This is a genomic window from Bacillus sp. FJAT-28004 (assembly GCF_001280845.1).
Taxonomy (GTDB): Bacteria; Bacillota; Bacilli; order Paenibacillales; family Paenibacillaceae; genus Pristimantibacillus.
Genome location: NZ_LGHP01000001.1, coordinates 1,132,319 through 1,247,661, shown reverse-complemented (window position 1 = coordinate 1,247,661; position 115,343 = coordinate 1,132,319). Strand labels below are relative to the sequence as shown.

The 115,343-nt window shown below is 44.0% G+C and carries 91 protein-coding genes, 1 tRNA gene and 1 pseudogene (1 of these 93 cut by a window edge); 27 read left to right on the top strand and 66 right to left on the bottom strand.

Features of this window, described 5'->3' with window-relative positions; translation table 11 throughout:
* The 12 genes and pseudogenes from AC787_RS05135 to AC787_RS05080 all read right to left on the bottom strand — a co-directional run.
* Window positions 1–122: the 5' portion of a DoxX family protein gene (locus AC787_RS05135; RefSeq protein WP_054023791.1), read on the bottom strand. The gene continues 247 nt to the left of window position 1, outside the view; the window shows 122 of its 369 coding nt (coding positions 1–122); the start codon lies at window positions 120–122; its stop codon lies off the left edge, out of view.
* A gap of 360 nt (window positions 123–482) precedes the next feature.
* Window positions 483–1,052 carry a hypothetical protein gene (locus AC787_RS05130; protein WP_054023790.1) on the bottom strand — a complete coding sequence of 190 codons (570 nt, stop codon included), beginning with the start codon at window positions 1,050–1,052 and terminating at the stop codon, window positions 483–485.
* Between the two features lie 70 nt (window positions 1,053–1,122).
* Window positions 1,123–2,412: an SMI1/KNR4 family protein gene (locus AC787_RS05125; RefSeq protein WP_054023789.1), complete on the bottom strand. Its 1,290-nt coding sequence runs from the start codon at window positions 2,410–2,412 to the stop codon at window positions 1,123–1,125.
* A 332-nt stretch (window positions 2,413–2,744) separates the two neighbouring features.
* Window positions 2,745–2,999 (bottom strand): annotated as a pseudogene (locus AC787_RS35300) (S-layer homology domain-containing protein); the annotation flags it as partial.
* A gap of 239 nt (window positions 3,000–3,238) precedes the next feature.
* A complete protein-coding gene (locus AC787_RS05115; RefSeq protein ID WP_054023787.1) occupies window positions 3,239–11,452 on the bottom strand; it encodes an immunoglobulin-like domain-containing protein in 8,214 nt (2,737 codons plus the stop codon).
* A 1,071-nt stretch (window positions 11,453–12,523) separates the two neighbouring features.
* The gene (locus tag AC787_RS05110; RefSeq protein ID WP_054023786.1) at window positions 12,524–12,982 is read right to left on the bottom strand and encodes a hypothetical protein; all 459 of its coding nucleotides are present in this window, start codon (window positions 12,980–12,982) and stop codon (window positions 12,524–12,526) included.
* Window positions 12,983–13,008: 26 nt separating this feature from the next.
* The gene (locus tag AC787_RS05105) at window positions 13,009–14,055 is read right to left on the bottom strand and encodes a protein kinase domain-containing protein (RefSeq protein WP_054023785.1); all 1,047 of its coding nucleotides are present in this window, start codon (window positions 14,053–14,055) and stop codon (window positions 13,009–13,011) included.
* Between the two features lie 21 nt (window positions 14,056–14,076).
* Complete coding sequence (locus AC787_RS05100; RefSeq protein ID WP_054023784.1) at window positions 14,077–17,148, bottom strand: type I restriction endonuclease subunit R; 3,072 nt, start codon at window positions 17,146–17,148, stop codon at window positions 14,077–14,079.
* A gap of 15 nt (window positions 17,149–17,163) precedes the next feature.
* Window positions 17,164–18,474, bottom strand: coding sequence for a restriction endonuclease subunit S (locus AC787_RS05095; protein WP_054023783.1), 1,311 nt, complete (start codon window positions 18,472–18,474; stop codon window positions 17,164–17,166).
* Window positions 18,464–19,960, bottom strand: coding sequence for a type I restriction-modification system subunit M (locus AC787_RS05090; RefSeq protein ID WP_054023782.1), 1,497 nt, complete (start codon window positions 19,958–19,960; stop codon window positions 18,464–18,466). The genes AC787_RS05095 and AC787_RS05090 overlap by 11 nt, the downstream gene beginning before the upstream one ends.
* Window positions 19,961–20,209: 249 nt before the next feature.
* Window positions 20,210–20,491: a hypothetical protein gene (locus tag AC787_RS05085; protein ID WP_054023781.1), complete on the bottom strand. Its 282-nt coding sequence runs from the start codon at window positions 20,489–20,491 to the stop codon at window positions 20,210–20,212.
* A gap of 147 nt (window positions 20,492–20,638) precedes the next feature.
* On the bottom strand, window positions 20,639–21,673 hold the full coding sequence (locus tag AC787_RS05080; RefSeq protein WP_054023780.1) for a hypothetical protein: 1,035 nt from the start codon (window positions 21,671–21,673) through the stop codon (window positions 20,639–20,641).
* 232 nt (window positions 21,674–21,905) lie between these two features.
* On the opposite strand from AC787_RS05080, the gene AC787_RS05075 reads away from it, so the two are divergent.
* Window positions 21,906–22,379, top strand: a complete 474-nt coding sequence (locus AC787_RS05075) for a JAB domain-containing protein (RefSeq protein WP_321166101.1) — start codon at window positions 21,906–21,908, stop codon at window positions 22,377–22,379.
* A 379-nt stretch (window positions 22,380–22,758) separates the two neighbouring features.
* Here the strand turns inward: AC787_RS05075 and AC787_RS05070 are convergent, their stop codons facing one another.
* The 5 genes from AC787_RS05070 to AC787_RS05050 all read right to left on the bottom strand — a co-directional run bounded on the left by AC787_RS05070 (window position 22,759) and on the right by AC787_RS05050 (window position 28,542).
* Window positions 22,759–23,952, bottom strand: coding sequence for an RCC1 domain-containing protein (locus tag AC787_RS05070; protein WP_054023779.1), 1,194 nt, complete (start codon window positions 23,950–23,952; stop codon window positions 22,759–22,761).
* Between the two features lie 84 nt (window positions 23,953–24,036).
* A complete protein-coding gene (locus tag AC787_RS05065; protein WP_054023778.1) occupies window positions 24,037–25,296 on the bottom strand; it encodes a PQQ-binding-like beta-propeller repeat protein in 1,260 nt (419 codons plus the stop codon).
* A gap of 87 nt (window positions 25,297–25,383) precedes the next feature.
* Window positions 25,384–25,986, bottom strand: coding sequence for a hypothetical protein (locus AC787_RS05060; protein ID WP_054023777.1), 603 nt, complete (start codon window positions 25,984–25,986; stop codon window positions 25,384–25,386).
* Between the two features lie 137 nt (window positions 25,987–26,123).
* The gene (locus tag AC787_RS05055; protein ID WP_054023776.1) at window positions 26,124–26,870 is read right to left on the bottom strand and encodes a stalk domain-containing protein; all 747 of its coding nucleotides are present in this window, start codon (window positions 26,868–26,870) and stop codon (window positions 26,124–26,126) included.
* 118 nt (window positions 26,871–26,988) lie between these two features.
* Entirely contained in the window at window positions 26,989–28,542 is a 1,554-nt protein-coding gene (locus AC787_RS05050; protein WP_054023775.1) for an alpha/beta fold hydrolase, read from the bottom strand.
* Window positions 28,543–29,269: 727 nt separating this feature from the next.
* On the opposite strand from AC787_RS05050, the gene AC787_RS05045 reads away from it, so the two are divergent.
* On the top strand, window positions 29,270–29,983 hold the full coding sequence (locus AC787_RS05045) for an MT-A70 family methyltransferase (protein ID WP_082360632.1): 714 nt from the start codon (window positions 29,270–29,272) through the stop codon (window positions 29,981–29,983).
* A 245-nt stretch (window positions 29,984–30,228) separates the two neighbouring features.
* On the opposite strand, the gene AC787_RS05040 is transcribed toward AC787_RS05045, so the two are convergent.
* The gene (locus tag AC787_RS05040) at window positions 30,229–30,777 is read right to left on the bottom strand and encodes a hypothetical protein (protein WP_054023774.1); all 549 of its coding nucleotides are present in this window, start codon (window positions 30,775–30,777) and stop codon (window positions 30,229–30,231) included.
* 81 nt (window positions 30,778–30,858) lie between these two features.
* Between AC787_RS05040 and AC787_RS05035 the strand changes: the two genes are divergently transcribed.
* Complete coding sequence (locus AC787_RS05035; protein ID WP_054023773.1) at window positions 30,859–32,085, top strand: site-specific integrase; 1,227 nt, start codon at window positions 30,859–30,861, stop codon at window positions 32,083–32,085.
* A 225-nt stretch (window positions 32,086–32,310) separates the two neighbouring features.
* On the opposite strand, the gene AC787_RS05030 is transcribed toward AC787_RS05035, so the two are convergent.
* The gene (locus AC787_RS05030) at window positions 32,311–33,399 is read right to left on the bottom strand and encodes a hypothetical protein (RefSeq protein ID WP_054023772.1); all 1,089 of its coding nucleotides are present in this window, start codon (window positions 33,397–33,399) and stop codon (window positions 32,311–32,313) included.
* 306 nt (window positions 33,400–33,705) lie between these two features.
* Between AC787_RS05030 and AC787_RS05025 the strand changes: the two genes are divergently transcribed.
* From AC787_RS05025 to AC787_RS05015, 3 genes are all read left to right on the top strand, one after another.
* On the top strand, window positions 33,706–33,921 hold the full coding sequence (locus AC787_RS05025; protein ID WP_235560906.1) for a helix-turn-helix domain-containing protein: 216 nt from the start codon (window positions 33,706–33,708) through the stop codon (window positions 33,919–33,921).
* A 145-nt stretch (window positions 33,922–34,066) separates the two neighbouring features.
* On the top strand, window positions 34,067–34,465 hold the full coding sequence (locus AC787_RS05020) for a hypothetical protein (protein WP_054023771.1): 399 nt from the start codon (window positions 34,067–34,069) through the stop codon (window positions 34,463–34,465).
* 6 nt (window positions 34,466–34,471) lie between these two features.
* Complete coding sequence (locus AC787_RS05015) at window positions 34,472–35,638, top strand: tyrosine-type recombinase/integrase (protein ID WP_054023770.1); 1,167 nt, start codon at window positions 34,472–34,474, stop codon at window positions 35,636–35,638.
* Between the two features lie 327 nt (window positions 35,639–35,965).
* On the opposite strand, the gene AC787_RS05005 is transcribed toward AC787_RS05015, so the two are convergent.
* Both AC787_RS05005 and AC787_RS05000 read right to left on the bottom strand, forming a co-directional pair.
* Complete coding sequence (locus AC787_RS05005; protein WP_161807515.1) at window positions 35,966–36,649, bottom strand: DUF4367 domain-containing protein; 684 nt, start codon at window positions 36,647–36,649, stop codon at window positions 35,966–35,968.
* Window positions 36,639–37,202 carry an RNA polymerase sigma factor gene (locus tag AC787_RS05000; RefSeq protein ID WP_235560905.1) on the bottom strand — a complete coding sequence of 188 codons (564 nt, stop codon included), beginning with the start codon at window positions 37,200–37,202 and terminating at the stop codon, window positions 36,639–36,641. The genes AC787_RS05005 and AC787_RS05000 overlap by 11 nt, the downstream gene beginning before the upstream one ends.
* A gap of 146 nt (window positions 37,203–37,348) precedes the next feature.
* Here AC787_RS05000 and AC787_RS04995 point away from each other — a divergent pair, with 146 nt between their 5' ends.
* From AC787_RS04995 to AC787_RS35025, 3 genes are read left to right on the top strand one after another with little or no spacing between them, the layout of a single operon-like run.
* Window positions 37,349–37,648 (top strand): BlaI/MecI/CopY family transcriptional regulator, encoded by a 300-nt coding sequence (locus AC787_RS04995; protein ID WP_082360630.1) that lies wholly within the window; start codon window positions 37,349–37,351, stop codon window positions 37,646–37,648.
* Between the two features lie 23 nt (window positions 37,649–37,671).
* Window positions 37,672–38,388 carry a M56 family metallopeptidase gene (locus tag AC787_RS35030; protein ID WP_268760160.1) on the top strand — a complete coding sequence of 239 codons (717 nt, stop codon included), beginning with the start codon at window positions 37,672–37,674 and terminating at the stop codon, window positions 38,386–38,388.
* Complete coding sequence (locus tag AC787_RS35025; protein ID WP_082360629.1) at window positions 38,309–39,106, top strand: M56 family metallopeptidase; 798 nt, start codon at window positions 38,309–38,311, stop codon at window positions 39,104–39,106. Before AC787_RS35030 ends, AC787_RS35025 begins: the two co-directional genes overlap by 80 nt.
* Before the next feature lie 858 nt (window positions 39,107–39,964).
* Here the strand turns inward: AC787_RS35025 and AC787_RS04980 are convergent.
* The 3 genes from AC787_RS04980 to nrdR form a co-directional block, all read right to left on the bottom strand.
* Complete coding sequence (locus AC787_RS04980) at window positions 39,965–41,131, bottom strand: DUF4317 domain-containing protein (protein ID WP_054023765.1); 1,167 nt, start codon at window positions 41,129–41,131, stop codon at window positions 39,965–39,967.
* A gap of 459 nt (window positions 41,132–41,590) precedes the next feature.
* Window positions 41,591–41,666, bottom strand: a tRNA-Ala gene (locus tag AC787_RS04975).
* Window positions 41,667–41,709: 43 nt separating this feature from the next.
* Complete coding sequence (gene nrdR, locus AC787_RS04970) at window positions 41,710–42,192, bottom strand: transcriptional regulator NrdR (RefSeq protein ID WP_053377232.1); 483 nt, start codon at window positions 42,190–42,192, stop codon at window positions 41,710–41,712.
* Window positions 42,193–42,335: 143 nt separating this feature from the next.
* On the opposite strand from nrdR, the gene AC787_RS04965 reads away from it, so the two are divergent.
* A complete protein-coding gene (locus AC787_RS04965) occupies window positions 42,336–42,554 on the top strand; it encodes an alpha/beta-type small acid-soluble spore protein (RefSeq protein ID WP_054023764.1) in 219 nt (72 codons plus the stop codon).
* A gap of 108 nt (window positions 42,555–42,662) precedes the next feature.
* On the opposite strand, the gene AC787_RS04960 is transcribed toward AC787_RS04965, so the two are convergent.
* From AC787_RS04960 to AC787_RS04895, 14 genes are all read right to left on the bottom strand, one after another.
* Window positions 42,663–43,250 (bottom strand): lytic transglycosylase domain-containing protein, encoded by a 588-nt coding sequence (locus tag AC787_RS04960; RefSeq protein ID WP_321166100.1) that lies wholly within the window; start codon window positions 43,248–43,250, stop codon window positions 42,663–42,665.
* Window positions 43,226–43,822 (bottom strand): dephospho-CoA kinase, encoded by a 597-nt coding sequence (coaE, locus tag AC787_RS04955; protein WP_054023763.1) that lies wholly within the window; start codon window positions 43,820–43,822, stop codon window positions 43,226–43,228. The genes AC787_RS04960 and coaE overlap by 25 nt, the downstream gene beginning before the upstream one ends.
* A gap of 15 nt (window positions 43,823–43,837) precedes the next feature.
* Window positions 43,838–44,557 carry an MntP/YtaF family protein gene (locus AC787_RS04950; RefSeq protein WP_054023762.1) on the bottom strand — a complete coding sequence of 240 codons (720 nt, stop codon included), beginning with the start codon at window positions 44,555–44,557 and terminating at the stop codon, window positions 43,838–43,840.
* A 140-nt stretch (window positions 44,558–44,697) separates the two neighbouring features.
* Window positions 44,698–45,540, bottom strand: coding sequence for a DNA-formamidopyrimidine glycosylase (gene mutM / locus AC787_RS04945; RefSeq protein WP_054023761.1), 843 nt, complete (start codon window positions 45,538–45,540; stop codon window positions 44,698–44,700).
* Window positions 45,541–45,588: 48 nt separating this feature from the next.
* Complete coding sequence (gene polA, locus AC787_RS04940) at window positions 45,589–48,267, bottom strand: DNA polymerase I (RefSeq protein ID WP_054023760.1); 2,679 nt, start codon at window positions 48,265–48,267, stop codon at window positions 45,589–45,591.
* A gap of 104 nt (window positions 48,268–48,371) precedes the next feature.
* Entirely contained in the window at window positions 48,372–49,592 is a 1,221-nt protein-coding gene (locus AC787_RS04935) for an EAL domain-containing protein (RefSeq protein WP_054023759.1), read from the bottom strand.
* The gene (locus tag AC787_RS04930; protein ID WP_054023758.1) at window positions 49,589–51,127 is read right to left on the bottom strand and encodes a GGDEF domain-containing protein; all 1,539 of its coding nucleotides are present in this window, start codon (window positions 51,125–51,127) and stop codon (window positions 49,589–49,591) included. Before AC787_RS04930 ends, AC787_RS04935 begins: the two co-directional genes overlap by 4 nt.
* Window positions 51,128–51,317: 190 nt before the next feature.
* Window positions 51,318–51,977, bottom strand: a complete 660-nt coding sequence (gene phoU / locus AC787_RS04925; RefSeq protein WP_054026907.1) for a phosphate signaling complex protein PhoU — start codon at window positions 51,975–51,977, stop codon at window positions 51,318–51,320.
* A gap of 67 nt (window positions 51,978–52,044) precedes the next feature.
* A complete protein-coding gene (pstB, locus tag AC787_RS04920) occupies window positions 52,045–52,800 on the bottom strand; it encodes a phosphate ABC transporter ATP-binding protein PstB (protein WP_054023757.1) in 756 nt (251 codons plus the stop codon).
* Between the two features lie 12 nt (window positions 52,801–52,812).
* A complete protein-coding gene (gene pstA, locus AC787_RS04915) occupies window positions 52,813–53,688 on the bottom strand; it encodes a phosphate ABC transporter permease PstA (protein ID WP_054023756.1) in 876 nt (291 codons plus the stop codon).
* A 1-nt stretch (window position 53,689) separates the two neighbouring features.
* Complete coding sequence (gene pstC, locus AC787_RS04910) at window positions 53,690–54,553, bottom strand: phosphate ABC transporter permease subunit PstC (protein WP_235561050.1); 864 nt, start codon at window positions 54,551–54,553, stop codon at window positions 53,690–53,692.
* Between the two features lie 190 nt (window positions 54,554–54,743).
* A complete protein-coding gene (locus AC787_RS04905) occupies window positions 54,744–55,745 on the bottom strand; it encodes a PstS family phosphate ABC transporter substrate-binding protein (protein ID WP_054023755.1) in 1,002 nt (333 codons plus the stop codon).
* Window positions 55,746–55,845: 100 nt separating this feature from the next.
* Entirely contained in the window at window positions 55,846–56,295 is a 450-nt protein-coding gene (locus AC787_RS35295; RefSeq protein ID WP_414730966.1) for a methyl-accepting chemotaxis protein, read from the bottom strand.
* A gap of 1,036 nt (window positions 56,296–57,331) precedes the next feature.
* A complete protein-coding gene (locus tag AC787_RS04895) occupies window positions 57,332–59,401 on the bottom strand; it encodes a beta-galactosidase (protein WP_054023753.1) in 2,070 nt (689 codons plus the stop codon).
* 52 nt (window positions 59,402–59,453) lie between these two features.
* Here AC787_RS04895 and AC787_RS04890 point away from each other — a divergent pair, with 52 nt between their 5' ends.
* The 4 genes from AC787_RS04890 (at window position 59,454) to AC787_RS04875 (ending at window position 63,544) form a co-directional block, all read left to right on the top strand.
* Window positions 59,454–60,371: an AraC family transcriptional regulator gene (locus tag AC787_RS04890; RefSeq protein ID WP_082360627.1), complete on the top strand. Its 918-nt coding sequence runs from the start codon at window positions 59,454–59,456 to the stop codon at window positions 60,369–60,371.
* Window positions 60,372–61,093: 722 nt separating this feature from the next.
* Window positions 61,094–62,281: a M20 family metallopeptidase gene (locus tag AC787_RS04885; RefSeq protein ID WP_054023751.1), complete on the top strand. Its 1,188-nt coding sequence runs from the start codon at window positions 61,094–61,096 to the stop codon at window positions 62,279–62,281.
* Window positions 62,282–62,328: 47 nt separating this feature from the next.
* Entirely contained in the window at window positions 62,329–63,087 is a 759-nt protein-coding gene (locus AC787_RS04880; protein ID WP_054023750.1) for a threonine/serine exporter family protein, read from the top strand.
* 19 nt (window positions 63,088–63,106) lie between these two features.
* Window positions 63,107–63,544, top strand: a complete 438-nt coding sequence (locus AC787_RS04875) for a threonine/serine exporter family protein (protein WP_054023749.1) — start codon at window positions 63,107–63,109, stop codon at window positions 63,542–63,544.
* 5 nt (window positions 63,545–63,549) lie between these two features.
* Here the strand turns inward: AC787_RS04875 and AC787_RS04870 are convergent, their stop codons facing one another.
* Window positions 63,550–64,401, bottom strand: coding sequence for a biotin/lipoate A/B protein ligase family protein (locus AC787_RS04870; RefSeq protein WP_054023748.1), 852 nt, complete (start codon window positions 64,399–64,401; stop codon window positions 63,550–63,552).
* Between the two features lie 170 nt (window positions 64,402–64,571).
* Here AC787_RS04870 and AC787_RS04865 point away from each other — a divergent pair, with 170 nt between their 5' ends.
* Window positions 64,572–65,438, top strand: coding sequence for an AraC family transcriptional regulator (locus AC787_RS04865; RefSeq protein ID WP_054023747.1), 867 nt, complete (start codon window positions 64,572–64,574; stop codon window positions 65,436–65,438).
* Between the two features lie 23 nt (window positions 65,439–65,461).
* Here the strand turns inward: AC787_RS04865 and AC787_RS04860 are convergent, their stop codons facing one another.
* The 3 genes from AC787_RS04860 to AC787_RS04850 form a co-directional block, all read right to left on the bottom strand.
* Window positions 65,462–66,184 carry a response regulator transcription factor gene (locus tag AC787_RS04860; protein ID WP_054023746.1) on the bottom strand — a complete coding sequence of 241 codons (723 nt, stop codon included), beginning with the start codon at window positions 66,182–66,184 and terminating at the stop codon, window positions 65,462–65,464.
* 108 nt (window positions 66,185–66,292) lie between these two features.
* A complete protein-coding gene (gene pnpS, locus AC787_RS04855) occupies window positions 66,293–68,068 on the bottom strand; it encodes a two-component system histidine kinase PnpS (RefSeq protein WP_054023745.1) in 1,776 nt (591 codons plus the stop codon).
* A gap of 38 nt (window positions 68,069–68,106) precedes the next feature.
* A complete protein-coding gene (locus AC787_RS04850) occupies window positions 68,107–69,084 on the bottom strand; it encodes a bile acid:sodium symporter family protein (protein WP_054023744.1) in 978 nt (325 codons plus the stop codon).
* 115 nt (window positions 69,085–69,199) lie between these two features.
* Between AC787_RS04850 and AC787_RS04845 the strand changes: the two genes are divergently transcribed.
* Window positions 69,200–70,342: a YfbR-like 5'-deoxynucleotidase gene (locus AC787_RS04845; protein ID WP_054023743.1), complete on the top strand. Its 1,143-nt coding sequence runs from the start codon at window positions 69,200–69,202 to the stop codon at window positions 70,340–70,342.
* Window positions 70,343–70,662: 320 nt separating this feature from the next.
* Here the strand turns inward: AC787_RS04845 and AC787_RS04840 are convergent, their stop codons facing one another.
* The 11 genes from AC787_RS04840 to AC787_RS04790 form a co-directional block, all read right to left on the bottom strand.
* Entirely contained in the window at window positions 70,663–72,279 is a 1,617-nt protein-coding gene (locus AC787_RS04840) for a glycoside hydrolase family 3 protein (protein ID WP_235560904.1), read from the bottom strand.
* 29 nt (window positions 72,280–72,308) lie between these two features.
* A complete protein-coding gene (locus tag AC787_RS04835; RefSeq protein ID WP_054023741.1) occupies window positions 72,309–73,952 on the bottom strand; it encodes a response regulator in 1,644 nt (547 codons plus the stop codon).
* A complete protein-coding gene (locus tag AC787_RS04830) occupies window positions 73,949–75,760 on the bottom strand; it encodes a sensor histidine kinase (protein WP_054023740.1) in 1,812 nt (603 codons plus the stop codon). The genes AC787_RS04835 and AC787_RS04830 overlap by 4 nt, the downstream gene beginning before the upstream one ends.
* A gap of 19 nt (window positions 75,761–75,779) precedes the next feature.
* Window positions 75,780–76,625, bottom strand: coding sequence for a carbohydrate ABC transporter permease (locus AC787_RS04825; RefSeq protein ID WP_063847487.1), 846 nt, complete (start codon window positions 76,623–76,625; stop codon window positions 75,780–75,782).
* A complete protein-coding gene (locus AC787_RS04820) occupies window positions 76,625–77,506 on the bottom strand; it encodes a carbohydrate ABC transporter permease (protein ID WP_054023739.1) in 882 nt (293 codons plus the stop codon). Before AC787_RS04820 ends, AC787_RS04825 begins: the two co-directional genes overlap by 1 nt.
* Before the next feature lie 94 nt (window positions 77,507–77,600).
* Window positions 77,601–78,977 (bottom strand): extracellular solute-binding protein, encoded by a 1,377-nt coding sequence (locus AC787_RS04815; protein WP_054023738.1) that lies wholly within the window; start codon window positions 78,975–78,977, stop codon window positions 77,601–77,603.
* Window positions 78,978–79,170: 193 nt separating this feature from the next.
* A complete protein-coding gene (locus tag AC787_RS04810; protein ID WP_054023737.1) occupies window positions 79,171–79,362 on the bottom strand; it encodes a hypothetical protein in 192 nt (63 codons plus the stop codon).
* 9 nt (window positions 79,363–79,371) lie between these two features.
* Window positions 79,372–82,272, bottom strand: coding sequence for a DEAD/DEAH box helicase (locus AC787_RS04805; protein ID WP_054023736.1), 2,901 nt, complete (start codon window positions 82,270–82,272; stop codon window positions 79,372–79,374).
* The gene (locus AC787_RS04800) at window positions 82,269–83,879 is read right to left on the bottom strand and encodes an SWIM zinc finger family protein (protein WP_054023735.1); all 1,611 of its coding nucleotides are present in this window, start codon (window positions 83,877–83,879) and stop codon (window positions 82,269–82,271) included. The genes AC787_RS04805 and AC787_RS04800 overlap by 4 nt, the downstream gene beginning before the upstream one ends.
* Before the next feature lie 169 nt (window positions 83,880–84,048).
* Window positions 84,049–85,803, bottom strand: coding sequence for a sensor histidine kinase (locus AC787_RS04795; protein WP_235560903.1), 1,755 nt, complete (start codon window positions 85,801–85,803; stop codon window positions 84,049–84,051).
* Between the two features lie 125 nt (window positions 85,804–85,928).
* A complete protein-coding gene (locus tag AC787_RS04790; protein WP_054023734.1) occupies window positions 85,929–86,603 on the bottom strand; it encodes a tetratricopeptide repeat protein in 675 nt (224 codons plus the stop codon).
* Between the two features lie 216 nt (window positions 86,604–86,819).
* Between AC787_RS04790 and AC787_RS04785 the strand changes: the two genes are divergently transcribed.
* From AC787_RS04785 to ptsP, 6 genes are all read left to right on the top strand, one after another.
* A complete protein-coding gene (locus AC787_RS04785; RefSeq protein WP_054023733.1) occupies window positions 86,820–88,394 on the top strand; it encodes a catalase in 1,575 nt (524 codons plus the stop codon).
* 264 nt (window positions 88,395–88,658) lie between these two features.
* Window positions 88,659–89,219: a PRD domain-containing protein gene (locus AC787_RS04780; protein ID WP_054023732.1), complete on the top strand. Its 561-nt coding sequence runs from the start codon at window positions 88,659–88,661 to the stop codon at window positions 89,217–89,219.
* A 12-nt stretch (window positions 89,220–89,231) separates the two neighbouring features.
* Entirely contained in the window at window positions 89,232–89,732 is a 501-nt protein-coding gene (locus tag AC787_RS04775) for a PTS glucose transporter subunit IIA (protein WP_054023731.1), read from the top strand.
* A gap of 43 nt (window positions 89,733–89,775) precedes the next feature.
* Window positions 89,776–91,227 (top strand): N-acetylglucosamine-specific PTS transporter subunit IIBC, encoded by a 1,452-nt coding sequence (gene nagE / locus AC787_RS04770; protein ID WP_054023730.1) that lies wholly within the window; start codon window positions 89,776–89,778, stop codon window positions 91,225–91,227.
* Window positions 91,228–91,254: 27 nt separating this feature from the next.
* Complete coding sequence (locus AC787_RS04765) at window positions 91,255–91,530, top strand: HPr family phosphocarrier protein (protein ID WP_054023729.1); 276 nt, start codon at window positions 91,255–91,257, stop codon at window positions 91,528–91,530.
* Between the two features lie 3 nt (window positions 91,531–91,533).
* Window positions 91,534–93,264 carry a phosphoenolpyruvate--protein phosphotransferase gene (gene ptsP / locus AC787_RS04760; protein WP_054023728.1) on the top strand — a complete coding sequence of 577 codons (1,731 nt, stop codon included), beginning with the start codon at window positions 91,534–91,536 and terminating at the stop codon, window positions 93,262–93,264.
* A gap of 52 nt (window positions 93,265–93,316) precedes the next feature.
* Here ptsP and AC787_RS04755 read toward each other — a convergent pair whose 3' ends face one another.
* The 9 genes from AC787_RS04755 to AC787_RS04715 all read right to left on the bottom strand — a co-directional run bounded on the left by AC787_RS04755 (window position 93,317) and on the right by AC787_RS04715 (window position 105,381).
* Window positions 93,317–94,627 carry a GHKL domain-containing protein gene (locus tag AC787_RS04755; protein ID WP_054023727.1) on the bottom strand — a complete coding sequence of 437 codons (1,311 nt, stop codon included), beginning with the start codon at window positions 94,625–94,627 and terminating at the stop codon, window positions 93,317–93,319.
* Between the two features lie 65 nt (window positions 94,628–94,692).
* A complete protein-coding gene (locus AC787_RS04750) occupies window positions 94,693–96,282 on the bottom strand; it encodes a sensor domain-containing diguanylate cyclase (RefSeq protein WP_054023726.1) in 1,590 nt (529 codons plus the stop codon).
* 177 nt (window positions 96,283–96,459) lie between these two features.
* Window positions 96,460–96,684, bottom strand: a complete 225-nt coding sequence (locus tag AC787_RS04745; RefSeq protein ID WP_006040330.1) for a helix-turn-helix domain-containing protein — start codon at window positions 96,682–96,684, stop codon at window positions 96,460–96,462.
* A gap of 125 nt (window positions 96,685–96,809) precedes the next feature.
* A complete protein-coding gene (locus tag AC787_RS04740; RefSeq protein WP_054023725.1) occupies window positions 96,810–97,487 on the bottom strand; it encodes a class D sortase in 678 nt (225 codons plus the stop codon).
* A 15-nt stretch (window positions 97,488–97,502) separates the two neighbouring features.
* The gene (locus tag AC787_RS04735) at window positions 97,503–97,949 is read right to left on the bottom strand and encodes a GtrA family protein (RefSeq protein ID WP_063847577.1); all 447 of its coding nucleotides are present in this window, start codon (window positions 97,947–97,949) and stop codon (window positions 97,503–97,505) included.
* Window positions 97,942–98,943, bottom strand: a complete 1,002-nt coding sequence (locus AC787_RS04730; protein ID WP_054023723.1) for a glycosyltransferase family 2 protein — start codon at window positions 98,941–98,943, stop codon at window positions 97,942–97,944. Before AC787_RS04730 ends, AC787_RS04735 begins: the two co-directional genes overlap by 8 nt.
* Before the next feature lie 22 nt (window positions 98,944–98,965).
* A complete protein-coding gene (locus tag AC787_RS04725; RefSeq protein WP_235560902.1) occupies window positions 98,966–102,772 on the bottom strand; it encodes a phospholipid carrier-dependent glycosyltransferase in 3,807 nt (1,268 codons plus the stop codon).
* Window positions 102,773–102,934: 162 nt separating this feature from the next.
* A complete protein-coding gene (locus tag AC787_RS04720) occupies window positions 102,935–104,350 on the bottom strand; it encodes a CDP-glycerol glycerophosphotransferase family protein (RefSeq protein WP_054023722.1) in 1,416 nt (471 codons plus the stop codon).
* Between the two features lie 8 nt (window positions 104,351–104,358).
* Window positions 104,359–105,381: a polysaccharide biosynthesis protein gene (locus tag AC787_RS04715; RefSeq protein ID WP_235560901.1), complete on the bottom strand. Its 1,023-nt coding sequence runs from the start codon at window positions 105,379–105,381 to the stop codon at window positions 104,359–104,361.
* Between the two features lie 274 nt (window positions 105,382–105,655).
* Between AC787_RS04715 and AC787_RS04710 the strand changes: the two genes are divergently transcribed.
* From AC787_RS04710 to AC787_RS04695, 4 genes are all read left to right on the top strand, one after another.
* On the top strand, window positions 105,656–106,771 hold the full coding sequence (locus tag AC787_RS04710) for a DegT/DnrJ/EryC1/StrS family aminotransferase (protein WP_054023720.1): 1,116 nt from the start codon (window positions 105,656–105,658) through the stop codon (window positions 106,769–106,771).
* A 5-nt stretch (window positions 106,772–106,776) separates the two neighbouring features.
* Window positions 106,777–107,814, top strand: coding sequence for an N-acetylneuraminate synthase (neuB, locus tag AC787_RS04705; protein ID WP_054023719.1), 1,038 nt, complete (start codon window positions 106,777–106,779; stop codon window positions 107,812–107,814).
* Window positions 107,815–107,824: 10 nt separating this feature from the next.
* A complete protein-coding gene (gene neuC, locus AC787_RS04700; protein ID WP_054023718.1) occupies window positions 107,825–108,964 on the top strand; it encodes a UDP-N-acetylglucosamine 2-epimerase in 1,140 nt (379 codons plus the stop codon).
* 134 nt (window positions 108,965–109,098) lie between these two features.
* Window positions 109,099–110,160, top strand: a complete 1,062-nt coding sequence (locus AC787_RS04695) for a YheC/YheD family protein (protein WP_152970586.1) — start codon at window positions 109,099–109,101, stop codon at window positions 110,158–110,160.
* A gap of 92 nt (window positions 110,161–110,252) precedes the next feature.
* Here the strand turns inward: AC787_RS04695 and AC787_RS04690 are convergent, their stop codons facing one another.
* Window positions 110,253–111,293: an N-acetylneuraminate synthase family protein gene (locus AC787_RS04690; protein ID WP_054023716.1), complete on the bottom strand. Its 1,041-nt coding sequence runs from the start codon at window positions 111,291–111,293 to the stop codon at window positions 110,253–110,255.
* 18 nt (window positions 111,294–111,311) lie between these two features.
* The gene (locus AC787_RS04685; protein WP_054023715.1) at window positions 111,312–112,109 is read right to left on the bottom strand and encodes a cytidylyltransferase domain-containing protein; all 798 of its coding nucleotides are present in this window, start codon (window positions 112,107–112,109) and stop codon (window positions 111,312–111,314) included.
* A 214-nt stretch (window positions 112,110–112,323) separates the two neighbouring features.
* Here AC787_RS04685 and AC787_RS04680 point away from each other — a divergent pair, with 214 nt between their 5' ends.
* Complete coding sequence (locus AC787_RS04680) at window positions 112,324–113,712, top strand: hypothetical protein (RefSeq protein WP_054023714.1); 1,389 nt, start codon at window positions 112,324–112,326, stop codon at window positions 113,710–113,712.
* A 61-nt stretch (window positions 113,713–113,773) separates the two neighbouring features.
* On the opposite strand, the gene AC787_RS04675 is transcribed toward AC787_RS04680, so the two are convergent.
* Both AC787_RS04675 and AC787_RS04670 read right to left on the bottom strand, forming a co-directional pair.
* Window positions 113,774–114,418, bottom strand: a complete 645-nt coding sequence (locus AC787_RS04675) for an acetyltransferase (protein ID WP_054023713.1) — start codon at window positions 114,416–114,418, stop codon at window positions 113,774–113,776.
* 405 nt (window positions 114,419–114,823) lie between these two features.
* Window positions 114,824–115,343, bottom strand: a 520-nt coding sequence (locus tag AC787_RS04670) for a hypothetical protein (protein WP_054023712.1), incomplete at its 5' end; no start/stop codon positions are given.

Sequence of the window (115,343 nt, the reverse complement as noted above, 5' to 3'; positions counted from 1 at the left end):
TGAGGAAGTTTAACCGAATCAAACAGTTCGATCTGATGCTTGGCTCCTGCAATCTTGCTTCCTCCAAAAAAAGCCATGGAGAAAAGCAGCCAACTTTGAAGAACGATGGTTAGTATATGCATTTGAAACCTCTTCCTTATCGTTTATTATGATATGACACCGATCGGTGTCCTAATTCATAATACAACACCATCAGGTGTCCTGTAAAGCAATTATTATGATGTATTTGGTGGAAATCTTATTAAAGCTCCCAAATTCATAGGTTGACCTCTGCAACTCATCTTGCTTTTCTGAGCATTGCTTTTATGAACAGAGTGATAATAATCAGGAATATGGCCGTACCCATAAGCCAGTATTTTTCCTCATATGATCTCAAAATAATCCCGAAGGAGATTAACAATATCAGCTTCATCATTAACGTAACAAAATCAAAAAAAACGACATTTCTGCCGTTTGTGTTTAAGTGAATGAGTTATTTATTTTCATAACGCACTAAGCCGTAGTTCATAAAAATACTGCACAATTGGATGCTTTAACTTCATCTTCTCGGTCATGTTCAAAATTCGCTTTTTTCCAACTCGTCTGTCCACCAAAGCTAGAATATTTAATAAGATATCATTGCTCTCTATGCTTTCCTCTATAGAACTGGATAAAAACTTATTAGCTACAACGATAAAATTTGATTTACTTAAGGATGACTGTGCTGACAAAAGCTCCTTTGCGTATTCTGATATTTTTCTACTTCTTGCAATTACTTTTAGACGATCCTCCGGAACTACCCCCTTGGTATCTTTTCTAACCGCTTCAATTTCTTCATTGTTAATAGGTATTTGGATATCTGAATCATTCTTAATTTCCAGCTCGGTCTGATACCATCTGATTAAGGTAGTTATATCACTCATATTGAGTACGTTCTTTTTATCTACCGCAATATAACAATGTCCTGCTTTATCAGGTAAATAACGGTAGCTGGTTGCACGGTATTCGACCCTTCCCAATAACGCAGGACAGAGAAAACTCTCCAATTGTTGCTTCAATTTGCTCCAGGACATGTAAACCTCCTATGTTCTATATTAAAAATACCTATTAAGGCAGTGATTCTATTATCCATAATACAAGGGCTTAAGCAAGCCGTTCCATCGCCTTACGGACGGCTTGCTTTTCTTTTTTAAGCACGGCTGTGTCCAACGCTTGTTCTAGCAAGCTGCGGACCTGCTGTGCATCCACATGACTAATGAACAGCACGTAATCATCCGGCAGGCTGGATAACGCCGAAATGACGATCTGACGCTGTACATCATTGGCGCTGAGCCAGTGCACGATGTCGGATACTGAAGGTTGTGAATGGACATACAACGTATCCCAGCCGCTATAAGGAAAAGACACCTTGTCCTCCATCCACTCCAGCACCCTGCGGCTACCAAAAGGCTGGAGCAGCGAATTCGCTTCATAACCACTCAGCTTATTCTGTTCCGTAGACGCATCCAACATTTCCAAAACCCGTTTAAGCCCTTCGCCTTCCGGCAGACAGCGTGCAGAAAGATAAGCACGAAGCGAGTTGCTTACTTTAACCGCTGGAGCTTCCGACCACAATGAGCGCACAAAATCAGCTGCTTCCTCCTTAAGAATGTCACCTGCACAGCACATTAAAGCATCTATTTTATCGAGATCTTGCTCTGCCCTGACTCGCTTCAACCAGGCTTGTAGCACTGCCTCCCCATCAAAGCGGGCAAAGGCTGCTGCCACCTCCTTGTCCAAACTATTCATCTCTGTATAGGTGATGAGTAGCGGAAGCTCCTCCTGGGCCTGTTCCAGTGTAAGCGTTAGGTATTGGTGCAACCATGCCTTCCAGCGTCTGCTATTCTCGCTCTCCGGGTCCAGCCCGAATTCACCGCAAAAATACGGATACTGCCATTCCTCCGCTCCGACGCAACCAAGTTCTGTTATCCGGTCTACAAAAGCCGTCATGGATGGCGCAAGGAGCCGGAATTCTGCCGTCTCATGTGCCCAATGCACAACGGAAGTTCCGGACGGACTGCCCAGGTCCAGCAGTAATTCATCCCCGTTTCCGGCCAGATGAAAGGTCAGATACTGCCGCTGTCCCTCCATTTCCTCATTGGCATAATCGGAGAAACCCAACTGATCTGTACCCCAGCCTATTTCTCCGCTCACATCAAAAGGTTGAATCGTCCCACACGGCAAGCTCCAGTATACTAATACTTTGCTAGAGCCATCCTTCAGCAATGAGCGGAACTCCTCAGGCAACTGGATTCCCAACCGGGATTCAGCTTCAACAATTTCCCTTTCTGGTGCAGGATGATCAATGGTAATAAAGGTTTTTGCCCCCTTCTGCTCCAGGGCCTGAACAAGCGACTGCCACTGCTGTTTCCATGTATCCATTCTATGTTTCATCAAAGCTGCTGCCTCCCTGCATTGGAAATTTCGATTATGATTTCTATCCCTTCATATAACCACGGTAAATCAACTATTTCAAGCGGCTCCAATTACCAGACAGTGATGCGCTCTCCCACCGTTGGGTATTACACTGCCCAAAACGGCTGGTTTAGAACTTTACTTATACCCCATTACTATCATCGCAAATCGACTATAAAAAGTTCAACCATAATTAAAAAAGCCCAAATTGGACTATGGTGAAACACATGAATCATACTGGTTGATAACAACTTTAATAGAAGAATTTAAACGTTATTACTCCTTTGTTGCTAACAAATTTAGCAGAACTGTTACGACCTCCGCTCATATCGCTTTATCTTGTGCCGCGAACCGGTTATTGCCTTTCCCTTGCATGATTCCTTCTTGCCGCACGTAAGGGATGCTGCTTGTTGCCAAGCTGGAAGATACTTCTCTTCTGTAAAGCCAGTTATAGCCTTTCCTTCGATAGATTTACCCGAAGCTCTAGCTAGCATGACTGTAATCTCTGCACGTGTAATCGGATCATTCGAATGGAAAGCACCTTCTTTGTACCCTGTAATTATACCTGCTTGCTAGATTTAACCTTGATCCACAATTAAAAAAGACAACCTGAGGGCGGTCATTATTCGGTGCGTTTTACGGTGATTAAGTGTTCAGGACAAGTACGCACAGCCATTGTAATGGCGCTTCAATCTAACCATACAAAGGCAAATAAAAAGGATGTCAGCCTTGGCTAATCGCCGCTGACATCCTCACTGATTAAGACTCTACGATCCGCTGGCAACAATTCTGCTGACTGATCTTCTTAATTCTCATCCAGCTCCAAAATACGGAGCAGAATTGTAATTACTTCCGCTCTGGTTGCCACTGCATTGAAGTCAAACTTGCCGCCTTCCTTGCCCTGCATAATCCCTTTTGCAGCTACTGCGCCAATCGCGCCCTTTGCCCACTCTGGCAGTTTAGCTTGGTCAGTAAAGTTTGCTGCTTTGTCCTTTTGGTCTTCCAGCTTCAAAGTACGAGCAATCATAACCGCAAGCTCAGCGCGCGTCAAACCGCTATTGGGACGCAGCGTCCCATCAGCATAGCCGCTTAAAATTCCCGCTGATACTGCCTGCTCAAGCGCTTCTTTTGCCCATGGAGCAATGTCAGCTTCATCATTAAAGGCATGCTGCTTTTCATCACTTTGTACAGTCATTGCACGGGATAACATCACTGCAAATTCCGCACGGGTTACCGCCGCATTTGGCTTGAAGGTTTGATCCTTGTAGCCAATCACAAAGCCTTTTGTCACTGCCTTACGAATCGCAGCTTCCGCCCAGTGTCCGGCAATATCCTTCAATTCAATCTGGTTCTCTTGATTTCCGCCAGTGTTACCTCCGTTGTTGCCACCATTGTTGTTACCGTTGTTGTTACCGCCGTTGTTGTTGTCAGGCGTTGTATCAACTACTGTAATCGTCAACACCTGCGGCTGTCCTGCGCTAAACTCAAACGTTAGCTGCACTGTACCTTTTTGTAATTTCGCCAAGTAAGCCGTCGTAATCGCGATCTGATCGCTATTCACAACATAATCAGTTCCAGCCTGCAGCTGTGTACTGCCGTTCTTAATGGCTGTCAGTGTATTCCCTTTAAGCTCCAGCTTTATTGCAACTGCTTGCTGCTTGCTAGGGTTCAGATCAAATTCAGCAGCAGCTTTGCTGATTTCGCTATCCTGAACGATAGGTTTGATTTTGTTAAGAAGATCCGTCTTAACTTCGCCGTCTGCCATAATAGTGACAAAGTTGCGAGCTATAGCGTTATCGGCAACTAATCCAGACGCGAGAGCCTTTGAAACGGCAGCCCTTGCCGATGCTTCAAGCATTTCATTGTATTTGCCTGCGCCTAACAGATATACGTCTGTAAATGAATTTGAATTTTTTAATTGTCCACTTTCAACTTCAAAGGTGGATCTGGTGCTGTCTGATTCACGCGAGCTGTCAGATTCATTGAGCATGATTGATATTCCGATTCTTCCGTTCGTGAGTTCCGATGCAGGATTATTATGAACGGTATTAAACGGAATTTTTAAATCGTAAATAGTCGTTTTCGTATCTTCATCTCTCGTAATCTTTGCTGCGATATCAGTTATCGGAGCAGTCGGTGCATTGGCGCCTGTGGGACGAGTCCAAGCCCATATTACATCTTTGTTGTCATTGGTAAGCGCAAACCCCAATTCATTCCGCGTAGTACTGTTGGTTGCAGGATTGCGTAAATCAATGCCTAACTGCAAATTATCCTCTCTCCATATATTGCCTCCGGTCTGGCTATTGAAGTGCACGTCGTCAGTAACGACAATGTACGCGTATAAATTGCTGTCGTCCCATGCGAAATGCGATCCTATGCTGAGGTCTTGCGGACCATCCCACGTTCCCGAAGTGGCATAATCTTTGGTGTCCATTACAAATGCCGGAGTTGCGGCACTCTTTGCCGGATTTTCTGCGCCTGCAGAACTTACCTTTTCAGCGTATGCCGCGTCAAATTTTGCTGTATAGGTGTATGTTTTTCCGTCTTCGAGTTGAAGCTTGAATGTGATCAGACCTGCAGCATAATACGGTAAATCTACGGTTACGGATTCGCCTGCCGCAAGCGCGTTAAATTTAATGGGAGTGAAATCTTTAGCATAAGCAGCCGGGGAAACAATTGTTAATGTTCCGGGTGCAGAGGCTCTTCCTCCGACATTATACTTAATGTTGAATTGTTGTTTATCTCCGTTTTTGGTTAGGTTAAATACAAACGGTTCCGCCAATAGATCCGAGCCGTAAATGCCGTACGGATTGCCCGCCGGGGTGCTGTTTCTCAAACCGGATGCGTAATAATTGTTGCTAAGTTCTATCGATGAGCCGCTCTCGCGCAGCATGGCATACACATTATTATTCTGGCCGTTCTTGGACGGCTGGAAGTAAGAAGTGTATACATGCGCCTTACCGCCGTGGACATCTATACCCGGATTGTTGCCGGGCAGCTGAGTGAAGTTTGCTTGCTGTAAGCGAACATTACCGTTATTTACAATCGCTCCCGCTACGGTCGGGCTTCCCCAGAACGCACTGTTGTACAGGACAAGTTCAGCGTCTTGGTGGATTTTCGCGGTATTAGCTGCATCTCCCATTCTGACATACGCTCTATTCGGCTCCGTCGTGATATTCGTATTAACCAATTCTGAGTTGATCGCGATTATTTTGGTGTGTTCGTCCGCGTCTTCCACATAGAGAGCGTACGTGGTTCCGTCCGAACCGTGACCAATCATCGTCATTTTTCCGGGGTATGCGAATTCGCCGTTCCCCAGGTCTCTTTTCAGGAAGTGTATGCCGTATACCGAACCGAAAACGAAATTGTTGAAAATCGTCTGGTCTTCCACATCGGCGAATTTGAGCGCACTCATGTATCTTTGTACGAATCCGTACAAATCGCCGGTAGGTGCCGAATATCCTTGGCCTCCCGGAAGTCTCAAAGCGTAATGCGGATTGAATTGCATATTTCTGATAAATCCGCCTTCCGCGCCTCCTCCGACCCAAATGCCTGCTCTGAGGAGCGTGCCTCCTAAATAGTCTACATAGTGACCATCTGTTTTATAGGAAGCCAGGTCTATACCTTTATCCCCAATTGGGATCGTTAAATTGATTGCATATACGCCTGCGCCTTGTCCCTGTACCAAAAACGGAGTTTTTAGCGTTAGGTTAGGGTTGTCGAGATTAACGCTGGTTATATTCGTTTGCGCAATGTTAAGTCCTCTGAGCCCTGCGTTTGCCTTAAGCTGAATAAGAGAATTTCCGTTTTCTCCTAGATCGCCACCGGTGTAAGCAGTAAATATCGCCGTTCCGCCGCCTTGTGTATGGTGCTGTACGTCCCATGTTCCTCTGAGTTCAACACCCTCGGGAACAATGACGGGATTATTCAGTCTATATCTTCCACCAGGTAAATATATCGTGCCGCCGCCGTGATTAGCTTTAATATAGTCAAGAGCTTCCTGCAACTTTGCAGATATATCCACGGTCGGCGCGTTGCCGGTTAATGAGCGTGGAAAGTCAAGTCTAAGCACTGCGCTTGATGTCGGTCTCGGGTGTACATCAATATCTGTTTTTACGTCTTTCGGAATAGGTTCAAACAGATAATCAACATCATTAACGATTTGTACAGCGGTGTTATTACCGTCAGCCTTAACGTCAAGTTCAAGGTTATCGATATGAGCGGCAAGGTTAGCGCTCTCGATGTTAAGGTTATAACCGGAATTTACAGATTTGAATGTTCCGAAGTTTGCTCCAAAATGTGCATGTTTGTCTGCCTGTTTGAAATTGCTCTGACTGACTAATGCGTTGCCACGACCCAGGAAGTTCAGTGCGTAATTGTCATATTCGTCGAACGTACTATCCTCGAAGGATATAACTCCGCCTCTGGCGTTGCTTACAATCGGACCTTTGAATGCAACTCCGTTGAATTGAACAGAAGTGTCGAAACGTTCGTTGAAATATACTGCAGTGTCGCCTCCGAATTCCGAGTTCGAGAGAAGCAGACCGAAACCGTTAACGTTGTCAATATATATACCCGTTTGACTGTCTTCGATTTTCAATCCGTAGAACTGCGCGTTCGGAGCTTCGTCGCCGCCAGGTTCTCTTCCGATCCACATACCCGTCTTATACCCGGAAATATTCAATCCCGATACATATTCCCAGTCTGAACGGTGCATCATGAATCCGGTAGCGTTCGCTCTTGTGTACGCTCTCGCGTCCGAAAGAGACGGTGCGCCGTCAAGTCCTGAATTCGCCCAGTATTTCGGGTCAATGTTAACGTTCTCGATACGTCCGATGTCCGTACAGGTGTGAACCACAATTCCCTTGTAGAGAGCCGTCATATTGCTGTTCAGAACATAATGCATCTCGCTCGGCAGGGAGATAAATCCTCCCCAAGCATTTACAAGAGTAACGTTATCAAGCGTCACGCTGTTTCCGGTTCTCTGATAGAACGTCCACGGATACGGAATTCCTTTTATGTCCTCAAATTCCCCTGTCTTCTGACCATCTGCGTTCCTCTTTTCAACAGTGGTAGTAGAATTAATATCTTGATTCGGATACCATACGGAAAGGTTTGTTACACCTGTGCCTTGTTCCATGTCTATGAATCTATCGGACACGTTAGCTACTTTTTTGCCGCCTGTCTGATTTTCTCTCTCGTCAGAGTCAACATACGTGTCATAATTGGCGGAATTATGTCCGGCATAGACTGCGAGAATGGTTCCGTCGATTTTACCATCGTAATCGTCCGCATCCGGATTATCCCATTCGCCACGGAGCTGTACGCCTGCCCGCAAATTTAAAACCTGTTTATATTCGTAGGTTGTACTACCTGTCGTGCTTTGAACGCTTATTTTGCCGGTAGTTTCCGTGTAGAACGCAAAGGTTCCCGCCGGAATATAGACTACGCCGCCGCCGTCATTATAAGCCGCATCAATCGCCGCCTGGAAAGCCTCTCTGTTATCGAAATTAACTAAGCCTTCCGCTTCTGCCATCTCTGCTGTTTTCGCACCGAAAGCGAGTACGTTAAAGTCCGATATCGCCCAATCTTTCGCGTCGTGTTCCTGAACGATTGCCGTTCTCATGTGTTTTGCGTAATCATATCGATCCGGAACTGTGAGCACAAAGGTTTTAGTCTTGGTTACAGGAGCGGCTACCGGACCTCTTTTTACCGTCGCCGTGAGCGTTACCTCACCTCCGCCGTCCGGACGGTTTGTCGGTATCACGCCTGCAGTGGTTATAAGGGTAGCAGTGGATGTCGTCCATGTAATATCTGTCATATTTTCACCTATTGACGGAAGAACTAAGTTCGTTGTCACATTAGCCTCTGAAACATTCACGCCTTTGATTAAATCCCATGTCAGTTTATTCAACATATCGTTTACCGCATCCTCGTCTGTTCCGGTACCTGTTCCGCGAACGACTATATTAAATGTTTTAACAACCGGTGTTGCCGTTCCTTTGCTTACTGTCGCCGTAAGAGTTACGACTGTATTGGCTCCTTGACGATCTACTGCGCCGGTGTTGCTGTTTATCACCGTGTTATTGGTAGATGTCCACACAATGTTCGTACTCGCTGAACCCACCTTAGCAAGAGTCAAATTGGTTTCAACCAGATCCTGTCTGGTATTCGTGCCCTTGATAGCGTCCCAAGTCAGCGCGTCCGAAACAAGTTTTACCGCTTCTTCATCCGTTGGAGGAATTTCGGTTATCCGTATGCTCTGTATGATTGCTCCGGCTGCACCGATACGGAAGTGCGCTCCTTGATTTTGTGCTCCTATCGCAAAATTAGCTCCGTTAAGCACAACTTTTGAAGTTACCCAAGAGTTTCCGCTTCCTGTCGCCGGAATGCTCGCTGATCTATACGCTTCAAATCCAGAGAAACTGCCGGGATATATGGTGTTATACTGTAACGAAATACCGCCCGCTGCGCTTGGTCTCCAGTATGTGACCGCTAATTCGACCTTGTTTGCTTGCTTAAGTTTAAGGTCGTCTACAATTACATACATAAAGTTGCCAACTTTCACAGCGTCTACGCCGCTTTGAGTGACTACATCCACTGCGGTACCGCCGTCTCCGATGAGGCTGATGCCTATGCCGTTGCCTTGAAGTCCTTGATACGGTCCCGCCGGATCTCCACCGTCGCCGAAACCGCTTCCAATTGTATCAACTGCATCAAATGATTCAGGATTGTTGAAGTCAATGAACACTTCAGCAAGTTCGTTAGTCGTACTGGCTACTGTCAAATTGAAAATTTTATTAACAGGTGCTGCATTACCTTTGGTTATTTTCGCCGTAAGGGTTACGGCTTTTCCTACGTCAGGGTCGCGAGTTACATTGCCAGTTGCGGTATTTATGATACCTGCCGGTTCAGCCGACCATACTATAGCCGTATCGTTCGCACCCGTTGACGGAAGAGTCAACCCCGTTCTTACTTCGGATTGAATAACATTCGAATTCCTGATCGTGTCCCATGTCAGCTTATTTGCTGCGTCCGATATTGCTTGATTGTCGTCAAGATGCTCCACTTTAACTCTTGTATGCGTTCCTGCGAAAGGATATTGCGTATTTTGAGCCGTGCGTGCGAATGTATAATAGATGTTGCCTGTTGGTTTTGTAAATGCCGCAGTATAAATGCCTGTACCCAGAGTACCCGTCGTCCAATCGCCGACCGCAGGAGCGTTACCGGTGGTGTTGATCGCGAACTGCACAGCCTGACCGTTTGTCGGCGCTGCTGAAGATAACGTAATGTTATCGGTTGTCTCAACAGCCGTGGGAATAGGTTTCGGCGAATCCACGGTATTCTGAAAACGCGGGTTCTTGATATAGATGTCGCCTTGGGGCACGGAAGACCATTGCATTTGCAATCTCCCCGCCTGTACCGTGTCCAAATTAACGGGATTGAAACCATTCGGAGAATTGGCTGCTGATAATTGCGCATAAACAGTAATCCATTCATTAACCTTTCCATTTTTGATTTCGTTAACATTAAGGTTAAGACGCGAATTGGTGTCAAGATTGTTACCGCCACTTGCCATGGCGATCCAGTTATTGCCACTGAGCTTTAAAAGGTCCGAATGTGTAACATACATATCAAAAACAAAATATTGATTCGCATAAGCTGATAAATCCTGATTGCCGCTGCTGCTAACAAAGCGGGCATCCCAAAGCCGTTCAACGCCGGCGCCTATTTTTCCAGCTCCCAACTTAACCGCGTTATTTCCGTCCGGCGCAATAGCACTGTTCGTTCCCTCTTCTATATTAGGAAAATACGTCGCAGCCCGGGCGTTGACCTCCGCCGGCACGGCTCTCACCGTCAAGGTAAAAGTTTGTGTAGCACTTGCATTACCTTTGGTTATTGTCGCCGTGAGTACTACGTTTTTGTCTACTTCTCTATTCAATAAACGATTTACGCCTCCGGTGTTGCTTATTGCCGCATTGTCCGAAGACCATGCTACGTTAGTTGTTCCTATTGCTGTCGGAAGGCTAAGTTGTGATTTCACATCGTTATTCGAAGTATTACTTCCTTTAATCGTATCCCATGTCAGAGACGCCGCCGCCTCATTTACCAATGTTTGTTCGTCAATAGACGTTACAGTAATTCTTGAAGATGCGCCGATGAAGTTGTAACTGTTGTCTGCTTTCGCGCGCGCGAATACATAGTAAGTCTGTGCAGAAGGTAATGTGGCAAATTGATGAGTGTAAACATTATCGTTTTTACTTCCATCCACCCAGCCGGCTGCGGGAGCGATCCCATCTTCGCTTATTGCGAATTCCACAGCTTGCCCGCTAGCCGGTGCGTTCGCAGTTACTGTTTTTGTTGCTACTTCAAGTGCGGGAGCCGTTGACGGTGAAACCGGAACGCCTAGCGTACTTTTCTGGAAACGTGGGTTTTTTATGAAAACGTCAGTGCTAGGGACACTAGTATCCCATTGCAGATGCATAGCCAGTCTGGTTACTTTGTCTAACCAGGCGTCATTGAAATTCCCGGCTACGGCACTTGACGTCGATAACTTCGTATAGACCGTCGCCCATGTGCCCACTGCAGCATTTGTGACTCCGCTCAAATCAAGTTGGAGACGAGAATCGGCGTTAAACTTATCCACAGCGGGATTACTGTCGCTTACAATGACGAGCCAGTTATTGCCTAGCATATTTTTAAAGCTCGCATTTGGAATATACATCTCGAAAACGAAGTAACCGTCTTTGTAAACGGATACATCTTTTAGAGGTGCTACGCTTGGCGTGAAGAGGTTATCCCAAGGCCCCCCGCCCTTTGAGGTTCCGGTGTTTAAACTCCACGCTTTCTGTCCGTCCGGCGCATCGGCGTTTGTCGCCGTATTACCATCTGCACCTGCATTTACGGTCAAAAGAGATACGTCATCTCCCCATGCCGCGCTGACTGCCATAAGCGGAGAAAACAAAGTAAATAGCATCGCTGTCACAAGTAAAGATGCTAATAATCGTCTTTTTTTCATTCTCAAATTTCCTCCATATATCCTATTTTTAGGTTTTGAAGAGATCCCATAACTCTTTAAAACTTCTTCACTTAAATACCAAATTCAAAACTTTCTATGATTTTATGTAGTGCACAAAAAAAGTGATCCTTTACTACCCGATATGAACCCCTCATGTGTGGCCTGACAACACTTTCCCGCTTTTATACTAGCTGCCGCATCACCTCTACTATTCCATATGTCCAGTCTTGTAAATGCGCATCCGTCCACAATTGACCCGATGTTAGCGTTTTCACGAGCTCAAAAAAATAACAAGATTCAAAGAGCGATAAGCGTACGTGCAAATAACGTAATCTCACTACTTCTTTTAACCCTGTAATAAGTTCCCGGAACACGATTTGTATATTGGGGACTTATCTTATCATACGAGTGTTGCAATAAAGTTCCAATGAGGTAGTCTTATCCTTTACGGGGGCAATATTAATTTGATGAAAACAGAGCGCTGTCTCGCTATACTGGCAGTTAACACATATCGAGTACGACGATCAGTCCACCAAACAATAAAAAAACCACTTCAGCAGAAGTAGTTTGAATTGTTTATTTGGTGGAGCCTAGGGGAATCGAACCCCTGATCTCATCGCTGCCAGTGTTCGCCTCGTGTTATTGCTGGTTATCGAAAAGTCCCGAAAGCCTTATCCGGTAAAGGTTTTTAGCGTGTTGTATTATTTCTGGTTATCGTTAAATATTGGTTATTATCGGTATTTTGTTACCACATTGTTACCGTAAAGATACCTTAGAGTGAATTGTGAAAGTAGAATGATTGGAGCTAATAACCCTTTTCTTACAAACCAACCTCATTTTTCAATATCTCCAATAATTGCTTTGCGGATTTTTCATCAAACTGCATGTATTGACTAACAATATTTGAATGAACTCGTTCTTTTGTTCCGTATGTGTTTAATTAGATATACTTCTTTCCATTTGTCATCATGGTTTTATAAGTACAATCTGCTTGTGTTTGTAACCTTGAGTTTCTCTCCGCTTTATTGATATTTGTCACCAATGCCAAGAACTCTGCCTCATTTTTGTTTTTTAATTGGAGTCCCATCTATTTCTAATAACTGATGGAATACTTTTATTATTTCTATTTTCACTGATAAGTCTTTGGATAGAATATCTATTAACACCTAAACCTACGTATTCTAATATATCAGATAAGATAACCGTTGCCTCAGAATAACTTCCTAGCTCTTGAAGCATTTTCATTGAAAATCGACCAAAATTATCATAGCTGGGAAATGATAATTTCCGTTCCCTTAAATTATCAAACATATCATTAAAAATTTTTTCAAGTTCGTGTTCGTATTGCATACTAAACACTTCAAAAATTTCTAGTGCGGCAGAATAGTTAACCAATATTAAGTCAGTAAGAATAATGCCCGCATTCTTCCGAGTAAAAATATTATAAATCTTTTCAGATACGATACTTTTTTGTTCAACCATTTGTATTAATTCTTCCACTGGATCATAATTAATCTCAGTATTTTTCAAGTTAATAAAAGCATCATAAAGTTCATTTACGGTACTCTTTTGGACAAATCTCTGTTTGTAGCTCTCAAGACAATACTACTATATTTATGTTCACTACTAACGACACTTCCATTAAAGATAAAATCAATTATCTTGCCTAATGAATAAATATCCGTCTGAATACTTGCATCCTTTATATTATTCAACTGAATTGGGTCAGTAAAATGAGCAGTTCCTACGCCTTTTTCCGTTATAGTATTATACGAGTAGTTTTTTGTACTATCCTTCCCAAGTCCGAAATCAGCTAATTTAGGCTCATTTTTTATCATTAAAACATTATTATAGCTTAAGTCTCTATGAATTGTTTCAGGGTGCATTTCCATTAAGCCAAGCATAATTCCTTCACATACATATTCTTGCCATTGTAGATTCATCGTATGGTGTTGCTCATTAATAAATTCTTTTAAGGTATTATCCGCATATTCCATTAAAAAGGAATGGTCTTTCTCATTAAACTCATATACGGTTATCGTGTGTTTGCATGAGTTATACTTGCCCATCAATTCAAATTCTCTTTTGAATCGATGCAAGGCTTCTGAATCTGACCAAAACTCTGATTTTAATTTTTTTACTGCATACTTCTTACCCTCTTTAATGAGCGGGTAGACTTCAGCAAAGAAACCTTCACCTAGTGGCTTTATCTCTTCCTTATTCACTATCTTAATATCATTATTTATTTTCACAATAAAGCGGTCTGTTAAATTGAATATATTGCTATTGATATACTGTATAATCTCAAGCTGAAGCCTCTCGACCTCTCCTAAGCCAACCTCATTAAAGCTTACTAACTCATCAATAGACAAAGCTTTTTTTAAAATATCCTCAAGCTTGCCCTTTGATATAAGTTCATTCATTTTTTCCTCAGCGTATCTCCACCTAGTTGGAAATCCACTACCGTATTTATCTTTGAATCCAAACTCACTAAAAAAATTAACAAGATTAGGTCCACTTCTGCGTGGAAATGGGCTTTCATCTCCAGCAAGGCTCTTAGACAACATTTCTATAATCTTAGGATGACTGATTTTCACTTTCATAATAACAATCCCCTCGATTGATCAATATAATCCTTTACTTTCAGCAGCTATGGAATGAGTGTGTTTATTCAAGCCTGTTTCATACAAATTGTACTTCATCTGCAACTCCGCTTGTTTAATCACAAGCTCGGTCGCTTCTGGAATTTCATCAGGTGGGTACTTGTATTTTTTAAGCAAGCGTTTGATAAGTGATCGCATGTTTGCTTTAGCATCATTTCTTTTATACCAATCTGGTGTCTTGTTCTCAGATATCAGTTGAATAAGATTCTTCGCCATCTCCCGAAGCACGTCAGATTGATAATGCTCCTTAACCAATTCTGGTTTTGCTAAAGCGTCATAGAAAGCTTGTTCTTCAGGTGATAGATGCATATCAATACCTTCGTTGATTGCTGACTCAATTTCTTTGGCGATATCAATCATCTGTGTAATTAGTACGTTAATGTCTTCCACTTGATTGTACCGTTCCACAATGTTCTTCAACTTTTCAGAGAAAAATCCAGATCGAACAATATTAGTCTGTTCGAACCATTTGATTTTATCGTCAATCAGTTTCTTCAAGATTGTTGCTGCGACATTTCTTCGCTTCATAGCCATGATTTTTTCCAGATTCTCGACAGATAGAAGACTCTTCTCCTTCTTAGCCGAGATGGATACAACCTCATCGCCGTCTTTAATAATGGCTTGCTCGATCATCGCTGTAATCTTTCGCTTGAACGCCTCTACATCTGGCATTCCATCACGTTCTACCTTCACGATAAATGATTTTACCGCCATGAAAAAGCTCACTTGCACCCGAACGGTAAAATCCAAAGCGGTCGCGCAAATATTATACGCACTTTGGAGTCTTGCTACATGCTTAAGGAATACTTCCTTCGTACGCTCTTTAAGCACATGTTCTACGCCATCTTGAATTAATTCGAATCGTTCTTTTGGCGTTGCATTCATATATTTGCTGAAATCAAAGCCATGGAACATCCCCTCTAGAATTTCTACTTCCGTCATGAGGATTTCCTTAGCTTTTTCAATCTCTAGAATACCGTTTTTATCACGGCTTGTATAAGTGTTAAGTGCTTCCTTCAAATACTTGCTAAGCCCGATGTAATCAACAATCAGTCCGGCTTGCTTATCTTTAAACACACGATTAACCCTTGCGATCGCTTGCATCAAATTATGTTCTTTCATAATTTTATCAATATACATGGTGTCTAAGCTTGGAACATCAAAGCCGGTTAGCCACATATCTACGACGATGGCGATCTTCAACTCACTATTATCGTCTTTGAACTGATTGGCAAGCGTCTGGCGATGCTGCTTGTTACCGATAATATCTCTCATTTCCTGATTCGTGTCCTTGTTGCTATCGCTCAAAACCAGACCGATCTGGGTGCCAATTTCAGGAGACTTTTCTTTAATGAGCTGATACATGCGGTAGGCGATTTTACGAGAATAAGCAACAATCATCGCTTTGCCTTTGAGCATATCCTTGCGGATAGCATAGTGGGCGAGAATATCGTCTACAACTAAATTCAGCCTATCCTCATCACCAATGACAGCTTCCATCGTGACAAGGTCTTTTTTCAGTTTCTCAATCTTTTCGGGAGTAAGACCTTGAGCTTCAATACTTGCAACTTCTCTATCAATCTGGTCGAGAATACCTTCATCCAAATGCACTTTAGCCAGACGATTTTCATAATGTAAATCCACGGTAGCTCCGTCTAGCTTTGCTTGTGTCATATCATATACATCAATAAGTTCACCAAATACGCCTATGGTCGATTTATCATTAGAGTCTACTGGCGTACCTGTAAATCCAATAAATGTCGCGTTCGGAAGTGCGTCTCGTAAATATTTCGCGTATCCGTAGACAAGCTCAGCTTCTAGCGTCTTTTTATCAATTTTGATATCAGGATCAATACCATATTGGGAACGGTGCGCCTCATCCGCAATAACAATAATATCGTGGCGATTCGAAAGCAAGCCGGTTTCCTCGGTAAATTTCTGAATCGTTGTAAAAAAGATACCACCAATAGAGCGATTCTCCAGCAATTCGATTAAATTCTCACGCGACTCTGCGCGAACAGGAGCTTGACGGAGATACTCTGCCGAGCTACTAAATGTCCCATGTATTTGTTCATCCAAATCGTTGCGGTCTGTTACTACAACGATAGTAGGGTTGTTCAAGCGAGCAATCAGACCAGCAGATAGAAACACCATTGAAAATGATTTCCCTGATCCTTGCGTATGCCAAACTACCCCCCCGCGCTTATCCCCGTCAACCGCACGAACAACACTTTTAATTGCTTTGTTCATACCGAAATATTGATGATAGCCAGAAATAATTTTGGCTTTGCCTCCAGCAAAGAAACTGAAATTACGGATAACGTCAAGTAAACGTTCTTTATGCAAAAGCCCCTTTATCAAAGTACCAATTTGAGCAATGTGTGCTTCATCCACAATAGGAGTGTGGCTATCTATCTGTTTCCATTGCATGTAGCGATCATAATCAGCTGTAATGGAGCCGAATCTTGCATTCACACCATCGCTTATAATGTTAAAGGCGTTATAGTGGAAGAGCGGCTTGATCATATCCTGATACGTCTTGATTTGAAGATAGCCATCCTGAATTGTTGCATCCTCACGTACAGCTGACTTCAACTCAATAACAACTAGTGGCAATCCATTAACGAACACAACAACATCTGGTCGTTTCTCAGACTTGTGAATGATAGTGAACTGATTAATTGCTTTGAAATTATTGTTGTTCGGATGGTCGAAGTCAATCACCTTTACGATACGTGTGGGGACGTCCTCCCCGTATACTTCAATTCGAACACCTTCAATGAGATAACGGTGAAACTGTTGATTGGCTGAAACCAGGCTAGCACCATCAATGTATAGAAGCTTCCGAAATGCAGCTTCTATGACTTCTGCTGACAAAGTTGGATTGAGCATAAAAAGCGTCTCACGCAAATTCTCTTCTAGAACAACCGTATGGTAGTCACGAACAAGATCATAGCCGTTTTGAACCTTATAGTTTAACTCGTCTTGCAGTAGTTCGAGTACGACTGATTCTAAGCTATCTTCAGTAAACATGGTTTCACCGCCAATCTATAATTGGATTTCGGAAACGTCGATTTCTCCGGACATGAGCTTGGGAAGTAGGGTATCTCTAAGGGTAAATAATCTTTCAGACTCCTTAAAGTGAACTTGAAACTGTTCTGTAATATCTCTGAATATATTTGTAAAATTCCCACTCGTTTGTTCATCAGGCAATATAATTTCATACTGAGATATGTCCTTCCAGTTTGTACGAGGCATTTTAGTACCATTTGAGCTTTGAGTTACACTATTAATCAAATCATCACTAAATAAGGTAATTGCTAATTGTCCGAAATAATGTTCTTTCTTCACATAAATAGGAATAATGTCTGTTGAACACACTCCACCAAAGGGTGCTATTGAAACTTTATGAAAATAAGGACGAAGCTTTCCAAATAGAATGTCGTTCTTTTCAAAACATGATTTATTGCTCCCTAATTCACTAGAATCACCAAAGGAATCTAGATCCAATTTTCTACGTGGAATATGTTCTAAACCAACATAAGGAGTACCTACTGGAATTTGATTTGGATTAATATTTCCATTTCTATATGATGCTATTTCTCCTAATTGCCCGAACCTCCAGCCCTTTGGTATCTCTTTCCCCAGTTCTTCACACAATTCCATCTCGCCACCGCTAGACTTATAGGGTTCTCCGTTTTCATTCAGAAACTCAAAATCAACAAACCATTGTTTGAAGATTGCCTGAGCCATTTGCTCCAGCACGTTGTTCATGCGGTTGTTGAGTTCGATTTTGTCGTCGAGAGCGGAAAGAATTGATACAATTTTATCCTGATCTCTATTTGGTGGTACTGGTATTAATAACTTGGCGATAGATTTTGTGTTTACTACATTTTGTACAGAACCAACGAGAGTCATTGAAATTTGGTTTTTTATAATCGAACTATCAAATAGATATTTTAAAAACAAAGAATTCATTCTCTGCTCATTAGGTTCAATAATTACAACATTTAAACAATTCGCTTCAGTAGTTTCTTTGTAAATGCATGCTTTCCCGTTTTCTCCATGTCTTGCCACCAAAATGTCATCTTTCTTCAGTTGAGATTTCACATTTTTTTCATGAAATTCTTTTGTTACATATTTAATATCTGAATTGTCTATACCATGTTCTTTAAGATTTGTTGTACGGATCATTGGGATACCATCTTTTTCATCGCAATAAAATCTTTCACAGGAACCAACAAAGCCAACTTTTACTCTTCGAGTAACATCTTCTAGAAGACTGATTTTCCATTCACCAGTAATTTCCTTAATGCCAAGTCTCTTATAAGTTTCTATTGATTCATTTTCAAAACTCATACCCAATAGCCCCCAGATTCTTCTTAATCTTCTCATCCAGCACAGAAGACTCCGACATCAAATCTGCAAGCTCGGTTACAAGTTTCTCCATTTTTTCCTCAAACGGTTCGGTGTCTTCGATCTCTTTCACACCAACATAACGACCTGGAGTAAGTACGTTATCATGCTTTTGTATTTCCTCAAGACTAGCCGACTTACAGAAGCCGATTTCGTCCTCATAGCCATCATTCTTGAGCCACTTATGATAGGTATCCGCAATCAATGAAACATCCGTATCTTCCAGCTCACGCAACTTGCGGCTAATCATTGTACCTTTATCACGCGCATCAATAAAGAGAACTTCGCCTTTACGTTTCTTACCGCGACATAAAAACCATAAGCAAACTGGAATACCGGTTGTGAAAAACAGCTTATCCGGCAAGGCAACGATGCAATCGACCAAATCCTCTTCAATAAATTGTGCGCGTATATTACCCTCACCCGATGTTTGGGAAGATAAAGAACCGTTTGCCAGAACGATTCCGGCAACGCCCTTGGATGGTTTCAGTTTCGTAAGCATATGAGAAAGCCATGCATAGTTGGCATTGCCTTTAGCCGGTACGCCCCATTTCCAGCGTGCATCTGTTAACAAGCTATCTTGCCCCCAGTCACTAATATTGAACGGCGGATTAGCAAGGATGTAATCAAACTTCTCGTCCTTGAATTGATCGCCATGGAAAGTGTCATCGTGAGTGCTACCAAGATTCGCCTCAATACTGCGAATTGCAAGATTCATCGTTGCAAGTCTGCGAGTTTCAGCATTTAATTCTTGACCGTATACAGACAGGTTAAAGGCATTACCACCATGTGCTTTAACGAACCTTTGCGCCTGAACGAACATACCGCCAGAGCCGCAGCATGGGTCATAGATTGTACCCTCTAAGGGCTCAATCATCTCGATAAGCAATTTAACAATACTGCTCGGCGTATAGTATTCACCGCCGCCTTGACCGAGCATAAAGGCAAATTTACCAAGAAAATATTCGTAGACACGACCAAGTGCGTCTTCTTCAATAAGAAGCGTATCGGAGTTTTCGAACACCATCACGACTTCACCAACTCTGCGTTGGTCGATATCTGCGCCAGAATAGATTTTCGGCAATACCCCTGCAAGAATTTTATTCTCTTTCTCAATCGCGATAAAAGCTTCATCTATGACTTGACCGATATTCGGCTTCGTTGCATTCTCTATAATGAATTTCCAGCGGGCTTTCTCAGGAACAAAAAATACATTGAAACGCTCATATTCATCGCGGTCATCTTCAAATCCGTCACCTTCCTCAACCAGCTCGTTGTAGCGTTGGTCGAAGCGGTCAGAGATGTATTTAAGAAAAATGATGCCAAGTACAACGTCTTTATATTTGGAAGCAGCAATACTGCCTCTGAGCTTATCGGCAGCTGCCCATAATTTATCTTCCATGCTAGTAACTAAGTTTTCTTTAGCCATTCGTATTTTGCCTCCGTTGTGTATTTCTATGATTATTACAAAGTGCTACGACAACTGTTTGTCAGGAAACGTTCGTTCTGACTTTACACATTTTTTGTCGAAAATTCTCTTGTAAAACAGCATCATCATATATTCGACGCGAGAATTGTTGTCTCCTGCATACATAGTAAAAAAGCCCTACTAAGAGAGGGCTTAACGTCACACAAGCTCATTATCATCCGACACTTTGTCAGCTAATAAAACTGCTTATTAAGCTGGGGATATTACATCGGACTCCTTTAGGTCTTTTAAGTGAAAATTATACAGCTTTTTCATACGCCCTAATGCATTTTTTTCTACAAATTTCGGAATATCAAATGGTGCCATGCCCCATTTAAAATTACCATCTTCCAAAATATACATTGGAATGTTCATTTTTTCAATTTCACTCCAGAGACCATAACAAGCTTCTCCTTTGACAAATTGAATATAGAAATGATAGTTGTGATCAATATGAAGAAAATAATCTACGGTTGTTCCATTTTTTTTCAAAGCGAAGCATTTAAGTATTTCCCCATTTCAATTTAATTAGCAATCTTATGAAAGTAGTCTTATCGTATCATATATTAAGCTATCTCAGAAGACCTTGAAAAGAAATGTATGCGGCGTAACCAACATAGAGCTGCCATCTGCAATAACTTAGTTAACAAAATAAACGGGATAGTCGGTTAGCGTTTTTAGAGCTGTCTTTCCTTGTAACTCAAATGCTTTTTTCGCCTTCATGATGATATTATGTTGCTTCTCACGTAGTGTCTCGAGACTATTGTAAATTCTGCTTAATTGGACGCGATCATAAATCTGTCCGATATTGGGGTATAACTTCTCTTTTAACGGATCAACAAAATACCCAGGCTTGAACAGAACATTTATAAGCTTAAGCAACTTTTCTGTCGACTTTCCATTCAAGGTATCGTTCTTAGGATCAAATCTTGCCTCAAGCTCCTGACCATGCAGATACAGGCGGCATTGTTCGATATGTTGCTCAAGTGAATCCACCATCTGAACGGTTAATTGATATTCATCTTCTTCAAGTTCACTGAAAATGCGGAGAAGAAGCGTATACGCCTTTACATTTTCCAATTGGCAATCAAGGTAGTAGATATAGTTCATATAATCCAAATGGGTCGGTTTGTTATCTAAATTAAATCTTTTTCTACATTGGGCTCGATTGAACCAGAAATCATCATAAAAATCATAATACAACCAGATTAAATCATTTACAGTCTCGTCTTCTTTAAGTGCATTAATCTCAGCTAACCTTGACTGCCACTTGTCTTCATTGTTTTCCTGCTTGTATCGACCTTCCGTTCTATCATAATAGAAGCGGAAGGAACGGGATTTGGGATTATCAACGGCTGGTTTCATATACCTTGTGTCCTGTGGATTCATTTCACGCTTTCCATAGTCCTGAATTATCTCACAAGCATCACCATAGTTAATGACTCGATAATCACAAAATTTCGCCCCGAACTGTAATGGTAAAATTCGATTATCTCGATATACCGGAAATATGACGTAACCTTGCTCCAAAAACTCCTTAGCAAAATTAGGGCGAACATCTACCTCTTCCAGCATAAACTTTCTGCGAATATGGCTATCAGCTGAAAGCTCACGTTCTTTAACGATGAGTGGAGGACACTTCATTTTTTCTAATTCTTTCATAAATTGATACAACTTTATCACCTTCTTTTCTGTGCTTAAATGATAAAACCAAACTAACGGTTGTCAATCTTTTTGTTGACAATCATTCGTTTGGTTTTATAATGCATTCGTATTATCGTTTAAATTGTCCTAGAATTCATTTTTCGGACAAGCTTTATCTGTTTTATAACAGGTACAGTGCGCTGCGGGTCTGTGATTCGCGGATTTACCAAAGACAACTATAAAAATCTGGAGGATGCATATCGTGCAACTAACCCAAGGACTTGAAAAATCAACAAAAATGAAAAGATTAAACGTTGTTAGCTTGAAACTGGTAAAAGAATCTACCTTATCGTACCGAACAAATGTGATCCGCAATCCAAAAGATGCCTTTGAAATAGCAAAAGAATTTATTGGTGACGAGGACCGAGAACACTGTATTCTCATTTGCTTGGACACGAAAAACAAAATTAACTGTATACAAACAATTGGAATCGGTAGCCTCAATTCAGCTATCGTTCATCCTCGTGAAGTGTTTAAAATCGCTATCCTTAGCTCAAGCGCTAGTGTGATCTTCGCACATAACCATCCCAGCTCAGATTGTACACCTTCGCAGCAAGATCGCGAAATTACGGAACGCATTAAAAAAGCGGGTGAAATTATCGGGATAGAGTTGATCGATTCGATTATCGTTTCTGAAGAAAACTATTACAGCATGAAAGAACACTGTTTAATGTAATTATACATTTCGGAAGGAACCTATAAGTTCCTTCTCTCTTGAACACAAAATTGGTCACCACGCCACGATAGCCTTGCATTAGCAAGGTTTGTAACAATGGGAGGCAAAGCCTCTTGCTTTAGTATAAGTGTTCAAATTTTGATAATGGCAGCATGTAGCACTTAGAAGGTAGGTGCTTTTTTACGTGTTATTATGAAATCATTGTTCATTGCTTTCCCTTCAAAACATATAATTGTAGTGTCAAAATAAGTCGAATACATTTAATCTAATCTGGAAATGTAGTGTCAATAATGTATATTAAAAAGAGAAAATTTCAGGGCAACTATTACTATTCATGTTCAAAAACACTAAATCGATTATTCTTCTTTGAATGGATTGCCTACTTAAAGAAAGGAAGGATAGCAGGGACATCTTGGCTTTTCCAATTCGCTATGACCCGATCTCCCCAGCCCCAAACGTTACCGCTTGAATCGAGCGCATAGCCTCCATCTAAATTAGAAGCAACATCTACGATATTTTTCAATCCTTTGACGACATAACGTTTTTTGTGATTGAGGTCAAGCGGCGTGTTAACTCTTCCAATGCCCAGCACGTAAGTACGGTATTCTTTCCCCTTATAAGGACCATCGCTGGGAAAATAGGTGTGTTCGTTTGAAAGTGCGGACGTTTTAACCGTACCGTCATAATATAAATACACGGTTAAATCGTCGGTTTTACTACTTATTTCTTTGATTTTCGGGTTGTAGGTATCTATCATTTGTGTTTCATCTTCTGCAACTCTTGGTTCTTGGTGGTAGCTTGTAAATCTCCATATTTGTCCGTTAGAGCGATAGGCATAATAGGTGCTGCCATCGGACCAAATTTTCGTTATTTTCTGAAGTTTTTTTACTTGATCGACGCTTGCAAAGTCAATAAATGTGTTGAAGAGAAAGTAAGAATAGTCAAAATTAGATTCTACAAGTACGCCGTCCTGCTTATACACTGGTTTGCCATCTTGAATGAAGCTTGCGCCTGTGCTGTTACCGGGATACATGGATATGGTGCCGTCTTTTTTCAGCATAATGATTTTATCACCGCCGGCAACGGCTTTAACATTCGTTACGCCAGGTATCGTTACGGGAACTTCTAACGGCAAGTTGTTAGCCAAGACATTAGCCCCCCATACCCACACACGACCATCCTTTCCTAGCGCATATGAAGTCTTGAAGCCAATTCCGACATCAACGATATCTTTAAGATCAGGCTTCTGAATATCAGAAGTGGGGGTTACATTGCGATTGCCTAATTGGGACACATCGTTCATGCCGAAAGTCCAGACATCTCCGTTCATGTCGAGTGCGATCGTATGACTCCAGCCTGCAACGACCTTGACGATATTTTTCAGTCCTTTAATCTGAGTAGCCTTGCCTTTATCCCAGGTCCAAACCGTGCCATCGTCTTTCAGAGCGTAATTAAACCCATAGTAGGAGATGGACAGGGCAATAATCTTGGCTTTCGGTTGAGCGTATACCGGACTACAGACTCCAAATGCGATCACACATGACATAATGATTAAAATTGCTTTTCGGCTCAAAATACCTATCACTCCTAATGTAGTTTATCAATTGATAAACACAGATTTCGATTTCAATCAGCTTACTACCGTGAAGCAGTTCTCTCAATTGGATATTTTTAATTTATATTTTTCTATATTTATTGTAGCGTCGCCGACAAGTCCATGTTTCATGTCTTTAAACAAAAACAATGTTCCGTCTGTGGCTATTGACGTAGACTCATAATAGTTTATATATGAATCATTTAAAAATCTCCGTATGTAACTTCCCTTTAAGTCCAATTCTTCACCTTCAAAATAAATGGTACTATAATCACTAAAAATAATAGAATGATTAGATTGAGAAATATAAGGTCGCTGATAAGACCACAATTCTTTGCCCTGCTTACTATAAGCTCTTAAAGTTGTCATTATGCCAGGTGTACCATTACCTTTGAATTCAACAAAAAAAAGTGTTCCATTTGATCCAACTTGTAAGTCACCCAAGGTATCTGTATTTTTTGACCACATTAGCTTACCGTTAGGGTCCAAGGCGTGTATCCTGTATTTCTCCGTGTCCACATTCCATGTTTTGAAATAGATGGAACCGTCTGGTCCAAAAATCTGATCACTCGCTAAATAACTATGAACAAAACCTTTATCTAAAAAAAATCCATACTTCTTTTTACCGTTTGTAGATAAATAAACAATTTTACTCTTTACATCTTTTGACGTTTTTTCAAAAAAGATTACCGTTCTGCCCTGTAAATCTACGTGCAAACCCGGAATATAATGTTCGGTATTTAAATAAGAATACTTCCATAACAACGTACCATTCCGCGAGTATTTAATAACTTCAGGTTTTTCATCCTTATCCATACCTCTTCTAAAATAATAAAAATTCCCATCCTCTTTCATATCGGTAAAAAGATGAGGCAGAGTCACTTTCCATTTAGGCTGTCCTTTGTCACCTAATGATAATGTACTTTGTCTAATGTTAGGTTCCTTTCCGGAGAAATATCTGGCTATATACTCATGATCAGGTCCTAAATATTGTCCATAAGCATTATCATTATAAACATTTTTAAAAATCTGTTTTCCTGTTTTGGGGTCAAGACCAAAGACGTGCACCTTAGGATCTCCTCCACCATAGCCACCATTGTATCGTGAAGAAAAGAAATCTGTTTTATTCTTTAAACTGTGTGACGCTTCAAGATCGACAAATCCATCCACTCTACCAGAATTCAATGTTGTCTCATATATTTTTTGCACCTCACTTTTAACCACAGGAATTTCGTTATCAACCCCATATGCAATATTTCCAATATTAGAACTTAGAAAAAAAGATACTATTAGTAACACGGTTAAAAAAATTTTTATTCGCATTCAACAATCCCCTTTTTGGTAGGTATCACGATACTATAACAAAAAAAGAACGAGCATTTCGAAAAGCAAAACGCTCATTCTTAGAGATTACTCATTATACCTGAAAACGATGCCGATCCTACCACTTGAAAATTGTCCAGCACCTTTAAGTGCTTTAAACAACTTCTTACTTTTATTAGGTACTGACCATAAATAGGAGTAATCTTGATTATTTATTGTTCCTGTTATGTAGAAGGTTCTTAATTTTGCTTCAACGGTGCTGGCAAGATTTAGTCCAGCCGCATTATTAAAGCTTGTGATAAAGTTACCTGTTCCTTCTAAACCCATTCCGAATCGTTCGATTGAAGAGATCGGAAAAGCATAAATGTTGCTTTTTCTTACGAAAACAACGTAATTATTCGAAATTGCAAGATGACCTTTTCCTTCATCTGGTGAATATGCAGCTGTTATTACGCTTGGTGCCTCGTTTATTTTTGCTTGTATTTTGGCTGCCGCTTTCTTATTTAGCATAATATCAAGCCCAATTGTAGGCAAAAAACCGATTACAGCAAGTATGATGTTTATTCCAATCACTAAACCCATTCCATTCAAGCCTGTAAACATCATTATAATTAAGCTTACAAAAAAAAAGGCAAAAAAGGGCACGACTAATAAAAATCTAAAGTTTCGACCGATCCAAGGATTTCCCATTTGAAAGACTCCCTTCTGTTTAAAATTTATAGCTGGTAAAACCAACATTAAGTAATCCCAATAATGCACTTGAGTAATGGACTCTAACATTATGCCCTAAGGATAATTTACTCCAGTGGAATTTTGTTAAACAGATTTTAATTATCAAAAAATTTAGCATCTAACAAACCAAGTCCGCCTGATGGAGTTCCTAAGTCAGTTCTTGGTGTTTCTTCAAAAAGAATTTTTAGTTTGATCGCACCGGATAAATCAATATTAACTTTTACGGGATCAGTGATATTAGATGCAATTGGACCACTTTCGAATACTACTTTGTCATCGGCAAATACTTTCAATTGACCTGCAAAATCGTTTTGATTTCCAGCCGTACTCCATGAAGATTTGGGTGCTATAATCGCTTGAAAAGATTTGTAATTCCCATTCAATAAATATTCTCTTTCAAATCCATTGTAAGAACTAGTCACGTAACCACCGTTATATGTAAGTTCAAATCCATGACCATATTGAGTTCCCGTATTCGTAACAAAATTGCTAACTGTTACATTAGTATTGCCACTGCTAGAGAAAGGTTTCATATCTTCTATATACGTGAAAGAGCCTTCTTTTTGATTACCTACATAGATAGAACTTGTAGGACCGTCATAACCAACCTTTTTACCTAGGGCTTCTGAAACAAAGCGCAGCGGTACATAAGTCGTACCTTTGTAAATAAAACCTTGTTGGTCTGCAGGAGCTTTCTTCTCAACTCCATCAAAAAAATACTTGAGCGGCTGAAAATTCACATCAATACTCGTCGCAGATGCAGCATAAGACACACCAGAAAACAGTACACCTCCGAGAACTATTCCAACTGTGACATCTTTAACTCTTTTCATTTTTGACATTCTTCTTCTCTCCTCTTGAGTAAGTTAATCAGCAACAATGCTGTACCGTGATTTCAACTGATTATACATTTTTGATGGTTACACTAGGGTTACAGTGATTTAATAAAGAGGCTAATCATTACCGTTTCCTATTTTTAATTTTACTTTTCTGCTCGCTTACGCCTCGTTTCAGCTTTTCGTACATTTCGATGGATTGATCATACAACCATTCATCATCAGGATGATACTTGAGCGCGATATTTAGAAAATAGATGCTGCTCTGTAAATTCCATTGATCCTTTTCAATTTCCGCAGCTTCTTTTGCTACTTTAACAATCTGATTTTCAAGCTTATTTCTATAGTGGTTAATCCAATCATCATATAATCCAGGTAGCAAGGTTTCGGGCAGAGAGGTTAAAATTTCTTTGCTCACTTTTAATTTTAACTGAGGGTTCTCTTCGATTTGAGCTTTTCTCAACTCATTTTTTAAATTCAGTACATCGGATCGGATGCTACCCCGCAAAGCAACATGCTCTTTATCAAGCATTAAGATGGACTTGCTTGATTCCACAGTCTCAATAAGCTTTTTCAAATAATTCAAGTAAACTTTCAAGTTATTCAGAGCTTGCTTTAATGGAACATCAGGAAATAAGGCATCGCATATTTGCTCACGGGTTGCCGTTTGATTAAAGGTGAGAAATAGTAACAAACTCTTGGCGTATCGTTGATTCCAGCCATCTAATTTTTCTTCACCATTGATGGTCACTCGGAAAGCTGATAAAAAATCGATCTGTATGATTTCAAGTGACTCTATTTTTTTAATCCCCTCTTCGTACACTTCATGAAAATAACTCATAACATGCTCTGGTGACCCTTTCTCCAAAGGTGCATAATTATCCCTTTCTACTGGTGGGTTTATAATAAACTCATTAATCCATTTAAAAGTTAGCTCAGGTTGATCTATAAAGACTGCATTCGACGAATGCGGCATGACCAACAACCGCGTTTTTATAAGAATCCTAGATGTTACTGTGTAAGAAGTTAAATAAAGTGGGTCGTGAGCACCCACTAATGATAGGGCAGGGTGAGACATTAATTCAAAGTCTTTTCCAGGTGGAGAAACCCAGTAAAGATCCAAGACTTGAAAATAGGTTTCAGGAGAAACCATGGTATAGGCAATAACTATTTTTTGAAAGAGATAACTATCAAAAGGCTCCATTGTGATTCCCTTTGCCATGCTTTGTGCAAGAGGTAGCATAGAGCCGCTGCTCGATAATTGTTTTCTTCTGTCAATTAATGCGTCAATTGATTTTTTCGGATAAAATGCAGGCACAGCAAGTAATACAAGGCTTTTTATCTGTTCTTTGTGGTTTAGACTATATTTGATCGCCAGATTTGCTCCGAAACCATGACCGAGAAGATGGACAGATTTTAACTGCAACTGTTCGAATAACTCATATATGTCCTCAATAAACAGGTCCCAACTTAGGGTAGACTCGCCTCTCTCTGTTTTGCCATGTCCACGTATATCAAAAATGACAACCTTGTAGTTCTTAATGAAAAATGGAATAACAGGCTCCCATAAGTCCATGTTCAGCCCTAGTCCATGAACAAGAACAAGCGTATCTAACGCAAATTCAGAATGATAGATTTGATAATGCATGTTAATATCATTCACTTGTACGAACGGCATATTACCCTCCTGATAATCTCATATTTATAGGAATAAAGTACCATACTCCCGAGAGCAAGTAACCATTTATATTTATCGCGAATTTCTATCATCAATGCTTTAGCGACTTTCACCCGATATTCCAAACTAAGTAAAGAAGAAGCACAGCGTTATCAGGCAATACGCTCCTTGGTTAAAACCGTAAAAGAAATAACGGCTGAGGATACTGCGCTTATCGCTCAGCTTGCTTCCAAAATAAAAAAAAGCAATAGCATGATCAGTATGGTATAAGGCAGGCATGTTGAGGGAGTCAAGGGCGAGCAACGCGAGTTTATCTTGACCCTTGAATCCCACATTAGCCCCAAATCCTTTGGTACGGTGGTCTTAGCATAGACCACCTGCCTCCGGAGAGGACGGGTCTTGGGGCAGCGCCCCGATTTTTTCGAACTGCTCCGCGCACGTTCACATGCGCATGAAAAAGAGCCTCGCTTTTACGTAGGATCTGGAAAATTTGTCACCACGCCACGTAAGGTTCGTAACAATGGAAGGTGAAGCCTCTTGCTTTAGTATATTGTGTTCTATTTGCCTTTAATCAGCGTGTAGCCCTTTTATGCCTGGATGCTTTTTTATTGCCTTTTTCCGGAGATTTAAAGCATGTAATATTGAAAGATGCTCTCCCCGACTATATAATTGTAGGGTCAAATCTTGTCATTTTTACGATATTTAACAAGGGGTTGTAGTGTCAAAAATGTTCCTCAAAAAAAGAAAAGTACAAGGTACGTATTACTATTCATTGGTAGAATCGTATCGTGAAAAAGCAAAAGTAAAGCAAAAAACCGTTCTTAGTTTGGGCAATTATGAAACGGCGTATCAGCGGCTCAAAGAAAGACAGGAATACGCTCAATTCTTTGAACAACTTCGCTGCGGTCAAAAAATTCGATATCATACCCTACTTCTTGATCCCCCATGGCAAGAACGCGGAGGCGGCAAGATAAAGCGCGGCGCTGACAAACATTATCCGCTAATGTCGTTAGAAGAAATCAAAGCACTGCCTATAAACGAGCTTGCCTATGACGATTGCCACCTTTATTTGTGGGTTACTAATAATTTCTTGCAAGGAGGACTTGAATGTATTGAAGCATGGGGCTTTCGATACATTACCATGATCACTTGGGTAAAGGATCGAATTGGCTTGGGGCAATACCATCGAGGACAAACGGAACACTGCCTATTTGCTGTAAAAGGAAATCTTCCATATAAGCTTTTGCAGGATGGGACAAGGCTTCAGGGGCAGACTTTCATCCACGCTCGAAGAAGAAGACACTCACAAAAGCCGGATGAAATTTTTGAGATCATTGAAAAAGTGAGTTGGGAACCTTACCTCGAATTATTTGCCAGAAAGAGGCATAGTCGCAAATGGGATGTTTGGGGAAATGAGGTTAACTCCGATATTGAACTATAGGACACAATGATAGGAAGTTAGAAGCGGAGCAGTTGAGCAGCGTAGCAAGTTTTCAAGCGAATATCGCATAGCGACAGAAAGCATATCATACTCCCCCTTTATCTGACGTTGATGAAGTAGCGCAGCAGCGATATTTCATTATAAGGCAGGTAGAGGGGGAATTTATTTAAGACGGATCATCTAAGGCTTGGTATCTTTCATGTTCCAACTTTTTCATGTGTACTTGTTAGTCGGGAATATTCCTATTAATAAACGAAATAGTTCCTGTAAGGTTTTGTAACTTTAATCTGTTCAAAAATATGTTTTCGGATATTTGAGGGGTAGCAATTATTAAAAAAAGAACGAACCCAATATTCCCAATTACCATTGACTTTATCTATTTCCATAAGGTAATTTTTATCCTCTAAATCATCCATACAAAAAGTAAATTCATGTTTATCTCCTTCTAAGCTTCTATGCCCTGTTATTTTAATTTTAGGAAAACGATAAAGGCTATCTTCTTGTTTTATTTCACTGACATAGGGCATTTTCAATAATTCAATATTAATTTGGTCAACGATGTCTTTATAACAATCAATAAATTTTTGAGTATGTATATGTCTGTGATGCGCAATATCTACTTTAGTTTCTTGAAAATTGTCATCATAATATTTTGCTACAATATAACATTCAGTATCCTTCCCTCTTTTAGATCGAAGCTTAAATGAACCAAAAACTAAATAAGATGCATCAATGATTTTTGAATGTTCAAATGAATAAATGCTAGATTTCAGTTCATGTATCGTAAAATCCATTTCAGTCACTCCTAAAATTTTAATGAAAACTTAGAAATATGATGTATAATGCCGCCAGTAAAGGAGGTGTTAAAAATAGATTTGACGCAAATAGATGAATTCAAACATGCACTAGCAAATAATAGAGTTGATGAAAGCAAATATTTTAAAATACGTCAAAAAAGAAGCTGCAAAAAAACTGTAAGCGATAAGCAACGAAAAATCAACCACTTATCCAGTAAACAAAAGAAAGAACTGATTAAGCTGCATGCCGACATGGATAAAGTCATGATCGCCAATTCCAAAGTAACTCGTTTTTCAGACGAAAAGCAAACCAAACGTGATGCTAAAAAAGGTAACAATGGAAAACTAGGTGTAGAAGGCATCTGGTCATCGGTAACATTTGATCGCTATAAAAGAAGCTGTCGAACATTTCTTAAATACTGTTATGAGAATTTCGATCATGTAAAGACATTACGCGATATAAAGCCGCGCATGGTTGGTGGATTCATCCAGTCATTATTAGATAAAAATCGGTCAGCGAAGACGATATCAGCTTATGTAAGCGCAATTCGTAAATTAGCAGAGTCATCTCATAAAGCAGGCATCAAGGGTCATGCTTCGTTAGTAAATGATAAGCACCGCAGCATGATTCCAGACGCTCGAAAAGCTAATCGTAGGCGGGGAAGTGTAGGCGGGGTAGGTTATACCCTTCGTGAAGCTCAAATCATCGTTAAGCAAGCAGCCAGGCTTTACAGCCTATATGAAGAAACGCTTCTTTGTGTCCTGCTTTATGGGTGTCCTCGTTTATCAGAGACACTTAAAATCAGTTTTGATCAGATTGACTATGACAAACAATGCATTCGTTTAAATAAGAAGAATCAGAATAAGAATAACCGACCTCGCATGGCTCCTCTGCCTCCCTTTGTCATGGAAAAACTTAAACAGTTGGAGGTTTACTTTCCAAATAAACAAACCAATATTTGGGGTCGAATGTCCGAAAAACAAGTCAGAAAACTCGTTAAAAGCTGTGCCACGCACGGTCATGTAAAATTTTGCTCTGTCCATGATTTCAGAAAAGCAGGATTGATCTGGCATAGTCGTCAAATCAAAGATTGGAGTAAGGAGCATCTCGTTGCTGCCATCATGCAGTTTGTAAGTGCAGACGTAAAGCTAAATCCATTCATACAGAGAAATGGTACTCTTTCGCCTAAATATGTTCCTGACCAGTTATTAAAACGACAAAAAAGATGGTTGATGAATCAATATTTAAGCCAGCTATTAGGTCACTCAAGGAATGATGCTACCTCACCATATAAAAATTTCTAAACGAACGACTATTCGATTTGCATAGCACACAATGACTAATAAAGTGCCCCCATGCCCTCAATTCCCATGACAACAGAATCTCAGCTATTTCATATGTAAAAGAATATACGTAGTTTTGTTGATTCATGTTAAAGAAACTACGTAGTTTTGTTGAAAATGTTGACCTACAATAAATAAATGGGATGGTTTCCAACTGAAATTTATCGTTGGAAACCATCCCATTTCTTATGGCAGGCGTTTATTCTTCTCTTTTATACCCATCTTTGCTTCGGTTAACTTGAATAAGCTATCGATTACGGAGTACCATTTCTCATCACATTTTAAATTGGGCGATATATATACCAGTCTGGGATTCATGATGTAATATTCCGATTTCCCTGTCTCCCATTTCCCCAAAGCTTTTATCCGCTTCAAAATATATAAACAAGCATTTAACTCCAACTTTTGCCTAGCGGTCAACTTATTCGTATTGGATTTGGAGTATAAATTCCACATCTCATAAACCTTCAAAAACTTAAAGCGCCGTCGCTTATGGCTGGAATCCAGAACTTCCACAACCGTTTCGTTCGGTTTCACAATGACATCCAAAGAAGCATTATTAACTAGAAAAAAAGACTTATAATCTGTTTTAATCAGTAGCGCTCCAAGTAAAGCGATCGGATGGCAGGATGTTAATTTGGCAAACTCTTTTTCATTACTGGTGTAAGGTCGCGTCATAATACGATCTCTTTCCCTATCCGCTTCATCCATCATCCTGCTGAGCCCTTCCAATACGACTTTTTTACTGAAATAATCCTTATCGCCCTTTGCACCTTTCAGGAACACATTCTTCTTAAAGCGGTAAGCATTACCAACATATCCTTCAGGCTGTTTTCTTTCCCAAATTTCATCTTCGATAAACTGTTCGATATACTTTATCGCAGTCTGCCGCGAGATACCCCAAAGCTTGGCTAAAGACGTATCGTTTGCAGGAATGCCATTTACCTTAATTAAATTACCAGCATTCACAATGTTGTCACCATTGTAATTCATATAAGGCAGTGTTCTGAACAGACACTCCAGCATTTCAGGCGAATATTTTCCTACGATATTCTTTTCGTAAGCTGGCATGGCTTGTACAAATGGCTCTTTTCGCTTGCCCTTTTTCCGATATGCCACGATTTTCATTTGTTTTTTTCGTTCTTCGATGGCTTTGGCACTATCAACGCTAATTACAGTATCCTCGTCCACAGGTACCTTTGCAAAATCTTCCTGTTCTCCTGTGATAGGGTTGATTTCCCTTTCATATTTTATTTTACCTCTTCTCAATATCACGATAAATGACCTCCCCATAGTTGGAGGAAAGATTTATCATCCTTTACACTCGTTAAATCCCATCGCTTCTGAATCTTCCCTGAATTCTACTACATGCTTACATGGACTTTTTAGCATATAAAAATTCAAAACACAAGATATACGAGAAAAATAAATATTTAGGTTAACACCCCAAAGTACGTTGCTATTTGATTGTTTTTCTTGGTAACATGATCAAACTCAATTCGGAGTAGCCAAGTCAAATCCTATATAACCCAATAATAATGCTTGGAAAATCAGATACATAAACAAATGGGGGTAACCACAATGTCCAAAAAAGCTGGAACATATATGAACAAAGAAGCCTTACCCGAAGTCATGACAGTCAAGGATGTAGAAAACTTTCTTCGCATCGGTAGAGTGCAAGCCTATAAACAGCTTGAAAGAAAAGAGTTTCACTATGTAAAAATTGGTCGCAGCATTCGGATTTGCAGAGACTCCTTCTTGCGGTGGTTCGAGGGAGAGCAATGCTCACCGGCATAAAAATGTTGACATAGCCTCAAATTCAACTATCATACAACAAATTTTTATGGCTCGTTGTTTACACGACGAGCAAAGCTTTGTTTTTTCAAAAAACAAAGCCCTGCCGGACATCATTGTTCGAGCAATCTAAAACGGAGGCTAATCCATGTACTTTGTAAACGATGAACATGAGAGCAATTTTAAACAACTTTTACGACTATACCCCATTGGAATAGCCGATATGGAATATCAATCGGGCTTCTATGTCGTCGCCCATCCTGTTATTTTCAGTTACTGTAACGGCAATCCGGTATCTGACGAGCATGGACCTTACGATTGGTATTTTGAAACGGAGAAACACAGCGCTCTTCCGAGTTCGTATCTTCATTTGGTTCAAGCCGGATTACATCTTTACAATAATGACCGTTCATTCTCTCTCTATTTGGCTATTGGAACGTGGGAAAACGAATTGTTTCAGGTGTTTATGCAGGCTTGTCAAATTCGGCGCGGAGGAAATTGCTGCCATGTCCGCATATCTCAAGCCCAAACAGCAATAGGAGCGTAAACGGATATGGGACGCTCAAAGAAATTCACTGGAGTTTATGAACGCAATGATACCACTGGACAAAAATCATTCTATTTCTTGGTGTCCACAATCAATCCTGAAACAGGAAAACGAAAACAAAAGAAATACGGAGGTTATAAAGACGCAGAGTCAGCATACAAAGATTTTATCGCTTTTAAAAACAGTCAAATCAAAGGGACTTACGTTGAAGCATCCAAAATGACCTTAAAGGTTTGGCTGGAGAAATGGATAGGGGAAAAGGAATTAACTTTAAAAAAAGTGACTCTGCAATCTTACAGGCAGAGGATACAGCATATTAACGAGCATTTAGGCATGTTGCAGCTAGCCACGTTGACCAAGGACATCTTTACTGGTCTACACCGAAAGCTGCTGGAGAGGGAAACAGCTCTATCGAGCCGTACCATTCACGATACGCTAAAGGTATTAAAAATGGCTATGCTACAAGCTTATAGGGATGAGAAAATACTAAAGGATATTACAGCCGCCTACAAGCTGCCTGCTGCAATCTCTAAGCCACATCAAATATTGATGCCGGAAGAAATGTATACCTTATTAGATGCCGCACACGGCGACCCTCAATACTGCGCCATTTATCTAGGTATAAATACGGGGATGCGCGAGGCTGAAATTCTTGGGCTTACTTGGGACGCTGTTGATTTTGAGAATAGAACCATTCAAGTAGTGCAAACGCTTAATCAACTAGACAGAGAAAATCCCATCCATCACGGCACAAAAACACATGCAAGCCGTCGGGCAGTAGAAATCGATGATGAAATCATCGAAGTGCTGGAGGCTCAAAAAAGAGCTATTGAACGCGACAAGAAATATGCCGAGAGTCTGTATCAGGATTTCAACTTGGTTTGCCCTACCAGAATCGGCACGCCTGTAAATCCAAGCAACCTGCGTAGGAGTCTTGACCGTTTGACTAAGAAAGCGAAGGTTACGCGAGTAACGTTTCACGAACTGCGCCACACTCATGCTACGCATTTAATGATTGCAGGCGTTGATTCCAAAATTGTCGCATCGCGACTAGGACACAGCTCCACACGCGTTACAAATGACATTTATCAGCATGTCCGTAAGGGAATGCAATTGGATGCTCTAAAAAAATACAGAGACAATATAAATCCAAAGAAAATTACAAGCAAGTAATTCGGGAACAAGTCATGAGCTTGTTCTTTTTTTATTGTTTCCACTTTTATCTCTGGTAATTTTAAGTGCTTTTGCATCTGTGTTTTACCGGATGTTACCGGATTGTTACCGCGGACTGTTTTCAGTGGATATATCCAATCCGATAAAAACAGAAAAACCCTTGATATACAAGGGTTTTTCAAGAATGGAGCCTAGGGGGATCGAACCCCTGACCTCATCGCTGCCAGCGATGCGCTCTCCCGTATGTGGATATTACACAACCCCAATTTATCTAGCATTCGACGGGTGGGGCGTTCAATTCATTCACGATATACACGCATCAACTCATTAAGGCTCCACCGATTCGGCTACCTTCATGGCCTCGTCGCCCGAAATCGGACCGGACACGCCATACTGAATGCCGTCAACCACCCAGAACAGCTCCGTGAACTCGGCTTGCTCGAAAATAAAGCCGTCCGCTCCGCCCACTTTGGTCTGTGTGAACAGGTCCGTCGGAAACGCCGCCGGCATGCGGCTCGCGCTGAACGTCACCGTCTTATCACCCGAGCCGTATGTGAAGTTTAAATCTCTGAGCGGTTGGTCCTTCATTCCCACGCCGACGATCTCAGCCAGCTTGAAGCCTTCCGGGCTGACTTGAGGAACAAGCACACCGGAACCGAAAGCTGCTTTCGCTGCTTCCGCCGTTCCTAACGGAGTTGTAATCAATTGGGACAACTCCGAACCTGTGGCTCCTCCGTTTCCGGGCAGCACGATTCCCGACGAATTATCCGTTGGCGTCGGGACTGCGGCGGGCTCTTGCAGCATCGGCAATCCCGTCACTATGACGACTGCTGCGACCAGCGCTGCCGCTCCAGCAAGCCAGGCTTTCGGAAGAACGAATCGGGGGCGGCCTCTCTGCTCCGTGGCGGCTTGTTTCCTGATCTTCTGTTTAACGCTATCGCTTAATTCCATTCTAGAAAACAACATATCATCCGACTCCTTTTGCAAATGTTGACGTAAATTACGCTCCATGTCCGTCATCGGCTGTCTCCTCCTTGCGCATTTCCCGAGCCAACGCCTCGCGCGCCCGGTGCAGTCTGTTTCTCACGGTACCCTCGGGCGACGACGTCGCTTTCGCAATTTCCCGTGTGTCCAAGTCCAGATAATAATATAAATACAAAGCCTCCTGATACGGCAGAGGCAGACGCAGCATATGCCGCAAAATCTCGCTTTTCTGCAATTTTTTAAGCGCTTCTTCTTCCAAGTTGAATATCCGTCCCCGCTCCATTAGGCTGGGATCGGTCGGCTGTTCCGTAAACATCCGCACGCCCATCTTGTCCCGGCAAACGTTGATAGCGATCGTCGTCAACCAGGTTTTAACCGCGCTATCTCCACGAAACGAGTTCCAGTTGCGATAAGCGCGAAGAAATACCTCCTGACTGATATCCTCGGCAAAATGCCGATCGCCGGTATAAAAATAAGCGGTGCGCATGATCGTCGAGCCAAAGCTTTCCATCAGCTGCTCTAGAGCTTGAGAGGGATCTTTCGGGAAATTTTCCTTGTTATTCGAGCCGGCCGGCTTCACTGAATTATCACCTCCACCTATTAGACGACCTGAGCGCATTTTTCGCTGCACTGCGCTTTAAATCTGACAGTCCAATAAAGATTTCGCGAATTTGAGCTTAATTCCCCATACTCCTTCTTGCTTGAATTTCAAACGATAAAAGCCACATGTACAGTATGCCTGTTGAGGCGGCTTTTCGACTTCATCTTTGGTTTAAAAGATCCCCAATATCCGTTTATATAGACGAATCGCGACGAGCCCAAATGTTTTATCCATTGGTTTCAGAAAACGAGTATTTGCAGAGTGAAACCAAAAGTTTTCTGCAAAAATTGTACGGTGGAGCCATTAAACCGATGCTTGCGAACTTCCTTCAGGAGAAAAAACTGACGGAACAGGAAATCAATGAGCTGAAACAATTATTCGATGATAACAAAAACGATGATAACAAATCGAAGACTGGCATATAGCCATGACATATATGCAGATGTATATGCAGGTTTTTTTCGACTGGGTGATTCAGGCTTCGCTGATGGCAAGTGTGCTGGTTGTTCTCATAGTCATGATCAAATGGATGCTCAGAAACAAGTTGCAGCCGAAGTGGCATTATCTCCTATGGTTTCCTGTTGTCATTCGGCTCGTATTGCCTTGGGCGCCAGAGAGCTCGTACAGCGTATACAATCTATTGCCAATTAAGCAGCAGTTGTCTAATGAATCCCTTTTAGGATCGCTCGATGATATTTCCAATCTTTATGAACGAAGAAATCAGTTGAAGAATAACGTGAATTCTCCGAGCGAATGGACACTCAAGGGTTCATCCGACGTCACTGTTCATTCCGCTGCGAATGTTCCTGAAAAACAAGTCCTTGCAAAGCAATCGTTTGTGGATCTATTATCCAAAATAACGCTGCGAGACATCCTGTTGTTTGGTTGGTTGCTAGGGGTCATAGTCTTGAGTCTTGTAACCCTTATAGCCAATATCAACGTGTATAGACGAATTAAAAAACAGCCCAAATTAACCCATCCGGCGGTATTACAAGTATTCGAGCAATGCAAGCGCCAAATGTCGGTCAAACAACCGATTCTTCTGACCGTAACTTGCAGTACCGAGTCCTGCGGTTTATGGGTTTATGAAACCAAGGATTTTATTATCCAGTTCGTTGATTCGTTCGATGGATGCCGATCAATTCCGTTATATTTTCAATCATGAACTGGCACATATAAAGCGCACGGATGTTGCGATGAATTGGCTCATGCATGTTCTGGTTATTTTACATTGGTTTAATCCGATTATACGGTTTGTCTGCGCACGTATTCGGGCGGATCAAGAGGTAGCCTGTGATGCATTGGCCTTGTCCTACATCCATGCTGAACACAAAGCAGCTTACGGCCAGACGATCATTAATTTATTGGAGCATTATGCAGGAGCCCGGAGATATCCAGGTTTGGTCGGATTATCGGGTAATTACAAGCATCTCAAGAGGCGAATACTCATGATTAAACATTTTAAGAAAAATTCTATGCGCTTATCTGTATTAGGATTAGTAATGCTATTAACTGTCTGCTCATTCTCATTAGTAAATGCGCAAGGGAATACCAATTTACAAGAAACAGTGGAATTGGAAAAGCTAGCGAAGCCTGGAGGCGGCCAAATCCAAAGCCTGACAGTTAATACTGCAGAAAAAGCTACTCTGGTATTGCAGAAGTATTTTAACCTGACTGGATTTTCACTTATAAAAGATGAGAGAGAAACTGCCACTTATGTAACCGCAGACGACAGTATACGTGTATGGGTTGGCCATAATAATAAAATAATCGGTATCAATGATATGAAGGCAGCTAAAGACTCAACAAATAGCAATGAAATACAAAAAGAACAATGGATTTCATTAGACCAAAGTAAAGAGAAAGCGATTCAATTGGCTTAACCATTCCTGGACGTTAGTGTTCAAGAAGTGCAAATCACAACAATAGAGCATAGCTACACCAATGACTCGCTTATCGGTTTTGTAATTATTCCTTCTTCCGAAGGCAATCTTACTAGCGATGGCCGGTTTCTTGTAACTTTGGACCGATCCACTGGAGCTATCATACATATTAACCCTTTTCTGTGAATGAGCTGAACGACTGGAGGCTATCAACTGCTACCGCAGGGCCGTAGGGCAACAAATGGGCAACCGGAGAACGATAGTTAAATAACCAGTGCATCAGTCTGAACATCAGGCTGTCGCACTGGTTTTTTTCATAAGTTGAACCTTAGTAAAACACTTGAGCTCTCCATTTGAAGTATTCCCTTCGAAGCTTAATCTTTCATTCCGTCCGCGCGGACTGAACCCCGGGGTATCGAAATTTTTGATTTAACATTCATAGAAGTCCATTCAATGATGTAATGCTCAGCGGTAAATTTCGATGCCGTGACCTCATCGCTGCCAGTAATAGAGATGGGTTAGCTCTTAATATGTTGATGTAGGATAAAACCTTATTAAATAAGGTTTTATTCCGAATGATATGTGATCTAGTTGGTTCTTTTATGTTGCTTGGTGACGGTTTTCGTCCCCAATTCGTCCCCATAAAATAATGTTCATGTTTCCGAACACCACATGTGTCGAGTAGACAGTGTGAACAAACTTTATACGATGAGTACCATCCCGGTGACTTATCCTCCAGCAAGACGATCTCCTCTCCTCGCTGTTGTCTTATTTCAATATTTTCTATCCCTCAAGAACACATTATGCGCCGACCTATTCAAAGGCTGCAACCGCATCAACCAACGCTGTCAACTGAGTCTATAAAGTCTCTGTACTGAGCGTAAATCCTTCGATTACAGCATCTTCGTCGATCTCAATCAGGATGCATCGTTTCCCTTGATAATTCACCTGTCTCACATACTTTAAATCCTGCGGGCTGACCGAAATCGAGGCTACCTTTGTATCGATCTTAATCGATTTTGAAGTGAATTTCGGCATAACGCTGCTTGCCTTCATTTCATAGTTCCTATCGTCGACGATCGTTTGAAACGCGCGTTCCACTTTTTCCGTCGTCACGTTCTCTATGCCGCTTACTGTCAGCACACGTTCCACATCTTTATAATCCAACTTCGGGGGTTCTTCCTCATCTTCGTTGGTTTCGATTACCTGGTGGATCTCCTCGTACACCTGTGCGAGAGTGGCTACGTCGAGTTGTTCGCCCACCACTTCCTTCACGATGTCTTCGAAAATAGCCCTCTCTTCCATTGCCGTCATGGATCTTTCGGCATTTAAGACCTGTCCGATGAAGTGCGGATCTGGATAATTCGATTTTGCCGTACAATACAGAATGCGGTTCACATCGGAATAGTTATCCGTCACGCTAGGGTAAAAGAACCCGTGCTCCGGCGAACTTAACTTGATAATCGGATCTACAATGACATTGTACTTAAATTCCCTCTCCACATAATCGAACAAGAGAGTTTTCTTTTGCTTCTCCGTGGAATTCAGGCTGCATAGAATGAACGGATGCGCGAACAGTTCGTCCTTACCGCTCTCTTCGGCTTCTTCATTTCTGCCCTTGGTCGGCCGGAAATACTGTCCACGAACGAACGTGACTACTGTATCCTGTTCATACTTGGCATCCACCAACATTTTATCCACCAACAGCAGCATCAGGTCCTTCCATTCTTCAGGATCGCCTGTCGCTAAACCTTGGTGAAGTAGCACTCGCGTTGGATCCTCTGCTTCCTCCTGAAACTTCAACTCGAACAACTTCTGATCCAATTCTCCGGTCAGCAGTTTTTTGAAATTCCCCATATACAGCTCCTGCTTCTCTCTATCCACCAGAGAAAACGCCTGGCGCTCCCAATGATAGACCTCGTTGCTATCCTTCATAATATACACGTTGAGAATGTCGTTAATATTCATCATATCGTGATCCAGCTTAAATTGCTTGCGTATATGCGCGACTTCTTTCTTTATCATGATTCGCTAGACAACTCCTAAGAAGTAAATTGGTTTTATCAGTATAAACGATATAACAGCCCTTCGCTAGAAGGGCTGTTAATGTTACTTCTCTTCAGTTCCGTTCCAAACCAACACCGCCACAAAATCAACATGTGACGAGTAGGCAGCGACAACAAGTATGATTCGAATGGAACAGCATTTGCTAATGTAATCTTATTCGAGATATACATTACAACATCTCATCGTTGAAAAAGGAGAGCACTTAAATAAAAAGTGTTCTCCTTTTCATTGATTAAAGAATATTTACTAATTCTGTTCAATCTTAAATAATTTACTTTCTTTCAAGAAGGCTTTCAGGTATATTTTTTCGTCCCCAATCCGTCCCCAAAGGCCAAAAACTTATTACTCTGATTTCTGCTCAGGACATTATATAAATAAAAAAACCCTTGATTATCAAGGGTTTTGGAAGTCTGTATTTGGTGGAGCCTAGGGGGATCGAACCCCTGACCTCTTGCATGCCATGCAAGCGCTCTCCCAGCTGAGCTAAGGCCCCAAATGACGACAAGATTGATCTTAGCACAGGGTCGTCAAAACTGTCAATCTTTATCTATCATACCATTGAGCGGGTGTTTGGACAACAGATTGTTAAGCTCCTTCATGAACATATCGATGTCCTTGAATTGGCGATAAACAGATGCGAATCTGACATAGGCTACCTCGTCAACCGGATAAAGCTCGTTCATAACGATTCCGCCAATATCGCTGCTATCAACCTCGGCATGCGCTGTTGTGCGCAGCTCCTTCTCAACCTCGGATACGATAACTTCCAGACGCTCTACGGGAACCGGACGCTTCTCACAGGCGCGGATAAGGCCCCGCAATATTTTGTCGCGGCTGAATTCTTCGCGGCTGCCATCTTTTTTGATTACGATCAGAGGCGTCTCTTCAATCATTTCGAATGTCGTGAAGCGGCGGCTGCACTTTTCGCATTCACGGCGGCGACGAATCGATTTGTTTTCGTTGGCCGGCCTGGAATCTAATACTTTCGTTCCGGCATAGTCGCAGTATGGGCATTTCATGATGCGTATTGCCTCCTTTCTTAATCGCTAGAGCCTCCAAAATTGACTCTTCACAAAATTATTTTAATTTCCATGTAATTCCTGTAATGAAGTTCTAATTTTTGCACATAATACTTTTACCAACCGCAAGGAGGTGAACATACATGAGCGCATCCCGCAGCAGTAACCAATTGGTAGTGCCACAAGCGACAGCTGCCCTTGATCAAATGAAATTTGAAGTTGCTCAAGAGCTAGGCATCGCAATTCCGCAAGACGGATACTACGGCAACATGGCTACAAAAGACGCAGGCTCCATCGGGGGATCTATTACCCGTCGCCTAGTGCAAATTGCCGAGCAATCCCTTGCTGGTCAATACAAATAATGATTCATTAAAAGTTGTATGAATAACCGAAGCTTTGGCAGGGCTCGTCCACGAAGAGACGAGCCTCCAAGGCTTCATTGTATTTTCATTATCGTTAAGGATCATCCATTAAAGGCTCGGATATAAGTCCTTATACTTATTATAATAGTAAATGACTCGCTGCACATAGTGTCTAGTTTCTCCAAACGGAATTTCTTTAACCGATTCGATTGTTCCATCCCAAGTCCCCGAGTCAAGCCACTTGCGAACATTGCCTGGACCCGCGTTGTATGCAGCAATTGCAGCAATCTTATTTTGACCAAATTGTTGACTAAGTGACCTCAAATACCATGCGCCAACCTCAATGCTTACGTCTGCGCGATTCATAAGCATGTCGTTCGTTACTTCTTGAAATCCCGCTTTTTGAACGACCCATGCAGCCGTATCGGGCATAATCTGCATTAAACCGAGTGCACCCTTCTTCGATTCCCTGCCTGTCTGAAAATTGCTTTCACTACGAATGATCGCAGCTACTAAATGCGACTCTACGCCATAATTAGAAGCACTTGCTCGAATGTCCTCCTTGAAATGAACCGGATACATCCATTCCGCAAGCCAATCTGATTTGAGAAATAGAATCGTCATTAAACCGAGCAACAGAATGAGAAGCACCCTTTTCTTTTGGAATACTCTCATGGCAAACACTTGCTTTTCCAAAATTCGTCCAGCTGATGTTGCGTCTCCTCCAGCGACCCGCTGTTATCGATGACCCAATCCGCATGCTGTCTCTTCTGCTCGATATCCATTTGTAAGGCAATGCGCCTGTCAGCCTCTTCCTCAGACAAGTTATTTCTTTCCATTAGGCGCTTTTTCTGAACCTCAGCGGGTACATAAACAACTAATATGCCTTCGTACAGATTTTCTTGCTTCGTTTCATAAAGCAGTGGCACGTCAGCTATGACTAATCGTTCTGGGAACTGTTCCGCATAAGTATGTATGGTTTGTTGCATCCTCGCACGAATGGCCGGGTGGGTTATCGCTTCGAGCTTTGCTAGTGATTCTTTATCGCGAAAAACGATTTCGCCGAGAGCTTTTCGGTTAAGAGAACCGTCCGTTTCAAGGACAGCTTGTCCGAACGTAGAGGCGATTGCCTCTAATGCTGGTTCTCCGGGAAGTACGACCTCCCTTGCGACTTGATCGGCATCGACCAGCAGCGCTCCGCGTTCCACGAGCATGCTCGCGATTGTGCTTTTGCCGCTGGCAATACCGCCGGTTAATCCGATTATCATCCATTTCACCTCAAATTATAACAGCTTCATGATTCCGATCATGATTAATAATACACCGGGCAATAAAGCTAATGTTTGCATCCCCTTCCAAGCAGAGAAGCGAAAGCCAAAACGAATGCCTCCGACTAGGAAAAGCGCACTCGCCGCTGCTATAGTTAAAGCTGTAAGTAATGAAGGCAAGCCGATCAATGCTGCGCCAAGTCCAGCCCCAAATGCATCAAGCGATAACGCAACGCCAAGCATGATTGCCTCCGATGCAGAGATCGTTCCTGATTTATCTACGTCAGCTGATTGTGGCGTGCGTAAAATCTGAATAACGAGCCCCAGTCGTTTCAACTCCACCATAACGACAAGCGCCGCGCTCGCAATCTCTCCGGCGTGCGTTTTTGCACCGGCTTCTGCCGCTGCAGCACTTTCTTGTACCGCGGTATCTGCGGTCACGTTCATCTCATTATTTTGCTGCTTGCCTCGTCTAAGCTGCAACAACGCCCAGACTCCAATCAACATGAGCACACATGCTCCAATGAGACGTGCAACGAATTCAGACAGAAATGTTGTCAGCAAACCGCCGACCTGCATCGACAAGTAAATAATTAGGCCAGAGCAGCAAGCAATAATAAATACCGACAATAGCGGTATACGGATTCTCCGCAACCCGTAAGTAACGCCAACACCAAATCCGTCTAAGCTAACAGCAAAAGCAAGAACTAACAGTGAAACTACATGCGCGAACAATGTTCAATTCCCTCCCCGCACAGCGGGCATCCGGCTCACAAGAAGCTGTGAGTAGACATCCGCCTATTGTTCGTAACACATTCATCATATGCGGGGAGTATTTGACTGTGCATGTCGCTGATCATTTGCTGCTGTTCCTACTATTTTCCTGTTGCGTTTAGTGCCTGGCATTTATTGCAAATATGCGTACCTCGACCGCCAACAACAAACTTTTGGATAGGCCTTGAACAAGTTGGACATGGCTCGTCCTTTTTACCGTACACAAGCAATTGATGCTGGAACATACCCATCTCGCCTTGCCCATTTACGTATGATTTAATGGACGAACCGCCTGCTTCAACCGCATTGCCCAGAACCGAGAGTATCGCTTCATAAAGCCTCTTCCATTCGGCAGGCTTCAACGTATTAGGCGTTCTTTCCGGATGTATACGCGCTTGAAACAAAGCTTCGTCTACATAAATATTGCCCAAACCAACAATATGCTCTTGATTAAGCAAAAGCGGTTTAATCTTTGTCGCGCGTTTCTCCAGTTTCCCACGCAGTGCGTCGAGCGTAAAGGTTGGCTCGAGCGGCTCTATGCCAAGCTTGTTGAGCGGCGGAAGCTCAAGATCCTGCCCTTCCAAGAATAAATGCATCGTACCGAACTGACGGACGTCCTTATAACGCAAATCCGTGCCATCTTCGAAATGAAATAGGACATGCGTATGCAGCTCAATCGGCTCATCTGACGGGAATACTCCATATCGGCCTTCCATTCGCAAATGCGATACAAGAACAAGTCCATCCAAAATGATCCGCAAAAACTTACCGCGGCGCTCAACCGTTTGGATAGTATGTCCGACAAGTGCATCCGCGAACTGTTCAGGTTCTGCTGGACGCTGTATGATACGCGGGAGTCTAACGGTCACCGATTGGATTCGTTTACCCGCTACAAGTTCAATTAATGTTCTTCTTACGGTTTCTACCTCTGGCAATTCAGGCATTTCTCCTCACCTCAACAACCATTATACCTGAAACTGCCCGCCAGTGGGTTACTTTGCTTCATACCAATTGTCACCGAAACTCATATCGGCCTTCAGCGGAACATCCAGCTTGAGCGCGCCTGCCATTACTTCAGGAACAAGTGTCTTCATCAGCTCCAGCTCCTCTTGCGGCACTTCGAACACGAGCTCATCATGTACTTGCAGAAGCATGCGGCTCTTCAGCTTGCGTTCACGTAGTGCTGCGTCCATATGTACCATTGCCAGCTTGATAATATCTGCCGCAGTACCTTGAATCGGCGTATTCATCGCCGTACGTTCAGCAAAGGAGCGCAAATTGAAATTAGAAGCATTAATGTCATTCAGATAACGCCTGCGCTCTAGCAGTGTTGCCACATATCCGTCACGCTTAGCCTGCTGAACGATATCGTGCATATATTGGCGAACGCCTTTGAAAACTTCCTTGTAATCCGCAATAAACTTTCCAGCTTCGTTACGCGAAATGCCAAGGTTTTGTGACAAGCCGAAATCACTGATGCCATACACGATGCCGAAGTTGACCGCCTTGGCCGAACGACGCATATTGGAATCGACTTCCTCGGCCGTTACGCCGAATACATCCATCGCAGTTTTCGTATGAATATCCATATCCTTAACAAAGGCTTCCTTCATATTCTCATCATCAGCAATATGAGCGAGTACCCGAAGCTCAATTTGTGAGTAATCGGCAGCTACAATCGACCAGCCCGGCTCGGATGGTACAAAGGCTTTCCTTATTTGTCGTCCTTCCTCCAGCCGGATTGGAATATTCTGCAGGTTAGGGAACTGACTGCTTAGGCGGCCCGTAGCTGCAATCGTCTGGCGATAATACGTGTGTATTTTGCCTGTTTCCTTGCGCACCTCTTTAAGCAGACCTTCCACATACGTAGATTGCAGCTTTGAGAGCTGGCGATAATGCAATATGAGCGGGATAATCTCGTGATACGGCGCCAGCTCTTCCAGCACCTCGGCATCCGTCGAATAGCCTGTTTTCGTCTTTTTCTTGGCAGGCAAGCCAAGCTTCTCGAATAGAATCTCTCCGAGCTGCTTCGGCGACCCAATATTAAATTCCGTCCCGGCAAGCTTGTACACGCTGCTTATGATCGTTGTCAGCTTGCCTTCCAAGCTGCGCCCTAGCGCCTCCAGCTCCTCAGACTTCACCTTAATACCCATAAACTCCATTCCTGCGAGAATGCGGGACAACGGATGCTCCATGTCAAAATAAAGCTTGCTCATGCCCGTATTGCTCAGCTCTTCGGTTAACAGTGGCACCAGCTTCCGAACCGCTTCCGCCTTCAGAGACAAGTGCCGGTAAAGCGTCTCCGCATCCGGAACTTTGAACTTCGCGCCTTTCCCATAAACAGCTTCATCCGGAGGAAGCATCGAGAGCCCCTGCTTCTCGTTAATTCCGCTCAGAGTTTGGCTTGCTTCTGTAGGATCAAGCAAGTATGCAGCCAACTGTACATCAAAAGCCGAGCCCTCGAAGCTAATGCCGCTCCACCTGAGTGCAAGCTCCACCTTATGCAGATCAAAGCCGTACTTCGGCCTGTCAGCTTGCTCCAGCCAGTCGCGAAGCTTCGCTGCAAAAGGCTGCTTGAGCACCGAGTAAGGCATTGCGAACACAGCTTCTTCAGTGGCGATCGCTAGGCCAATCAGCGCGGCATGATGTGGATTCTCACCAATTGCTTCAATGTATAAGCCATTCTTGTCCGTCTTCTCAAGCAGCTGCATGAGTCTATCAAGCTCCACAGCGTCTTTATCCGACTCGATAACGTTAATATCCAAATCAGCGGCAGCAGCTTCGGCTTCCTTATCCATATCGCCTGCTTCAGCACCTAGCTGCAATCGATCAATTAGTGATTTGAACTCCAGCTTGCGGAACGCTTCGGCTAGCCTCGAGCCATCATACCCCGCATAACGAATTTCATCGATAGACTTTTCAATGGGCACTTCACGGAAGATCGTCGCCAAACGTTTGCTCATCGTGGCGTCATCCTTGTGACTCTCAATATTTTCCTTCAACTTGCCCTTCAGCTTGTCCAAGTTATCAAGCACGCTTTCAACAGAGCCATGCTCATGCAGCAGCTTAAGCGCCGTTTTCTCGCCAACGCCTGGAACACCTGGGATGTTATCAGAGGTATCGCCCATGAGTCCCTTAAGATCGATAATTTGCATCGGCACAAGACCGTATTTTTCTTGAATCGTCTCAGGTGTATATAGATCAACATCACTAACGCCTTTACGTGTTACCGCAATTGTCACTTTGTCTGAGGCAAGCTGCAGCATATCCTTATCGCCGGTAACGACAAAAGCTTCGACACCTTTCTCGTCGGCAGCCTTCGTTAATGTACCGATAATATCGTCGGCTTCATAGCCGGACAGCTCGAACTGCGAAATGCTAAATGCTTGAAGCAATTCCTTAAGCACCGGGAATTGTTCCGATAGCTCAGGCGGTGTCTTTTGTCTTCCTCCTTTATATTCTGCATATCCTTCATGGCGGAATGTGATTTTGCCGGCATCAAACGCCACAAGGACATGAGTCGGCTTTTCTTGTTCAAGCAGCTTAAGCAGCATCGTTGTAAACCCAAAAATCGCATTCGTGTGATTGCCGGCTGAGTTCGTGAGCGGCGGTAAAGCAAAAAACGCACGGTAGATTATACTGTTTCCGTCAATTAGCATCCATTTTTCCATAAGGAATCAACACCTTCTTTATGTAACATTCATACCTTTAAGTATACCACAAAAAGGGCTTTTCCCAAGCATCGCTGCTGCCGGAAAGCCCTTTTTTGTATCTGTTACACCATTATGGAATGAAAAGGAGCAGGTCTACCTAAAAAATACCCTTGGGCGTATTCAATCCCCATCTCATGCACCTTCGCCAGCTCTGCTTCTAGCTCAATGCCTTCGGCGATAATGGAAATGCCCATTTTGGCGGCAAGCTGAACCAGCGTGTACAAAATATGCTCTTTCATCTCATCCAAATGGATGTTCTGAATAATCGACCGATCTACCTTCAAATAATCAGGACGCAGCTCGGCGATCGATTGCAATGAAGAATAACCCGCTCCAACATCATCGATTGCAATCTGGTAACCTTGGCTTCGATAATGCTCCAGTGCCTTCTTTACGGAGCCAAAATCCGCGATTGAGCTTCTTTCCGTAATTTCAAATACGACATGATGGGGCGAGAGCCTATGCTGCTCGAGCAAACTCAGCGTTTGACCAGGCGAGAAGCTTGGATCCTCCATAATTTGCGCCATCACATTGATGAATAGCTTTTGCCCCGGCATGAGCCTCAGGCAGCCATCAATCGCCTTCTCCCTAGCCAATCTATCCAAGCTATAAGCCAGACCCTCAAGCTCCGCACACTGAAAGAGCTCCATAGGTCCGGCAAACCAGGTTTGATCCTCTGTTCGTGTAAGCGCCTCGAAACCAAAAACATCTCCTTGTCGATGCAGCGATACAATAGGCTGATAAACAGGCTGAATGAGCCGCTCGCCAATTACTCGTTCCAGAGCTCGCCGCTTCAAGCTGCGCTCCATCGATCCGGCGGATTGCCCATGCAAAATCGCTTTTTTCATCGCATCATACCACACGAGTCCATCAACGGGGGCTTGGTCATTCGGTACGACAGACACACCGACATGAAGCTTACCAACCACACTTAATAACTCCTCACTGCAAAGCTCCTCTGCAAAACGTGTCTCCCACTCAGCGGTATGCTTATGTGCTAGCTCAAGCAGCCCGTCCTCTAGCAGCTGCTGGTGTCCAGCCGGCAAGCGCATATGGATAAATAAATCCTCTTTCATCCATTGCAGTCCTACATAATGCAAGGAGCTTCCAAAAATAACTTCCGCCTCGTTCTCTGCAAAAACACGCCATTTCTCATGCTGCGAGGAAAAATGATTTTCACGATCGTCAGTTGGAAACTGCCATGATAAATAAATAATACCAAGATGGCTCGAGCTCACGTTTTCCGTATCGTTTAGCCGCCATATGTCCCGAAGTTGTCTCAATTTCCGTTCCGTTCCTCTCCATGATGCATTCCTATTATTTGATCCATGACGTAGACGCTGCCTTTAAGAGCTTTCGCTTGTTTCTTCAGCTTTGCCGCAATCCTCGGAATATCATCTGCCGCAAGCGCAACTTTGCCATCCCATAACATAAGTGACAAGGAGAGCGTTACACCTTCCTGCTCAATGAGATTGCCCTCACGATCCTCAACAGTCGTTACCTGGGCGCCGCCGTAAAATGCCTTAATCCCACTATCGAAACGCTTAATCATAGCCTGACATAAATACTCCGCCGCTTCTGCTCTCATCACCACAATGAAATCATCGCCGCCTATATGACCGACAAAGTCGTCGCCTACTCCGAGCTGATCAAGCTCCTTTCGAAGCATATCTCCCAAATAGCGAATCAGATTATCACCCAGACCGAAACCAAAGGAATCGTTATACCATTTAAAATAGTCCAAATCCGCATAAACGACCGCAAACGGTTGTCCGTGTCCGATCCTTCGGCTCAGCTCAAGCTGAATTTCCTCATTCCCCGGTAGTCCGGTAAGTGGATTAGCTGTGCGAGCCGCCTCTGTTCGAAGCGCTGTCATGCATTCCAAAATAGACCTTATCGTAGCCGCTCCTGCCATCTGTCCATCCTTCGTAATGAGAACCACATCATATAGCTGCGAGAAATCCCTTGCCATCGCCAGCTGAGATACATGCTCGACAGTAAGCTGCTCATCCACGATAAGCGGTTGATTGTTCATAATTCGCTCGATCGGCCTGTTCCAATAAAGAGGCAGCCCGAACTGGCCCGCTAACATTTGATGCAGCTTCTCTTTCATTAAAATGCCTATCGGTCTGCCTTTATCGACGATTACAGCGCCTTGCGCCTTCGCATTCGTATCGAATAAATAAGCAACCTCAGATACCCTTGCCCGAGCAGGGAATATCGGATAAGGTGCGGCCAGCGCGCCAATTCGAATCGTTCGGCTGTGAAGCCCTGACAAATGTATCTGCTGCACAGACTCACCTGCTCCGGCAAGCTGTCCAAAACTATCTATTACCTGTCTACCCTCCGACATGGGATCTTGGCGGTTCCTTCCAAGTGTAACGTTATAAGCGCTTTGCTCCATCGCATCAAGCAGCATTCGGTAAACAACCGATTCGGAGGAACGGCCAGTTGCTGGGGGATAAGCTGCTGATAGGCCTATGCTTACCTCCAGATCCGTGTCTGGATAAGTCCCGTTCTCCTTTTTTGCATCTGACTTCCTTAGCCTATCTATGAGTCGCTCCTTCGCTTTCTCGATAACCCGAATGATCGGCTCATCCTTCGGCTGACGATCAAATAAATAAAAGTAATCCCATTCAAGGCGCTGACGCCAGAAAAGTCTTGTCTCCGTGCTCTCCCATAGCTGCAATGCCGATTCTGCTGACGTGTTTCCAAGCAGGAAACGGACGTAAATGACGCCGATCCCGCCTTCATGCCAGCGCTCTTTAATACTGCGGAGCATGTCTTGATTGAATAAACCAACTCCAACTCCATTCATGCCAATCCCCTCAATCGACTATCGTCTATTTCAGTTCCTTTATGTATTACTTTACCAGCCAATTGTGAATGGAGATGCATAAAAGGATTAACGTTCGGTAAAATTCGACATTTCCTTAGTTCTTTCTTCCTAAATAAAAAAACCGTCCAGCTTGTAAGCTTCGACGGTCTTAAATGAGTTTTAAAGTAGATTATACGTTCAAATCCGGACGATTGCCCGTTACGAGATATACGACGCTCTCGCCGATGTTTGTCGCATGATCGCCGTATCTTTCGAGGTAACGTCCGACAAGAGTAAGAAGCGATGACTGTGTAATGTTGCGAGGGTTCTCCATCATAAGGGAGTAAAGCTCGCGCGTAATCTGTCCATAAAGGGCATCAACCTGATCGTCGTCCTTCGCCATTTTGTAAGCAAGGTCTACATTCTCCTGAATAAACGATTGAATGGACTCGTATGTCATGAGTTGAACAATTTCGGCCATGCGCGGCAAATCGATTAACGGCTTAATAAGCTCCTGTCCCTCTAAACGCAACACGACCTTAGCGATATCAACGCAGAGATCACCCATGCGCTCCAAATCACTTGCAATTTTGAATGCTGACAAAATGCGTCGCAAATCCTTGGCAACCGGCTGTTGCGTGGCAATAAGCTTCGAGCCGATTTCCGTAATTTTTTCTTCCATTTGGTTGAGTGACGGATCCAGCTTTATGACCTGCTTCGCACGGTCAACATCAACGGTTTTCAACGCTTCCATCGATTCTACGAGCGCTTTTTCCGTAAAAGTACCCATATCAATCAGCAAATTATGAAGATGCTCTAGTCCTTGGTCAAACTCTTTACGCGTGGCCATCATGAACGGCATTCCCCCTTTAAGGTTTGTAAAACAACGTTATTTGTTCTCCCACGATCCGTCTGGCTTAGCCGAAACGTCCGCTTATATAATCTTCTGTGCGCTGATCGGTCGGATTGGAGAACAGCTTCTCCGTATCCGAATATTCAATGACCTCGCCATTCAAGAAAAACACCGTTTGATTAGATACGCGGGCTGCCTGATGCATGTTGTGAGTAACCATCACGATTGTGTATTTATCTTTCAGTTCTTGAGCAAGCTCTTCAATTTTCAGCGTTGAAATCGGGTCAAGCGCTGATGTCGCCTCGTCCATAAGCAAAATATTCGGATTCACTGCAAGTGCGCGGGCAATACAAAGCCGCTGCTGCTGTCCACCAGATAAACCGAACGCGGACCGTTTCAAATGATCCTTTACCTCTTCCCACAATACAGCCGATTTCAAGCTCGTTTCAACAATTTCATCGAGCTCGCGCTTGCTTGTAATGCCATGCAGGCGAGGACCGTATGCCACATTATCGTAGATAGATTTCGGGAATGGGTTCGGCTGCTGGAACACCATGCCTACCTTTTTGCGCAGCGTTTCTACATCCACTTCATTCGAGTAGATTTCTGTACCGCCAATCGCGATACCTCCCTCGATCCGGGTGCCCGGAATCATATCGTTCATGCGGTTTAGCGTACGAAGCAATGTTGACTTTCCGCAGCCGGAGGGTCCAATGAATGCAGTGATTGCTTTCTCAGGTATCGTAAGCGTTACATCCTTCAAGGCGTGGAAAGCGCCGTAAAACAAATTCAGCTTGTTAATATTAATAAGTGCTTCCATATCGTGTTCCTCCTAAATGTTCTTCTGATATTTGTTGCGAAGCAAAATAGCCGAAAAGTTCATTAGCAACAGCAGCGCTAGCAAAACGATAATACCGCTGGCTGCAAGCTCCTTGAATTCAAGCTGTGGCTTAGACAACCAGTTGTACACTTGAATAGGAATAACCGTAAACGAATCCTTAAGACCCTCTGGCAAAAAGGCAACATACGTTAATGCTCCAATCATAACGAGCGGTGCTGTCTCTCCGATTGCCCGCGACATGGCAAGTATGACGCCGGTCAATACGCCCGGAAGTGCTGAGGGCATAACGGAACGAGAGACGGTTTGCCACTTGGTCGCTCCTAAGGCGAACGACGCATCGCGGCGCGATTTCGGAACAGCACGAATAGCTTCTTGTGCGGATACGATAATAATAGGAAGCACAAGCAGCGTCATCGTGAGCGCCCCCGCAATGAGACTGCGATCAAGCGAGAGGAGACGTACGAACAAGGTTAAGCCCAAAATACCATATACGATGGACGGAACGCCCGCTAGTGTACTGATATTCAGCTGAATCATCCGGGTAATCCGGCCCTTCTTCGCATATTCCTCCAAGTAAATCGCTGCTCCTACGCCAAAAATAAAGGAGATGGGAGCCATGATAAGCAGCATATAAATCGTACCGACCAGCGCAGACTTCATACCGGAACCGTCCGCCTTGCGAGATGGAAAGTTCGTGAATAGATCAGGCTGAAGCCTTGAAATGCCGTCGATCAATATATCTACAATTAGCGCGCAAAGAGCAAGAACGCCGATTGAGGTAGCTGCGACGAACAGGAGATGGAGCATCCAATCCTTTTTTCGCCGATTAGCAATTTGCTTGCGGTTCGCATCTAGAAATATGTTCATCTTAGTACTCCTCTCTGAATCTTCTTGCAATATACTGGGCAAGAATATTGAGCAGGAATGTAATGACGAACAACGTCATGCCGACCGCGAAGATCGATCCATACTCAACCGTTCCATGCGGCGTATCCCCAAGGCTGACCTGAACGATATAAGCTGTCATCGTCTGGATGCTCTCGAGCGGATTAGCCGTCATATTAGGTGTAGAGCCTGCCGCTACCGTAACGATCATCGTTTCACCAATCGCCCTTGAGAAAGCAAGTACGGCCGATGCTACGATACCCGAGAAGGCTGCTGGCACAACGATTTTCAAAGCGACCTCGAACCGTGTTGCGCCCAGCGCATATGCGCCGTCTCGCAAGCTGCGCGGTACAGAGGACATCGCATCCTCACTTAGCGAGCAAACCATGGGAATAATCATGATGCCGACAACAATACCGGCACTTAATGCATTGAACACGCCAGCGCTATGAAAAATACTTTGAATAAGCGGTGTTACCAAGCTTAGAGCAAAGTAACCATATACGATTGTTGGCACTCCTGCGAGTACTTCCAAAATCGGTTTAATGATTTTACGAACCCGCTTCGGTGCATATTCTGATAAGTAAATGGCGCTTGCGAGCCCGAGTGGAATAGCAACTAAACAAGCGATAAACGTAATCATTAGCGTGCCTGACAGGAGCGGCAAAACGCCGAAGCTTTTGGGCGGGATTAACGGTGACCATTTGGTCCCAAACAAGAAATCAAAAATTGGTATTTTTTGAAAAAACTGATAGGTCTCTGAGATGAGCGTGACGACAATACCTATTGTTGTTAGAACGGATACGGATGCACATAAGAACAACAGGATTGGCATCACTTTATTCATGATGCTTACGCGTTTATTTTTGAAATCATAGACTTCCTTACTATTTGTTTGAGCCTTACTGACCGTTTGCAGCCCTTGGCTTGGCATTGCAGCGTCCTCCTTCTTGCCTTTACAATTCGTTTACATTTGTGCCGAGAAAAAGGTGATGTCCCTCGAGACACCACACTTTTTCATCCAGTCTGTTCGTTGCTTATTTAATTTTTGCTGCTTCTGTTGCGTATTGCTCATCTGGAAGTGATACATAACCAACTTCACCAGCAAAAGTACCAATGTTGTTGATATAGTATTTAACGAATGCGTTCACTTCTGGACGCTCAAGCTCTTTATTGTTTGCATAGATGTAGAGTGGACGGGACAATGGTGCATAAGATCCATCTTTAATTGTGTCATAAGTTGGTGTAATAGCGCCTTTGCCGCCATCTACAGGGACAACTTTCAATTTATCTTGGTTTTCTTCAAAGTAAGCAAAACCGAAGTAGCCAATACCGTATTTGCTGCCTGCTACACCTTGTACAAGTGCGTTGTCATCTTCTGAGAAGCTGATTGCTTTATCATTGCGAATGCCTGCTTTGTCAAGAATAGCTTCATTAAAGTAGTCATAAGTTCCGGAATCAGCGCCTGGCGAGAACATAACGATCGGCTCAGCAGGGAATGTATCACGAACATCTTTCCAAGTAGCAACTGTGCTGCCTGTTACAAAAATCTTGTTCAACTCTTCAACTGTCAAGTGATCAATGAAATCATTGTCTTTGCTTACTACGACTGACAAACCATCAAATGCTACAGATAGTTCTGTATACTCGATGCCAGCATCTTTACAAGCTGTTGCTTCTTCTTCTTTGATCGGGCGGGAAGCATCTGCAATGGCAATCTCGCCTGCACAAAATTGTTTGAATCCGCCGCCTGTACCGGATACACCTACTGGAACGCGTACGTCGCTGTGCTCTTTGTTGAACTCTTCTGCAGCAGCCTCAGTAAGTGGAAATACGGTGCTTGAACCGTCGATTTTAATTTCGCCTGACAATTTCACATTTTCACCAGCTGGTGCGTTTGTTGCTGTGTTAGTCGCAGATCCTGTATTTTCTGAACCTTTATTTCCGCCGTTTGTATTATTACCACATGCAGCCGCAAATGCGAGCAGCGCCACCATCGACAACATCAAAATTCCTTTAAACCCTTTTTTCTTTAACAACTCTACCACTCCTCTTATTATGTCTGTAAGGGTTCGCCCCTGTGCCTCTTATACTACTAGCCGTTTGTAAACCTCGTATTCTGTTTTTGTAAACTCCATGTTAAAAATATGATTGCTGTAATTTTTTCATTTCAAAAGCTACATGAACCGCTTGCTGATGTGCCTGCTCGGACAAATCGCCAATTTGCTTCGCGCTATTTCGGTTATCTGCCGCCGCTTGGAAAAGATGATTAAACGCATCCACGGCTTCATTGATATGCGCTTCGCTAGAGATCGTCTCCATTCGGCCCGAATGTGCGAGATTCGTCGTTTGTGATATGGCGTCCACAATCGTTCCCGTCAAGGTCGTAATTTCGTTCGCAAATTGTTTCGTTTGGCCAGCCAGCTTCATCACTTCACCAGCCACTACCGCAAAGCCGCGCCCATGCTCCCCTGCACGCGCTGCTTCTATAGAAGCATTAAGTGCAAGTAAATTACTCATCTCAGCCAGTTCTTTAATTAATAATGATACTTTGTTGATAGAACCTGCTTCAGACTGAAGCTCATTCATCCGCTTTTCCTGAAGCTCAGAATTCAACGTAATGGCGTTAAATGCTTTCGTTACTTTATCAAGCTCATTTTTGCCAGTAAGGGTCAAATCAACCATATCTACCGACATCGACTCGCCCTGCTCGGTAGACTTGCGTACGCTGCTGACCGCTTGTTCGATCTCTCTCACCCGCTGCTCTGCAGAGCGTATCGTACTCATTTGCGTTTCCACCGCTTCCTGCTGCAGCAGTCTGGATAGCTTAAGCATGTCCGATACAGTCAATATGCCTGCAAGCTTATTTTTTAACGTTACGATGACGCAATCATAAAGCACGCTATCGTGGCGGCTTAATGCGCTGTCAATGAGCTGCTGTGGTGCATAATCATAATCCACCATGAGCGGACTCGCATCCATAAGCTTCGTAGTAGGCTTGTCATCATACAAATCTGCGCTAAATCGATGTCCGAGCTTCAAGAAGAATCGATTGCGCATCATCAAACCGATAGGTGCTCCTTGCTCCCCCGTTACGATGACGCATTCACTTTCTGGATGTTTCTTAAACACAGCGATCGTCTCACGGCAAGTTTGCTCTGCGCCTATGGTTGGTGCCTGACGCAAAAAATGATGTAAGCGCGCTGCTTCTGTTTTTACCGGATTAATCGTTATTTCAACAGCAGGCTGCTCCTCTTGCTTAGCAGAACTTTCAGCGGTTCCTTTTACCTCACCAGTTTGCAATTCATTTCCGTTAAGTGATGTGTTTAGAGCCGTACGCTCTTTTTTCTCGATAGCTGATTGTTTTTCTTTATCTAGAACAGTCGCTGTCACTCACCCTCACCCTTCCTTCTTTTGCCTTATGCACTCACTATAGGTCGTAAGCATCAAATGAAATAAGCAGAAATGTTATCGGAATGTTAAATTCGACAATATCATTTGTAATTACCGTAAAAGCATACCTATTGCACCTGCCAATAGGAGAGTCTTTATGACTAAACAAAAAAAGCTGTGTGCCGCGTACAATTTCTTGTACGTTTCACACAGCTTCTCTATGAGACTAGTATTATTTGGATGCCCGTTTCAAAATTCGGCAGCTATAAGCAGCAATATCGATGTTATCTACTGCTGCAACACTCGTTAACAAGTCAGTGTAACTTTGAGAATCTAAAGCAACCGAAACCTTTTTATCGCTAAAGTTGGATACAAAGACGTAATCGCTCTCACCATCCGTCCTTAATTGTGCAGTTACGCCATGCGGCAGCTCTGAATCGAGAACGCGTTTGATCCCTTCTTGCTCTACAATTCGAGTCAGCAAGTCGTTCGTAAAGGCTGCTTCGTTGCGCGATGCAATGTAGTAGGCTTTGCCTGTACCCAAATGATTTACCGTTAAAGCAGGACGACCCGCATAGAAATCATCTCCGTAAACGGCAAGTGCCTCCGCACCTTCAAGATGGATGAGATCACATAGCTCGCGTGCAGTATATTGGCCGCTCAGTCCAAGTATGTTTCCGTCCTTCAACACGACTTGATTTGAATCATGGTCATGCAGCGAATCGATCTCCTCGGACCAAATACCTAGTGTCTTCCGCAGCGGCCCTGGGAAACCTGTTAGGAAGCACAGGTCGTTCTCATCGACGATACCCGTCCAGTAAGTCGCGACGAAAGTACCGCCATTTTCGACAAAACGTTCAATGCGCTCGCCTACACCTGGTCGCATCATATATAGCATAGGGGCAACAAGGAGCTTGTACGAATCAAAATTGCATTCCGAATCAATAATATCCACCGGTACACCAAGATCCCAGAACGGACGATAATGGCGCTTTGCCGTTTCCTCATAATGAAGACCGCCATTGCGCGGGCCTTGCGAATCCTTCACTGCCCAGCGATTCTCCCAATCATAAATGAGCGCTACTTCCGGCTTCACGGTTGTACCAACTACTTCAGTCAGCTTCTCAAGCGTCGCGCCAAGCTCAGCAACGTCACGGAATACACGCGTATGCTCATGACCAACATGATCCACTACTGCGCCATGAAGTTTCTCGCTTGAGCCTCTGCTCTTGCGCCACTGGAAATACTGCACAGTATCCGAGCCATGCGCGACTGCTTGAAGCGAGGAAAGCATATGCATGCCTGGACGCTTCACTTTACTGATCGGCTGCCAATTCGTCATGCTCGGAGTGCTTTCCATCAGCATGAACGGCTTCCCCCCGCCAAGCGAACGGAACACATCATGGTTGAAGCCGATCCATGCCGCCTGCTCGCTGTCATCTCCGCCATTGTCATGCCAAGTCGGGTATGCATCCCACGAGATCATATCAAGCAGCTCCGTAAACTTCCAATAATTAAGCGGCTCATAATCAAGCATGAAGTTCGTCGTAATCGGAAGCTCACTGTTAGCTGCGCGCAGCGGAGCAATTTCGTTACGGCAGAAATCAACCGTTTGATCCGTAACAAATCTTCTCCAGTCGACGTTCTGACCGTGAACGGCTTTCTCGCCGCGTTCCGATGGAGACTCGACTTGGTTCCAATCGGAATACGTATGACTCCAGAACGTCGTCCACCAAGCATCGTTAAGCGATTCAAGAGTACCGTATTTATTTTTTAGCCAAGCGCGAAAAGCGTCTTCACAATATGAGCAATGGCATTCGCCGCTGTACTCATTAGAAATATGCCAGCCGATAACCGCAGGGTGATCCGAATAACGTTCAGCCAGCTTAGTATTCATAATCGTTACCTTCTCGCGATATACAGGTGAGCTGAAGCAATGGTTGTGACGCGCACCATGCAAATTACGAATTCCGTTAGGCGCAACGCGCAGCACTTCCGGATATTTTTGAGACATCCATATTGGACGTGCTCCGCTTGGCGTAGCGAGCAGTGCATAAATGCCGTTAGCAGCAAATTTATCAAGCAATGTATCCAGCCATTCAAAGGTAAATACACCTTCCTCCGGCTCGATAGCCATCCATGCAAAAATCCCTACGGACATCACGTTGCAATGCGCAAGCTTCATGAGCCGAATGTCTTCCTCCAGCACCTCAGGATACTTCTGCCATTGATCTGGGTTATAATCTGCACCATGCAGCATTTGTGGTATTTTTGCACTTATCGGGGGAAATTTCAAACTCATCTCATCTGCCTCCATTTTAGTCTTGATTGTAGCTATTATTGGATATACTATAATGATATTCATATTATATCTCGTTCATCGATCCAACTATATAACAGTATTTTCGCATCATTATAAAAATATGAAACAGGAGGCCACCGCTATCGACACGATGGTTTTTCCGATTTTGACAGAGACAGACAAGACACTCCCCGTTTATCTCACGAGCATCGGGCATTGGAGCGATCAAGAGCCAATTGACCGTCCGAACGGTTATCCTTATTTTCAATGGCTGCAAGTGATAAGCGGCTCGGGCGAGCTCCATGTTGGCGATCAGCAGATGACCGTTCGAGCTGGACAAGGGTTCTGCCTGTTTCCGAATGAGCAGCATCAATACTTTTCAACACAAGCGCCTTGGGAAATCATTTGGATGAGCTTTAGAGGCGATTTATCCGACAAGCTGTTCAGGCAGGCTGGAATTACACAATCTGGTGTCTATTCGACTGCCGATCATGATATGATTGTTACCCACATGAAAAACATTTACGCGATGACGCAATCAGGCCGTTCCTTTCTCGGGCTCGAATGCTCGAAGCTGGTTTACATGTTTTTACTTGATTTAATGAAGGTTATTCTTGTAAGCTCGCACTCGGTAGAACAAAACTACTTGAAGCTGCAGCCTGTTCTTCATTATATTGAAGCGAATTATAGCAAGCTCATTACGATAAAGGATTTAGCAGGCTGTATTGATGTAACGCCGCAGTACCTATGCTTGCTTTTCAAGAAAGCACTGAAAATGAGGCCGATGGCATACGTCAACCGGGAGCGTGTCAATCGGAGCAAAGAGCTTATGTTCCGCGAGAGTGAGATCAAAATGCATGAAATATCCCAGCGCGTCGGCTTCGACTCACCCAGCTACTTCAGCTCCGTCTTTAGACGGCTTGAAGGGCTAAGCCCAGAGCAATTCAAAAAAATTCACGGCATGCGTTAATTAGCTGACAAATGGAAGGCGGCGAGTGAGCGGGCTCCGTAAGAACCTATAGGTTCTTACAAACGCTCAGCTATGTTACTTTTGAGGCTGTATGAACACATGCGTGCTTATTGCGTTCTTTCGGTGGTTGGCAGCAGCCTTGACGGGCTCCGTAAGAACCTATAGGTTCTTACTAGCGCTCAGCTATGTTACTTTTGAGGCTGTAAGAACACATGCGTGCTTATTGCGTTCTTTCGGTGGCTGGCAGCAGCCTTGACGGGCTCCGTAAGAACCTATAGGTTCTTACAAGCGCTCAGCTATGTTACTTTTGGGGCTGTAAGAACATATGCGTGCTTATTGCGTTCTTTCGGTGGCTGGCAGCAGCCTTGACGGGCTCCGTAAGAACCTATAGGTTCTTACAAGCGCTCAGCTATGTTACTTTTGGGGCTGTAAGAACATATGCGTGCTTATTGCGTTCTTTCGGTGGCTGGCAGCAGCCTTGACGGGCTCCGTAAGAACCTATAGGTTCTTACAAGCGCTCAGCTATGTTACTTTTGGGGCTGTAAGAACATATGCGTGCTTATTGCGTTCTTTCGGTGGCTGGCAGCACCCTTGACGGGCTCCGTAAGAACCTATAGGTTCTTACAGGCGCTCAGCTATGTTACTTTTGAGGCTGTAAGAACATATGCGTGCTTACAGCACAATTCATATGTTTCACATCATTGCAGGAGGTTAAATACATCATGACCGATAAAAAACTTATATTTAATGAGATTGATCAATATGCGGAGGATTTTCGCACGATATCACGTTCAGTGGGCAGCCGACCTGAGCTCGGACATGAGGAATTTTTTGCTTCTGAGTTGCTTTGTACGGAGCTTGTAAAATACGGCTTTGAGGTTGAACGCGGCATTCTTGGCATCGAGACATCTTTTATCGCCTTTTTTGATACCGGTACCCCAGGGCCGACGGTTGGTTTCTTATGCGAATATGATGCGCTGCCAGAAATCGGACATGCTTGTGGGCATCATCTCATCTGCTCGATGAGCGTCGCGGCAGCTGTTGGACTTAAAGCATCGCTGCTAAGCAGCGGCATTGGCGGGAAAATTCGCATCTATGGCACTCCAGCGGAGGAAACACGCGGCGCCAAAGTGCCTATGGCTGCGGCAGGCTTATTCGATGACTGCGACTTTGCTTTAATGGCGCATCCATACCATACTTTTGAACGTTCTGGAGAATCATTGGCGCTCGATGCCGTGCAGTTTGAATTTCATGGTCTAGCTTCACATGCAGCTGCAAGTCCGTACGAAGGAATTAATGCACTGGATGCTGTACTTCAACTATTCAATAGCGTGAACGCGCTTCGTCAGCAAACACGCAGCGATGCACGCATTCATGGTATTATTGACAACGGCGGCAAAGCGCCGAACATCATTCCTGACTACGCATCGGCTAAATTTTATGTTCGCTCGTCTTCACGCACATATACAAACGAGCTTACCGCCAAAGTTCTACGCTGTGCAGAAGGCGCAGCATTGCAGACGGGATGCACCCTTACAACTAACCATTTCGAGTTCTCTTACGACGAGCTTCTTACGAATGAAGCATTATCTGAGCAGTTTAACGCAAATCTCATCGAAGCAGGCATCCGGCCTGAACAAATCGAAATCGGCAAGGATCATGGCTCGCTTGATTTAGGCAATGTTTCCGTTCGCTGTCCAGCTATCCATCCTTTCGTTAAGGTGGTACAGGATCGTCTGCTGCTTCATACTGAGGCGTTTCGCGATGCGGCAATGACCGAATATGCACTAGACAGCATGCTCTTCGGTGCCAAAATGCTGGCGGCAACTGCATTCGACGTATTTGCCGATCCTGCGCTGCTCGCTCGTATTCGTTCCGAATTCGAGCATCAAACAAAAACCAGCGAGTAAGAACTGGTTATAGATCATCTTCGCTCGGAATGGGGAGGCAGGCCACAATGGATAAGAGCATTATCAATAGTCACGAGATTACACAAATTTGCTTATTGGCCGGTAAAATCATTTTGCAAAACGGCGGCGAGACCTATCGTGTCGAGGATACGATGTCCCGAATTGCAGCTGCCTACGGCATAGAGAACTCCCATAGCTTCGTCACGCCGACCGGTATTATTTTTGCCATTGACGGTTCGTCCCAAATGACGAAGCTCATTCGAATTTCCGAGCGTTCAACGAATTTGCTTAAAGTATCGTTAGTAAACGATATTTCCAGAAAAATTAGTACGGGCACACTCGCTGCTGGCGAAGCACACCGGCTTTTGCAAGAAATAGACACAAATGCTTTCGTTTATCCTGTCTGGATGAAGATCGTAGCAGCTGCTATAGCGAGCGGCTGCTTCCTCATCATGTTCCAAGGCAGCTGGAGCGACTTCATTCCTGTCGTGCTCATCAGTGGCATCAGCTTCGGTTTTTTGGTTAAGCTGCACAGGATCGTGCCGATCAAATTTTTTTCCGAGTTTTTAACGGCTTTGCTGATCGGTTCCTTGTCCGTGCTGTTTGTACATAATGGATATGGTTATGACCTCGATAAAATCATCATTGGCTCCGTTATGCCTCTCGTACCTGGCTTACATATTACAGCAGCAGTCAGAGACCTGATGGCGGGCCATCTCGTATCAGGGCTTTCGAAGGGAGCGGAAGCTTTTCTCACCGCATTCGCTGTGGGCGCGGGCATAGCCGCGGTGCTCTCGTTTTATTAATCGAACAATTCGGAGGTGTATGACGTTGGCGATATTGGAACAGTTAATAACTAGCTTCATCGCTTCAGCAGCCTTCGGTCTCATCTTCAACGTACCGAAGCGAACGCTTGCGCACTGCGGCGTTGTTGGCATGATAGGCTGGTTCATCTATATATCTTGCACAGAGATGTCGCTAGATACGATACCTGCGACGTTAATCGCTGCTTTTATCGTAACCGTAATCAGTCAATTGTTTTCAAAGCTATACAAAACTCCCATTATCGTCTTTAGCGTATCCGGCATCATCCCTTTAGTTCCTGGAGGACTCGCCTATGATGCGATGAGAAACGTCGTGGAAGATAACTATGATATTGCTGTACAGCTAGCCGTAAAAGCCTTCATGCTTTCGGGAGCCATTGCAATTGGACTCATATTCTCGGAGGTCGTCAATCAGATCATCCGAAAAACTGAACGTTAATGCATTTATTGTGATTGAATGGCATACCTAGTGCGCAATATATCTGCCATTCCCAAAATTTGCTCCTTCGTCGGCATTTCAAGCTTCGACTCTGCTTCGCTCATACCCGCTTCCGTCTGTCGCGAAGCAATGATTCGTTTAACTGCATTGACAAAAGCTTCTCCGGCCCCTGCACCGAGTGGCGTCAATTGCTCCAAACTAGCCGTGCTTTCAGCAGCCACAAGCGGATAATCGTTTTTGCTCTCCCCCATTGCTGCTTTATCGTAGAAGGATCGAACGAAGCGAGCCCGCTCCTGACCAGATCCATCGGCAACGATAAATGCTTGTACAATAAAAGCATGCGTCTGCCTGCGCTGAGCGATACCGCAGAACTTAAATCCGTTTATGCTCAAATCAAACTCGCCTGGACAATAAGCACCTTTGATTTCCCCTTTATCTACCTGACAGCCTGTCTCCTTAAGCGCAAGACGAATCAACCCATACATTTTTTCAAAATCATCATGAAAATGAAAAGAGTCCACTGCTTTTTTCGGCATAATCAGTGATATATTAATGACCCCCAAATCAAGCGGAACCGCAGCTCCTCCTGAATTGCGTACTGCAGTTGACCATCCTTCTGATTGAAGAGACATTTCGGCATCGGCAGCTCCTGGCAATCGACTGTCGCGCAGTCCCATGACAAAAGCTCTTGGGTGGCGCCATATATGACAGATTGCCGGACCTCCCTGCCCTGTTCTTCTGCATAGCAGCTCATCCAGCGCAAACGGATATAATACATCTAACTCATCCAGCTCATTCATTCGGTCGAGCAGCAGTATATTGTCCATCCCAAAATCCTTTAACGAATCCCGTTCCATATGTCGTCCAGCCCTCTCTGCTATTCGTTCCACGTACTTGCTATGTGATCTCTATTTTAACGATAAATGAGCAAAAGCGCATCATTTATGCTGCCTCCTTATTGCTAATGGTGAAAGCATTCACTACAATAAGGTTATTGTCATGCAGCGCCAAGGGGGTAACATTAGATTTGGAAGCTATAAATGAAAAAGTCGCATACGAAAACCCGTTGCTGTCGCTGCGCGTTTTTCGCCCCATTCGCAGTCTGGACGGTTACACAAACTGGCATTATCATAAACAGGTTGAGGTGCTGCTCATTCTTGAGGGTGAGCTGGACGTTTACGTGGATGAAGAAAACTTCCACCTGACTTCTGGCGACATCCTTCTCATCGGAGCTTCCGAGCTGCACTCCGATCGCAGCCATAACTCGCTCGATTATATTGTGCTTCAATTCGATCTGGAACCGTTTTTTGATCAAAGCACGATTCCATATATGCGTTATTTTTCTGAGACCCAAACGCCACTCAGTAAAGCGAATTACATTTTCCAAGAGAACAATACGGCAAAGCAGCAAGCTGCCTCTTACATTCATCAGCTATTGCACGAGACGACTCATAAGGAAACCGGCTATGAGCTTGCAGTCAGCGTTCTAGTCAAGCAAATCTTGCTGCTCTTGCTCCGCAACGACAGCCGTAAGGTACTAATTGAGCAAGATAACTTTGAACGCATCCGCCTTAAGCCGGTGCTCGATTATATCGAGAATCATTTGACGGATCGTATTCAAGTCGAAGAGGTTTGTAAGATCGCGAATATGAGCTATTACTATTTCGTAAAATATTTCAAGAAAACGATCGGTCTTTCATTTACGGAATATGTGAATTATCGCAAGGTGAAGTGGGCAGAGCGAATATTACTAACGAAGGATTTGAGCATTTCGGAGGTTGGCGAGCGAATCGGGATGCCGAATATGGCACATTTCTATAAAATGTTTAAAAAATACAACGACTGCTCGCCTAAGCAATTCCAGCGTAAAATGCTCGTGCTGAATCGGCAATAGTTATTAGAAAAAGCTCGTCCACCCTATAATTTCGGGGTAACGAGCTTTTTTGGCATAACGAGCTTATAACCTACACCACGGATGGATTCGATTTGGACAGATTGTTGACCGAGCTCCAGCTTCTTCCGCAATGAACTCACATGAACATCAACCGTACGCTGACCACCGATATAATCGAAGCCCCATACGACATTCATAAGATCGTCCCGTGTAATAACCATGCCTGGACGCTGTACTAAATAAAGCAGAACCTCGAATTCCTTCGGTCTAAGCGGAATCGTATCGCCGTTTAAGATGACCTCATATTTCTCGGGATAGATAGACAAATCACCAGCTGTAATGACTTTCTCAGATGACTCAATTGGCTTGCTGTCATCAAGCTGTGTCCGACGAAGCACCGCTGAGACGCGTGCCAGAAGCTCTGCAACGCCAAACGGCTTCGTAATATAATCGTCAGCACCATGCTTCAGTCCTTGCACTACCTCTTCCTCAGCATTGCGAGCTGTTAAAATAATGACCGGTGTTCTTACGCCGTTTTGGCGAAGACGGTTTAATATTTCAAAACCGTTCATGCCTGGTAGCATGATATCGAGGATGACCAAATCGAAACTACGCTGCAAAGCGGTTTGCAAGCCTTCACCGCCATGATCGATAACGGTCGTTTCATAGCCCTCTTGGGTTAAATTGTACGACAGAAGCCTTGCTAATGTCGGTTCATCTTCAATGACGAGCACTTTATGCGACATGTTACCTCCAACCTGGCGAATGGCGGCGTCAAAGACGCCGCATCCGCATATTTAGAACGTTTAGCTTTAGTTTATCATGGATTCATGAAGAATAGGTAAATCTTTTTTCTATTGCAGGACAGGCAGCTCGATCGTAAACGTTGATCCTACACCAACATCACTCGTTACCGTGATTGTTCCTTTATGAAGCTCAATGAGATGCTTTACAATCGATAAGCCAAGCCCCGTGCCGCCTGAGCTGCGCGAACGCGCTTTGTCTACACGATAAAACCGTTCAAATATACGCGGCAAGTCCTTCTTCGGAATGCCGATGCCGGAATCGCTAATCTGGATGCGAATATGATCATCACCGATACCTTCAACCTTCAAGGAAACGCGGCCGCCTTCAGGGGTATAGTTGATGCCGTTCGATAACAAGTTCATTATAATTTGACGCAATCGGTCCTCATCGGCTTCGACATAAAGTCCTGGCTCGATGTTCATGCTAAGCTCAATGCTTTTGCGAGCAGCCTCCGATTCCATAAGCTTGATTGATTTGTGGACGAATGTATCTACTTCCACTGGAGAGAATATGAGTGGTACGCGGCGCGACTCGATTTTGGACAGCTCCAATATATCTCCGATTAAGCGGTTAAGCCGATCGGACTCATCGAATATGATTTGCAGAAACGAACGTGCAGTTTCTTCGTCGTTAACCGCGCCGCCAAGCAGAGTCTCGGCAAAACCTTTTACTGCGGTAATCGGCGTTTTCAGCTCATGGGAGACGTTTGCGACAAATTCACTGCGCATCCTCTCCAGTCTGCGAATGGCCGAAACGTCCTGCAGTACGAGCAGTACGCCTGAGAAATCATTCCCCTCCGGATGAATCGGCACTAGATTAAGCTCAAGCAGCCTCTCCTCCGGAAAGTAAAACGTAATTTCCTCTCGCAGATGCTGTTTGTTCTTAAGGCCCTCCTGTATCATTTTCGATAACTCATACTGCTGCTTCGCTTCCGCGTAATGACGTCCGACCAGTTCACGGGCTGAGAAGCCGAGCACTTCCTCCGCACGCCTGTTCATAAGTACGATTTTTCCATTAAGGTCAATCATTACGATTCCGTTAATCATATTATCGAGAACGCTCTCGAGCTGATTCTCATTTTGCTGGATACGTGTCATTTGAATTTGCAAGCTGTCCGCCATCGCATTAATGGCATTTCCTAGCTCACCAATTTCATCTTGTTTCGTTACTTTCACCCTTGCCAGGTAATCCATGTTTTTGATGCGCTTGGCAACCTTCGTAATTTGCTCCAGCGGTCTCGTCAGTCCGAGCGCAAGCCGGTAGCTTATAAATGCGGCAAATAGGAAAAGTACCAGCAACCCTAAGAACAGCATCATCGTCAATTGACGTATGCTTTCATCCACTTCCTTCAAACTCATCGCTAAACGAATGACATCTGGTGCTTGATCGGGCACTACTTCTACAGGAATAGCGACATAAATCATATTTTGTTTAACCGTTTCACTAGCCCGAATCGATCTTCCAGTTCCTGAAGCCAACGCTTCCTTAATTTCTGTACGGTTAAGATGGTTATCCATATCCCTCGGATCTACATTTGAATCACCTAACACGACGCCGTCATTGCGAATAAACGTTACACGAGCACCAGTATAGCGCTGCAGCTCTTTCGCCTCATCCGAATAATAGTCAAATAAGGAAGAAATTTCGCCTGATTTCCAATTCATTTTTGCCGAAATGATCTGCATCTCGCGAACCATATTGTCTTCAAGCGCGTTTATATGGTTTTCTTTGAACGTTTTCACCATAAATAATCCTGCTGCACTGACCGATAATGCGATCATCGCAATCATGATGAGCGTCAGCCTAGTGCGAAAGCTGTTCATCTAAGTTCACTCCCTATGTTTAATCATTCACACATCGTTTATCGTACATGCGTCACTGTACTTTCGCTACCCTTGTTATTATTAAGTTTTTGTAAAACGTAATGAAACACTGTGGCTAGGGGCTGCTGAATAAGAATGGATAGCACAACAGGTACAGCAGCTAGCGGACTAAAATAGCCGAGTGCCAGCACGATGCCGAGAGAAATGTTGCGCATGCCTGTCGCATACGACACGGTCACCTGCTGCTCGCGTTTACGCAGCGGTGCCGTTCCTATGTAGCCGAAGGCGTAACATGCACTTACCAGCAGCACGACAATCGGAACGAGCAGCAGCATGTCCTGTTTCAGCTCGCCCAAATGAGGCGCGATAGCCGATGCATTTAATGAGACGACGCCCACGAAGCAAAACTTAGAAAGCGGCGACGTATAGGGATGCACGATGCTTTGAATGCGTCCTCGGCTCATTTGATTGAGAGCTACGCCAATAATAGTAGGAAGTACAATAATTACGAGTAAATCAACAATAATTGGCCCTGCCTTCACTTCAACTGCTGAGTCAAAAAACAGATGGATGCCTGCTGGCACAACCAGTGGACTAAGTGCAGAGTCCAGCACGACCATGGCAAGCATAAGCGGAACGCTGCCGCCGGACATCCCAACCCAAAGTACGGTAGACACTCCGATTGGTATAAGGGTAAACAAGACGAGGCCTACCACATAGGGGGAATCCGCACCGAATGCGAGTGCGCCAAGTCCATAGGCTGCTAACGGGGATACTATATGAGCGATTAAGAAGGTCAGCCCCATAATGCCAGGCCGTTTCAATACCTCTCGCAATTGTCCTAAGCCGCAGCCAATGGCCATCGTTAGCGTTACATAAGCAAATAAGTATGGGACCATTTCAATAAAAGGTTGAAGCTGAGATGCAAACAGAAAACCAAGTATCAACGATCCTGGAATAATGATGAACATCCATTTCTCAAATTGCTGATTAAAAGCTAAACCCCATTCACGCATGATCTTTCCCTCATTTACCTCTTCTAGTCGATTTTGTACATAAGCTATATAATAACATAGACACTCCGCACATGAACGGAAACTCTTGAACTTCGACAAAAAAGGAGCCCGATTTATGAAAAACGGTAAATTCACCAATACGATCATTCGTATGCAATATGTGCCTAGATGGAGCGAGTATGCTCCACGATTCGAGGACAACGCTTCCGCTCATAGCTTTAGATGCGCCGCTTTGTCTATTATGATCGGAATTATAGAGGAAAAAATATTCAACCAACCGTTAGACAAACTAAAGCTTTTAGGTAGATGCTTATGGGGCGATCTCAAAAATACCGGTACTGGCTCCATTAAGCATGTCACCAAAAAAGAATCGCTCGTCATGAATCATATCCGAGACTTTGAGATGGAACTCAGTAAAGAAATTGTTTCCTACCTCTCCAAATCGTTACAAGCTCAAGCTTTCGATTATATCGTTAATGCTCAAGATGATTCACATATTGGGCGATTGGTTGATGCCATCGACACGCTGGATGCCTATTTGTATTGTCACCGAGAATCACGTTATGACACAAACCCATTTTTTCATGCCAAACATAATGAACTCGAACAAGTACTCCGGGGTACGGAGCTCCACTCCATACACTGGCTGCTCGACGAATACGATAAACAAGAAGGCTTCTATGAATTTATTCAATACATTATGAATCTCGATACCGTAAAAAGATGGAACGGCAGCTATAACCTCGTACCCGACAATGACGCGACGCATTCATTCCGAGTCGCTTCGCTTGCTTTATTTAATGGGCTGCTTGAAATCGAGCGTTTCGGCAACAAAAATATTGATCTGTATAAGCTGCTCGCCAAAGCTACCCTTCATGACTTACCTGAGGCTTTATCAGGTGATGTCGTATCAAATTTCAAGCACAATAATCCAGATATTAAACATGCATTTGAGCAATACGAGAAAGAAACCGCACAGTTCATGATTAACAAGCTTCCATCGTTCTTTCATGAGGATATGACCGAATTCATCGTAAATAGTAAGTCAGCAGATGAGAATGGCGAGCTGGTCGATATTTCGGACAAGCTGGATGCATTAATCAAAGCAAGCCTTGAGATGCGAAATAATCCTCATTACGCAGACACTTATTATAACCAGCTTGTGAAGGTTCAGCATCGGTATGAGAATCCTTGCGTCGTTTTTTTTCTTGCGTATATATTGCATGATTTAACCTATTCCAATTTGATTGGCCAGTAATCTCTCATGCTGACGTAAAGCAGCATCCACCTCCTACATTGCACTTTGTGCAATAGAACCTACATTAGTAAGTCGCGTATTCAGCTACGTTGCAGTTTATGCAGCAGAAATCACCATTTTCAACGAGTTAGCTTTACTATAGGCGGATTCTATTGCATTTCTGCAATGCAGCCTCAGTTTTCGGGTTCCATGTCAGGTTTCTATTGCAGCTTCTGCAGCGCAGAGTAGGCGGAGCATCCTTACTGCCCTTCCAGAATTAGTTTTCTATAGAAAAAGGCCGCGAGATATAACTCACGGCCCAACTTTTCATTACTTCTCAATTAATTATCAACAGCTGCACTCCAGCCAAACGGGTACGCGGCCGATATTTCTAACGGCAGCTTGCCTACTGGCTTAAGATCGCCTAACAATACTCTCGCCGCTGCAGCGAGCGCGAGTGGACGGCACTCATAGACTGCCAAATAGGTTTTCACTTCCGGGTACAGCAATAAATCAAGCGGGTTGCGAACCGATACAGCAACCGTACGCTCCGGAGCTAGTCTTACAACCTCGCGTGCAATATCCCGCTCCACAGCATGCTTAGAAGCGTCGTAAGTTACGATGATGATTTGTGAGAATGTCTCCAAATCAGCGAGTGGATTGTCATCATCCATTTGACGCTCGACGATATTAGCACCATACTCTCCTAAGAAATGGCCTAATGAGCCATCTCCAGATAGCATTTCGTCAGCGACTGATACAGGTACGATTTTTGGCCACAACACAAGCGTGTTTTCATCGCGGCTTAAAGGCAGCAAAGGGCCTTCATCTTTAACTAATGTTACTGAAGCCTCGCTCCATCTGATCGCGACTGCTCTATTCACTTCTGTGCCAATTTCCCATTCAACTTGTGCCCACGGCAGCAAAGGCACATCAAGCTCGAGCTTCTCCTTAAGCGTCATAATCCGGTTTAGTGCCTCGTCAACGCGTGCTTCTGCAAGCTCACCATTCTCAACAGCAAGCACAACGGCTTCCAGTGCAGCCCATTGTTTCTCAAACGTATGGCTGATCAGCACCATGTCGGCTCCTGCTTGCAGCGCTTTAATGGCACCCTGCTCCGGACCATAGTTTTTATCAATCGCATCCATCTCTAAGCAATCCGTTACAACAATGCCATCATAACCAAGCTCATTGCGAAGCAATCCTGTGATGACAGGTTCAGACAAAGTTGAAGGTACTCCTGATGGATCAAGCGCCGACAAGCAAACATGAGCCGTCATAATGCAATCCGTACCCGCTTCAATTGCAGCCCGGAACGGCTTTAACTCAATCGCATCTAAACGCTCGCGGCCATGGAGCAATATGGGCAGCGCATGATGGGAATCAACCGCCGTATCGCCATGCCCTGGAAAATGCTTAACTGTCGCAGCAACTCTTGCGGATTGATATCCCGCTACAGCCGCTGCGCCAAACTCAGCAACGACATCAGAGCGGTCGCTATATGAACGAACATTGATAACAGGATTATCTGGATTGTTGTTCACGTCAATACAAGGTGCATAATTCATCGTAACGCCCAATTGGCGAAGCTCTTCACCGCATACGAATGCTGTCTCTCTAGCGCTCTCCGCATCGCCAGTCGCACCAAGAGCCATGTTCCCCGGCATAAGTGTTACGCCGTCTACCAAACGTGCAACCATGCCGCCCTCTTGATCGATGGCTACGAATAAAGGCGGATTGCCCGCTTTTTTTGCTATGCTTTGAAGCTCGCCGCTAAGCTTATGCACCTGCTTGGCATCCTTCACATTGCGAGAAAAATAGATCGTTCCGCCAATGCCGTTCGCTTCTATTAATTGCTTGATTTGCTCTGTTGGCTCGAAACCATGAAAACCAAATACAAATAGTTGACCCACCTTCTTCTTCAAGCTCCAGTTTTGCCACTCACGTTTTGTCGTCAATTTCTTCCCCATCCCTTCACTCATCAACCTTATTGCGATGGCTCAATCAAAGCCTCGTTATCTGGTCCGCCCTCTTGCCGTCTGCTGCGGTAATCGGTAGGATTCTCACCCGTATATTTCATAAATACTTTTGTAAAATAGCGCCGCTCCGCATACCCGACTTCCTTCGCGATTTGGGCAACGCTCTTCAGTGAATCCCCAAGCATCGCCTTCGCCCGTTCCATCCGTTGCCTTGTTACGTATTCTATGAATGTTTCTCCGAACGTCTGCTTGAACAACAAACTAAAATATGAGGTACTTAAACCAACATAGGTTGCCGTTTCCTCTACACTTAGATCACGATAAAGATTGCGATCCAAAAAGGCTTTCGCTTCAGCCATTGAACGTTCCGACTGCTTTTTCTTATCCATAGATTTCTCCGATACCGTATTCGTAACCTGACGAATAACTGATAATAAATCCTTAATGCCAAAGCGACGATCCAATCTGCGCCAGAGCATATCCTCCTGCTCGCGAGTGAAGACGCCCATTTCTTTCATCTCACGCATGAGATGCAGAACAAAGAAATGAAGCAATGGTTTTACACGATCCAATGAGGGTTCATTCATTCGCTGCAAGAGCAGTGTTATGCTTTGAAGCTCGCTATCTACGCTTAACGTATCTCCGCGCTTAACTGCTCCAATTATTTTCTCAGCTGTATCCCAAAACGCTTGATCCGCTTGTGATGACTTTTGCTGAGCAGATGGATAAATGGCGATAATGTCATGAATAGGTGTAAGCTGCATCCCTTGTTGGACCTGCTTATAGGCTTGAGAAAGTTCAGCAACCGCCGCAAACTTATGATAGATGCCCGCAAATAAATTCAGTTTTACATGACTTTTGATTGCAAACAACAGCATTTCTGCCCAGCTTTTAATGAAAGCAATATCAAATTCAGCCGTTTTCTCCGTTTCGATGAGTACACACCATTCACCATCACGAATTTGAATGACCGCATGATGCAGCCCATTTTGCTGCAGCTTCTCACGTAGTACGTTACATACAGCAAAGTTCCACAGCTTTCTTTCTTTGTCGGACCAGTCGCGCCAATCCTTCGTTTTCTCCGAGCTTACATCAAGATCAAGCACAATTAAGACGAACTGCTGCTGCTTAAGCTGCTGTTCGTCTCCGGTCAAAAGCCAATTGTCTGCAGTAACATCGGTATAATCCATAATAATATCGTACAAAATCTTCTCGCTTGCGAGATCGATCATCCGGCCCAGCTTTTGCTTCTCTTCCTGCTGCTGCTTCTGCTTGCTGCGCTGAGTAGACATAACCCTAGCAATGACGCCAGTCAATTCATCATAAGGTATCGGCTTTAACACATAATCATTGACGCCAAATTGAATCGCTGTTCGCGTATAAGCGAAATCCTGATAACCCGACAGCATAATAATATCGCAGGGCATCGCTTTGTCACGGATATGCCGTACTAGTTCCAAACCGTCCATGACCGGCATCCGAATGTCGCATAACAATAAATCAAAGGTTTGCTGCTCCATAAGTTCTAACGCTTCAACGCCATTTTTGGCTGTGCCTCCAACGGTAAGTCCAAGCATTTCCCAGGGAATAACTTTTTCTAAATTCCTCGTAATATGTGCCTCATCGTCAACTAGAAGTACTTTACCCGTCATAGCTGATCACCTCTGCTCTTCGGAATTACACAGCGAATAACGGTTCCGCTGCCCTCTTGACTACATATCCACAAACCGAACGCAGGACCGTAATGTATACGCATGCGATCTGCAACATTTCGTAACCCTAGTCCTCTTCTTTCACCCATCTGCACAGCATCAGTATGCTTGCTTTGAGGGTCTGACTCTGCAGATAGCTTATTAAGCACATTGGAACTCATGCCTAATCCGTTGTCACGAACCATAATGACGATTTGGTGGGGCTCAGCAATAACATCGATCGATATCATGCCTTGTCCGTCCTCATAACCATCAAACCCGTGCTGAATGCTGTTCTCTACGAGCGGTTGAAGCGTAAGCTTTAGAATCGAGAAATCAAGTGCTTCTGCCGGGACATTCAATTCATATGAGAAAAGCTCCTCGAAGCGGTATTTTTGAATTTCTAAATAACTGCGAACATGCTCGATTTCTTGGCTTATCCTTATTTCTTCGGATTGATGCATGCTAGTGCGCAGCAAATTGCTTAATCTGCGTACCATTAGCATAATTTTTGCGCCTTCATTTTGTGCTGCAAGCGCATTAATCGATTCAAGTGTATTAAATAGAAAATGCGGCTTAATCTGAGCCTGCATCAGCATCATTTCCGCATGCTGCTTGCGTGCCTGCTCTCTGCGCACCTCACTGAGCAAATTGCCTATTCGCTCCACCATACTATTAAAGCTATTGGCTAATAGAACGGTTTCATCCTTGCCCTGAGCGGTTACACGAATGTCGAGCAAACCCTGCTCTACTAGTCTCATTTTACGAACAACCTTAATAATGGTTTTCGCTACTCGATTTACAAAAAAGACGTTGAACAACACCGCCGATAACAATCCGAGCACCGTAATCATACCAATCCATTGGACAAACCGAACATTTTCGTTGGTAAGCGAATCCCAAGGTTTTATGGACACGAGTATCCAACCATTTCGATCCAATTGATAGGAAGAAACGAGACTGTCGATGCCTTCAAACTTTTCTCGCGAGCTGCTGTAGTTATTCGTGTGCTGCGGCAATGAATCGGTCTGTTCATTTATATTATGACCATCCATCATTTTTTTGCTGTCGAGCATGATAAGCCCTGCTTTATTGACAATGAGATATCTGGTTTCGGCCGCATCGGATTGCGGGTTTTGAAAGGTTTTGAGCATGCTCGATATTTCTTCTGTTTTATACTGTGTAATCATTACGCCCAGATCATTAAATGACTCGATGTCTTTGACGACTCGAATTTGTGTAAATAAGGGCGGTTCGACACCTGTCAGCTCGCGCTGTTCATAAGGTCCAATCCAAAGCGGACGTCCGCCAAGTTGCATTACCTCCTTATAGACGGAATGCTGCTTCAGCATATCGAAGGTGATCGGCTTGAACGTCGTCGGGTCATTGCGATAGGAGCGAAACATCGTTCCATCCTTGGCATACAGCACCACGAAGCTGACCGCTGGATGTTGGAACAAAATACGTTTCATTTCTTTTTCCGCTTGGTTAACTTGAATAAGCGTACCCGCATCATTAGAATTATACGAACTGTATTTCAGCGTTTCCTGAACCTCTGTGCTCGTTAAATTACCGTCGGATAGCTGATCGAGCTCTCGAAAGAAATAATGAATATTGCCTCCTACAGCCCTGAGCGAAATTTCCGTTTGCTCGCTATACTTTTTCTCAAGCAGCGTCTCTGAGTTAATGAATGAGAATATGCCGAGGCCAATCATCGGAATGACGATCAGAAATATGAAAGCAAGCATCAATTTCGGTCTCAAGTTCATCTAGGAGGCTCCTTCTCTCTTAACCCTTCACACTACCTGCTGTCATACCTTCAATAATTTGACGCTGCAAGAATACATACACAACGAGTACCGGAATAATGCTTATAATTACCGCAGCAGATAGCGATGCAAAGTTTGTGCGGTATCCATCATTAAAGGTTGCCATACCCGTCGGGAGTGTTTTGAGTGATTCAGATGTTATAAATAGTTGGGACAAAATATATTCGTTCCAATTGCCAATGAAATTTAATATAAAAACCGTAACGAGTGCCGGCATAGAAATCGGAATAATAATTTTGAAGAACAGACCGCTTGCGCCTAGCCCGTCCATAATTCCAGCTTCCTCCAGCTCATTTGGGATCGATAACATAAAGGCATAGATAATAAATACGGTTATCGGCAAAGCATATGTGGTGTATACCAAAATTAATGACCAATGCGTATCATATAATGGCTGACCAAACAATTCGATCTTTTGAATTAAACGGTACAAGGGGATAAACAAAGCACCAGCTGGGACGATTAGGCCGAGCAAAATGAAATTATAAACGGCTTTATTCAGCTTGGTGTATTTCATCCTGGCAATCGCAAACGAGGTCATCGCTGCAAAAAGGAGCGTCAATACACAAGCTGCAACGGTTACAATTGTACTATTCAGTGCATATTTACCAATATTAGCCGTTTCCCAAGCAGCGATATAGTTATCGAAGTTAAAGCTAGTTGGAAAAGACCATGTATTAACTGTAATTTCTCGGTTCGTTTTGAATGATGACATGAATAACCATAACAGAGGGAAGAGGACTACTGCAACATACCCTATTAAAAATGTATGCATCCACCATTGCGAGCTTCGGGAACGTTCCATTAGTACTGCACCTCCTCGCTTTTTGTAATCCGCTGTAAAATACCCGTGAGAATCAAAATAATAATAAACATCGCAACACCGATCGCGCTGCCATATCCAAGCTCAAGAGAGCGGAAGCCAACTTTAAGCATATAAGTCGCCATAACTTCTGTGGATTGGAATGGACCGCCGTTCGTCATAATTTGTACGATATCAAGCACCTTCATCGTTCCCGAAACAGAAAGAAGCAGCATTACAAATAGGATTGGTCTTACGAGCGGCAATGTAATTAACCATGTTTCTTGCCAGCCGTTAACGCCATCCAGCTTAGAAGCCTCAATAATTTCTTTCGGAATGTTTAGAATTGCTGCCAAACACAGTACTATGAAGAAGCCGATATTTTGCCATGCATTCGCAATGAGAATAGAGAGCATCGCAAGTTTTGGATCGGACAACCATTCGCGCGCCCAGCTTTCTGGTGCGACAAGACGAATAAATTGATTGATCATTCCTGAATCATAGTTGTACAAAACGCCAAACAAAATAGCTACAGTAGCTGTCGATATAACAACCGGCACAAATACGGCCGATTTGTAAAAGTCACGCATCCGTCTCACTTTACTAATAATGATTGAAATCAAGAAGACGAGCGGAATGTTCACGATTAGGGAAAACGCCATGAAATAAAAATTGTTTAAAAGTGCTTTTCTAAAAATTTCATCCTGCCACAATCTCGTAAAGTTATCAAATCCAATGAACACCTTCTCCGTAATACCATCCCAACGAAAGAAACCGTAAAAAAAAGATACGATAACGGGATAAACGAAGAACAAAGCATATAAAGCAAGCGTCGGAATAATGAACGCCACGTAAGTAATCGGATTTTTGAGCGCTCTGTTCATAGTGTCCTCCTTTTGTCCTAGCGTTAAAAGAGGGTGCCCTCCAGGAAGGAAGCACACCCTCTTGCATAGCAGGATCGAATGTAATGTGTTGCGATTACTTAGCTGCGTTCGCTTTATCTTGCGATGCTTGAATTTTTGCAGCTACTTTTTCTGGTGTGCTTACTTTACCGATAAGCTCTTGAATACCAACATTAATGTCAGCGCCTACTGCAGGTTGAACGATTGCATCATAAGCTTTCCATGAGCTGGAAGCGTTAGCCATAACCGTCAAGATTTCAGTTGTAAGCGGGTCAACGCCAGATAGATCGCTAAGTTTCAAAGAAGGAAGCAATTTGTCTTCTACAAGCGTACGTTTTTGAACCTCTTCGGAATAGAAGTTAGCGATAAATTTCTTAACTGCTGCAATTTGATCTTCATTTAGAGTAGCAGAGAAACCAAAGCCATTTGAGTATGATGCGTTGATTGAAGTTTGGTCGCCAGCGCCGCCTTCGATTGACGGGAAGCCGAAGTAACCGATTTGACCTTTAAGGTCGCCTGCTTCGTCGCCTGAGAAGCGGTTAGCATCCCAAGTTCCTGTGAATACCATTGCTGCTTTACCAGAAAGCAATTGCGCGCCTTGATCTGCGTAAGCAAGACCTAGAGCACCTTTAGTGAAGAAATCTTTGTTTACAAGCTCAGCATAAGAAGTTAGACCTTTAACGAAGTTAGGATCAGTCCATTTCGCTGTACCAGCAACAACATCGCTGAATGCTTGGATACCCACGTTACGCTCCATAACTGTGTTCCAAAGCATACCGTTTACCCAGCCGTCTTTAGCAGCCAAACCGAGTGGTGTGTATCCAGCAGTTTTGATTTTCTCGGAGATTTCAACCAATTGCGTCCAAGTTGTAGGGATTTCTATACCAAGTTCAGAGAAAATTTTCTTGTTGTAGAAAATCGCTTCACTATAACCGCCGAAAGGAAGGCCATATACTTTGCCATCTACAGTGAACTCGTCTAAGCTTGCAAATTTGTCTGTAAGACCAAGTTCTGCAATGATTGGAGTCAAGTCAAGCATGCGGTTCGCTTTTACATATAGGTTAAGGTCTGCTCCACCGAATACTTCGAAAATATCAGGAGGGTTTCCAGCAGCCATTTCTGCTTTCAGCTTTTGATCGCGGTTAACGATTTCGTCAATACCTTCAAGCTTGAAAGTAAGACCTTTATTTTCGTCTTGTGTTTTTGCAACTACATCTTCAAGAATTTTCAAACGAGTTTTGCTTGTTTCTTTAATTTGAGTGTGGCGAAGGGACAACGTTACATCCTTTGCTTCTACTGGTGCATCAGTTGCTGGTGCATCAGTTGCTGCGTTAGTTGGTGCATTTGTTGCAGCGCCTTCATTTCCTTTACCAGCATTGTTACCGCCGCACGCCGATGCGACAATCATAAGGGAAAGAAACGTAGTAGCAATTAGTGTAGATCTCTTTTTCAATGGGAAGACCTCCTCGTTTATGGTGTTGCTTGTTTGCCTCGCACCTTTATTATAGTCCTGAAGACTCAGAAGAAAGGAGGTCAAAAAAACGATGAGTTAGGGAGACAATTCTCTCATTTTTGAAAGGAGGGATAAAATCTTATAGCCCGCCGGGTTATTTTTCCCGACGGGCTATGTAAAATAATCTAACGTTTTAGTAACGCATATCGCTCGTTATCCCTCTGATAACCTCATAAAATCGCTGCCACTCTGGAATAGAACCTTCAGTTTGATTATTTTCGGCTATTTTACCTTCTTCAGTATGTGAAGTTTTAACTTCACTATTCGTTTTCCGGCCCTCAAGCTGCAATTTTTCTTGTTTTGCACGTAAACTGCCATCCGACAATTATATCCCTCATCCCTTTAACCAGCCTTTTCGTAATGCAAAAAGCTCCCTAAGATCTTCGGTAGACATTTCCGTAATCCACTGCTCCGATTGACCGACTACTTGATCGTTAAGCGACTGTTTCCGCTCTATCATCTCGTCGATTTTCTCTTCAAGCGTTCCGAGTGTGATGAATTTATGCACATGAACCTTCTTCGTCTGTCCGATCCGGAAAGCTCGGTCGGTCGCTTGATTCTCTACGGCTGGATTCCACCAACGGTCAAAGTGGAACACATGGTTTGCAGCGGTCAGATTAAGTCCCGTTCCACCCGCCTTCAGCGAAAGCACAAATGCAGAACACGGTTCTTCTGTATTCTGGAACTGTTCGATCATTTGATCCCGTTTCACCTTGGGCACACCGCCATGCAAATAAGGCACCGGCAAGCCTATTCTCTCCTCAAGCAGCTGCTTCAGTTGATGACCCATATCGATATACTGGGTAAAGATAAGGCAGCGTTCTCCTTCAGCGGCTATTTCCTCACACATCTCAAGCAGCCTTGCTACTTTATTCGAACGCTCTACTTCCCATAATGCCACGTTATCCTCATTATTAAGCAGTGAAGGATGATCACATAATTGCTTTAGCTTAGTTAAAGCTGCAAGAATGAGACCTCTGCGCTGCATTGGGCCAAGTTTATCCAAGTTTTCAAGAAGATCTGCCACTAAATTTTCATACATCGCGCCTTGTTCAGCTGTTAACGTCATATATAGCTTCGTTTCATTTTTATCCGGCAAAGACAGCTGAATAGAAGGATCCTTCTTAATTCTACGCAGCATGAATGGTTTAACCCAGCTCTGAAGGCCGGCAATAAGCTTCTCATCCCGTGTTTTCTCAATCGGTGTGACGACCTCCTTGCGGAACTCGTTCATATTGCCAAGATAACCTGGGTTAATAAAATCATAGATCGACCATAGTTCGGTCAACCGATTTTCCATCGGTGTGCCTGTCAGTGCCAGGCGATGTCCTGATGGCAGTCTCCTTATCGCGGTAGACTGTTTTGTATACACATTTTTAATATTTTGCGCTTCGTCAAGGCAAAGGGCATCCCAATCAACCAAACACAGATCCTCTTCATCCAGCTGTGCCAGTGAGTAAGAGGTGATGACCAAATCCGCCCCTGACACGGAATCACGGAATTGTTCACCCTTTTCACGCTTATTGCCATAATGCAGCATGACATTAAGTGAAGGAGCAAAACGCTCAAGCTCCTTCTCCCAGTTGCCTATGACTGATGTTGGGCAAATCAGCAGCGAGGGACCTCCAGACTGAAGCTTCTTCTCCTTAATATAAACAAGGTAAGCCATGAACTGAATCGTTTTGCCGAGTCCCATATCATCTGCGAGCACACCGCCAAGCCCAAATTTCCTAAGAAACAGCAGCCACGATACACCTTCATGTTGGTAAGGCCGAAGCTCCCCTAAAAACGACGATGGAATTTCCGCGAGTGGAATTTGCTTAATTTGCTGCAGCTGCGTGAGCCAAGACGTTAAATGATCATTCAGCTCAACTTCCGTTTCCATAGCCGAGTCCAGCTCTCCGCTGTCATCCAGCGGAATGCCGCCTCTTAAATGCATTTCCAGCACGTCACGGAAAGAAAGACCTTTGCGTTTTCCCATCCGCTTTAGCCATTGTTTAATTTGCGTCACATCCTGCGGATCCAAATGAACCCATTCGCCGCCAATGTTGAAGAGACGACGGTTTTGCTCCGCGAGCTGTAGAAACTCTGCTTCGGTCAAATTGACATCGCCGAGTGCCAGCTTCCAATCAAATTGAACGATTTGATCAAGTCCAAACATGGGCTGGGCCGCAGAACCTACCGATGATTTCATCTTCGCCTTCAAACGAAGCTTACGATTTCGCACAGCTTCCCACCAGCCAGGCAATAAGACTGGACAACCCGCCTCCAGTAGTTGAACGCTTGCATGCTCAAGAAATTTCCACGCTTCATTATCTGACAAGGTGTATCTTAGCTTGCTATCATCTTTCGCGTCCGTCAGCTCTGGAAGAGCATTCGTCCATTTCTGCTGCTCTTTAGTCAGCTTTCCGTCTAGAAGAGGCATCCATTCAGGCGGAATCATTTGCTCATTATCCGTATCCGCTTCCCAGCCATCCTCACTATCATTCATACGGATAGGCAGCCACGGTCCTCCATCACGATTTTGCAGTGCGGGACGAAGTCTCCAAATGGAAGATTCCTGCGGCTCCACGAGCTGAAGCGCAATTCGGAATGGAAGGACATCCTTCCTAAGCCCGATTGCAATGAGCCAATCTTCCTCATCGGCAGCTTTTCTTCGCAGCACCGCTTCTCCAGAAGCATTGCCAATTCCTCTCCAAGCTTGTGCAGCCTGCTCGTTTTCTTCAATCATTTGCTCAATAGCTCCGCTAATCCATTGCTCAATTCCTTGATCACCGTTCCGATTAGCTGCTTCAACGATTTCTTTCCATTCCTGATTGCGTTCAAAATCCTGCTCTGGAATAGCCATTCTCCAGCTTCGCTTCTCTTCGGTCCAACGCTCCCAATCGGGCATAAACCAACCATTAAGAAGAGCCATTCTTATTTGCTCGGCCATTTGCATCAAGATCGCCAAACGCTCCGTCCACTCTACTTGAAGCAGGCGAACATGCTGCGGCGAGGATAAATAATCAACAGCAAGGAGCGGAGGAACTCTCAGCATCTTACGCTCACCAACACTGACTTCCTCCACATCCGCCCCATACCAAGATGCCTTGTGCCATGCGAATAATAAGGATCGCAGCTTGCCATCTGCGGAATCCTTCCGATCGACAGCGCTTAACCAAATGGACGTACCCTCTTCTTCGTTCCAAAATCCGTCTATCGTCAACTTGCGCGCGCCAATGTAAGTTCTCATGTAACTATTTTCCCTTTCCACAGCTCTTCCTGAAATGCTCGCAAACGCTGATGCTTACTTACAAGTCCAGAAATAAATTGATCCCATCTCGCTTCATCTTTATCAGCTTTATATAACCGCTCTAGTTTCTTGAGCTGCTTGACCGCAATTCGGTAGCCTTGACGATTCCGTGATTGGATGGACGATTCAACCGATTGATGATACATGGGCATGAGCGCGCGAGGCGCAAGCTTAGCAATTTCTCGCAGCGCATGGGCTCCGACGTCCTCAGGACTAGAACCTATAAGCATCTGTAAATCAGCCCATTCGTCATAACGCTTCTGATCGAGCCAATGATCAGATAATTCTGAATAAGAATGGGGCAGCAATTGCTTCATATAATCGGTCCATATCGGCATTTCAGGACGGTCAAGATCAGCTCTTCGGCATAATGTAACGAACGGTCCAACCGAACGGCCATTTTTCGATTGATTGATCCGCTCGAATAAGAAGCTCATCCACTGATCTACAAGCTCCCATTTTCCTTCTTCCATCCGCTGTGCGGCGCAAGGATACATGACTTTCTGAGAGCGCTCGAAGCTTGTTAATGCAAAATGTGCAATCGCCTGCTCATCCTTCTTGTCAAAAAAGTACATGATTCCAATGGCGGTATGAAGAAATGCCTTATTGACGTCTTCGACTTCTGCATTCTGCGACAACTCAACCATCGAGGCTAGTTCACGTTCAAACCAGCTGCGGCTCTCTGAAAGCTTCTCGCATAAAACTAAATAGATATACTCCCAGTCAAAGAGCTGCTTTTCCGTGCTCGATGCCCATACTTTCACTCGAGCGATTAAAGCATCCGCCCATGCTTCTTCCCGCAGCTCCATCGCTTCAGGAGTTAGTTCGGATACGAGTGTATATAAATGCTCCACCCATGGCTCAGCCATCCGGATGAACGACATTTCATGATAATATCTACTGAACGAGTCAACCGTATTGATGGCTCGCTCTGCTTGCTCCAGCACAAAGATGATTGCTGTAGACCAATGCAAACGCTGCATCCTTTTCTCCCAATCCTTAGCCAGCCCCTTTAATGAGGACAATAACGGTTGAAGCGCATGGAGAGAATGTCGGCATTTCCGCCACACATCGCCATGTGTCGCTTCCATCCATTCCAGCCACTCCTCAGCAGTCGCTTGTTCACCTGGATCACGAAGCAAGACAGGTGCTGTTTCGGGTGGCGGTGGTGCAGCCTGTGTATTTTTTAGCAGCGCACTCGCAGACGACAGTCCTAACAAGCGAAAATAAGAACGCTCCGCCAGCGTGTGTCCGCCCTCTTGCTGACTGCAGTATTGAAAATAAACGGCAGCCATATGCTTGCAAAATCCTGTATAGGGACAAGTACATGAGCTATAACGCAACTGACCAGCATCAAGGATGACCGCATAAAGATCCGATCCTTGCACGACGCCATACAAATGATCATGGCTTCCTTCATTAGCGCTGTTCACTTTACCTTCCATGTAATAATGCCAGCCCCGCTTCATAATCGTCGTCTCGACATGGACGTTCAGTTGTTGCTCAATTAGCGCGTGCAGCTTTTCATTGAGGTGCATCATAGACATTCACCCGCTTCCTTTCCGTTCACTTGCATTCTTACTATTATACCAAGCCAATAAGGCTGGTGCCATCATTTGACGGTAAAAGCTCGATTACGATCGCAATTGAAATAAAGAAAGACATAAAAAAAGCCCTACCGACGAAAAGCAGCGTTCGGCAAGGCGTCATTCCTTATTATAATGGCATTTTTACAGTAAATGTCAATTTCCCAGCTGGCTCCGCAGCCACGTAAACATCACCTTTGTATTGCTTTGCGATTGTTTTTACAATAGATAGCCCTAAACCTTGATGATCCTGCTGCTTAGTGGAAAAACCCGCTTCAAAAATAGGATTGGAAATCGCTTGTCCTGCATTTTCACAGGTATTCGCTACCGTAAATTCAAGCATATCTGCCGTCTGTTTGCCGATAAGCGTAACATGGCGTCGATCATCTGAGTATTTCATAACCTCATCAAAAGCATTATCGATCAAATTGCCAAGCATACGATTTACATCAAGAGTTCTAACGCCCATTTCCTGCATGTTCAACCCGGTAAAGGAGCAGCTGAATTGAATTTTGTTGCTCTCCGCTTGTGAAATTTTGGAACGAACCAAAGCCGCTATAGCCGGATTACCAATGTTGATAATATCGTTCATCATTCGAATATCGCCGGTCAGTTCCTTCGTATAAGCAACGAGCTCATGCGATTTGTTAAGCTCTGCTAGTGAATGAATGGTCTGTACATGATTCAAGAAATCATGCCTTTGTGCTCTAATGGAGTGGAACATTTGATTGATCTCGTCCACATAGGTTTCTTGTGTAACACGAACGACCTTATCACGAGAATGCCTGAAGTACCTCATCGCAAATACGGCCATCAGCAAGCTGAAAAAGGTAACGATTAGAATGATAATGCCTAAATTCAAAAATTGGGAGTCCAGCTTGTCTTGAATAATATGATAATCAGAAGTCATCATCAATACGTAGCTATTCATAGGCTGTCCGTCGCGATCAGTAATATTAATGCCATGCTCATTAACAAAAACCGGAATATACATTTTGAAAATTTCTTTGCCGCCGATATTTTCCCTTAAGGTGACAGCTTTCTTGGAGAAGTATGCTTTGTGAACCAACTTCGTATCCTGCTTTGATTTGATATCGTACGATCCGTAAAAGATCGGTTCCTGCACTTTATGGCCTTGAACCTCGCCCTGAGGATTTATTGTATTTTTCCCATCTGGAAACGTCTCGGGATTAATAAAAGCAATTTCGAGCAATGAATCGCTGTTTTGAATTGAATTCTCAATCATGCGATGAACACCTGTCGCATCCTCATACTTTTCTTGCCGTTCATAATCCACATAGGGATCGATAATATAATTTGTTGCTCCGTCGTAATAGTAGCCCCATTTATTAATCTTGTCTACATTGGTCGCGGATACCTCGTACGGTCCACTCCAGAAGTTCGGAAGGGATTGTCCAAGCCAGTTCACAGAAGCATTCTTGTTCTCGAATAACTGGTTGAACACTTCATACCATGGCTTCCATTCCTTTGTACTGATATTAGTCTGCTTTGCATTGGACGATTTGTATAAAACAATGTCATCAGGCAGTTTTCTGAGAAGCGTAATATGGCTTAGATCCAGCTTATCGCGAAGCTCCATCAGCTGCTCCGTCGTTACCTTCTCGACATCGGGATCAAGAGCATATTGAATCGCAATCGAAGCTGCGCGCAATTCACGTCCAATTTGATTCTGAAACTGTTCTGATCCTTCGCGAGATTGCTCGAGTGACATCTCCAGCCGTTTGGCATGCGTTAGGAGTTCTTCATTAAAGGAGTCTTCCAGTGTTTTTTTGGTAAGAAAATAATAAGCCGTGTTATTTATTAATACTAAAACGACGATAACACTAATCGCCACAAGCCAAATGTTGCGTTGCATCTCAAGCATCTTGCCCTTCTATTTATTATAGCTTCCATTATGTATCATCCGAATCTAAACAACAATATAACAATCACTAACAAATGATTACAAATACATGGATATTAATCAAATCACGCTTATTTCAATCTGGGCTAAACCGTCCATTTCTTAAAAAATAATCGTACGGCCCATTTGCGTTCCTGCCGCTTCTTATAACGTGGAAGCATGCGGTAAATACGAAGTCCTTCCTCGATAGACCGCTTGGCTGCATCTGCATTTCCCAGCTTCTTATATATCGTAGTAAGTTGATCATATGCCTCGCAAGATGAGGAATTTATCGATTGAAACGATTGTATGTACGAGAGTGCTTGCTCCGTGTGACCATTTGAGAAATGAGCTGCAAGGCACAAGTAAGGAGCGCCATATTTGACACGCGGATTAAGTTCCAGCCCTCTAAGTATGCTTGATACGCCGTTTATCTCATCCCCGCTATTTAAATAACTGGTCCCTAAGTCATCCCAGAATTCAGCTGATTCCTCAAGCATATGCTGCATTGGGACAAGCCAGGTCAAAGCATCTTTATACTTCTTTCTCTCCATTAAAAGACGGGCTAGTTCATGTTTGGAGGACACATCATTTGGCGAACGATCAATTTGCTGTTTCAATTTTTTTATTCTTGAAATTCGCTTTAGCGGTTTAAATAGGCTTGGCGTTAACCCAACAAATCGACGATCAAGCGCATATAGCAGGAGAATCATAACCAAAATAGCTATAAACGGGTTGCCAAACAACCAAAAGAAAAATATTAAAAGACTAAATTTTAACATATGATCCCCCTGCTCGATTTGTAAAAGAATATTAAATTCGCACGTAAACGCATCATTTAATGTACAAATATGGTTCTATCATACCATAATCTTCACGATTTTCGAGCAAAAAGCAGCATTTCGTCACTATATCTATTATATGAATAATAAAAACTTGTATGACTTAAACTACACACCAGAAATATCAATTTCAATAAATTGGAGGATGCAATCATCATGACGACTAATGAGACACCTGATCCGACATTAACCAATCGGCAAGGTCACCCCATCTCAGATAATCAAAATATTCGTACCATCGGCAATCGTGGTCCATCGACACTGGAGAACTACCATTTTATCGAGAAGATTTCACATTTTGACAGAGAACGTATACCAGAACGTGTAGTTCATGGCCGCGGCGCAGGTGCTCACGGTTATTTCGAGGCATACGGCAAGCTTGGCGACGAGCCTATTGCAAAGTATACGAGAGCCAAGCTATTTCAGGAGCCCGGCAAGCGTACACCCGTATTCGTCCGTTTTTCCAGCGTTATTCACGGAAGCCATTCACCAGAAACACTACGAGATCCACGCGGATTCGCAACGAAGTTCTATACAGAAGATGGAAACTGGGATCTTGTCGGCAACAATTTGAAAATATTTTTCATTCGGGACGCTATGAAGTTTCCTGATATGGTCCACGCGTTCAAGCCCGATCCCGTCACAAATGTACAAAGTATGGAGCGATTTTTTGATTTTGTTTCACAATCGCCTGAAGCTACTCATATGATTACATTTTTGTTCTCTCCTTGGGGAATTCCTGCAAATTACAGACAAATGCAGGGCTCCGGAGTCAATACATACAAATGGATTAATGCCGCAGGAGAAGGTGTACTCGTTAAATATCATTGGGAGCCGCTACAAGGCATTCGCAACCTCACACAAAGTGAAGCAGAGCAAATCCAAGGCAAAAACTTCAATCATGGAACCCAGGATTTGTATGAAGCAATCGAGCGCGGCGAGTTTCCAGCATGGGAACTACAAGTACAGTGGATGACTGATGACGAGCACGAAGAACTCGATTTCGACCCGCTAGACGATACTAAGCTATGGGATCCTGATTTATTCCCGATGCTGCCGGTTGGGAAGATGGTTTTGAACAAAAACCCGGAAAATTACTTTGCAGAAGTTGAACAAGCAGCATTCGGAACTGGCGTATTAGTCGATGGTCTTGATTTTTCAGACGATAAAATGCTGCAGGGGCGCACCTTTTCCTATTCAGATACACAGCGTTACCGCGTCGGATCCAACTACCTCCAATTGCCGATCAACGCGCCGAAGAAAAGAGTTGCCACCAATCAGCGTGACGGTCAAATGGCTTTTTATATCGATATTGCCCCAGGCCAAAACCCGCATGTCAATTATGAACCGTCTACAATGGGTGGATTAACGGAAGCACCAAGATCGGGAGAGCCGCATGAGCCTTCCTATTCCGCAAAACTAGTAAAACAACCCATTGACCGCCAAAACAATTTCAAGCAAGCCGGAGAAACCTATCGAAAATTCGAAGACTGGGAGCAAGGCGAGCTCATCGATAACTTGGTAGATGCACTCAGCACATGCAGCACTGTTATTCGTGATCAAATGATTCACCATTTTACAGAAGCTGACCCCGATTATGGCAAACGTGTGAAAGAGGGACTGAAGAAAGCAGAGCAGCTTGGCAATAGCACTAAACATGTAGGCACAACGCCGGCAAACGAAGGAATGGAGCTATCTGAGGAGCTTGGTCACTCCACTGACGGCTATTGAAAATGATGAAAGTGATATTTTTCAAGTGAATACCCTCTTGACGAAAGCGTTTTACATTCTTATGATGTTAATATTCAAATGAATGGTGTTTAACATCATTTTATCGATTTAATCAATCAATCATATGTTATTGGCGTGTTACTCACCAAATGAGGCATGAGCCAAGAAAAGACAACCTTCTAATTCCTTATTAGAGCGGTTTTCTTTTCTTGGCTCTTTTTTTTGCCAGATGGGCACCTTAATGACAAAGGAGGGATTTCAAGTATGGCTCGCACATTTCGGGTTGAACGCGTAATCGGCAACAATGTGTTATTAACAATCGATGTGCAAACAGAGAAAGAATACGTCATTTTTGGCAAAGGGCTAGGTTTCTCGCTTAAAGCCGGACAGATCATTGATCGTACTGACAACCGCATCGAAAAGCGATTTCGTTTAGACGATTCCGAACAAATGAAGAAATACCACACGTATCTTGAAGAAATTGATCCAACCATCATTGATATGACCGAGCGGATAGCCGATTACATCAAGCAGAAAACAGGCGTTGATGTGAACCCGAAACTGTATTTCACTTTGCCGAGCCACATCCAATTTGCCGTTTATCGACTCCATAATGGCATGGATATTGTTAATCCCTTTCTAAACGAGACCAAACAGAGCTTTCCATTAGAGTTCGAAATTGCTGCCAAATTGGCTGAGTGGATCAGCGAGCAATTCCACGTTGGCATCCCGGAAGAAGAAATAGGATTTTTATCATTTCATGTTTATTCTGGAATTCACAATGTACCCGTAGGGCAACTTATTAAACAAGCAGACCAACATTAGGAGGACATTATTATGTTATCTAAACTATTTGGAAAGTCGAAACAAAAAACGATTGAAGTATCTGCCCCCTTATCAGGAAAAGTAGTACCGTTAACCGCAGTTCCAGATGAAGCTTTTGCAGGCAAACATATGGGTGACGGACTTGCGATCGAGCCGTCCGAGGACAAAATAATCGCACCGTTCGATGGCACCGTATCCCATCTCATTCATACCAATCATGCCATTATAATCGAGCATGCATCAGGCTTGCAGCTGCTCATTCATATCGGAATCAATACAGTTGCACTAAATGGAGATGGCTTTCATGCCCATGTCGCCTCAGGTGACATCTTTCAAGCCGGTGATTCACTCATCACATTTGATCGAGCCAAAATCGAAGCGGCAGGCTATTCCGCTGTTACACCCATTGTTGTTGCAAACGAGGATGATGTGAAGCAGTTGGAGCATTTGATCACTAGCGGCACTGTCTCAGCTGGTAAAGAGCTTCTGTTTAAGGGAACAATGAACGGCTAAAGAAGTACCCCTACACTTGGATAAGAAAAGAGGACGAATAAATATGCTAGCCTTCCTACAAAAAATAGGTAAAGCATTAATGCTTCCGGTCGCCGCTCTCCCAGCAGCCTCCATCCTGCTTCGCTTTGGTAATATCGACTATGTGAAGGACTTCCATATGGGAAGCGCAGGAGAGTTTATTAATCAATACATCGCACCGTTTCTTGCTGCTGGCGGAGCTGCTATATTCGATAACTTACCGCTTATTTTTGCCGTCGGTGTAGCTATCGGACTTGCTGGAGATGCGGTTGCCGCATTGGCTGCCGTTATCGCTTATCAAGTACTTGTGACCGTTCAAATTAAAGTTCCGCTTGTCTTTAGCAACATTGTTGGAGAAGATGTTGTGCTCAACATGGGCGTACTCGGCGGTATTATTGCTGGTTTAATTTCGGCATATTTATATAAACGATTCCATACGATTAAGCTTCCCGACTGGCTTGGTTTCTTCAGCGGCAAGCGGTTTGTCCCTATCATAACCTCACTCGTTATGGTTATAGTCGCCTTATTGCTCGGACTTGTATGGGGACCTGTTCAAATGGCACTGGACACTTTTGGCCGCTGGGTAGTCGGCTTTGGCGGAATCGGCTCCTTTGTTTTTCTAACGGCGAACCGACTGCTTATTCCTACCGGCTTGCACCATGTCATCAATTCTATAGCTTGGTTCCAAATTGGTGATTTTACAGATGCAACAGGCAAAGTTGTACACGGAGATTTGACTCGCTTTTTCGCTGGAGACAAAACAGCAGGCATGTTCATGACTGGTTTTTTCCCGATTATGATGTTTGCATTGCCAGCAGGCGCGCTTGCGATCATTCACACAGCCCGCAAAGAGAAGCGAAAACTGGTCGCTTCCATCTTTATTGGTACTGCTTTCGCTTCCTTCCTTACAGGCATTACGGAACCGCTTGAGTTTGCTTTTATGTTCGCGGCACCGTTTCTCTTTGTCATTCATGCAGTCTTGACCGGCTTATCTGGCTTCATCCTCTACCAATTGGAGGTTAAGCATGGGTTTGGCTTCTCAGCAGGCTTTATCGATTACGCGGTCAATTATCAGCTCGCGACGAATCCGCTGCTTATCATTCCAGTGGGTCTTGCGTTTGCTGTCGTGTATTATTTCTTATTTCGCTTTATCATTGTCAAATTCAATATTAAGACGCCAGGTCGTGAAGATGATACTGTCGACAACGAAACCGATGACAAAGAAAAGACAGCAGCCAAATCCGGCAGCAAAGCAGAAAACGTGCTGCATGCTCTTGGCGGATCTTCAAATATCGTAGGTCTAGATGCTTGTATCACTCGGCTGCGCTTAGTCGTTAAAGATGAATCTGTAGTCAATGACACACAACTAAAAGGCATGGGAGCTGCAGGAATTATCCGTTTGGGCAAAGGCGCTGTTCAAGTTATCTTTGGCACGCAATCCGAGCAGCTTAAAGACGAAATCAAAAAAATAATGTAACACTAAACATAATAGGAGTGAAAACCGATGAAAAACAGCTTTGTGATCCAAAATCCATTCGGCATTCATGCAAGACCAGCACGTAAAATTGTTGAGGCAGCAAAAACATTTACGGGCGCTGTTACATTAGAGAAGGATGGAAAAAGCTTCAATGCAAAAAGCCTTGTTCATGTCATTTCCGTTGGAGCAAAACTTGGAGACAGCATTACGGTCTCTGCAGAGGGTGATGATGCAGAGAATGTTGTAGCCGCTATCGGAGAAATTCTCGTCTCGGTTGAAGCGCATGCAGAAAAGGGGCAATAAAAGATGAGGCTCCAAGGAATTGCTGCATCGCCCGGGTATGCGATCGGTGTAGCTAAAGTATCGTCTTCAAAACCTATCCAAATTGAGAAGGTTCACCTAGAAGACAAGCATCTAGATCATGAAATTAAGCGTTTTGAAGCTGCAATTGCTTCAACTCATGTAGAGCTTGAAGCCATCCATGCAAAGCTGGTCGCTCAGAACAAAGAACATGAGGCTGAAATATTTGAAGCACATCTGATGCTGCTTGAGGATGAAGAGCTCATTGACCGCTCGAAAGAGATCGTCAGATCTGAACGGATTAATGTTGAATATGCCTTTTTTAACACCTCTGAAGAGATCGCGGAAATGATTGGCGGATTGGATGATCCCTACTTGAAGGAAAGAGCAGCAGATATACGTGATGTAAGTCGTCGTGTATTGAACAAACTGCAAGGGATTTCATCTGCAGCCTTGGATGACGAATCAGGACCTATCATTCTGTTTGCTGAAGATTTAACACCATCGGATACAGCTCAGCTCGATCCAAGCAAAGTGATTGGCTTCGCAACGCAAGCAGGCGGACGCACTTCCCACTCTGCCATCATTGCAAGGTCTATTGGCATTCCTGCTATTGTCGGAATCGGCAGCTCGATGGAGCAGGCTGTGAAGAACGGCCAATCGGTTATCATTGACGGTACAGATGGCCATATCTACCTGGACCCCGATAGTGATACGCTAGCTCGATATACACAATTGCATCAGCAACAGATTGAAAGCAAGCAATTTTATCAAACCTATTTGAATCAGAATTCCGTAAGCAGCGATGGCGTACAGGTAGAACTCGTAGCTAACATTGGCTTAGTCAAAGATGCAGAAATTGCATCAGCGGCTGGCGCTGAAGGTATCGGATTATTCCGTACTGAGTTTTTATATATGGATGCAGCAGAGCTTCCTTCTGAGGATATACAGTTTGAAGCTTATCGCAAAGCGGCGGAAGCCTTCGGCAGCGATGCACCTATCGTCATCCGAACGATAGATATCGGCGGAGATAAGGAAATTCCTTACCTCAATCTGCCGAAGGAGGACAACCCTTTCCTTGGCTACCGTGCTATCCGAATCTGTTTGGATCGACCGGAAATGTTCAAGACACAGCTGCGCGCGATTTTGCGGGCCAGCGCTTTCGGTAATTTAAAAATCATGTTCCCGATGATTGCTACGCTGGGCGAATGGCGCCTTGCAAAAGCAATGCTCGAGGAAACAAAGCAGGAGCTAACCGAAGCAGGTATCTCCTATAACTCCGCCATTGAAGCAGGCATCATGATCGAAATACCGGCGGCGGCTCTGTTAGCGGATTTATTCGCCAAGGAAGTTGATTTCTTCAGTATCGGAACAAATGATTTAGTTCAATATACGTTTGCAGCAGATCGTATGAATCCTAAGCTCTCCTATTTGAACGATCCGCTCCATCCAGCCATTTTACTGCTGATTGATCGTGTGATTAAGGCCGCTCATGCTCATGGCAAGTGGGCAGGTATGTGTGGCGAAATGGCAGGGTCGAAGCACGCTCTTCCCATTTTGCTTGGCCTGGGGCTTGATGAATTCAGCATGAGCGCTAGTGCGATTTTACCTGCTCGCGCCTTGCTGGCAAATCTATCTCAGCAGGATATGAAGCAGGTGGCGCAAGCCGTTCTAGAACTGAGCTCAGCTGAAGAGGTTAGAGCCTATGTGGAACAGCATGTCCCTGCAGTAAAATAAAATAATAGAAGGCTGTACTGCATATCACTATGCGGTACAGCCTTCTATTATTTTAGATACGAATCCGAATAAGGACCTTGCCTTCCTCATATTGAAATTGAAGCTCGCCCTTATATTTCTCCACCGTTCTCCTTACAATTGCGAGACCGTTTCCTCGTAAGTCTGAACCCTCAGCTTTCGTAGTATAACCATACTGAAAGAAGTTCCTCTGTTCTTCATTCGTAAGCACAGCTGGATTCTCGATTGTAAATATATATTTCTCATTTTCCACTTTACATTGAACCTGAATTTCTTGCGTTAGATAAACTGAATGAGGTTCCACTGCTTCAATCGCATTGTCCAGCAGATTAGATAATAATTTAACTAAATCCATCGACTCTATTTTATCAAATGGATCATAATCTGTTTCAAAGTTGATTTGTATATTTTTCGAATGAGCCCGTTCTCTCTTGCTCTGGAACAGCACCATTAAGATCGGGTTTTTTATATTCAGTGATAAATTTAACGTTTTGGATTCCTCGGTCAGTTGTTTCAAATAATCATGTGCTTTATCATACCTTCGGATGTCCATTAATCCATTCAAAACCTGAAGATGATTCATAAGATCATGCCTGCTTGATTTGATGGTGTCTACGATTTTGCCTAGCTCGGAAATGTACATTTTTTCTGATTCCTGCATATCCTGTCTGAGACGAGCTTTGTACCATTTGTTCAACACATAGACACCTGCGAGCAGCACTAAAGCGAACAATACATCCACGCCGAAAATAAACATATTATTTTTGACAACATACTTGCTTACATAACCTAAATCCTTCGCTGCGATGTCAATCCCCACAACACCAAGCACAGTACCATCTTCATCAAAGAAAGGAACTCCCACGGACATATAAGATTCGCTTAGCTTATCGTGTAAAACTCCAGTGAAATAGTTTACCCCATTTTTGGCCATATTTACTTGATCAGTAGGAACTGTACAGGGAAAACCAATCGGTACATCTATTGTACTAGGTGAAAATGCTGTAACCATCACTTTGGATACGTCGCTTTCATCTAACAGCAAAATGTAAATATAGAGCGCATTTACACGTTTCCGATACTCATCCAAATATTGCTTTACATTTTTACGATGTTCATCATCCGTTTTGGTCAAAAGAAACTGCTTATAAACTGATTTATCCAAGCCATCTGCAATTTCCGTTGCGATTTCTGTATACTGCTTCGCCAGCGTCATCTCTGCTGATTTAGTCGTATAATGGTATGTTGAAAATAGTTTAATGCCGATAAGCACACTTAATATTGCAATGGATAAAACGATAAAATAGATCATTCTTTTTTTTGTATACACGATGTCTGGTTTCATTTACTTAATCCTTTTCATTACAACTATAATTGATTATAATCGGAAATTTATGAGGCAGTATGCTACTACTCAGCCATCACTGTTTGATTTCTTCCGGCATGCTTGGCTTTGTAAAGCGCTTGATCTGCAAGTGAAAATAATTCATCAGCCGTATGTGCCTGAGATGGGAACTGAGCTACTCCAAGTGAAACGGTAACGATCTGCTTGAGATGATTCTCACTGTTCTCTATCGTCGTGCGGATTCTCTCAGCGACTTCAAAGGCAGCACTTGGAGTGGCATGCGGCAAGAGAACAACAAACTCTTCCCCTCCATAGCGGCTGCAAATATCATCCGGTTTTACAGATAACTTAATTATTTTAGCCAAATGCTGAAGCACTCTGTCTCCTTCTTGATGCCCGTATGTATCATTGATAGATTTGAATCGATCAATATCCAGCACAACGATGGAATAGGGCTTCTGCTCCTCTACCCACTTCATCATAATCGTCTCTAACGTTCTTCTATTGTTTAATCCAGTCAAAACATCGGTCATCGCCGCTTGTGTCAATTGATCGGTTTGTTTCTTAATGCCATTCATCGCAAGAATAACCGTTTTGGTCAATAAATCGGCTTCTCTGTTCCAATGATGTTTCATCGCAGGTATTGGAACTTCTACTTTCCCCATTTTACTAACGATGTTGGCAAGCGTTACAAATGGTTTAGCTAATCGGCGGGCAAACCAAGTCGTCACGAGCATCAAAATAAAAAATGGTATCAGGGTGTATAGCAGGATCGCTTGAATATGATTATTCAATTGCTCCTTGACGATACTTATTGGAGAAAGCACAACGACCCCCCATTGATTCTCTGGAACGTAGGCGTATCCGGCAAGCAATCTCACACCATCTGCATCTACAGTGAGCTCTTGTCCACTCTTCCCATTAACCAGCTTCTGAACGATCGGATTAGAGGTAACATCCATCCCAATTTGGTCTGTATCAGGATCGTACATCAGGTGACCATCTGAACCCACAACATAAAAGTAGGAGCCATTATCATCAAGGTTTTCATTACCGAATATCATATTCAGAACGTTATTTTGTTGTAAATAGATGCTCCCACCGATAAAGCCACGATAAACGCCTTCTTGATCAAATAATGGCTCACTTATAAATACGATGAGGTGTTTCGTAGTTGCGCTCCTATAGGGCTTAGATAGATATGGCTTTCGCATAGCCAATGCTTCCTTCGCTGCCTCTGTTTTAATAGGCTCTCCAACCTTGCCGATAGACGACGGGGAAAGAGTACGCATTAACCCCTTCTCATCTACTACGGCAATGGAATTGAAATAGTTGCTACTATTGCGAATTAACTCAAGATACTTTTCAGAATCTTCAAGCTCCATCTCACGATTTAAAGAATAGAAGTTAGCAGCGTTATTAAGACTGCTTCGCATCGATTCAAATAAGGAACCCATCGTTATACTCATTTTTGATGCGGTCGAAAGATTTAAAGTAAGTGTTGTTTCATACAACGCTTGTTTCTTGGATTGGTAGGATGCGAAAAGCGAAATGGTTAACATAAGAAAGACCGAAATGGAGACCAAACCTATCAATAGCGTTGTCAGGCTCACTTTTTTCTTTTGGATAGGTTTCGTCATAAGTACCTGTATCATATCTTTACCTTCTTTAAACGATGATACTACTAATTATTCGACGAGATTCGACAAATACCTCTTTCATTTTTGGTTTATTTTCCATAATTAGATAGTCAATTTCAATAGTTGTTTTTATTTGTACAAAAAAATAAGACAGCACTCTTTGCCACAGTGCCGTCCGATTAGGTTACTATGTTAGATTTGTAATTCACCAAGCTTGATTAGCTCGACAACCGCTTGTGAACGACCTTTTACGTTCAGCTTCTGCATGACATTAGAAATATGGTTGCGGACGGTCTTCTCACTGATGAAAAGTTGTTGTGCAATATCTCTTGTTGTCTTATCCTGTACTAACAGCTCGAATACCTCGCGTTCACGATGCGTCAATAAAAACTTGCTCTTATGGTCGCTGCCCTTCAATGTTTGTCACCCCTCCTTGCGCGGGTTTTTATGGTTTAACAAGGTTAAGGGATACAGTCAACTTATACTATGAAGGGGCGATACCATTGGTGCTGTTATGAAGGGGAAATGGGCTCTATTGCTAATTATATCTTCGCATGAATGATTAGCCGGTGCGTGGGGTTAACAATGGGATCACAGGTGATCAACGTCAGAAGCTTATCCTTATTATTGTAATTTAAGACAGATACGTCTGTTGGCTCCACAATGGATACTTTATATACGGTGTATGTAAAAGTTTCATCTTTTGTATCCACGACGATTTTATCTCCGACCTCGACTTCTCCAAGCCGATTAAACAGCCTTCCCTTGGAGCGCATCCGGTGACCAGCTATCGCTGCGTTGCCGACTTGACCGATTGCCGTAGTTTCCTTCAAGTGAGCTGTAGCCGATTTCAAATTCTTCTGGGTTGCACCCTCAACCACAGGCAGCTTGAGCTTTATTTTATCTATCTTGATCGTTGCAATCGGTGCGATCTTCTGTGCTTTTGGAGCCTCTGTAGGGGTAGGTACCGGTGTAGTTGCAGTTGCTTCCGTAGGTGATCGAATCGGCGTCTCAGTCGCTACCGATTCCTCGTTGAACAGGTCTGTCAATTGTTCATATTGCTGCTGCGCTTGCTGCTCTGCGCTTACATCAAAGCTTGCCTCGTCCCAGCTCGCCATCAGCTTATCTTGCTGACGGTTCTCATACCATTCATTCGCTTTCGGATACAGCAGTATGAGAATACCTACGACAACCAATGCATAAGAAAATACTCTTTTCATTTTCCCCACCTTCCGCTAGCTGCTCTCAGTCTGTGGTCCTTTCGCCGCAAAAACCCATTTTTTACTCCCGTAAAAGTTAAGGACAACCGTTACCACCGTTACAATAAGCTTCGATACAACCTCGTTCAATCCCCACCACTCGTTAAAGGCCATCAGCAGCAGTAAAGTAACCCCGAGTAACATACCGTTCCATACGATGAATCGCATACTCCTATTCAGCTGCTGCGGTCTTGGAGCCTCATTTTCCTTCTTACCAAAAGTATATCGGCTATTTAGCACAAAGCTATTAATCATGCCTGCACCGTAAGCGATCACCTGTGCAAGTAAATAATACGCGCCAAACCAAATGAGGATGGTGAACATAAGAAAATCGATGAACGTATTAAGCAGTCCCACTATATTGAACATTATAAATTGTGCGATGGACCCTTTAGATGCTTGGTTAGATACTGCTTTAGACATATTTTTTAACCCGATCAACATCAGCAGCATCCACGGATTGGTTGTCTTCTTTCACTGGGAAGCCTTGAGCCTCGCGTACGATATATAAGGGGCGATTTTTGGATTCATCATAAATCCGGCCAATATATTCACCGATAATGCCTAGGAGCATCAATATAATTCCGTTAAATAAAAGGTTTACTGCCACAATGGAAGCCCAGCCGGCAATCGTAGTGCCCGTAAACAGCTTCTGGAATATAACGACTAACAAATACAAAAAGCTCGAAATAGATAAAGTGAAGCCAATATAGGTGGCAATTTTCAATGGCTTGTAGGAGAACGAGGTTATCCCGTCTAGCGCAAAAGCAATCATTTTCTTAAGCGGATATTTCGTCTCACCTGCAAAACGCTCTTCCCGCTCGTATTCGACCATCGTCTGATTAAAGCCGATCCAGCTAACCAAGCCGCGCACGAAGCGATTTTTTTCCTTCAAACCTCGCAGCACGTCACATACCTTGCGGTCAATTAAACGGAAATCCCCCGTATCGACGGGGATATCCACGTTCGTTAGGCTTCGCAGCGTGCGATAAAAGAGCTTCGCGGTCATTTTTTTGAACATCGTCTCGCCTTTGCGCTTTAGACGTTTGCCATAAACGACCTCAAAGCCCTCCTTCCACTTCGCGATCATATCGATAATGACCTCCGGTGGGTCTTGAAGATCCGCATCAATGACGACAATCGCATCACCCTGCGCATAGTCCATTCCGGCTGAAATCGCGATTTGATGCCCAAAATTACGTGAGAAATTAATCAAGCGGACATTTGGATCGAAATCGCAGATCATGGAAACTAATTCGACCGTACGATCTTTACTTCCATCATTGACGAAAATAAGCTCATAAGGTTCGTTCGTGTTGTCCATGACCAGCTTCAGCCGCTCATACGTATGCTCGATAACTTCTTCTTCGTTGTACATAGGAACGATAACACTGTATTTTACAGCCGATAGTTTCATCCAGATACCCCTTTCTTATATTTTAAAATAACCAGCTTGGGAACCAGCGCAGCACATGCTCTACATACCAGCTTTTCACGGTCATACCGGATAATGCAGGATAGTACATCACAAATAACAAAATCGCAACGGCCACAAAAACATTTCGAACCCGCTTAAAGTTCGGACGTTTCTCTTCGATTATCTTAAACATATAGACCAAGCTCAGAATGATGAACGGCACCATCGCAAAATAGTGATAAAGGAACGTAAGCCGTGTTACAAGCATCCAAGGCACATATTGTGCCAGGAAAGCGATCCATATCGTATACATCGCTTTGTCTCTTCGTTTGATACTAATCCATATCGTCGCTGCCATTGCAAAAATGCCTGCCCACCAAATGAGTGGATTGCCCATCGCTACAATAGTCGATTTCAAGCCAGCAGCCATATTGTCGCCTGAATAATACCATACCGGCCTCTTCATGAATGGCCACTCCCACCAAGAGGATGAGAAAGGATGCGTCGATACGAGCTTGCTATGATAGCTGAACATATGCTTCTGATAATCAACAAGACTTTTTAAGGTATACCCTTCATCCATTACAGTCAGCACCGGAATGTAGGATAACGCATAAATCGTCAGCGGAATAACGATATAAAAGACGAGACAAACCGCTAGCGTTATGATCGTATAACGAGGGAATACTTTTATAATATGCTGCAACTTGTCTTGACTAAAAACAGCCTCTTTCTTACTCTCTTTCAGAACACGTTTGGCAGCTGCATACTCCTTATAGCGATCAAATAAAGATAACCCGAGCATAATAGCTAAGCCTGCGCCCCCATAGAGCACGATCCACTTCGAAGCAACACCGATTCCAAAAAACAAACCGGCTAAAAACAACGGCAGCAGAGTAACACTCAGTTTAACCCGATAGAAGCTTAACGAATAATATTTGTGCATGAAATAAAACATCAGCATAATGAAGAACACGCCGTAAACATCAATCGTCGCAATTCTAGTCTGCGTAAAATGCATAAAATCGGCTGCTAACAATGCAGTGGCCACTCCAGCATAACTACTTGTTTTGAACAGCCTCCTCGCGAATACATACATTAACGGCAGCATCGCAATTCCAAACACCGTGCCAGCAATGCGCCAGCCAAACGGATGAAGTCCAAACAGCTTTATGCCTAGTGCGATAATGATTTTGCCAAGCGGCGGATGTGTATTCTCGTAAGCTACAATATGCTCTAAGTGCTCATAAGCAGTACGGGCGTGATAAATTTCATCGAAATAAGATCCGTTCATATAAGTTGCTTCATACTTCGCGCGCTGCTGTTCGTCAAAGAGCAATGATACGCTGCCTCTTTTGGCATCCTTCGCTTGCTCATCATTTATTCCGACGATGGATAACGGTATTTTGTTGCCTTGCTCGTAAATCGCCATCTCATGCATAGAGAAGCCCGTTTGATCCGTGGTAAGCTTCACATACCGAGCTGCAAGCGCCGCTGGCTGACTGTTCCAAGTAAATACAGCAACGTGGCTGCTGTCGATTTCCATTACATTATCCCAATCGACTCCATTTTGACTAAATTCATATTTGTATTTCCCTGTTCCAACTCCGCCAAAGCTGTTGATGCGATCAAGCTGCTTGACCTCTCCCAAATCAACGTAAAAGCTTTGTCCAACCGTCGAAGGCTGCCATGCTGTTACCGGCCCCTTCATCTCGCCTAGCTGGAATAGCGCGACGACCGCATAAATAAGCGTGATCGCCCCCATCCATATCCAATCCTTGCGCGCGAATCGAGCTTTCTCTTGCTTCACTCTTGAAACTGATTCCACTTTGAATGCTGTCAGCGTCTTATAATCCGACTGTTTGCGTTCATCCTCCAGCAATGGTTGGATAAGCTTCAATCTCCCGCGTGCATAATTATCATATCCGATATAAAGCAAGTAAAGCATCAGTCCAACATTTGCTAGTGAGCACAATAGGACAATCCCACTAAAAGGAACGTTCGTGCTCACCTTACTGTAGTCAAGCACATAAGTTATATTGATAAAGCTCGTCAGACTGAATCCGAAATAAACCATTAGCATCCTACGATCGAGCGATTGTATAAAGGCAAAGACTCCTAGCAGCAATACAGGAAACAGATAGCGTTCATGCATCTTCGTTACACCCATAAATACGACAACAATAAGCACCATCGCGATATAATAAGAACGCTTCGACGATTCATCGTTACGTTTTAGCAGTGCAAAAAAAGCGGCTATCGCAACGGCTGCTAAAATGAAGATCGTCCCCCAGGTTTGGAACGAAAACAGCAGCCACGTATCCGTAATCGGCTTCCAATTTGCATCGCTTAACGCATAGAAGTTAAAAGCGTTCAGCGTCGCATACGGATAAGAGGATAAAGTGCCTGAGTACAACTTAATAAGACCCGAAAGCCCGCTGTTGCCCCAAAAGAACGGAAGAGCTAACAATATAAATGTAGTAAAGCCGTAAAACGCGCTGACCGGAATCTTTTTCCAATCCTTGCGATAAACGAACCACAACAGCAGCACAGGCATAAAAATGAACGCTTGCGGCTTAATAAGCGCAGCAATAGCAAACAAAACAGAAGCGCGCTCGATTTTATTTTCGACCAGCCCTTGAATAGACAGTACAAGCACCAGTGCAAATATCGAATCCACTTGCCCCCATGCGGCAGAATCTACAATAATTGCAGGATTGAACAAGAATAGCATTGCAAGTCCTAACGAAACCGAATAACCTGCTTTCTTCTTGCCTGTCTGAAAAATGAAATACGCGGCAGCCAAATCGGCTAAAATCGCCGGGAGCTTAAATAGAAGCATGGCCGCATTTGAGGCTGAATCAAGCGACAGCATATCTTTTATCAAGCCTAATACATACAGAATATAAATATAACCGGGAGGGTAATCTACAAACATTCCCGAATGGTAAAATCCAGAAAGCCCCTGCTTCGCGGCATGGTCAGCCCAAGCCATAAACAAAGCAATATCATTCGCATAACCACTGCTTGAAACAGCTATCCAAAGACGCAGAATCAAAGCCCCGAGGAACACGAATACAAGAATGGTTTTATGTAAATGTTGTTTCTCGTCAAGCCAGCTTCTCTCACGAAGCAGCTTTTTATAGATGATGGCAAAAAATAAACTGAACAGCGCTCCAAACAAAATCAGAGGAAGGACAGAGCCGCCCGAAGCCGAGGCTTCCGTGCCTTGGCTTGTCTCCGTAGGCACCAAGCTAAACACCTCTGCACCTGAAGGAGCTTTCGATACCTTCTCTACACTGACGTCATCAAAAAACGCTTTCCCGGTATTAATGCTTCCGTAACCGCCTAGACTAGCGCCGAATGTAATACTCTTCTGCTCCTTGCCCGTCTTCGCGTAAAAATGAACGTAAGCCCACTTTCCATTTGTATCCTTCACTTCAGGATAAGTTACAGCTACGCCGTCAACGAAAAAATGGGCTCCTGTTGCATCCAAACCGATTTGCTCCGTCTTCACATATCCGGCAAATTTATAGGTCGTTTTCGGTTTAACTTTTATCGTTTGTGTCCAACGTGAATGGTTGGCTTCCTTATTCTCAAGCACGACCGAATATTTTCCTGTATGGGTCTCTACATCGCTGATCGTATAAGATGTGATCTGCTCTTCCTTTAAATAGGCATCATGGCCCCAATCATTGGGTATGACGTCCGTTACGTTCTCAAAGCTAGCATTTTTCAATAGATTATTCGCAGCTTGTCCGATTGCGGCAGGCCATAGAAAAGTTAAGAGTAGGATGGTAATTACAGTGCGAATGGACATTTTCATCATCGTTCCAGTTTCCACCTCATATCGGCATTAGTACTAGCTTCTACAGTAACATACCACTTAACTTTATTAGATAATAGTTCGATGGTCAATGAAATAAACAAAGAAATGCAGCCGTCCTCTGAGAAGGACAGGCTGCATTTATCATGAATAGGACTACAATCTTCAATTTGCTAACGGTTCTTCATCACTAGCCGCTTCCGCTTCGGCCACAGAGGCTGTTGTCGCGCTAAGACGGCGCAGCGAAGACCAAATGAATCGATTGCTGTTCCCTGTCGGTTTCACCTTATCAATAACGCCCATTCTTGCATACAGTGAGGTCAAGTATTTGGGGTTCACAATCGCTTTGGACAGTATCTGTTTAAGCCCAGCTGCCGAATGAAAACAGACCGGCGCGTTTCGAATATAATATACGAACCCAGGCTTACGATAAAAAATAACGGGTTTTGCGCTGATAAGAGCCTCGTATGCGACAGAGGAGTACGGTGTTATCACTACGTCTGATCGGTCAATCATCTCGTTGAGCGGCAATATGCCATGTCTAAAAATTTTAGACTTTCTGCATCTCAAGCTTTTCCGAAAATACGAACTGTTACCTTGATCCGGATGCAATTTATACGAAACGGCAATTTTTCCATCGTAAGGTTTGGCTGCCTGCTCTATGGTTCGAATAAGAGTTTTATTGTGTTGATTACCTAATGGTTGTAATGCAACAAGCACATGCAGCTGAGCGCTGCCCATTTTGGCGGCGGCATTATTGCCTGTAGGTAAATTACGGTAAAAACATGGTCCGCTGACGGCAATTTTGTTAGGCGCCGCTCCGTAAGATTTAAGAAAATCCGCATGGGACTTGCCCCATACGAAGTTAAGGTCTGCATTGACAGGAAAATGTGCAAGCGGAGCCATTAATCCGTGTTGGACGTTAACCGTGTGCACGTTGCGCGATTGAGCAAAAGATGTCATCAACGCCCCGTGATGATTGATGGTCGATCCGTAGACTGTACGACGAATGGAATATCGGTCGAACAGGGTATGCACGCGGCGTACATCCAGCATCGCCTTTTTGACGCGCCTCGTGAGCCACGATCGAAAGCCAGCTTTACGGAAAACGGCTGGCGTATGGACGGAGGATAATATTGTGCGCAGCTGTCTCATTGTCTTTTGGGCCATAGCAGGAGAAAGCTGTGCTGGTGGAAGTCTTGGCAAGAAAATGAGCGGACGGCATTCCTTCATCTTCAACATAGATTGGTATTCGCGAGGGTAATGGGCGACATACAAAATCTTTTCTCCTCCCGAATCTTTCGACATGCCGAATAGTTCAGCGCGGACAATCGTATAGCCGGATTTATGAAGATTGGGCTTAGAAGGCACGAGATAAGGACTGCAAGCGGCTTGCAAATTGCGGATTGACCCTGTTTTTTTCCGCTTCGCATTGCCGAAAGCCTTGGAATGATGCAACGCATATTTCTGAAAATCCCGCAAGATCAAGATGCCGAGCGGCACATTGTCGTAGCTAAGCGACTTGCAGGCTTTCAGGAAATCGATACTATGCCGCCAAATAGTCCAAGTTTTATTATGCATGTGAACCTCTATACCTCCCCATAGACTGACAAAATTGAAACCAATTGCTCTATTGAAGCCTTAGTAGCTTTATCCGAACGGTATAGAGTAACTACAGACGGCTGGAAGTGTCGAAATTTAAGTTTCCCTCTGGATACAGGAAGAACGACATACAATTCGTTATCTTCAACTAAAGTTGTTAATTCGTCTTCAGTAAGCAATTCCTCATGAAGTTTCTCCCCCGGCCGAATACCAACAATCCGCACGACCGGCAATGGCAATCCTTTATTCAGGCAATACTGCTGAACGGCAAGGCTCAAGTCCTCCAGCTTCAACGACTCCATCTTCAAAATAAAAGTCTCTCCGCCTTCACAATAGCAAGCTGCTTTAATTGTCAAGTTGGCCGCCTCTTGAATAGACATAAAAAAACGAGTCATGTTGGGGTCCGTGATCGTCATTGGTTTTCCGGTCAAAGCTTGATTCATCAGAACGGGAAATACAGAGCCCCTCGAGCCGATCACATTGCCGAAACGTACAGAGCAAAATTTCGTGTCCTTATTATTCAGCATGTAGTTCGCTTGCTTGAACAATTTTTCAGTAATCAACTTGGTAGCACCCATTGTGTTGCTGGGGTTGATTGCCTTGTCGGTACTGATGTTTATGACCTTCTTAACTTTATTCAAGATACTGGCGCGAATGACGTTGTCACTGCCGTAATTGTTTGTTTTCACCGCTTCGAACGGATTTTCCTCACAGATGGGAACCTGCTTCAAAGCTGCTGCATGAAACACGTAATCCATCCCTCTTACGGCAAAGTTTACGGAATCATAATCGCGTATATCACCCAGTATGAATTGAAGCCGTTTTTCGTTCGCATATTTCAGCTTCATTAAATACTGCTTCGTATCGTCTCGGTTAAATACGACGATTTGTTCCGGCTCGTAAGTAAGCAGCGTTGAAACGATCTGTTCGCCAATGGAGCCGGTACCTCCGGTTACTAAAATTTTTTTATTTCTGAAAAAGCTAGATATCTGTTGGGATGATATGGACATCATTCCCCCTCCTTCGAGATGAATGGCTGCAATTTAGACTCGTTTAAGAAAAGCGCTCTGCACGATGCGGGCGACATATTAGAGACAGCTGCGGATTGGTTGTCTAATACTCTATGGTATGTTTTGAGAGAATTTATGGTTATAGGTAATTCATCTATCTTTGCGATTTAAAAGAGAAGATAGGCAAACCATCAGGAGCAACAACTGACCGGAATAAATATAGTAATAGTAGACTGTTTCTTATCAAAACTGCATCGGAAAGGATCGATAATAAATGGAAGTTCCTTTATCCAGACCTGATATTACTAATTTAGAAAAAAAATACGTGATGAAGGTGTTAAACTCCGGGCAGCTCAGCTTCGGAGCAACGCTTCTCCAGTTTGAACAAAGCTTTTGCGATACATTTAATGTCTCCTATGCAGCAGCTATGAACAGCGGAACAAGCGCACTTCATGTTGCTGTCAAAGCGCTAGGGCTGCACACCGGCGACGAAGTGATCACTACGCCGTACAGTTTTGTCGCATCTGGCAACTGCTTGCTTTACGAAGGTCTCAAACCCGTATTCGTCGATATCGACTCGGATACGTTTAACATCGATACAACGCTGATCGAACCGGCCATTACGCCGAATACGAAAGCGATCTTGGTCGTGCATGTATTCGGTCAGCCATGTAATATGGACGAGATTCAGAGAATTGCGGATAAGCATAAGCTCTTTATTATTGAAGATGCATGCGAAGCAATAGGAGCCACCTGGAAAGGCAAGCCGGTCGGTACGCTCGGAGATATGGGCGTCTTCGCTTTTTATCCAAACAAACAAATTACGACCGGGGAAGGCGGCATACTGATTACAGATAACGAGCGTTATTTTAAACTTGCCAGCAGTCTCCGCAACCAAGGACGCGATCCGGGAAGTGACTGGCTGACACATGATCGCATCGGTTACAACTATCGAATGTCCGATCTGCAGGCTGCTGTCGGATTGGCTCAGATGGAAAGGTTGACGACGATTTTGTCCAAGCGCGAGCGAGCTGCAGCGCATTATACTCGCTTGATTCTGAGAGCCGGGCTGCCTGTGAAAACATTAAAGCCGCTGCCTGATTCGACAATGAGTTGGTTCGTCTTTATCGTTATGCTTCCGGAAGGCACAAATCGCGATGTAGTGATCGCGCGGCTGGCGCGGAATGGCGTCCAAAGCAAGCCGTATTTCCCATCCATCCACTTATTTCCAGTCTACCGAAGCCAGTACGGGTTTAATCCCGGAGATTTCCCGGTCAGTGAAAGCACGTCCGATCGGACGATTGCCATCCCTTTCTATTCAAATATAACGTTCAAAGAGCAAACACATGTCGTTAAGAGTCTAAGCGAAGCGTTACAAGGGGAGGATTAACTACGATGGAGCTGAGGATCGGAAAACATACCATTTCGAATGCTCACCCGATGTACGTCATCGCGGAAATCGGTGTCAACCATAACGGCTCGCTTGAGACGGCCAAAGAAATGATCGTTTCCGCCCGCGATTGCGGCGCTGACGCTGTGAAATTTCAAATGTTCCGTAGCGAAGACCTCGTATCCGATCAGGCGGCGCTGGTCGAGTACCAGAAAGCTTCCACTTCCGATTCGACTCAGCTCGAGATGCTGCGCCGTCTGGAGCTGGACGAATCTGCGTTTCTCGAGCTGAAAAGCTTCTGTGATACGTTAGGCGTAACGTTTCTTGCCACCCCATTCGATACGAAGAGCGCCTACACGCTAAACCAAATGGGGATCGAGGCGTTTAAGATCGGGAGCGGCGACATCACCAATTTACAATTGCTTGCAGCCATCGGCTCCTTCCATAAGCCCGTCGTCCTATCTACCGGCATGACGACTTTAGGCGAGATTGAAACAGCCCTTGCCGTGCTGAAGCAAGCTCCGAAAGTGGCGCTGCTGCACTGTACCTCTGCTTATCCGGCTCCTTATGACAGTATTAACCTGCGCGTCATCGAAACGCTAAAGCCGGCTTTCGGCGGTATAATAGGCTACTCCGACCATTCGGTTGGGATGGAAGTGCCGATTGCTGCAGCCGCACTCGGATATAAGATTTTAGAGAAGCATTTTACGTTGGACCGCACAATGCCCGGACCAGACCACCAGGCATCGATGGAACCAGATCCGTTTAAACGGATGATCGAGGCGATTCGGCATGTCGAGCTGGCGCTTGGCATTACGCAGAAACGAGTGACTGAGGTGGAAGAGCAGACGAGGGAGTTGGTCCGTCGGGGCGTATATGCAGGTAAGGACTTACCTGCCGGTCACGTGATACAGGAGGCGGATCTGCAGCTATTACGACCTCTCGGGGAGATTGACGCCGCACAATATAAGCAGCTGCTCGGCAAAAAGACTACGCATTCGTTCAAGAAGGGCGAACCGCTCTCTTGGCTAGGGCTAGCGTAAGGAGGCCATTATGAATATTCTTTGCATCACGGGAACGAGGGCGGATTATGGTATTTACCGTCCTCTTCTTCTTGAGCTTCAACGTGATCCTAATATAGAGCTAAAGCTGGTCGCCACCGGCATGCATGTGCTGGACGAATACGGGAGCACGATTGATCAAATTCACAAGGATGGTTTATCCGTAGCAGGAACGCCGTCCATATTAGTAAAAGGCGATTCCACCTATGCGATGTCTCAGTCGGTCGGACTCGGGATCATTTATTTCTCCGATATTATCCACTATAACAAACCTGACTTCATTCTGCTGTTAGGCGACCGAGGCGAAATGCTCGCAGCAGCAATTGCAGCGCACTATCAAAATATCGGCATTGTCCATCTTCATGGCGGAGAGTGCAGCGGCTCGGCGGACGACATGGTACGCCACGCGATTTCGACGTTTGCTCATCTGCACTTCGTATCGAATGTAGAAGCTCAGCATTTCCTCGTCAACCGCGGCGAAGCGCATTGGCGAGTTATTCCGGTAGGTTCGCTTAGAAAAACGGAAATACAACGGGTTTACGAACTCAAGGCAACGGAACGCGAGCGGCTGCTGACCCATTATGAGCTTGCGACGACGCATCCCAAAGTACTCGTGGTCATGCACCCCGATTCGAAAGAACCGCTTTCGTTTGATGCGCAAATCGAACCTGTGCTGCAGTCGCTGCGCAGCATGAAGCAGACGCAGTTTATTATCATTGGTCCGAATAGCGACGCGGGCGGGGAAATATTCAAGGAAAAGCTGTACAGCTTCGTCAAAGAGAGTTCCCTTCGTCGTTACTATGCTTCGGTGCCTTCGAGCGATTATTTGTTCCTATTATCTCAGGTCGATTTGCTTGTTGGAAACACCAGCAGTGGCATCATTGAAGCGCCCTTCTTCCAACTGCCATTCGTCAATATCGGCGCAAGACAGAGAAACCGCACTCATGCAGCCAATGTCATTCATGTTGAATATGAAGAAACGAATATAACGGAGGCGATATCCGCTTTACTCGAGGCAAGCAGAAAGTCTAACGTAGAAAATCCTTATGACCTGTGCGACTTTCCGGAGAAGGAAATCGTGCACATGCTGAAACATTTGGTGCAACATCCGCAACTTCTGAATAAGCGATAAAAGCGGAACATTCCGTAATTCATGACACATGACCATACCCTCACCTGATCACCATCATATCTTGTATCATACTATTATTTAAAGGAGGGATAGCCCTGCATCCTCCCTATGTGGGCATTCTAGTAGACAATAAATTGCATCGCAAGATTTCCTCTGGAGCTCCGGACTATGAAAACGTCGACCTATACGTAAAGGCAGGTAAAAAATACGGCGTTATCCCCTGCTTCTTCCGAATCCGTGATCTTCGGATAGGACAATCAACTGTGAAGGCTTATGTTAAACGAAACCATGGTTACGTTCGAATGAATGTCCCTGCCCCCTCGGTCATACACAATCGGGCATTTATTTCAAGAAAAAGTCAAAATCGTCGATTGTCTTCGTTCCTGCATAACGGACGCCTGCTGTTTAATCGCCGAACTCGTTACGGTAAGCTGCATATTCACCGCTTGTTATGGGAAGACGCGGATTTACGCCCGCATATGCCAGCAACCGTCCGGGCAACAGCGGCCACCATTCAAAGGATGATGAATCAGTTCGACTCTCTGATTGTCAAGCCAAACAGCAGCAGTGTTGGGCTTGGCATCATGCGTATAGACCGAACGAGTGCTGGTTGGAAGTTGACGTATCCGATAGCAACCGTTTCCGTGAAACAAAAGTGGCGCTCCATCGAATGGAAAGGTAAAAACCTGCCCCCAATCCTTCGGAAACGCATTCGTAGCACGTTCTATATCGTGCAGCAGCTCTTGCCTCTCGCAACTTTCAAAGGGAGTCCCTTTGATCTGCGAGTCTCCGTACAGCGAACTGCGAGCGGCCACTGGGGTATGACCGGTATCGTAGCGAAAGTCGCTCCGAAGCACACATTCGTGACGAACGTAGCTCAAGGCGGTAGGACGTATCAATTGCACACTATATTAAAAAATGAATATGCGCATCTAAACATGGAAGAAATAGAAAAACGCATCTACAACCTTTCCATGAGAATTGCTTTCCAGCTATCCAAACGACTTCCTCATATGGCCGACTTAGGGCTCGACGTAGGCGTTACGACCGACGGGCATCCGATGTTCATCGAATGCAACGGCAGAGACCAGCGTTACACCTTTCGCGATGCCGGCATGCTGGACGTGTGGCGAGCTACCTATGATAATCCAATCGGTTACGCCAAATATCTGCTCGACAAACGCTCCGACAAATAAGCGTCGGAGCGTTCTGTTACGTAAAAGACCCGAAAGATAGACACTATGAAAAAAGTGCCCGTCTATCAGGTCTTTTGCGTTTATATTCAGAACTATACAGGATCAGCACCATTAATAGATTTCCATGAAAACGCCTGCTCTTCACCAACCGACTGCAGCAACGTCCGTCCTAGTAACTTGTCGAAATCGTCTGGGGCCATATCCGACCAAGCTTCCGTCCGCTTAAACTGAATATCCCTCTCCGTCAAGACCGATCCGATTGGCAAATCTCGCGCGGCAACCATTTGCTTGCGAGAATGCACATACTTTTTCTCATCCTCTTTCAGCTCGAATTTCGAAGGTCCACTCATTTGCGAAATCGTATTCGTATTTTCGGTAAATTGAATAAACGTATTTGCACCAATGGCGGATTCGTCGTCTATACGTTTGCTTACAAAATCCAACGTGACATGCTGTTCAAATACGCGCGCTCCGAGGCCATATGCTGCAGCATAAGCAACATACCTCTCTAGTTCGGAATGTGCTGCGGTATGATCTGCATACCCGACTGGAAAATCGAATATTTTTTCATACATAGGTATCTTTTGCAGATGCAGCGATGAAGGCGGCGTCGGATACTGCTGTATCCCATACATGAATACGATATTTCTCTTAGGAGACAGCATGTGAACGGTGTATTCGATATCGGACAATGTCGCTCCTCCCACGCCTACGAATAACGGCTGCTCCGCTTTTGACAGCTTCTCCAGCATGTAGGCATCATGCATGCTTGCCGCATGGATTGCCAAAGCATCAACTTTCTCATCGATTAGAAATGTAAGTCCCGGCAGCTCATCGGCCAATCCGACGATTGCCAGCTTGTTCATACGGCAGTGAGCGAATACCTCCTTCCATTGTTCGCGAGTTAGCAGCCACTTTTGCAAACGCCCAAATAAAGAATGGCTCGATGTCATGTAAGCATCCAATTCCAGCATAATATGAAGCTTCACCGCATCCGCACCCGACGATTTTAAATCATCGATCAATTGAAGCAAATAACTTAAGTTGCCTTCATGGTTGTACGCGGTTTCAGCTATTCGAAAAATAGAGGAAGGTTTTTCCTTTTGACTGAAATACGTTTCTATATCATTCATTCTGTTATGGCTCCTTCCTTAACTCCTATATATTTGTTCCTTCAACAGCAGCAACCGCTCCATTTGAACTTCATACAGCCGCTCGATCTCCGTCTTTTTATCCGAAGCAAGCTGTTTTTGTACAACGTTTCGATTGAACAAGGAAGCATAAGGCAGCCTATCTATTTCGCTTAAAATAGAGCCTAAGCTATGCCGTTCACCCAGAATCTCTCCTAACTGCTGCAAATACTGCAGATCCTCGTAGGTATCCAGGGTAAGCCTCACATCTCGGTATTCCTCATTACGAGCCTTTATAACGCGAACATCAAAAATATGAGGCTGATTTAACCAGTACCCCCATATTTCGGTATCCGAATCCGTGCCTTCCTTAAATGCAACCACGGTTTTCAAAGCTTCGTAACGAATGCCGTACAAAGAAGCCCCTAATGGGAGCCCATCTACATACATAAAGTCAGGTTTGCGCAGCAACGCCTCATTAGTCAATAAATTCGCATATTCGATCGCAAAAAAAGGGTTATCCGCGGTGATCGAAAGCACATAATCTAATCTATAAAATGTAGCAGCCTCATATAACCGAAGAAGCACATCATCCGGATGTCCCATAAAATAATGTATACGCTGAGCATGCGCGGCATCGACTAACGGCGAATCCTGCGGATTGGTCGAAGTGCACAGCACAATTTGATCTATTCGACTTACCAGCTTAGCCCTCTCAATGACGTGATCAATAACCGGCTTACTCCCAATATGAAGTAATAGTTTAAGAGGAAGTCTGGTTGATTTCAATCTAGCCGTAATCAGCACGCCGATTTTCATTGCATGATCCTCCTTTATAATAGCCCCTTTTCTTCAGTCACACTTCAACGTAAAGCTCATATATTCTATGACAAGCATGTGAAATATGATCTAGACACCTGTTTCAATGTATACAACTTAGCCAAAAATGGTTGACTGCCTCATGGCATGCGTCTCCCTTCTCTCATACGATACATAAAGGATTTATCCGCAGATTCAAGGGAGGTATAAATAGATGATAAACTCGCAACTTCGAGCATACGACTTGACTGCAAAATTCTTTCATACGTTTCGCAGCGTCAAGTACAAGCACGTTCCTGTCGTTAGGGCAATGGCCTATCCCTTCCATCTTGATGCCGTCAAATCTTTCAAAAGCTCCAAACGAACAGGCCAGAGGTGGATACGTAAACCCCGGCAATTATATGACAAGTTGGTCGCAAACGACGTCGTAATAACGGTGCCTTATAATCCGAGCCAGCTTGGAAAATCTAAAACGATATTTAGTTCTAAGGTTATAGAGGGATTAGGTATCAATATAAAACAAAATATCATTTGTATCGAAAAGAAGAACAGCCGGCGGTTGAAAGCTCCCTATTATAATCCGGAAGCATCCGGTCGTCTCCTAGCAGCCCACTACAATATGTTATTAAGTCAAATCAAGTCGATCGTGCGGAAGAAAGGCGTACATCCTTACTTCAAGCGTAAAGTTTTCATGAAATGGATTAAATCCCAGCTTCGCTCAGTTATGCGGAAAATCGATGGTATTGAACAGTTATTTTCAAAAAATAACATCAAGGCTGTCATTCAGTCCTCATCCGTAAATCCGATGGGCTACCTGCTCGTGCACATGGGCAAGCAGCGCCGCGTTCCTACGATGAATATTCAATACGGGCTGCTCGATACGTACCAGATTTTATCTACAAACGTAGATCATTACGTCGCCTGGGGCGATCAGCATCGAAAGCGGCTTACGCGATATGGTACTCCTCAACATAAGTTTCATATACTTGGGAACGCGCGGTTCGATCCCCTCTTTAATGGTAAATGGATGAATAAATCACAACTCTCTAGAAGAATGGGCATTAAAGGAAATAAAACGATATTTGTTTATCCTGAACAGCCTCTGAAGATGCGTTACAACCGGATCGTTATGCAGCGAGTCATTCGGGCTCTGCTTCCATTCCGCAAAAAAGTAGCGCTCCTCGTGAAGAAGCATCCTCGTCAAAAAGGTAGCGGATTATCTTCTGGCATGATGCGCAAATACCCATTTGCAAAGCTTATTCATAAGCGGTCAATCCGACTATATGATATGCTGAGCGGCGCGGACACTGTGTTTGTGCAGTTCTCAACTACTGGTCTCGAAGCCATGCTGATCCGTAAGCCCGTCATTGCGCTGTCCTTCTTCCCCAATACGAATAAACACGAATACTCTTATTACGCATCAAGCAAACTGCTAACCTCTGCGAAGGGACAAAAACAGCTTCGGACGATTGTATCGAAATTCTTGAAAGACAGCTCCTTTCGACGACTTATGCTAAATAAGCAGGAGAAATACCTTCTTGGCGCATACAGCGGCAGTGGGAACGCAAGAAAAAAAATTAATGAGTTAATGGTAACCATTTAATGAGAAGAAAAGGATTGAGCAGCATACTGGTTCTGCTCAACCCTTTTCACTTTTGGTTCAATTAATCCGCAATTGGCGGAAGTTCTCCAATTATTCGTGCAGGCACGCCGACTGCTTTGCTATAGTCAGGAACATCTCGGGTAACCACCGTTCCCGCTCCGATGACACAACCTTTTCCAATACGGATGCCAGGAATGACAACAGTACCAGTCCCAAGCTCGCTTAACCTCCCGACACTCACGTTTCCGGCAAGTCTGCAGCCTGGTCCGATGTTGACATAATCGCCGATCTGGCAATCATGATCGATTCCTGCCGCAGTATTTATTATACAGCCGCGTCCGATGACAGCGTCTGGATTAACAATGGAGCCAGCCATGACCGAGCTTCCTATTCCAAGTGTACTGCTAACCGCCAGTACGCTTGTTTCATGCACAGCAGAAATGACCGGACATCCAGCACGTAACAGCCATTCGACCTTGCTCCTTCGAATATGCGGATTGCCGATAGCGACATGCCAACCAGTTATTTTGCTGCGGTGAGACATCCGCGTCGTTTCCAAATCCTGCTCGATATCGTATTCAAGAAAGTAGGGATCAACGGCCTCCGGCGACATCGTAAAAACGACGATTCTCTCGTTTGGCTTTTGACTTTTGAAGATGTCTGTAATGACCTTCGCATGCCCTCCCGCTCCAATAATGCCTATCATGCTTTCACCATCCTGTTAATAAAGACCTTCTACTACTGTATGAATTGACGTTCGTCCCTGTCATTCCGTTCGTATGGAGGCAACAAGTTATTCATTCTCTTTATTGCCGCTCAGTTTCAGCAGCCAGCGAGTATAAAGCGAAGCTCTGCTATAAAGTGAAGCTATTGTCATATCGGAAGCCCGTACTCTCTTGCCAGATCGAAGCCTTGATGTGATCGGAGATTTAACGGAGGTGTACGGAATAGGTCTTATGCCATTCTGAATGACAAGATCCGGAGACCATTGCTACCAGCTGGCATGGGTCAGATGAATTCGGGAAGAACATAGACAAAGTCTCGGCAGTAGTTATAAAAGAAAAAGCCCATTCCGTTTATAGGAATAGACTAATCGCATTATATGAAAATATTAGACAAGTGGTTGAATCACAATAACAGGTGTACCAGCTGGACCAACTGGACCATCATCAATATATATAACATAAGAAGCTCCGCTCGTACCCGTTAATACCAATCCCGGTTTATTCGGCGCCGCACTGGCAGCAAGTTCCACTGTTGAAGTACCTGTAAGTGTACTTTGAGCTGGTGTATCCGTGACTATCACCTTAGATGCTGCTGTCACGCTAGTACCTACCGTTAGTGGACCGCTGGTGATGACGGTGTCGCCTGCAGCATTCCCGAGGATCGTATTGCCATTTACAGTCAAATTGCCCGTGACCGTCTCGTTCCCTGTGACTGTTTCATTCCCGGATACAATCAAATCGGTGCCAACCGTTAGCGGACCGCTGGTGATGACGGTGTCGCCTGCAGCATTCCCGAGGTTCGTATTGCCATTTACAGTCAAGTTGCCCGTGACTGTTTCATTCCCGGATACAATCAGATCGGTGCCAACCGTTAGCGGACCGCTAGTGATGACGGTGTCGCCTGCA

What these genes read in the sequence shown, in the direction of transcription:
- AC787_RS05045 (WP_082360632.1), top strand. Translation starts at nt 29,270, where the DNA reads ATGTTCCTCAAAAAAAGAAAAGTACAAGGTACGTATTACTATTCATTG.
- AC787_RS04930 (WP_054023758.1), bottom strand. Translation starts at nt 51,127, where the DNA reads ATGAATGGAGTTGGAGTTGGTTTATTCAATCAAGACATGCTCCGCAGT.
- AC787_RS04860 (WP_054023746.1), bottom strand. Translation starts at nt 66,184, where the DNA reads ATGTCGCATAAAGTGCTCGTCATTGAAGATGAACCGACATTAGCAAGG.
- pstC (WP_235561050.1), bottom strand. Translation starts at nt 54,553, where the DNA reads ATGAATAAAGTGATGCCAATCCTGTTGTTCTTATGTGCATCCGTATCC.
- AC787_RS05095 (WP_054023783.1), bottom strand. Translation starts at nt 18,474, where the DNA reads ATGAGTTTTGAAAATGAATCAATAGAAACTTATAAGAGACTTGGCATT.
- nagE (WP_054023730.1), top strand. Translation starts at nt 89,776, where the DNA reads ATGCTAGCCTTCCTACAAAAAATAGGTAAAGCATTAATGCTTCCGGTC.
- AC787_RS04735 (WP_063847577.1), bottom strand. Translation starts at nt 97,949, where the DNA reads ATGTCTAAAGCAGTATCTAACCAAGCATCTAAAGGGTCCATCGCACAA.
- AC787_RS04765 (WP_054023729.1), top strand. Translation starts at nt 91,255, where the DNA reads ATGAAAAACAGCTTTGTGATCCAAAATCCATTCGGCATTCATGCAAGA.
- AC787_RS05055 (WP_054023776.1), bottom strand. Translation starts at nt 26,870, where the DNA reads ATGTCAAAAATGAAAAGAGTTAAAGATGTCACAGTTGGAATAGTTCTC.
- AC787_RS05105 (WP_054023785.1), bottom strand. Translation starts at nt 14,055, where the DNA reads ATGAAAGTGAAAATCAGTCATCCTAAGATTATAGAAATGTTGTCTAAG.
- AC787_RS05065 (WP_054023778.1), bottom strand. Translation starts at nt 25,296, where the DNA reads ATGCGAATAAAAATTTTTTTAACCGTGTTACTAATAGTATCTTTTTTT.
- AC787_RS05015 (WP_054023770.1), top strand. Translation starts at nt 34,472, where the DNA reads ATGGGACGCTCAAAGAAATTCACTGGAGTTTATGAACGCAATGATACC.
- AC787_RS04850 (WP_054023744.1), bottom strand. Translation starts at nt 69,084, where the DNA reads ATGCGTGAATGGGGTTTAGCTTTTAATCAGCAATTTGAGAAATGGATG.
- AC787_RS04785 (WP_054023733.1), top strand. Translation starts at nt 86,820, where the DNA reads ATGACGACTAATGAGACACCTGATCCGACATTAACCAATCGGCAAGGT.
- AC787_RS05050 (WP_054023775.1), bottom strand. Translation starts at nt 28,542, where the DNA reads ATGCCGTTCGTACAAGTGAATGATATTAACATGCATTATCAAATCTAT.
- AC787_RS04880 (WP_054023750.1), top strand. Translation starts at nt 62,329, where the DNA reads ATGGATAAGAGCATTATCAATAGTCACGAGATTACACAAATTTGCTTA.
- AC787_RS04685 (WP_054023715.1), bottom strand. Translation starts at nt 112,109, where the DNA reads ATGAAAATCGGCGTGCTGATTACGGCTAGATTGAAATCAACCAGACTT.
- AC787_RS35025 (WP_082360629.1), top strand. Translation starts at nt 38,309, where the DNA reads ATGAAACCAAGGATTTTATTATCCAGTTCGTTGATTCGTTCGATGGAT.
- pnpS (WP_054023745.1), bottom strand. Translation starts at nt 68,068, where the DNA reads ATGAACAGCTTTCGCACTAGGCTGACGCTCATCATGATTGCGATGATC.
- AC787_RS05130 (WP_054023790.1), bottom strand. Translation starts at nt 1,052, where the DNA reads ATGTCCTGGAGCAAATTGAAGCAACAATTGGAGAGTTTTCTCTGTCCT.
- AC787_RS05060 (WP_054023777.1), bottom strand. Translation starts at nt 25,986, where the DNA reads ATGGGAAATCCTTGGATCGGTCGAAACTTTAGATTTTTATTAGTCGTG.
- AC787_RS04885 (WP_054023751.1), top strand. Translation starts at nt 61,094, where the DNA reads ATGACCGATAAAAAACTTATATTTAATGAGATTGATCAATATGCGGAG.
- pstB (WP_054023757.1), bottom strand. Translation starts at nt 52,800, where the DNA reads ATGGAAGCACTTATTAATATTAACAAGCTGAATTTGTTTTACGGCGCT.
- AC787_RS04725 (WP_235560902.1), bottom strand. Translation starts at nt 102,772, where the DNA reads ATGATGAAAATGTCCATTCGCACTGTAATTACCATCCTACTCTTAACT.
- AC787_RS04835 (WP_054023741.1), bottom strand. Translation starts at nt 73,952, where the DNA reads ATGACGGGTAAAGTACTTCTAGTTGACGATGAGGCACATATTACGAGG.
- AC787_RS35295 (WP_414730966.1), bottom strand. Translation starts at nt 56,295, where the DNA reads ATGAATGAGCTTCAGTCTGAAGCAGGTTCTATCAACAAAGTATCATTA.
- AC787_RS04755 (WP_054023727.1), bottom strand. Translation starts at nt 94,627, where the DNA reads ATGAAACCAGACATCGTGTATACAAAAAAAAGAATGATCTATTTTATC.
- AC787_RS05040 (WP_054023774.1), bottom strand. Translation starts at nt 30,777, where the DNA reads ATGGATTTTACGATACATGAACTGAAATCTAGCATTTATTCATTTGAA.
- AC787_RS04675 (WP_054023713.1), bottom strand. Translation starts at nt 114,418, where the DNA reads ATGATAGGCATTATTGGAGCGGGAGGGCATGCGAAGGTCATTACAGAC.
- AC787_RS05100 (WP_054023784.1), bottom strand. Translation starts at nt 17,148, where the DNA reads ATGTTTACTGAAGATAGCTTAGAATCAGTCGTACTCGAACTACTGCAA.
- AC787_RS04780 (WP_054023732.1), top strand. Translation starts at nt 88,659, where the DNA reads ATGGCTCGCACATTTCGGGTTGAACGCGTAATCGGCAACAATGTGTTA.
- AC787_RS04875 (WP_054023749.1), top strand. Translation starts at nt 63,107, where the DNA reads ATGACGTTGGCGATATTGGAACAGTTAATAACTAGCTTCATCGCTTCA.
- AC787_RS05005 (WP_161807515.1), bottom strand. Translation starts at nt 36,649, where the DNA reads ATGGAGCGTAATTTACGTCAACATTTGCAAAAGGAGTCGGATGATATG.
- AC787_RS04680 (WP_054023714.1), top strand. Translation starts at nt 112,324, where the DNA reads ATGATAAACTCGCAACTTCGAGCATACGACTTGACTGCAAAATTCTTT.
- AC787_RS04870 (WP_054023748.1), bottom strand. Translation starts at nt 64,401, where the DNA reads ATGGAACGGGATTCGTTAAAGGATTTTGGGATGGACAATATACTGCTG.
- AC787_RS04995 (WP_082360630.1), top strand. Translation starts at nt 37,349, where the DNA reads ATGTACAGTATGCCTGTTGAGGCGGCTTTTCGACTTCATCTTTGGTTT.
- AC787_RS04845 (WP_054023743.1), top strand. Translation starts at nt 69,200, where the DNA reads ATGAAAAACGGTAAATTCACCAATACGATCATTCGTATGCAATATGTG.
- AC787_RS04730 (WP_054023723.1), bottom strand. Translation starts at nt 98,943, where the DNA reads ATGAAACTATCGGCTGTAAAATACAGTGTTATCGTTCCTATGTACAAC.
- AC787_RS04895 (WP_054023753.1), bottom strand. Translation starts at nt 59,401, where the DNA reads ATGAGTTTGAAATTTCCCCCGATAAGTGCAAAAATACCACAAATGCTG.
- AC787_RS04980 (WP_054023765.1), bottom strand. Translation starts at nt 41,131, where the DNA reads ATGATAAAGAAAGAAGTCGCGCATATACGCAAGCAATTTAAGCTGGAT.
- AC787_RS04690 (WP_054023716.1), bottom strand. Translation starts at nt 111,293, where the DNA reads ATGAATGATATAGAAACGTATTTCAGTCAAAAGGAAAAACCTTCCTCT.
- AC787_RS04805 (WP_054023736.1), bottom strand. Translation starts at nt 82,272, where the DNA reads ATGAGAACTTACATTGGCGCGCGCAAGTTGACGATAGACGGATTTTGG.
- AC787_RS04890 (WP_082360627.1), top strand. Translation starts at nt 59,454, where the DNA reads ATGATATTCATATTATATCTCGTTCATCGATCCAACTATATAACAGTA.
- AC787_RS04820 (WP_054023739.1), bottom strand. Translation starts at nt 77,506, where the DNA reads ATGAACAGAGCGCTCAAAAATCCGATTACTTACGTGGCGTTCATTATT.
- ptsP (WP_054023728.1), top strand. Translation starts at nt 91,534, where the DNA reads ATGAGGCTCCAAGGAATTGCTGCATCGCCCGGGTATGCGATCGGTGTA.
- neuC (WP_054023718.1), top strand. Translation starts at nt 107,825, where the DNA reads ATGAATATTCTTTGCATCACGGGAACGAGGGCGGATTATGGTATTTAC.
- AC787_RS05115 (WP_054023787.1), bottom strand. Translation starts at nt 11,452, where the DNA reads ATGAAAAAAAGACGATTATTAGCATCTTTACTTGTGACAGCGATGCTA.
- AC787_RS04720 (WP_054023722.1), bottom strand. Translation starts at nt 104,350, where the DNA reads ATGCATAATAAAACTTGGACTATTTGGCGGCATAGTATCGATTTCCTG.
- AC787_RS05020 (WP_054023771.1), top strand. Translation starts at nt 34,067, where the DNA reads ATGTACTTTGTAAACGATGAACATGAGAGCAATTTTAAACAACTTTTA.
- AC787_RS35030 (WP_268760160.1), top strand. Translation starts at nt 37,672, where the DNA reads ATGCAGGTTTTTTTCGACTGGGTGATTCAGGCTTCGCTGATGGCAAGT.
- AC787_RS04715 (WP_235560901.1), bottom strand. Translation starts at nt 105,381, where the DNA reads ATGTCCATATCATCCCAACAGATATCTAGCTTTTTCAGAAATAAAAAA.
- phoU (WP_054026907.1), bottom strand. Translation starts at nt 51,977, where the DNA reads ATGGCCACGCGTAAAGAGTTTGACCAAGGACTAGAGCATCTTCATAAT.
- AC787_RS04750 (WP_054023726.1), bottom strand. Translation starts at nt 96,282, where the DNA reads ATGATACAGGTACTTATGACGAAACCTATCCAAAAGAAAAAAGTGAGC.
- coaE (WP_054023763.1), bottom strand. Translation starts at nt 43,822, where the DNA reads ATGATAATCGGATTAACCGGCGGTATTGCCAGCGGCAAAAGCACAATC.
- polA (WP_054023760.1), bottom strand. Translation starts at nt 48,267, where the DNA reads ATGGAAAAATGGATGCTAATTGACGGAAACAGTATAATCTACCGTGCG.
- AC787_RS05025 (WP_235560906.1), top strand. Translation starts at nt 33,706, where the DNA reads ATGTCCAAAAAAGCTGGAACATATATGAACAAAGAAGCCTTACCCGAA.
- AC787_RS04775 (WP_054023731.1), top strand. Translation starts at nt 89,232, where the DNA reads ATGTTATCTAAACTATTTGGAAAGTCGAAACAAAAAACGATTGAAGTA.
- AC787_RS04795 (WP_235560903.1), bottom strand. Translation starts at nt 85,803, where the DNA reads ATGCTTGAGATGCAACGCAACATTTGGCTTGTGGCGATTAGTGTTATC.
- nrdR (WP_053377232.1), bottom strand. Translation starts at nt 42,192, where the DNA reads ATGAAATGCCCATACTGCGACTATGCCGGAACGAAAGTATTAGATTCC.
- AC787_RS04800 (WP_054023735.1), bottom strand. Translation starts at nt 83,879, where the DNA reads ATGTCTATGATGCACCTCAATGAAAAGCTGCACGCGCTAATTGAGCAA.
- neuB (WP_054023719.1), top strand. Translation starts at nt 106,777, where the DNA reads ATGGAGCTGAGGATCGGAAAACATACCATTTCGAATGCTCACCCGATG.
- mutM (WP_054023761.1), bottom strand. Translation starts at nt 45,540, where the DNA reads ATGCCTGAATTGCCAGAGGTAGAAACCGTAAGAAGAACATTAATTGAA.
- AC787_RS04965 (WP_054023764.1), top strand. Translation starts at nt 42,336, where the DNA reads ATGAGCGCATCCCGCAGCAGTAACCAATTGGTAGTGCCACAAGCGACA.
- AC787_RS04830 (WP_054023740.1), bottom strand. Translation starts at nt 75,760, where the DNA reads ATGAACTTGAGACCGAAATTGATGCTTGCTTTCATATTTCTGATCGTC.
- pstA (WP_054023756.1), bottom strand. Translation starts at nt 53,688, where the DNA reads ATGAACATATTTCTAGATGCGAACCGCAAGCAAATTGCTAATCGGCGA.
- AC787_RS04790 (WP_054023734.1), bottom strand. Translation starts at nt 86,603, where the DNA reads ATGTTAAAATTTAGTCTTTTAATATTTTTCTTTTGGTTGTTTGGCAAC.
- AC787_RS04710 (WP_054023720.1), top strand. Translation starts at nt 105,656, where the DNA reads ATGGAAGTTCCTTTATCCAGACCTGATATTACTAATTTAGAAAAAAAA.
- AC787_RS04740 (WP_054023725.1), bottom strand. Translation starts at nt 97,487, where the DNA reads ATGAAAAGAGTATTTTCTTATGCATTGGTTGTCGTAGGTATTCTCATA.
- AC787_RS05090 (WP_054023782.1), bottom strand. Translation starts at nt 19,960, where the DNA reads ATGGCTAAAGAAAACTTAGTTACTAGCATGGAAGATAAATTATGGGCA.
- AC787_RS04825 (WP_063847487.1), bottom strand. Translation starts at nt 76,625, where the DNA reads ATGGAACGTTCCCGAAGCTCGCAATGGTGGATGCATACATTTTTAATA.
- AC787_RS05125 (WP_054023789.1), bottom strand. Translation starts at nt 2,412, where the DNA reads ATGAAACATAGAATGGATACATGGAAACAGCAGTGGCAGTCGCTTGTT.